The sequence below is a fragment of the Mucilaginibacter galii genome (genome assembly GCF_014635825.1).
In the GTDB taxonomy this organism is placed as follows: Bacteria; Bacteroidota; Bacteroidia; order Sphingobacteriales; family Sphingobacteriaceae; genus Mucilaginibacter; species Mucilaginibacter galii.
In genome coordinates this window covers 115,343-230,685 of sequence record NZ_BMDO01000009.1, presented here as the reverse complement: position 1 = coordinate 230,685, position 115,343 = coordinate 115,343, and the positions used below count along the sequence as shown (strand labels likewise).

Annotated in this window: 92 protein-coding genes, 1 tRNA gene and 1 pseudogene (2 of these 94 running past the window's edge); 56 read left to right on the top strand and 38 right to left on the bottom strand. The window is 43.3% G+C overall.

Annotated features, from left to right (window positions below):
• Positions 1-1,668: the 3' portion of a DUF5123 domain-containing protein gene (locus IEV61_RS16090; protein WP_188418062.1), read on the top strand. Its footprint begins 24 nt before the window's first position; only the last 1,668 of its 1,692 coding nucleotides appear in the window; its start codon lies off the left edge, out of view; the stop codon is at positions 1,666-1,668.
• Positions 1,669-1,752: 84 nt separating this feature from the next.
• Positions 1,753-3,411, top strand: a complete 1,659-nt coding sequence (locus tag IEV61_RS16085) for a glycoside hydrolase family 43 protein (RefSeq protein ID WP_188418061.1) — start codon at positions 1,753-1,755, stop codon at positions 3,409-3,411.
• Positions 3,412-3,422: 11 nt separating this feature from the next.
• Here IEV61_RS16085 and IEV61_RS16080 read toward each other — a convergent pair whose 3' ends face one another.
• On the bottom strand, positions 3,423-4,451 hold the full coding sequence (locus IEV61_RS16080) for a LacI family DNA-binding transcriptional regulator (RefSeq protein WP_188418060.1): 1,029 nt from the start codon (positions 4,449-4,451) through the stop codon (positions 3,423-3,425).
• A gap of 4 nt (positions 4,452-4,455) precedes the next feature.
• Positions 4,456-5,493, bottom strand: coding sequence for a LacI family DNA-binding transcriptional regulator (locus IEV61_RS16075; RefSeq protein WP_188418059.1), 1,038 nt, complete (start codon positions 5,491-5,493; stop codon positions 4,456-4,458).
• A gap of 447 nt (positions 5,494-5,940) precedes the next feature.
• On the opposite strand from IEV61_RS16075, the gene IEV61_RS16070 reads away from it, so the two are divergent.
• Genes IEV61_RS16070 through IEV61_RS16050 form a run of 5 tightly spaced genes read left to right on the top strand, consistent with a single transcriptional unit; the run spans position 5,941 to position 12,203 of the window.
• On the top strand, positions 5,941-6,903 hold the full coding sequence (locus tag IEV61_RS16070) for a pectinesterase family protein (RefSeq protein WP_188418058.1): 963 nt from the start codon (positions 5,941-5,943) through the stop codon (positions 6,901-6,903).
• Positions 6,904-6,944: 41 nt separating this feature from the next.
• Positions 6,945-8,597 (top strand): glycoside hydrolase family 28 protein, encoded by a 1,653-nt coding sequence (locus tag IEV61_RS16065; RefSeq protein ID WP_188418057.1) that lies wholly within the window; start codon positions 6,945-6,947, stop codon positions 8,595-8,597.
• Between the two features lie 7 nt (positions 8,598-8,604).
• Complete coding sequence (locus tag IEV61_RS16060; RefSeq protein WP_188418056.1) at positions 8,605-9,609, top strand: pectinesterase family protein; 1,005 nt, start codon at positions 8,605-8,607, stop codon at positions 9,607-9,609.
• A 48-nt stretch (positions 9,610-9,657) separates the two neighbouring features.
• Entirely contained in the window at positions 9,658-10,701 is a 1,044-nt protein-coding gene (pelA, locus tag IEV61_RS16055) for a pectate lyase (protein ID WP_188418055.1), read from the top strand.
• Positions 10,674-12,203: a tagaturonate reductase gene (locus tag IEV61_RS16050; RefSeq protein WP_229747173.1), complete on the top strand. Its 1,530-nt coding sequence runs from the start codon at positions 10,674-10,676 to the stop codon at positions 12,201-12,203. Before pelA ends, IEV61_RS16050 begins: the two co-directional genes overlap by 28 nt.
• Before the next feature lie 75 nt (positions 12,204-12,278).
• Here the strand turns inward: IEV61_RS16050 and IEV61_RS16045 are convergent, their stop codons facing one another.
• Genes IEV61_RS16045 through IEV61_RS16035 form a run of 3 tightly spaced genes read right to left on the bottom strand, consistent with a single transcriptional unit; the run spans position 12,279 to position 14,999 of the window.
• Complete coding sequence (locus IEV61_RS16045; protein WP_188418054.1) at positions 12,279-13,280, bottom strand: hypothetical protein; 1,002 nt, start codon at positions 13,278-13,280, stop codon at positions 12,279-12,281.
• A gap of 30 nt (positions 13,281-13,310) precedes the next feature.
• Complete coding sequence (locus IEV61_RS16040; protein WP_188418053.1) at positions 13,311-14,321, bottom strand: coiled-coil domain-containing protein; 1,011 nt, start codon at positions 14,319-14,321, stop codon at positions 13,311-13,313.
• A 15-nt stretch (positions 14,322-14,336) separates the two neighbouring features.
• Positions 14,337-14,999, bottom strand: coding sequence for a hypothetical protein (locus tag IEV61_RS16035; RefSeq protein ID WP_188418052.1), 663 nt, complete (start codon positions 14,997-14,999; stop codon positions 14,337-14,339).
• A 357-nt stretch (positions 15,000-15,356) separates the two neighbouring features.
• Between IEV61_RS16035 and IEV61_RS16030 the strand changes: the two genes are divergently transcribed.
• Entirely contained in the window at positions 15,357-16,178 is an 822-nt protein-coding gene (locus IEV61_RS16030) for an alpha/beta fold hydrolase (protein ID WP_188418051.1), read from the top strand.
• A gap of 88 nt (positions 16,179-16,266) precedes the next feature.
• Here the strand turns inward: IEV61_RS16030 and IEV61_RS16025 are convergent, their stop codons facing one another.
• The 4 genes from IEV61_RS16025 to IEV61_RS16010 form a co-directional block, all read right to left on the bottom strand.
• Positions 16,267-16,695 carry a hypothetical protein gene (locus tag IEV61_RS16025; RefSeq protein ID WP_188418050.1) on the bottom strand — a complete coding sequence of 143 codons (429 nt, stop codon included), beginning with the start codon at positions 16,693-16,695 and terminating at the stop codon, positions 16,267-16,269.
• Positions 16,661-17,464: a hypothetical protein gene (locus IEV61_RS16020; protein WP_188418049.1), complete on the bottom strand. Its 804-nt coding sequence runs from the start codon at positions 17,462-17,464 to the stop codon at positions 16,661-16,663. Before IEV61_RS16020 ends, IEV61_RS16025 begins: the two co-directional genes overlap by 35 nt.
• 253 nt (positions 17,465-17,717) lie before the next feature.
• A complete protein-coding gene (locus tag IEV61_RS16015; RefSeq protein ID WP_188418048.1) occupies positions 17,718-18,608 on the bottom strand; it encodes an SDR family oxidoreductase in 891 nt (296 codons plus the stop codon).
• Between the two features lie 72 nt (positions 18,609-18,680).
• Positions 18,681-19,262 (bottom strand): Crp/Fnr family transcriptional regulator, encoded by a 582-nt coding sequence (locus tag IEV61_RS16010; RefSeq protein ID WP_188418047.1) that lies wholly within the window; start codon positions 19,260-19,262, stop codon positions 18,681-18,683.
• A gap of 450 nt (positions 19,263-19,712) precedes the next feature.
• On the opposite strand from IEV61_RS16010, the gene IEV61_RS16005 reads away from it, so the two are divergent.
• The 8 genes from IEV61_RS16005 to IEV61_RS15970 all read left to right on the top strand — a co-directional run bounded on the left by IEV61_RS16005 (position 19,713) and on the right by IEV61_RS15970 (position 39,061).
• Complete coding sequence (locus tag IEV61_RS16005; protein ID WP_229747172.1) at positions 19,713-22,844, top strand: SusC/RagA family TonB-linked outer membrane protein; 3,132 nt, start codon at positions 19,713-19,715, stop codon at positions 22,842-22,844.
• Positions 22,845-22,871: 27 nt separating this feature from the next.
• On the top strand, positions 22,872-24,413 hold the full coding sequence (locus tag IEV61_RS16000) for a RagB/SusD family nutrient uptake outer membrane protein (protein WP_188418045.1): 1,542 nt from the start codon (positions 22,872-22,874) through the stop codon (positions 24,411-24,413).
• 128 nt (positions 24,414-24,541) lie between these two features.
• A complete protein-coding gene (locus IEV61_RS15995) occupies positions 24,542-28,117 on the top strand; it encodes a VCBS repeat-containing protein (RefSeq protein WP_188418044.1) in 3,576 nt (1,191 codons plus the stop codon).
• Between the two features lie 10 nt (positions 28,118-28,127).
• Positions 28,128-30,329, top strand: coding sequence for a CRTAC1 family protein (locus IEV61_RS15990; RefSeq protein WP_188418043.1), 2,202 nt, complete (start codon positions 28,128-28,130; stop codon positions 30,327-30,329).
• Positions 30,330-30,362: 33 nt separating this feature from the next.
• Positions 30,363-31,676, top strand: coding sequence for a vanadium-dependent haloperoxidase (locus IEV61_RS15985; protein WP_188418042.1), 1,314 nt, complete (start codon positions 30,363-30,365; stop codon positions 31,674-31,676).
• Positions 31,677-31,887: 211 nt separating this feature from the next.
• Complete coding sequence (locus IEV61_RS15980; RefSeq protein ID WP_188418041.1) at positions 31,888-36,060, top strand: hybrid sensor histidine kinase/response regulator; 4,173 nt, start codon at positions 31,888-31,890, stop codon at positions 36,058-36,060.
• 229 nt (positions 36,061-36,289) lie between these two features.
• Positions 36,290-38,470, top strand: coding sequence for a glycoside hydrolase family 3 C-terminal domain-containing protein (locus tag IEV61_RS15975; RefSeq protein WP_188418040.1), 2,181 nt, complete (start codon positions 36,290-36,292; stop codon positions 38,468-38,470).
• Positions 38,471-38,692: 222 nt separating this feature from the next.
• Entirely contained in the window at positions 38,693-39,061 is a 369-nt protein-coding gene (locus IEV61_RS15970; protein WP_188418039.1) for a nuclear transport factor 2 family protein, read from the top strand.
• A gap of 63 nt (positions 39,062-39,124) precedes the next feature.
• Here IEV61_RS15970 and IEV61_RS15965 read toward each other — a convergent pair whose 3' ends face one another.
• The 4 genes from IEV61_RS15965 to yiaA all read right to left on the bottom strand — a co-directional run bounded on the left by IEV61_RS15965 (position 39,125) and on the right by yiaA (position 42,969).
• Positions 39,125-40,249 (bottom strand): FAD-dependent monooxygenase, encoded by a 1,125-nt coding sequence (locus IEV61_RS15965; protein WP_188418038.1) that lies wholly within the window; start codon positions 40,247-40,249, stop codon positions 39,125-39,127.
• A 90-nt stretch (positions 40,250-40,339) separates the two neighbouring features.
• The gene (locus IEV61_RS15960) at positions 40,340-41,470 is read right to left on the bottom strand and encodes an FAD-dependent oxidoreductase (RefSeq protein WP_188418037.1); all 1,131 of its coding nucleotides are present in this window, start codon (positions 41,468-41,470) and stop codon (positions 40,340-40,342) included.
• Positions 41,471-41,518: 48 nt separating this feature from the next.
• Positions 41,519-42,340: an AraC family transcriptional regulator gene (locus IEV61_RS15955; protein ID WP_188418036.1), complete on the bottom strand. Its 822-nt coding sequence runs from the start codon at positions 42,338-42,340 to the stop codon at positions 41,519-41,521.
• A 161-nt stretch (positions 42,341-42,501) separates the two neighbouring features.
• Positions 42,502-42,969, bottom strand: coding sequence for an inner membrane protein YiaA (gene yiaA, locus IEV61_RS15950; RefSeq protein WP_188418035.1), 468 nt, complete (start codon positions 42,967-42,969; stop codon positions 42,502-42,504).
• Between the two features lie 131 nt (positions 42,970-43,100).
• Between yiaA and IEV61_RS15945 the strand changes: the two genes are divergently transcribed.
• Entirely contained in the window at positions 43,101-44,585 is a 1,485-nt protein-coding gene (locus IEV61_RS15945) for a hypothetical protein (RefSeq protein ID WP_188418034.1), read from the top strand.
• A 47-nt stretch (positions 44,586-44,632) separates the two neighbouring features.
• Here IEV61_RS15945 and IEV61_RS15940 read toward each other — a convergent pair whose 3' ends face one another.
• Complete coding sequence (locus tag IEV61_RS15940) at positions 44,633-46,045, bottom strand: CehA/McbA family metallohydrolase (protein ID WP_188418033.1); 1,413 nt, start codon at positions 46,043-46,045, stop codon at positions 44,633-44,635.
• Between the two features lie 292 nt (positions 46,046-46,337).
• Here IEV61_RS15940 and IEV61_RS15935 point away from each other — a divergent pair, with 292 nt between their 5' ends.
• The 4 genes from IEV61_RS15935 to IEV61_RS15920 all read left to right on the top strand — a co-directional run bounded on the left by IEV61_RS15935 (position 46,338) and on the right by IEV61_RS15920 (position 53,108).
• Positions 46,338-49,319, top strand: a complete 2,982-nt coding sequence (locus IEV61_RS15935) for a SusC/RagA family TonB-linked outer membrane protein (protein ID WP_188418032.1) — start codon at positions 46,338-46,340, stop codon at positions 49,317-49,319.
• A 20-nt stretch (positions 49,320-49,339) separates the two neighbouring features.
• Entirely contained in the window at positions 49,340-50,935 is a 1,596-nt protein-coding gene (locus IEV61_RS15930) for a RagB/SusD family nutrient uptake outer membrane protein (RefSeq protein WP_188418031.1), read from the top strand.
• 79 nt (positions 50,936-51,014) lie between these two features.
• Positions 51,015-52,112, top strand: a complete 1,098-nt coding sequence (locus IEV61_RS15925) for a phosphatidylinositol-specific phospholipase C1-like protein (protein WP_188418030.1) — start codon at positions 51,015-51,017, stop codon at positions 52,110-52,112.
• A gap of 21 nt (positions 52,113-52,133) precedes the next feature.
• Entirely contained in the window at positions 52,134-53,108 is a 975-nt protein-coding gene (locus IEV61_RS15920) for a purple acid phosphatase family protein (protein ID WP_188418029.1), read from the top strand.
• Between the two features lie 35 nt (positions 53,109-53,143).
• On the opposite strand, the gene IEV61_RS15915 is transcribed toward IEV61_RS15920, so the two are convergent.
• Together IEV61_RS15915 and IEV61_RS15910 are read right to left on the bottom strand one after the other, a co-directional pair.
• The gene (locus tag IEV61_RS15915; RefSeq protein WP_229747171.1) at positions 53,144-54,418 is read right to left on the bottom strand and encodes a CehA/McbA family metallohydrolase; all 1,275 of its coding nucleotides are present in this window, start codon (positions 54,416-54,418) and stop codon (positions 53,144-53,146) included.
• A gap of 520 nt (positions 54,419-54,938) precedes the next feature.
• Positions 54,939-55,012: transfer RNA gene (locus IEV61_RS15910), tRNA-Met, on the bottom strand.
• Between the two features lie 126 nt (positions 55,013-55,138).
• Here IEV61_RS15910 and IEV61_RS15905 point away from each other — a divergent pair.
• The 3 genes from IEV61_RS15905 to IEV61_RS15895 all read left to right on the top strand — a co-directional run bounded on the left by IEV61_RS15905 (position 55,139) and on the right by IEV61_RS15895 (position 58,405).
• On the top strand, positions 55,139-55,519 hold the full coding sequence (locus IEV61_RS15905) for an START-like domain-containing protein (RefSeq protein WP_188418028.1): 381 nt from the start codon (positions 55,139-55,141) through the stop codon (positions 55,517-55,519).
• A 128-nt stretch (positions 55,520-55,647) separates the two neighbouring features.
• Positions 55,648-57,084, top strand: coding sequence for an LptF/LptG family permease (locus tag IEV61_RS15900; RefSeq protein ID WP_188418027.1), 1,437 nt, complete (start codon positions 55,648-55,650; stop codon positions 57,082-57,084).
• 115 nt (positions 57,085-57,199) lie between these two features.
• Positions 57,200-58,405, top strand: coding sequence for a bifunctional 3,4-dihydroxy-2-butanone-4-phosphate synthase/GTP cyclohydrolase II (locus IEV61_RS15895; RefSeq protein ID WP_188418026.1), 1,206 nt, complete (start codon positions 57,200-57,202; stop codon positions 58,403-58,405).
• A 125-nt stretch (positions 58,406-58,530) separates the two neighbouring features.
• Here the strand turns inward: IEV61_RS15895 and IEV61_RS15890 are convergent, their stop codons facing one another.
• On the bottom strand, positions 58,531-58,983 hold the full coding sequence (locus IEV61_RS15890; protein WP_188418025.1) for a hypothetical protein: 453 nt from the start codon (positions 58,981-58,983) through the stop codon (positions 58,531-58,533).
• Between the two features lie 88 nt (positions 58,984-59,071).
• Between IEV61_RS15890 and IEV61_RS15885 the strand changes: the two genes are divergently transcribed.
• Together IEV61_RS15885 and IEV61_RS15880 are read left to right on the top strand one after the other, a co-directional pair.
• A complete protein-coding gene (locus IEV61_RS15885; RefSeq protein WP_188418024.1) occupies positions 59,072-59,551 on the top strand; it encodes an OsmC family protein in 480 nt (159 codons plus the stop codon).
• Positions 59,552-59,641: 90 nt separating this feature from the next.
• On the top strand, positions 59,642-60,271 hold the full coding sequence (locus IEV61_RS15880) for a hypothetical protein (RefSeq protein WP_188418023.1): 630 nt from the start codon (positions 59,642-59,644) through the stop codon (positions 60,269-60,271).
• Positions 60,272-60,292: 21 nt separating this feature from the next.
• Here IEV61_RS15880 and IEV61_RS15875 read toward each other — a convergent pair whose 3' ends face one another.
• The gene (locus tag IEV61_RS15875) at positions 60,293-61,102 is read right to left on the bottom strand and encodes a methyltransferase, TIGR04325 family (protein ID WP_188418022.1); all 810 of its coding nucleotides are present in this window, start codon (positions 61,100-61,102) and stop codon (positions 60,293-60,295) included.
• 236 nt (positions 61,103-61,338) lie between these two features.
• Between IEV61_RS15875 and recA the strand changes: the two genes are divergently transcribed.
• From recA to IEV61_RS15860, 3 genes are all read left to right on the top strand, one after another.
• Complete coding sequence (gene recA, locus IEV61_RS15870) at positions 61,339-62,358, top strand: recombinase RecA (protein ID WP_188418021.1); 1,020 nt, start codon at positions 61,339-61,341, stop codon at positions 62,356-62,358.
• A gap of 269 nt (positions 62,359-62,627) precedes the next feature.
• Positions 62,628-63,467 carry an oxidoreductase gene (locus IEV61_RS15865; protein ID WP_188418020.1) on the top strand — a complete coding sequence of 280 codons (840 nt, stop codon included), beginning with the start codon at positions 62,628-62,630 and terminating at the stop codon, positions 63,465-63,467.
• Between the two features lie 89 nt (positions 63,468-63,556).
• Positions 63,557-64,591 carry an aldo/keto reductase gene (locus IEV61_RS15860; protein ID WP_188418019.1) on the top strand — a complete coding sequence of 345 codons (1,035 nt, stop codon included), beginning with the start codon at positions 63,557-63,559 and terminating at the stop codon, positions 64,589-64,591.
• A gap of 86 nt (positions 64,592-64,677) precedes the next feature.
• Here the strand turns inward: IEV61_RS15860 and IEV61_RS15855 are convergent, their stop codons facing one another.
• Together IEV61_RS15855 and tsaD are read right to left on the bottom strand one after the other, a co-directional pair.
• Positions 64,678-64,848 carry a hypothetical protein gene (locus tag IEV61_RS15855; protein WP_188418018.1) on the bottom strand — a complete coding sequence of 57 codons (171 nt, stop codon included), beginning with the start codon at positions 64,846-64,848 and terminating at the stop codon, positions 64,678-64,680.
• Positions 64,849-64,858: 10 nt separating this feature from the next.
• Complete coding sequence (tsaD, locus tag IEV61_RS15850) at positions 64,859-65,860, bottom strand: tRNA (adenosine(37)-N6)-threonylcarbamoyltransferase complex transferase subunit TsaD (RefSeq protein ID WP_188418017.1); 1,002 nt, start codon at positions 65,858-65,860, stop codon at positions 64,859-64,861.
• 119 nt (positions 65,861-65,979) lie between these two features.
• Between tsaD and IEV61_RS15845 the strand changes: the two genes are divergently transcribed.
• Complete coding sequence (locus IEV61_RS15845) at positions 65,980-70,362, top strand: translocation/assembly module TamB domain-containing protein (protein WP_188418016.1); 4,383 nt, start codon at positions 65,980-65,982, stop codon at positions 70,360-70,362.
• Between the two features lie 99 nt (positions 70,363-70,461).
• On the opposite strand, the gene nth is transcribed toward IEV61_RS15845, so the two are convergent.
• The 3 genes from nth to IEV61_RS15830 form a co-directional block, all read right to left on the bottom strand.
• Positions 70,462-71,229 carry an endonuclease III gene (gene nth, locus IEV61_RS15840; RefSeq protein ID WP_188418015.1) on the bottom strand — a complete coding sequence of 256 codons (768 nt, stop codon included), beginning with the start codon at positions 71,227-71,229 and terminating at the stop codon, positions 70,462-70,464.
• A 52-nt stretch (positions 71,230-71,281) separates the two neighbouring features.
• On the bottom strand, positions 71,282-71,482 hold the full coding sequence (locus IEV61_RS15835) for a hypothetical protein (RefSeq protein ID WP_188418014.1): 201 nt from the start codon (positions 71,480-71,482) through the stop codon (positions 71,282-71,284).
• 92 nt (positions 71,483-71,574) lie between these two features.
• On the bottom strand, positions 71,575-72,159 hold the full coding sequence (locus tag IEV61_RS15830) for an RNA polymerase sigma factor (protein WP_188418013.1): 585 nt from the start codon (positions 72,157-72,159) through the stop codon (positions 71,575-71,577).
• A gap of 536 nt (positions 72,160-72,695) precedes the next feature.
• Here IEV61_RS15830 and uvrA point away from each other — a divergent pair.
• The 4 genes from uvrA to IEV61_RS15810 all read left to right on the top strand — a co-directional run bounded on the left by uvrA (position 72,696) and on the right by IEV61_RS15810 (position 77,442).
• Complete coding sequence (gene uvrA, locus IEV61_RS15825) at positions 72,696-75,536, top strand: excinuclease ABC subunit UvrA (protein WP_373867852.1); 2,841 nt, start codon at positions 72,696-72,698, stop codon at positions 75,534-75,536.
• A gap of 82 nt (positions 75,537-75,618) precedes the next feature.
• Complete coding sequence (locus tag IEV61_RS15820; protein ID WP_188418012.1) at positions 75,619-75,780, top strand: hypothetical protein; 162 nt, start codon at positions 75,619-75,621, stop codon at positions 75,778-75,780.
• Positions 75,781-76,138: 358 nt separating this feature from the next.
• A complete protein-coding gene (locus IEV61_RS15815) occupies positions 76,139-76,936 on the top strand; it encodes a M90 family metallopeptidase (RefSeq protein WP_188418011.1) in 798 nt (265 codons plus the stop codon).
• Positions 76,937-76,959: 23 nt separating this feature from the next.
• On the top strand, positions 76,960-77,442 hold the full coding sequence (locus IEV61_RS15810) for a DinB family protein (RefSeq protein ID WP_188418010.1): 483 nt from the start codon (positions 76,960-76,962) through the stop codon (positions 77,440-77,442).
• 183 nt (positions 77,443-77,625) lie between these two features.
• Here the strand turns inward: IEV61_RS15810 and IEV61_RS15805 are convergent, their stop codons facing one another.
• Both IEV61_RS15805 and IEV61_RS15800 read right to left on the bottom strand, forming a co-directional pair.
• On the bottom strand, positions 77,626-78,009 hold the full coding sequence (locus IEV61_RS15805) for a DUF983 domain-containing protein (RefSeq protein ID WP_188418009.1): 384 nt from the start codon (positions 78,007-78,009) through the stop codon (positions 77,626-77,628).
• A gap of 7 nt (positions 78,010-78,016) precedes the next feature.
• The gene (locus IEV61_RS15800) at positions 78,017-78,919 is read right to left on the bottom strand and encodes an AraC family transcriptional regulator (protein WP_188418008.1); all 903 of its coding nucleotides are present in this window, start codon (positions 78,917-78,919) and stop codon (positions 78,017-78,019) included.
• 171 nt (positions 78,920-79,090) lie between these two features.
• Between IEV61_RS15800 and IEV61_RS15795 the strand changes: the two genes are divergently transcribed.
• Entirely contained in the window at positions 79,091-79,747 is a 657-nt protein-coding gene (locus IEV61_RS15795) for a DUF6624 domain-containing protein (RefSeq protein WP_188418007.1), read from the top strand.
• Positions 79,748-79,847: 100 nt separating this feature from the next.
• Here IEV61_RS15795 and IEV61_RS20710 read toward each other — a convergent pair whose 3' ends face one another.
• The 4 genes from IEV61_RS20710 to IEV61_RS15780 are packed head-to-tail and all read right to left on the bottom strand — an operon-like array spanning position 79,848 to position 83,768.
• Positions 79,848-79,982 (bottom strand): hypothetical protein, encoded by a 135-nt coding sequence (locus tag IEV61_RS20710; RefSeq protein ID WP_262890609.1) that lies wholly within the window; start codon positions 79,980-79,982, stop codon positions 79,848-79,850.
• A gap of 44 nt (positions 79,983-80,026) precedes the next feature.
• Complete coding sequence (locus IEV61_RS15790; protein WP_188418006.1) at positions 80,027-80,572, bottom strand: helicase; 546 nt, start codon at positions 80,570-80,572, stop codon at positions 80,027-80,029.
• Positions 80,573-80,616: 44 nt separating this feature from the next.
• Positions 80,617-82,113 (bottom strand): YfcC family protein, encoded by a 1,497-nt coding sequence (locus IEV61_RS15785; RefSeq protein WP_188418005.1) that lies wholly within the window; start codon positions 82,111-82,113, stop codon positions 80,617-80,619.
• Between the two features lie 17 nt (positions 82,114-82,130).
• Positions 82,131-83,768 (bottom strand): ABC transporter substrate-binding protein, encoded by a 1,638-nt coding sequence (locus IEV61_RS15780; protein WP_188418100.1) that lies wholly within the window; start codon positions 83,766-83,768, stop codon positions 82,131-82,133.
• A 107-nt stretch (positions 83,769-83,875) separates the two neighbouring features.
• Here IEV61_RS15780 and IEV61_RS15775 point away from each other — a divergent pair, with 107 nt between their 5' ends.
• Complete coding sequence (locus tag IEV61_RS15775; protein ID WP_188418004.1) at positions 83,876-84,460, top strand: TMEM175 family protein; 585 nt, start codon at positions 83,876-83,878, stop codon at positions 84,458-84,460.
• A 46-nt stretch (positions 84,461-84,506) separates the two neighbouring features.
• Positions 84,507-85,376: a DUF5694 domain-containing protein gene (locus tag IEV61_RS15770; protein WP_188418003.1), complete on the top strand. Its 870-nt coding sequence runs from the start codon at positions 84,507-84,509 to the stop codon at positions 85,374-85,376.
• 75 nt (positions 85,377-85,451) lie between these two features.
• Here IEV61_RS15770 and IEV61_RS15765 read toward each other — a convergent pair whose 3' ends face one another.
• The 3 genes from IEV61_RS15765 to IEV61_RS15755 all read right to left on the bottom strand — a co-directional run bounded on the left by IEV61_RS15765 (position 85,452) and on the right by IEV61_RS15755 (position 89,473).
• Positions 85,452-87,719, bottom strand: a complete 2,268-nt coding sequence (locus tag IEV61_RS15765) for an aconitate hydratase (protein WP_188418002.1) — start codon at positions 87,717-87,719, stop codon at positions 85,452-85,454.
• Positions 87,720-88,010: 291 nt separating this feature from the next.
• Positions 88,011-88,778: a type I methionyl aminopeptidase gene (map, locus tag IEV61_RS15760; protein ID WP_188418001.1), complete on the bottom strand. Its 768-nt coding sequence runs from the start codon at positions 88,776-88,778 to the stop codon at positions 88,011-88,013.
• 77 nt (positions 88,779-88,855) lie between these two features.
• Positions 88,856-89,473 carry a polysaccharide deacetylase family protein gene (locus IEV61_RS15755; RefSeq protein WP_188418000.1) on the bottom strand — a complete coding sequence of 206 codons (618 nt, stop codon included), beginning with the start codon at positions 89,471-89,473 and terminating at the stop codon, positions 88,856-88,858.
• Positions 89,474-89,671: 198 nt separating this feature from the next.
• On the opposite strand from IEV61_RS15755, the gene IEV61_RS15750 reads away from it, so the two are divergent.
• From IEV61_RS15750 to IEV61_RS15740, 3 genes are read left to right on the top strand one after another with little or no spacing between them, the layout of a single operon-like run.
• Positions 89,672-90,679, top strand: a complete 1,008-nt coding sequence (locus IEV61_RS15750) for an NAD(P)H-dependent glycerol-3-phosphate dehydrogenase (RefSeq protein ID WP_188417999.1) — start codon at positions 89,672-89,674, stop codon at positions 90,677-90,679.
• A 26-nt stretch (positions 90,680-90,705) separates the two neighbouring features.
• Entirely contained in the window at positions 90,706-91,062 is a 357-nt protein-coding gene (locus IEV61_RS15745) for a hypothetical protein (RefSeq protein ID WP_229747170.1), read from the top strand.
• A gap of 58 nt (positions 91,063-91,120) precedes the next feature.
• Entirely contained in the window at positions 91,121-91,441 is a 321-nt protein-coding gene (locus IEV61_RS15740; protein ID WP_188417998.1) for a hypothetical protein, read from the top strand.
• Between the two features lie 79 nt (positions 91,442-91,520).
• Here IEV61_RS15740 and IEV61_RS15735 read toward each other — a convergent pair whose 3' ends face one another.
• Together IEV61_RS15735 and IEV61_RS15730 are read right to left on the bottom strand one after the other, a co-directional pair.
• A complete protein-coding gene (locus tag IEV61_RS15735; RefSeq protein WP_188417997.1) occupies positions 91,521-93,356 on the bottom strand; it encodes a DEAD/DEAH box helicase in 1,836 nt (611 codons plus the stop codon).
• Positions 93,357-93,521: 165 nt separating this feature from the next.
• Positions 93,522-93,989, bottom strand: coding sequence for a DUF4293 domain-containing protein (locus IEV61_RS15730; RefSeq protein WP_188417996.1), 468 nt, complete (start codon positions 93,987-93,989; stop codon positions 93,522-93,524).
• Between the two features lie 84 nt (positions 93,990-94,073).
• Between IEV61_RS15730 and truA the strand changes: the two genes are divergently transcribed.
• Together truA and IEV61_RS15720 are read left to right on the top strand one after the other, a co-directional pair.
• Entirely contained in the window at positions 94,074-94,871 is a 798-nt protein-coding gene (gene truA, locus IEV61_RS15725) for a tRNA pseudouridine(38-40) synthase TruA (RefSeq protein WP_188417995.1), read from the top strand.
• 132 nt (positions 94,872-95,003) lie between these two features.
• Positions 95,004-96,806, top strand: a complete 1,803-nt coding sequence (locus IEV61_RS15720; protein ID WP_188417994.1) for an ABC transporter ATP-binding protein — start codon at positions 95,004-95,006, stop codon at positions 96,804-96,806.
• A 61-nt stretch (positions 96,807-96,867) separates the two neighbouring features.
• On the opposite strand, the gene IEV61_RS15715 is transcribed toward IEV61_RS15720, so the two are convergent.
• Complete coding sequence (locus IEV61_RS15715; RefSeq protein WP_188417993.1) at positions 96,868-97,113, bottom strand: hypothetical protein; 246 nt, start codon at positions 97,111-97,113, stop codon at positions 96,868-96,870.
• Positions 97,114-97,306: 193 nt separating this feature from the next.
• On the opposite strand from IEV61_RS15715, the gene IEV61_RS15710 reads away from it, so the two are divergent.
• The 9 genes and pseudogenes from IEV61_RS15710 to IEV61_RS15675 all read left to right on the top strand — a co-directional run bounded on the left by IEV61_RS15710 (position 97,307) and on the right by IEV61_RS15675 (position 103,701).
• Positions 97,307-98,185, top strand: a complete 879-nt coding sequence (locus IEV61_RS15710) for a cell division protein FtsX (RefSeq protein ID WP_188417992.1) — start codon at positions 97,307-97,309, stop codon at positions 98,183-98,185.
• Positions 98,186-98,189: 4 nt separating this feature from the next.
• Positions 98,190-98,462, top strand: coding sequence for a DUF3098 domain-containing protein (locus IEV61_RS15705; protein WP_188417991.1), 273 nt, complete (start codon positions 98,190-98,192; stop codon positions 98,460-98,462).
• 2 nt (positions 98,463-98,464) lie between these two features.
• On the top strand, positions 98,465-99,259 hold the full coding sequence (locus IEV61_RS15700; RefSeq protein ID WP_188417990.1) for an undecaprenyl-diphosphate phosphatase: 795 nt from the start codon (positions 98,465-98,467) through the stop codon (positions 99,257-99,259).
• A 169-nt stretch (positions 99,260-99,428) separates the two neighbouring features.
• Positions 99,429-100,121, top strand: a pseudogene (truB, locus tag IEV61_RS20610) (tRNA pseudouridine(55) synthase TruB); the annotation flags it as partial.
• Positions 100,098-100,628, top strand: coding sequence for an endonuclease domain-containing protein (locus IEV61_RS20605; RefSeq protein WP_229747175.1), 531 nt, complete (start codon positions 100,098-100,100; stop codon positions 100,626-100,628). The pseudogene truB and the gene IEV61_RS20605, both read left to right, overlap by 24 nt.
• Positions 100,625-101,554, top strand: coding sequence for a bifunctional riboflavin kinase/FAD synthetase (locus tag IEV61_RS15690; protein ID WP_188417988.1), 930 nt, complete (start codon positions 100,625-100,627; stop codon positions 101,552-101,554). The genes IEV61_RS20605 and IEV61_RS15690 overlap by 4 nt, the downstream gene beginning before the upstream one ends.
• Positions 101,555-101,694: 140 nt before the next feature.
• Complete coding sequence (locus tag IEV61_RS15685) at positions 101,695-102,729, top strand: DUF2157 domain-containing protein (RefSeq protein ID WP_188417987.1); 1,035 nt, start codon at positions 101,695-101,697, stop codon at positions 102,727-102,729.
• 122 nt (positions 102,730-102,851) lie between these two features.
• Positions 102,852-103,172 carry a hypothetical protein gene (locus IEV61_RS15680; protein WP_188417986.1) on the top strand — a complete coding sequence of 107 codons (321 nt, stop codon included), beginning with the start codon at positions 102,852-102,854 and terminating at the stop codon, positions 103,170-103,172.
• Between the two features lie 82 nt (positions 103,173-103,254).
• Positions 103,255-103,701 (top strand): tail fiber domain-containing protein, encoded by a 447-nt coding sequence (locus tag IEV61_RS15675; protein WP_188417985.1) that lies wholly within the window; start codon positions 103,255-103,257, stop codon positions 103,699-103,701.
• A gap of 192 nt (positions 103,702-103,893) precedes the next feature.
• On the opposite strand, the gene IEV61_RS15670 is transcribed toward IEV61_RS15675, so the two are convergent.
• On the bottom strand, positions 103,894-106,776 hold the full coding sequence (locus tag IEV61_RS15670; protein WP_188417984.1) for an alpha/beta hydrolase family protein: 2,883 nt from the start codon (positions 106,774-106,776) through the stop codon (positions 103,894-103,896).
• A gap of 638 nt (positions 106,777-107,414) precedes the next feature.
• Here IEV61_RS15670 and IEV61_RS15665 point away from each other — a divergent pair.
• Genes IEV61_RS15665 through IEV61_RS15650 form a run of 4 tightly spaced genes read left to right on the top strand, consistent with a single transcriptional unit; the run spans position 107,415 to position 110,141 of the window.
• Positions 107,415-108,239 (top strand): ABC transporter ATP-binding protein, encoded by an 825-nt coding sequence (locus IEV61_RS15665; protein ID WP_188417983.1) that lies wholly within the window; start codon positions 107,415-107,417, stop codon positions 108,237-108,239.
• Positions 108,240-108,247: 8 nt separating this feature from the next.
• Entirely contained in the window at positions 108,248-109,024 is a 777-nt protein-coding gene (locus IEV61_RS15660) for a hypothetical protein (protein WP_188417982.1), read from the top strand.
• A gap of 2 nt (positions 109,025-109,026) precedes the next feature.
• Positions 109,027-109,401 carry a GntR family transcriptional regulator gene (locus IEV61_RS15655; protein ID WP_188417981.1) on the top strand — a complete coding sequence of 125 codons (375 nt, stop codon included), beginning with the start codon at positions 109,027-109,029 and terminating at the stop codon, positions 109,399-109,401.
• Between the two features lie 11 nt (positions 109,402-109,412).
• Entirely contained in the window at positions 109,413-110,141 is a 729-nt protein-coding gene (locus tag IEV61_RS15650) for a hypothetical protein (RefSeq protein ID WP_188417980.1), read from the top strand.
• Positions 110,142-110,378: 237 nt separating this feature from the next.
• Here IEV61_RS15650 and recQ read toward each other — a convergent pair whose 3' ends face one another.
• Positions 110,379-112,535 carry a DNA helicase RecQ gene (recQ, locus tag IEV61_RS15645; protein ID WP_188417979.1) on the bottom strand — a complete coding sequence of 719 codons (2,157 nt, stop codon included), beginning with the start codon at positions 112,533-112,535 and terminating at the stop codon, positions 110,379-110,381.
• 111 nt (positions 112,536-112,646) lie between these two features.
• Between recQ and IEV61_RS15640 the strand changes: the two genes are divergently transcribed.
• Positions 112,647-115,142 carry a M14 family metallopeptidase gene (locus IEV61_RS15640; protein WP_188417978.1) on the top strand — a complete coding sequence of 832 codons (2,496 nt, stop codon included), beginning with the start codon at positions 112,647-112,649 and terminating at the stop codon, positions 115,140-115,142.
• Between the two features lie 149 nt (positions 115,143-115,291).
• On the opposite strand, the gene IEV61_RS15635 is transcribed toward IEV61_RS15640, so the two are convergent.
• Positions 115,292-115,343, bottom strand: partial view of a class I SAM-dependent methyltransferase gene (locus tag IEV61_RS15635; protein ID WP_188417977.1) — the 3' end only. The gene runs 569 nt beyond the window's last position; 52 of the gene's 621 nt are visible here — the last part of the coding sequence; its start codon lies beyond the right edge, outside the window — the gene reads right to left on this strand; it ends in the stop codon at positions 115,292-115,294.

Here is a 115,343-nt window from a genome sequence, read left to right as displayed (position 1 = left end):
GCAGCGCCGCTTTTGTGCGCACTGATGCTGGCCTCATGCAAAAAAAATAATGATATAGGCACACTGCAACCCTCAAGGGCGTTTGTGCCTACTACTATTGTCACCACGCCAACCGGGGCATCGGTAAAAATTGATTGGAAAGCTTCACTTTTTTCTACAGGTACCGGCGTAACTTACACGGTAGATTTGTCGCGTAATCAAAACTTCAGCACTATAGATTATACCAAAACTACCGATGCAGTAACCCTGACTTTGACCGACGAGCAGTTACTGGTAGGCCAGCCATACTATGTCCGCATTAAAGCCAATGCTACCGCTACCACACCCGGCTCTAACGGTTACGTGGTAACTACATCGAGCTTTACTATGCCTGGGGTTTTGCAATCTGTTGCTAATGCCGATCTTTCTTCAAAAACGGTATTGCTGAAATGGCTGACTGCGCCCGATGTTACCAAAATTACAATCACCCCAACAGGCGGAACGGCGTTTGATGTAGTTTTAACTCCGGGCGATGTTACTGCGAAATCGAAGCTTATAACAGGCCTAACACCCAATACAGCCTACAGAGCCGATATTTATGCAGGTACGCGGGTTAAAGGTTTTACCACATTTACAACACCGCTATACAATCGTGAAATTACCACTGCAGATAACTTAATTGATGTGATTAACGCTGCAGCCAATAATGATGTTATAGGTTTAGCCGATGGCACTTATGAAATTAAAGATGCAACTGCAACTGTTGTAAATCTTACAATACTGCAAAAAAGCATCACGTTGCAAGGTAAATCCGGCGATCCGGCAAAGGTGAGAATTAAGTTCAAGCAAATTGATTTGAAAGGTACCGGTGCTGGTTTTGGTGCACGAAGTATCACTTTTGAGGGTACCGACGGCGTTGTGGTAGCAACACCTGGCGGCACTTCTACAGGCCCGGCCCCTTATTTCCTTAACCTAATTGGTGCCGGCTCCGATGGTGAAAACTCAACCTTTGCTAACATCAATATAGATGGTTGCGTTGTGTATAACGTGCTTAACGCCCTTTTACGTGGTAACAGAAGTACAAATGTTAACGGCTTTGTAATAGGTAATATCAACATCAATAATTCTGTTGTTTACAATGTAAATGCACCTGCATCAGCTAGTTTTAATACCATAGAATTAAGCAGAGTGCAGTTTGCTCAACTGAATATTACTAATTCTACTTTCTATGAGTTTGGCCGTGCTTTAGTGGTAGCCAATACTTTATTAAATTCAGGAACACCAGTTCCGGTGGTTAAAATAGATAAATGCACCTTTAACTCATTCGGTGGTAACAATATGTTTGTACTGGTTGATGCCAACACCAACTTCCTTAATGTGACTGCCACCAATAACATCATAGGAAATATTCCTAAGGTAACCGCAACAGGCGCTCAAGGTTTATTAAGAGGAACAGGCCCTGGTAGCACATTTACTTTTACCAATAATAATTTATTTAACGCGGTTACAACCACGGGGGCTGTATTGCCGGTAAATACCAGCGCCACTTCGGTCAATGCAACGGCTAACACTGCTGTTGCACTTAGCTGGACAGCTGCCACAACCGACTTTACGCTACCTGCAGGCTCACCTTTACGTACGGCCAGCACAACAGGCGGCGCTATAGGAGATCCGCGCTGGGCTAAATAAGCGGCAATTATTTTTATATTTAACACAAAAAGACCGCTTGCGGTCTTTTTGTGTTTGAAACCTGTACCTCACATTTGTTCAAATATGAAGCACTGTATCTATACAAGCCTGTTATTAGCCTTTACCGCTTCTGCTTTTGCCCAAAAAAATCAGAAAGCACCCGCCAACCCGCTCAATAATTACGTATCCAAGGTTTGGGTAGCCGATCAGGGCAACGGTACTTACAAAAATCCAATTTTAAATGCCGACTACTCTGACCCGGATGCCATACGGGTGGGCGATGATTTTTATTTGATTTCATCGAGCTTTGAAGATATCCCCGGCTTGCCGGTACTGCATTCTAAAGACCTGGTGAACTGGCAAATCATCAGCCATGCTTTGTTAAAACAACCGCCTTTCGAACATTTTGATGTGCCACGCCATGGCGATGGTGTATGGGCACCGGCCATCCGTTATTATAATAACGAATTCTACATTTACTACCCTGACCCTGACTATGGTATTTACCTGGTTAGGGCTAAAAACCCGTCCGGGCCATGGAGCAAGCCGGTCATGGTTATGGAGGGTAAAGGAATTATAGACCCTTGTCCGCTGCTGGACGATGATGGTAGTATGTACCTGGTGCATGGTTTTGCCGGTAGCCGCGCCGGTATCAAAAGCATCATAGCTGTTAATAAATTGAATAAGGAAGGCACCAAGGTTACCGACGATGGCGTAATTGTATACGACGGACACGAAACCGACGCCACCATTGAAGGGCCTAAGTTTTATAAGCGTAATGGGTACTACTATATATTTGCACCAGCCGGTGGGGTACCTACGGGCTGGCAGTTGGTGTTGCGTTCAAAAGGTGTTTATGGGCCTTATGAGCGTAAGGTAGTGATGGATCAGGGCAAAAGCACTACCAACGGACCGCACCAGGGTGCCTGGGTAAACACGCAAACGGGAGAAGACTGGTTTTTGCATTTTCAGGATAAGGAAGCTTACGGGCGGGTGGTGCATTTACAGCCCATGGTTTGGAAAGACAACTGGCCGGTAATTGGTGTCGATAAGGATGGCGATGGTAAAGGCGAGCCGGTATCAACCTACAAAAAACCTAATGTAGGCAAAAGCTATCCCAAAGTAACACCTGCCGAAAGCGATGAATTTAACAGTAGCACCTTAGGCTTGCAGTGGCAATGGATGGCTAACGCAAAAGCCACCTGGATGTTCATGAACCCAGCTAAAGGTGCGCTAAGACTTTACAGCCATAAGTGGCCCGATGGTGCCAAAAACCTTTGGCAGGTGCCTAATGTGCTGCTGCAAAAGGTTCCGGCCGATGAGTTTACGGTGACCACTAAGCTGACTTTTACGCCTAATTTAAAGCTGGAAAATGAAAAGGCTGGTTTAACCATTATGGGTTTTAGTTATGCAAACGTTGCCGTTAAAAGTAAAAAGGATGGCGTTTACCTGGTGTATACTTTATGCAAGGATGCCGAAAAAGGAAAAGCTGAAGAAGAGCAAGTTATTACCAAGCTATCATCGTTAACGGTTTACCTCCGTGTTAAAGTAAGCAACGGTGGCAAATGCCAGTTTAGCTACAGCACCGATGGTAGCAGTTATACCAATGCAGGCAATACGTTTACGGCGGAAGTTGGGCGCTGGAAAGGCGCTAAAGTGGGCTTGTTTTGCACTCGTGAAAGCCAGATCAATGATTCGGGTTATGCCGATGTAGACTGGTTCAGGGTTACTCCAAATGAGTAATGCGGATTTTGCTACGCGTGCACCGACGATTCGCGGCATATCAATTCGGTTTCCAGTACCTCAGTAGTGTAGGTTTCTACTGCCTTTTTACTTTCAATGGTCTTAACCAGCAACTCGGTGGCCATTTGGCCCATTTGGAAGGCCGGCTGCCGTACCACAGTCAAGGGTGGATCGAACAGTTCGGCTACATCAGAGTTGGTAAAGCCGGCCAAAGCTACATCATCGGGTATTTTGTAGCCTAACCTTTTTAAAATAGGTACGCAGCCGGTGGTTAGCCTGTCGTTGGTAGAGAGAATGGCGTCAGGTGGCGAAGGTAAGTTCATCCAGCCTTCTACCGCCTGCTCAATTTCATCTTTTAATACACCGCCGTGGTTACATTGCCTGAAGTAGGTTTCCGGGAAATCAAGTCCATGTTTTTCCAGTGCCGCTTTAAAACCTTTGAAGCGCTCCTGGCTTATCATCAAATTGCTGGTACTGGTTAAGTGGGCAATGCGCTTAAAGCCCGATTTGATCAAAGATTCGGTAGCCTTAAAGGCGGCATCAAAGTTATTAACCACCACACGGTGGGTTGGAATATGTTGTGCCACCCTGTCAAAAAATACAATAGGGAAGCCTTTGCTGTGTAATTGCTCGTAAACGGATGTATCAACTGTTTGGGCCGACAAGGATACCAGTAAACCATCAACCTGTCTTGACAGTAAATGCTGTACGTTAGCCAACTCGCGCTCGGCCGATTCGTGCGTTTGGGTTATGATGACGTGGTACCCCGAGTTATACGCAATAGATTCGATGCCATTAATGGCCTGCGAAAAATAATTGTTAGCCACCTCGCATACCACCACGCCAATAGAATGGCTTTTTTGCTCCTTTAAGCTTAAAGCAATAGGATTGGGGCGATAGTTTATCTTTTCGGCATATTCCAGCACTAGTTTCTTGGTTTCTGATCCTATTTCATGACTGCCGTTTAGCGCCCTTGATACCGTGGAGGTAGATAAGTTAAGCGCTTTGGCAATATCTTTAATAGTGTACGATTGAAACATGATTTTAAAAGGCTATAGCGCTGGCAGATGATGATCTGCTAATGAGCTCGGTTTCGAATTGATGCGTGGTGTATTCTTCTATCGGTCTTTTACTCTCTATGGATTTAATTAAGATCTCGGTAGCCAGTTTGCCCATTTCAAAGGCAGGCTGGCGCACCACGGTTAACGAGGGGGCAAACCACTCGGCAAAGTCCGAATTGGTGAAGCCTGCCAAAGCCATATCATCAGGAACTTTGATGCCCCGCTTCTTCAAAATAGGCAGGCACCCGGTAGTGATCCGATCGTTAGTGGTAAACAGCGCATCGGGTCTGTTGGGCAAAGCCAGCAACTCATCAATAGCCGTTTCCAATTCGTGTATAAGCATACCGCCGTGGTCGCAATACACTAAATAATCCTGATCAAAAGTGATCTGATGCTTTTCAAGTGCGGCCAAATAACCGTTCAAGCGCTCCCGGCTAATAAGCAGATTGCTTGAATTGGTAATGTGAGCAATTTTTTTGAAGCCGTTATTAATCAGCAGTTCGGTGGCATCAAAGGCTGCTTTAAAGTTATCTATATATACTTTATGGGTATCTATGCCCGGCACAATACGGTCAAAAAAAACAATAGGTAGTCCTTTTTCTTTCAGCTCCTGGTAAAAAGATACATCGGTAGTTTCGGCCGATAAAGATACCAGCAAGCCATCTACATGCCGGGAAAGCAAGTGTTCAATATTTACCTGCTCCCTTGCCGCCGATTCGTGCGTTTGCGTAATAATAACGTGATAGCCCGAATTGTAAGCCACCGATTCGATACCGTTAATAGCCTGCGAAAAGTAATTATTAGCCACCTCGCAAACCACCACACCAATGGAGTGGCTTTTGTGGGCTTTTAAACTTAAAGCAATAGGGTTGGGGCGGTAGTTTACCTTCTCGGCATATTCGGTAACCAGTTTTACCGTATTGGCACCTATCTTATAACTACCGCTCAAGGCACGTGAAATTGTTGAGGTGGATAGCCCCAGCGCTTTGGCAATGTCTTTTATAGTATAAGATTGGAACATGAATAAATGCTGAGGTATTGGTTTGCCTGTTGTAAATGGTAACTGTCCTGCACTTACCTGCCCTGTACAACAGCTACGATAATACTAAATAGTTTGCTTTGTTGCGTAAAAAAGTGCAATAAAAATTAACTTAAAGTCAATCGCAACGTCAGCTCCGATGTTAAAGCGAGGCATAGCAATGCTCATTGTAAAAAGGTAAAGCTTCGGGAACGATTGCCCAATTTTAATCAGGGATATGCTTTTTTTATTTGCCGGGATTAATTAACCTTGTTTAGCAAATGATAATGCAGTCGTTAATTACGACATTGTCATTAATTCTAATAACCAATTTAATAACTGTTGCAAGTAAAAACTGAGCAGCAAATTAACCAATTGCTGTAAACGTATATACACACCGGAGTATGGTAGTGGAAAACTTCATAGTACCATGTCGGCAATTAAACTTAAATGAAAAACATAGTTTTCATCATAGCAGCATTATCAACAGCACTGGCCGGTTATGGGCAGCGTTTGGTGGTGGCGCAAGATGGCAGCGGTAAATATACCACTATACAGGCCGCCTTTGATGCTATACCTGTTCATCATGAAAAGCCTGTGGAGCTCTACGTTAAAAAGGGCATCTACAAGGAAGTGCTTACCTTACCCGCAGGTAAAGATCATGTAATCTTAACGGGCGAGGATAAAGACCAAACCATTATAACTTACGATAACCACACGGGCACGGTATCGCCCAAAGGTGATACTATTAACACCTATACATCGGCTACGTTATTTATCCAGGCATCCGATTTTAAGGCCAGCAATCTTACTTTTCAAAACAATGCAGGTTTTACTGCCGGGCAGGCCGTCGCAGTTTTTGCCTTCGGCGATAAATTGGCTTTTGATAACTGCCGTTTCATGGGGTTTCAGGATGTACTGTTTTGCAGCGGTCCTAATAGTCGCCAATATTACCGCAATTGTTATATAGAAGGTACTACCGATTTTATTTTTGGCCCGGCTACCGTCGTGTTTCAAAACTGCCTTATTCATAGTAAAAAGAATTCGCACATAACGGCGGCATCAACACCGCAAGACCACGCTTACGGTTTTGTGTTTATTGACTGTAAGCTAACCGCCGATGTCGGCTTGAACGGCGTTACACTGGGCCGCCCATGGAGGCCATACTCGAGCGTGACCTACATCCGCTGCGAAATGGGCAGTCAGATTATACCGCAAGGATGGAACAACTGGAAAAATGAAGCCAATGAACAAACAGCCCGCTATGCCGAATATAAAAGTACAGGCCCGGGTGCACAAGCCTTAGCACGGGCAAGTTGGAGCAAACAATTAAACGATAATGAAGCCAAGGCCTACACGCTTAAAAATATATTAGCCGGCAACGATAATTGGATGCCGTTTGCAACAAAATAATCAAGATCATTCATACTCTACCATAATAAAAAATGAAGTTAATGAACAATAAGAACATTTGCCTGGCTTTATTATTAGCCATCGCCGGGTTTAATGCCACGGCGCAAACCAAGCCTTACTCATGGACCAACCTGCCCAAAGCAGTACGTCCGGTATTTAAAAAAGATACTTTTAATATTGTTAAATACGGCGCCAAGGCCGATGGTATTACGTTAAACACCCAAAGTATTAATAATGCTATTACTGCTTGTAGTACCAAAGGTGGCGGTGTTGTACTTATCCCCGATGGTTTGTGGATGACCGGGCCTATCCAGTTGAAAAGTAACGTAGACCTGCACGTAAGCCGTGCCGCCTTGTTGCAGTTTACTGATGATAAAAGCCAATATAAAATTATAGAAGGTAACTGGGAAGGCCATGCCGCTTATCGTAATGAATCGCCTATATCGGGCACTAATCTTACCAATATTGCCATTACAGGCGAAGGGGTTATTGATGGTAACGGCGAAGTATGGCGCCTCATTGGTAAAGACCGTTTAACCGAAGAAGAGTGGAAACGCAAAGTAGCTTCGGGTGGTGTGGTTAGCGAAAATGGTAAAACCTGGTATCCGTCGGCAGCTTACGCCAAAGCAGCCAAAACGCCCAAGGCCGGTTATATAGAACCCGGATCAAGCGCTGCCTCGGCGGCCGAGTACAAAGATTATTACCGGCCTAATATGCTGGTGCTAACCAATTGCAAAAAAGTGTTGTTGAAAAATACAACCTTTCAAAATTCGCCGGCATGGTGCCTGCATACCTTAATGTGCCAGGATCTGACTTTGGAAGGCGTACGTGTGCGTAACCCCTGGAATGCTGCCAATGGCGATGGTATAGATGTGGAATCGTGCAAGAACGTGATGATCGATAACAGCACTTTCGATTGCGGCGATGATGGTATTTGCGTAAAATCGGGCCGTGATGAAGAAGGCCGTAAACGTGGTATGCCTACCGAGAACATGGTGGTAAAAAACAGTATTGTTTACCGTGCACATGGCGGCTTTGTAATAGGCAGTGAAATGTCGGGTGGTGCACGCAATATCTTTGTATCTAACTGTACGTTCATTGGTACCGATATTGGCCTGCGTTTTAAAACAACACGTGGCCGTGGTGGTGTGGTAGAAAACATCTACATTAAGAACATAGCCATGAAAGATATTATTACCAGCGCTATTTTGTTTGATATGTATTACATGGGTAAATCGCCAACGGATGATGAATTGGTAAGCGATGCTACTTTGCCTCCTGTAACCGAGGCAACGCCGCAGTTTCGCAATTTTTATGTGAACAACGTATCATGTAACGGTGCCGATAAAGCACTCATGGTAAGAGGACTGCCCGAAATGGCCATCAAGAATATCAACCTCGAAAACCTGAGCATGAAAACCAACAAGGGTATTGAAATTATTGAAGGTAAAGACATTAACCTGAAAAACATTTATATAGAAAGTAAGAACAGCAAACCGCTCATCAGCATTGTGAATGCAAGCGGTGTGAAATTCGATAACCTGCGTTATGGAGCCGATACCGACTTGTTGTTCAGCGTTAGCGGTAAAAAAACAGGTACTATACAGGTAACTAACTCTAATACTTCTAAGGCTAAAAATAAGGTTGAGTTCAAAAGCGGTGCCGATAGCAAATCATTAGTAGCAAGTAACTAATACCAACGTGAAAAGGATTATTATTTTATTACTGCTTTGCATCATAACCTGGGGCGCAAGGGGACAGAACGTAGCCTTGCGCCCCAGCTTAACGGTAGCACAGGACGGCAGCGGCAACTACAAAACCATACAGGAAGCCGTTAACGCCGTGCGCGATTTGGGGCAGCAACAGGTAATTATTCATATTAAAAAAGGGATCTACCACGAAAAACTGGTGATCCCTTCCTGGAAAACAAAAATATCGCTGGTGGGCGAGAGTACCGATAATACCATTGTTACTAATAATGATTATTCGGGCAAAGCGGTGCCGGGCGGGAAAGATGCTTTTGGTAAAGAAAAAATGTCTACCTACACTTCGTACACTGTGCTGGTACAGGGCAACGATTTCCATGCCGAGAACCTCACTATTGCCAATACCGCAGGCCGTGTTGGGCAGGCCGTTGCCCTGCATGTAGAAGCCGACCGCTGTACCTTTATAAATTGCCGTTTGCTGGGCAACCAGGATACCTTGTACCTGGCTAAAGGCAACAGTCGGCAGTATTATGAGGACTGTTACATAGAAGGCACTACCGATTTTATTTTTGGTGAAGCTACCGTGGTTTTTGAACGCTGTACCATTAAAAGTTTAACCAACTCTTACATTACGGCCGCAGCCACCACACCGCGGCAAGCCTTTGGTTTTGTGTTTTTCGATTGTAAGTTGATAGCCGATACCAGTGTAACCAAGGAGTTCTTAGGCAGGCCATGGCGCCCGCATGCTAAAACTGTTTTCATCAACACCGAAATGGGTGCCCACATTGTGCCCGAAGGTTGGAACCCCTGGAAAGGCGATGTCATGTTCCCTGATAAGGAAAAGACTACCTTTTATGCCGAATATGGCAATAAGGGAGCAGGAAGTATTACCAGCAAACGTGTGGTGTGGTCTAAACAGTTGACCAAGAATGAAGTAAAGCAATATACGCTTAAAAATATATTGTTGGGTGCAGATGGCTGGCAACCAGTTGCTAAATAAACTATTGGGTTAGAAGAGTGTCTTATCCCTATTTAAATTGAACGAGAAATGAAAAGATTATACCAGTTGGTTATTGCACTTGTGCTTAGTGTAAGCGGAGCATTTGCCCAAAATACCCAGCCTGCAACCGACCCGGTGGCCGAAAACATGTTGCTGTATCAGCGCAACGTAGGTGGCTGGCCCAAAGCTGTAGGAGAGGTGAAGGTAGATTATAATAAAACCCTGACCGAAGAACAAAAGGCAGCCACCAAAGCCGGTACCAATCGCATTGATGCTACTATTGATAACGCGGCCACTTTTAAAGAGATCAACTACCTGGTAAACGCCTACGCCAAGACTAATAACAAGACTTATTTGCAATCGGCCGAAAAAGGTATCAGGTTTTTACTGAAGGCGCAGTATGCTAATGGCGGCTGGCCGCAATACTACCCGGATTCAGCCTTGTACCGCAGCCAGATCACCTTTAACGATGATGCCATGATCCACGTTATGCAAATACTCGATAACGTAGCCAACCGCGCTAAAGGCTTCGAGGTGGTAGACCAGGCATTGGTAGCTCCTTCTGCCGATGCCGTAAAGCGTGGCATAGACTGCATTCTGAAAACACAGGCTAAAGTTGACGGCAAATTAACCGCCTGGAACCAGCAGTACGATAAGCGCACCTTGCAACCCGTTGCTGCTCGTAAGTTTGAACTTGTTGGATTGAGTGCTTCGGAATCGGCTTCTATTGTGGAGTTTTTAATGCATGTGCCTTCACCATCAGCCGATATTAAACAAGCAGTAAAGAGTGCTGTGGCTTGGTTTGATGCGGTTAAACTAACAGGATACCGTTTTGATCATATTCAGGATGATAAGCAGCCCACTAAGCGTGATGGTGTGCTGGTAGATGATCCCTCGTCGGTAATTTGGTCCCGCTATTATGAAATTGGTACCAACAGGCCGTTCTTTTCGGGTCGCGATGGTGTTAAAAAATATAACCTCACCGAGGTAGAAAACGAACGCCGCCAGGGCTATGCATGGTACGGCACCTGGCCTAAAAAGATCATGGTAAAGGATTACGCCACATGGGCGAAAAAATACAATGTGAATTAATTGCCCGTATGCTGTTATCGCGTTATAATTTAAAAAAGATCAATGCAACTAATTTAGCCTTACCGCCCGAGGGCGTATTTGAACTTCCGGAAAAGGTACTGCAATTTGGTACCGGCGTATTGCTGCGTGGTTTGTCTGACTACTATATTGATAAGGCCAATCGCCTCGGAATTTTTAATGGGCGTATTGTGGTAGTAAAGTCTACAAAGACTGGTACCACAGCAGATTTTAACCGTCAGGATGGCTTGTACACCCTGCAAATTAAAGGCGTTGAAAACGGTAACGAGGTACAGGAGCAGATCATTTGCTCGGCTATAAGCCGGGTGCTTTCGGCTAAAGCGGAGTGGGATCTTGTTTTGAAAGTGGCGCAAAGTCCGCAGTTAAAAGTGGTGATATCTAACACTACTGAAGTGGGCATTCAGTTGGTGCAGGACAGCATACACAAACACCCGCCAGTATCTTTCCCGGGCAAGTTGCTTGCGGTGTTGTATGAGCGTTATAAGGTGTTTAAAGGCAGCGCCGAAAGCGGCCTGGTTATCGTACCTACCGAGTTGATCGTAAATAACGGTAAAAAGCTGGAAGCTATAGTACTGGAACTGGCACACCTTAACAAACTGGAGCCTGCCTTTATGGACTGGCTGGAAGAGCATAATCATTTCTGTAATTCGCTGGTAGACCGTATTGTGCCCGGCACACCTGGTCTGCAGCAACTGGCCGAGGCCGAACAGTTGAACGGCTATAAAGATGATCTGCACATTGTATCTGAAGCTTACAGCCTTTGGGCCATTGAAGGGGATGAGAAAGTAGCATCGGTCTTAGAATTTGCAAAGGCCGACCCAGGTATTGTAATTGTACCTAACATTGAAATATACCGCGAACTCAAATTGCGTTTACTTAACGGAACGCACACGTTAAGCTGCGGTGTTGCTTTTCTATCCGGATTAAAAACTGTTAAGCAAGCTATGCAAAATGCGGCTTTTGCTCAGTACATCAATCAGCTGATGCTGCACGAAATTGCGCCTGCCATACCTTACCAGGTAGATATAGACATAGCCAAAGACTTTGCCGCCAAGGTACTCGACAGGTTTCGCAACCCATATATCGACCATCAATGGATCTGTATCTCTTCCGAATATTCCTCTAAAATGAAAATGCGGGTGGTGCCCCTGCTGCTTAACCACTATGTGCAATTTAAGCAGGTGCCCGAGTGCTTTGCCTTAGGCTTCGCTGCCTTCATCAGGTTTATGAAATCAAAACAAAATGTACCCGGGGTTTACACAGGTATTTATAATGGCGAAGAATATGAAATCGCTGACAGCAATGCCGAACTGTTTCATCAGGCCTGGAAAAGCATGGGTGTGCATGAGCTGGTAAACACCATTTTGGAAGATAAAAATCTTTGGAACAGCAATTTAGGCGAACTGCCCGGTTTTAGAAACGCCATTACCAAGCGGCTTCTGTTGATGCAGGATGAAAGTGAAAAGCTTCTATCTGCATTGTAACAAATTTTGAAGTAATACATAAAAGAAGCTCTTAGTAATTAACTAAGAGCTTTTTCATAAAATCAATTTTAAGGATTAATCAATATAGCGCAGACTTAGCAAAAAGCCGATGGTGAAGTTTGCGTCCCAATCAAATACAAACGTATCAGTATTGGTAGCATCCTTAGCAGCTTTGTATATATTTATACCTGAACCCATTTTTTTGTCTTTAATTTTATAGGTATCGGGGTTGTTTAATACGGTATAGCGTTCTTCGCCTTTACGGGTTTGTTTAGCTAAGCTAAACGGCACACCACCAATTATAAAGCCCACATTACGTTTGTTTTTTGGTAACGTGCCTAATGCTTGCTTTACTTGCTCGTATACAGCATCGTCGGCTGTGCCTTTCTCAAAGTATTTAGCACCCGGCAGTTCCAGAGCTTTCAGGTTGCCGTCTTCCATCCATGAAACTTTAGTATTACCCGAGCCTATATCAATTAAAAAAGAATCGTCTTGAAAGCCGGGAGGCACCGTAGCCTTGAAAGCAAATTTACCTTCCTGCGCGGCAGTAACCAGGTTTACTACAAAGCCCATCTTCTTAAGTTCGGCGGCTACCTGCGCAGTTTTGGGCGCTTTTTGTGCACCCGAAGAAATAACAAAGTGCATATTCTTTTTATTAACACCTTTTTCAAACATGCTGGCTAAGTATTTTTTTAAGCCGGTGCGTATATCATCGGTGTTGGCCAGGTCTTCATAAGCTAAAGATTCGCCAAAGTCTTTAGATACAATTTCCCAGCGCTTTTCTTTATCCATGTTAATTACAAAAGAGTTAAAGCCTGTAGCACCTACTTCTACAACACCTCTTAATATTCCATTTTGAGGTTTTTCGGGCGTATATTCAAAAGTGCGGCCAGCTGCTTTGTCATCTGTTTGAGCACTGTCTTTTTGAGGGGCGTCGTAGCTTCCGCTCTGTGAGGTGCTATTTCTTGATGCAGGATTTTCAAGCTTATCTTTAGGTACGTAGTGTTTAATTAAAAAGAAGGCAGCTATTCCTATAATTAACAGAATTGCTATTCTTCCGGCAGGTTTAATTTGCATGATGGTTGTTTTAGTGATTTTTTAGATGGTTTATTTTTTCAGGTAATTCATGTACTTGTTATTACCGTCGGCATTGCTCTCAATATTTGCAGCCGATGACTGTATAGAGTCCGAATAATCAAAGGCGCTGTCAACATTCATTTTATTGGCCGTTTCGGCAGCCATTGATACCTTGGCCGCATCTTTCAAGTCCTGGCTGGTCATTACCTGCGAGGTAATTTCTATTGCCGAACGTATGCCACCAATTTTGCTGGCTACATCTTCGCGTATCTTTTGAATGGCCTTGTCGGCATCACTGTTAAGATCAGTATTGCCCGTAAATGCTTTCATGGCTTTACCCATTGTAGCCGATGCAGTGGTTACTGCATCGTATTTGGCTTTTTGAATTTTGATAGTATTTTTGGAATTCATTAAAGCCACACCCGATTTACGGTAAGCTTTATCAGCAAATGCAACGAGTTTATCTACATCATTAGCTACAGGTTTAACGCCATCGATAAAATCTTTGGCATTGCTGAAATTTGTTGATGATGTTTCCAAAGCTAACTGGGTGTCAAAATCGTTAGGACTGGTTTGTAACCGGGCCTGGCAAATGCGCACTTCTTCCTGTGCCTGGCGCATGGCTTTCTCGTTATCTTCTAACTGTATGCTTAATGATGCTTGTTGCGCCTTCAATTTTTCGCCATGTACACGTAACTGATCACGGTCTTTTTCTGCTTGTTCTATTTGCAGGTTTAATATGTTCCAGGGGTTCATTTCTATAGCCCAACCTAATACACCCTGTGCAATGGCTTCAGAAAAATAATGAATACCTCTCCAAAATTTAGGATTGGTTAATATCATGAGCAATACAACGGCTATAGCTATTCCAATAACCAATTGTATAGTTCCCCAAACTATGGTGAGCAAAAACGGTAGAATAAACATGTATACAAGCAGCGCTACACCGGCCAGTATAACTACCGTCATGATGGTGCCCCATGTTTTTTTGGGGTCGAGGTTTTTTAATTCAAATTTTGGTTTAAGTAATTCTTCGGCCATGGTTTAGATTTTTAATTAAAGGTATTGGTTAATTTTATTCAATTCGCTTTCAAGCTCACTTTTTTTCTGCTGTCCGGCCAAAATAAACTGGTTCTTGTTATTGGTAAGCTGTTCTTTGCTTTGCGATACCTGCTGCGATAAATTGCTTATTTCTTGATGTATAGCGCTTATCTTGTCGTTAAGTGCAGCAATTTCTTGTGCCTTGGCTTGTATTTGCTCTTCTTTAAGCTGTACATCATTTTTATATTGCTGCGAAAAAGCACCTTCAATACCAGCCAGTTCGTGTTCAATAAGTTTTATGTATTCTTGGCCGGTACTAAGCAACTTATCTTTAGTAACGCCTGTTCTCTTGAGTACATTAAACGCCGTCTTTATTTTGGTTGCTTCATCCGGAATACTGTCTAACTCAACTTTGGTGTCAATAAATTCCTTGATGTCTGTACCCTGAAAAATAGGGTTCTTTTCGTTGGCATCTTCAATTAATTTCTCAAAAAAGCTTCTGAAATTCCCGGTATCATTAGTCTTGGATGGGGTGGATTCTGCAGGTTTGGACGCAGTGTTATCAGGTGTTGATATCACCGGCTTAGGCTGATTATTAGACGGCAAACTTGATGCTTGACCCGGTTCGGGTTCTTTAAACTCTACAAATGGATTTAGTATGTATTTAAATATACTCATTTTAGTTGTTGTAAACTTTAGTTAAATAAACTAACAATAACCTGTATTTACAATAATTAATTCTTTTAGGCCATGCTGGTTTTTAACAGCTGTATTAATATTATGTTTCAATAACTCACCTGCATCAGCAGAGTTAAGTATCCATGTTGATTTTATATGAAGTTTATATTTGTAAGATACATTTAAAGCATTATTGTTACATTTAGTTGTCCAAGTATTCAAAATGCCGCTTGTTGAAAGAGATGTATATAGCCGGTAAAACGCGTCATCTTAATTATTTGAACAAACCTATACCAATTATGCTCCTGTTTATTTAGAAGAGATTCTATTTATTTAATCATCCAAAATCACAAAGTAATGAGTAAAATCACAGTAAAAGACGGAACCGAAATTTATTACAAAGACTGGGGCACAGGGCAGCCTATCGTGTTTCATCATGGATGGCCGCTATCAAGCGATGATTGGGACGGGCAGATGATGTTTTTTGTGGAAAAAGGGTACCGCGTTATTGCGCATGACCGCCGCGGACACGGCCGATCTACCCAAACGGCTACAGGCAACGATATGGATACCTATGCAGCCGATGTAGCCGAACTGACCGAAGCCCTTGATTTGAAAGATGCCATACACGTTGGACACTCTACCGGTGGTGGCGAGGTTATACGTTATGTAGCCAAATATGGTAAAGGCCGTGTAGCCAAAGCAGTGTTAATTAGTGCCGTTACCCCTATCATGGCGCAAACCGAAACTAACCCCGACGGTATACAAATGGCAATATTTGATGAGATTCGTGAGAATACCGCCACCAACAGGTTGCAGTACTTTCAGGATTTCACCCTGCCGTTCTACGGTTACAACCGCGAAGGTGCCAAGGTATTGCAAGGCGTTAGAGACAACTGGTGGAGACAAGGCATGATGGGCGGTATAAAAGCACATTATGATTGTATTAAAGCTTTCTCGGAAACCGATTTTACCGAAGACCTGAAAAACGTAGACATCCCAGTATTAGTACTGCATGGTGAAGACGACCAGATCGTTCCTTTCGAGCTTACCGGTGTAAAGGCAGCCAAACTCGTTAAAAACGGTAAATTAATTACTTACCCGGGTTTCCCGCATGGTATGCCAACTACCGAGGCGGCAACTATTAACAAAGACCTTTTGGAGTTTTTTCAATCGTAATTCCATCCAATCATAATAGCAAAGGCACAAATTAGTATTTGTTGCCTTTGCTATTTATACATTGTTAGCTTTAGTCAAACTATCAGAACTATTGGTGGTGGCGCTTGGCAGGAACCACATCGTAACGAGGCATATCAAAGTGCCTAATGTAGTAGATCATGTCTTGCGCATCGCAAACAGAGATCTTCTTGAAATAAGCATCTGCAGCATACATTCCTTTATGCTTGTTGGTAAATACTTTTTTATAAATCTTGGTACTATCAATATCTGCCAGATCATCAAAACTAATAGCCGGATTATTAGTGCCTGCCTGTCTATTATTTTTATAGGTATGGCAGTTTATACATCCCAGTGTTGAACTAACATTGCGGCCGTTACCGAAATTAAGCGAACAGGTTATTGCACTTTCTCGACGGTTAGTGATTGTCTTTTTAGAGGATGTTTGCTGGCCACAACTTATAGTAATGAGCAGCACACACAAGCTAACTAAAGCGAGAACGGTTATACGATATTCCATTGATGGGGTCATTTAATCTGGTGCGTAACTGATTCACCGTATTGTAAGAAGGATTTTGATAAACCGATTTAGTCATATTGGTAATATCTGAAATGATGTAGCGTAATGCATCTATTTTCTCAGCCAAAGACAGATTTGTATTTGTTTGGTCACCCAAATGGTACATAATGTCGTTTTTGTCACTTGGTAATTCTAAATCAGCAAGGCTAAGCGTATGAAAAAATTCGTGCGGACCTGTGCTTGGATCTTTAACCCAAGTTGAATACTCAATTATTGACGGTGCGCCTGTCCCTGAAAATCCGGCAGCTTTATGGGTTTTACCATATCGGTCTTTAAACTGGTAGCCCACTCGGTCTACTACTGCAATTAAAAAATCATTGCCGCGAATTTGACCGATGTTGTTCACCTGTATTATGTTTACGCTAATATTAAAATTAAATAAAAAACTTACAGGAGCAGGCTCTTTAAGATTGAATTTTTTCTTCTTCGGATCATAACGGTAAAAATTGGCGCTGTAAGTGGTAACGGGACCTTTTAATTTTGATTGTAAATAACTTTTAGTTGATGATAGTAAAGACGGAAGCTTAGGTGAAGCAGCAGAACACAGATCAAAAACTTTAATAGTAATAGTGAAGTCTCCTTTGAGTTCGAGCAAACCCATGCCGTTATCAATAATCTGTAAATTTTTACCCACAATACCTCCAGAAAGCGACTTGTTCTCTTTTTGCTTTAACCGGTGGTTAATCAATGATACGGTTTCTCTTAGCATAGAGTATAATTGTATTTTATAAGAGTTAATTATTTAACTGGAAGGCGCTCTTGTAGAGGTAAATACAAGTTAATGAATATAATGTTATATATTAAATATTAATTAAGTCTAATATGCTGTACTTTCACTTTTATACTAGTCTATATCATTTGGTGCTAAGATATCTTTCGTCTGCAAACATAGTTGTTACGCTCAAAAGACAGAAAGCAACGAACATGCATTCGTTGCCTTCTTCACGAATGGTTACCCGTTCCTAAAAGTAACCAGCGGTATTCATATCCTCAATTAATCTGGTGCATTTGGTTTCCCAACCCAATGCATCGCGTGTTTTCTGGCTGGATGCGGGGCAGTCGATAGATGCAAAATGGCTGAACCACTCAAAGTGGGCAGCGGCTTCATCGCCGGTTTTACTGGTTACGGGCAGGTGCAGGCCCTGGCCTATGGCTTCGGCAATTTTGCGGAAAGGCACGCCTTGCTCGGCCACAGCATGAAAGGTTTTGAGTGCCGGTTGCTTTTCCACAATTAAGCGGTATAAAACGGCAGCATCAGTGCGATGCACGGCTGGCCAGTGGTTGTTGCCTTCGGCTACATATGCCGATTCGCCTTTGCTGCGGGCCATGTCAATCACCATGGGTACAAAGCCGTGGTCGCCGGCCCCGTGTACACTTGGCGGCAGGCGCATGGTATATACGTTAACGCCCTGTGCGGCTACGGCAGCAGCGGCTTCTTCGGAGGCTGCACGCGGAACCACATCGGCTCCGGCAGGTAGTACATCATCCTCGGTTACCATGCGGCCATAATTAAGCAGGCCCACACCCGAGGTAATCACCAGCGGCTTGGCCGAACCTGCAAGGGCGGCACCAAAGGCTTCAATTATCCGGCGGTCGTCCTCACAACTGGCTTTGTACTGCGAAAAATCATGATTAAAGGCAGTGTGTATAACGGCATCACATTGGGTGGCGCCCTGGGTAATAATGTCCAGGTCGTTCACATCGCCCAGCAAAACAACGGCACCGGTGGCTTTAAGCTGTTCGGCGGCTTTTTCTGATCTTACGAGGCCAAGCACCTGGTGGCCTGCGGTTAGTAATTCTTTTACAATGGCTGAGCCTACAAATCCGGAGGCTCCTGTTACGAATATTAGCATAAGATTGTGCAATTTTATTTATACAAAATTGCACAATGGTCGGGTTCAAAAAGAGGTCATTTGACCATACTTTCAACTGCGTAAAAGTTGCGTATGGCGTATGCGGGTAAGTGTTTTAATAGAAATACCCAAGTAAGCGGCTATCATGCGTAACGGCAACCGCAACAAGTAACCGGGAAACTCACGCACAAAGCTTTCGTACCTTTCTTCGGGCGTGGCACTCAACATGGTTAACATGCGCTGGCGATTGTAATAAATGTTGCGCGCTACAATTTGATCAGCAAAACTTTTGAATTGGGGTATGTCCGAAAGTAAGGAAGTGAAATCGGCTTTGGTCCAGCATAAAATAACGCTGGGCTCTATTGCACTAATATTAACGAGCGAGGGTATCTGTTTGTCGTAACTCTCTACATCCAGGGTCCACCCGTTTTCAGGAGCAAACTGCAGAATGTGTTCGCTACTATCGGCAGAGGTACTGAACATGCGCAACATACCCGATATTACAAAAACTTTGTGCCTGCAAATTTCACCAGTGCTTAAAATAAATTCGTTGCGGCGCAAAGTATGGCGTATGGCCATGCTGCTAACGCGCTGTATGTTTTCGGGCAGTAGTGTAGTGTGCGTTTGCAGATAAGTTTCAAAATGAGGATGCATTACTCAAATATAGTAGATTTTTAAGGGAGTGTAAAGGTTGTAAAAAGCAAATAGGAATATAGATTTATATTCTCCCATAGGTATTTTTAAGCTTTCATGTATATCATTTGTTTCTTTTGATGCCCTTTATTTAACATTTGAACCCCCAAATAGTAACATTTGTGATACTTAGCCTACTCTTTATAGGCATATTTTAGTTTACAACAAATGCAGGCTAAGTCATCGGGTTTTTGATGAAGCATAATTAGCTGCAGTACCAATTATAACGTATTTGATTTTACCGATAGTGGCAGGGTGCATTACCCTGATTAACCCATGGATAATGCAATCGATTGTATATTTCTGTTGGGTAGGGTAATATTAAGTAAAGCGCATTTTAAACCAATTATATATATACAGAGTAATCACCTAAAATTAATTCTTATGCAGTATTATTTACTTGTTAAAAAAATGAAATTATACCTTGTGTTATTAGGGGTAATTTCATTTTTACCCGGAACAGTAGCCAATGCCAAAGCGGTAGTTATGCCGGTTGGTTCTATTAGCGAAAAAGCTGTACCTGTTACCGGTGTTGTTACAGATGAAACCGGCAAAGCCCTTAGTGGCGTATCGGTAAAGGTAAAAGGCACCGGTATAGGCCAAACAACCGATGAGAATGGCCGCTTTAGAATTAATGCGCCTTCTGCTTACAGCGTGTTGGTTATCAGTTATGTAGGCTACGCCAGCCAGGAAGTGCCACTTAACGGCAGTACCGAAATTACAGTACAATTAAAGCAAGCTTCTTCCGGTAGCTTGAGCGAAGTTGTGGTGGTAGGTTACGGCTCACAGCGCAGGGCTACCGTAACAGGTGCCATATCATCTGTAAACGCGGCAACCGTTACGGCTTTGCCTGTAGCCGGTATAGACCAGGCTTTACAGGGTAGGGTAGCCGGTTTAAACGTTACCAATAATGGTTCGCCGGGGAGCTCGCCGCTGGTAACCATACGTGGTATTAGCTCCGTAAGTTTTGCTTCCGATCCATTATACGTGGTAGATGGTTTTCCATTAACTACAGGCTTGCAGCAATATGACGCCAAGGATATTGACCGTGTAGACGTATTGAAAGATGCAAGTACTGCAGCTATCTACGGTTCAAGAGCCACTAACGGTGTTATCATTGTAACCACCAAAAAAGGCTCGCGCAACGGCAAGGTAAACGTTACATTTGATTCTTATGCCGGTATACAAAGCCCAATTAAAAAATTAGACTTACTTAATACAGATCAGTATATACAATACGCCAAAAATTTAGGTGTTTATGCAAGTATTGATCGTTTTAAACCCGCTAATTTTAACGCACCTATATACGCTGGTGCCACCCAAACTTATGCACAAACCAATACCGACTGGCAAGATGAGTATTTTATTAAAAATGCTTTGCTAACCGGAAGCAATGTGGGTTTAAGCGGTGGTAACGATGTTTCAAGGTTTCATACCTCGGCCGGTTACTTTAAACAAAATGGTATTGCACAAGCGCTAAATTTCGAACGTTTAAACTACCGCATCAATTCTGATCATATTATCAGTAAGGTGTTCACCTTCGGTCAAAACCTATACACTTCGGTAAGTCATCAACGTTACGATCCTACGCTGGCTGCAAACCGTACATCAATCGTCAATTTAATTAGGATGCAGCCATATATTCCGGTTTATGACCCCACTAAAGTTGGTGGTTTTCAAGGTCCTATAAGCAGCTTTGATGGTTCTGACCCTATTAACCCTATTGAAACAGCATTGGTTGGTAATAACCGTATCAACTCATTCAATTTATTAGGCTCTGCATACTTGGATGTGAATATATTATCATCACTTAAATTCAGATCAACCTTTGGCGTTAACTACTTGAACAACTCAACCTATAACTACACCCCTATATTTTTCGATGGTGGTACAGGAGTGTCAACCAGTGCGCCAATATCTTATCGCAGGCAGTCGACGCTAGTGAAACTGTTTACCCAGCAGCTTAATTACGATAAAACCTTCGATAAACATCATCTTGGTGCAACCGCAGTTTTCGAAACACAATCATTAAATTACAACAATCAAATAGAAACTGGTAATCAATCATCTAATCTGATAAAAACTTTAGTAGGTGCTTCAAATGTTAATGCTGAGAACAGCGTAGAAACTAATTTTCTAGTATCTTATGTAGGACGTGTTAATTATGATTATGCAGGTAAATACCTTTTCCAGGCATCTATTCGTAGAGACGGTTTGTCAATATGGGCTCCGGGAAAAAAATACGCTAATTTTCCTGCCGCATCAATCGGATGGAAGATTGACCAGGAGGATTTCCTTAAAAGTAGTAAAACCGTATCAGAGTTAAAGTTGCGTGCCAGTTATGGCGTAACGGGTATCAATCCAAACTCATTGGGCAATTATCCATACTTGGCACCGGTTCAGGCCAATAATGCTATCTATCCGTTTTTGAATAATTCACCTAACTCTTCTTATATAGATGGTATTACCAACGCTGAGTTAGAATGGGAAAAAACTAAGCAATTAAATATTGGAGTTGATTTCGGTATTTTAAATAACAAGTTTACGTTAACAGCAGAGTTTTTCAGACGTCAGACAGATAATTTGATGATTGTTGTACCAACAGCGCCAAGTTTAGGTTATTTAGGATCAGGAACGTTAGCTAATGCCGGCGGCATGCGCAATACCGGCGTTGAGTTGCAATTAGGCTACCATAAAACCACCGGCGATTTTAAGTATGATATTACTGGTTTAATAAGTGCTATTCGTAATAAAGTACTGTTTCTGAATACTGCAAGTGCATCTATTCCATCAGGAAACGATGCGGATCTTGGCGGAGGCGATGCCTTTACCAACACCAGGGCTGGTGAGAGTGTGCAATATTTTTATGGTTGGGTTTCTGATGGTATTTTCCAAAATGCTGCACAAGTAGCTTCGAGTCCAACTCAAAGCAATGCAGCTCCCGGCGATATTAAATTTAAAGATTTAAGTGGGCCTAACGGTGTACCCGATGGAGTGATTGATAATTTTGACCGTACCAGGATTGGTAGCTTTTTACCAAATTTCACTTACTCGTTAAATTATTCAGCCTCTTATAAAAATTTCGATGCCTCGGTTTTCTTCCAGGGTGTACAAGGGAATGAGATATTAAATACTCCACGCATCATCATGGAGGGTATGACGAGGTTGTTTAATGCAGGCACTAATGTTTTGAATGCCTGGACGCCAAGTAATACTAACACCGATATGCCGCGTGCTACCACTGGCGACCTTAATCGTAACTCCAGAATTTCATCTCGTTGGATTGAAGATGGTTCGTACCTGCGCTTGAAAAATGTAATATTAGGTTATACATTACCTGCCAATACTTTAACTTCAATTAGCGGCTCAACTATTAAGCGTTTAAGAGTATTCGTATCTTCAACCAACCTGGTAACATTTACTGGCTATAAAGGATACGATCCTGAAATTGGTTCTAAAAATGGTACGCTGACCAATGGTGTAGATTTTGGACAATACCCTTCTGCACGTTCGTTCCAGTTTGGAATACAAGCCGGATTTTAATTAAGGAGTAAGCTAAAACTAATAATAATGAAAAGAAAACATATATATGTAGGTATACTGGCAGCCGGAATTGCCACAACAGTAATTACTGTTTCCTGCAACAAAGAACTTGATACAACTAATCAAAACAGACCAACCAAAGCAACTTATTTTGGAAATGCCAGTGAGATAGAGAATGGTACAAACGCCATATATTCTGCTTGGAAAGGGTCTAACCTGGTTGCACGCGAATGGTTCTTTATCCACGATTTGCGTAGCGACGATATGGCTGCTGGCGGATCTCAGTTAGAAGCCCCGCGGAGGCAAATACTTTTGGGTGTTGTAGATCCATCTAACCCGGTAATGAGTTCGGTTTGGAATTCGCTTTATGTGGTAATTCATAGAGCTAACACCGTTTTAGGTTACGCGCCAAGAGCAACTGATAATGCGGCCTTAGTAAACAGATGTGTTGCCGAAGCCAAATATTTACGTGGTTGGGCATACTATGAACTGGCCAGCCAGTGGGGCAGTGTACCTATTTATACTAAAATTGCCGAATCGCCTACAGATGCACAACCAAAATCTCCGGCAACTGCCGTATTTGCACAGGCTATAAAAGATTTTCAGGAAGCGGCTGCAGCATTACCGGGTAAATCAGCTACAGATCCAGGCCGTGCTACTAAAGGCGCTGCTTATGCTATGTTGGGCAGAGCGTTAATGCAAAACGGTGATTATGCCGGTGCAAAAGCTGCTCTACTAAATATTCCTACCAGCGGAGCCGACGGTTATGCACTTACTGACAGGTATTTGGATAACTTTGAAGAAGAAACTGAATTTAACAAGGAATCAATTTTTGAAGTTGTATTTGCTGACAAGAAAAACAACAACTTTAATTGGGGAAGCGGAACAGGCGATGGTGCAGCTGCCGAACTAACTACCATCCGTAATCAGGAGTATAATCCGGTTGCCTGGCGTAACCTTATACCATCAGACAGGGTGTTGAACGAATATGAAAACACACTTACAGGTGCTGCTAAGAACGATCCTCGTTACGGCTACAGCATTTATCAATCGGGCGATACTTACAACAACGGTCTTTCTGTGTTAACAGACGGAGATCAGGGTGGTGATGCTTCAAAACTGCGCGGCAACACAGTTAAAGCAAGTTGGCGCAAGTTTATGATCATTTATAAGGAGAGTAAAGATGCAGCAGGTTTCCACCCGGGTGGTAACAACCAGCGCATTATTCGTTATGCCGAGGTGTTGTTAATGCTGGCCGAGTGCGAAATTGAAGCAGGTACATTGCCTCAGGCAGTAAACTACTTAAACCAAATCCGTGCAAGGGCCAGTGTAAATATGCCTGCTTACCCAACTGCGCAGTATCCTGTAACTACCAAGGCTGATGTAATAAAAGCCTTATTACATGAAAAAACTGCCGAATTAGCTGGTGAAGAAATACGTAACATCGATATTTTACGCTGGAGAAAAAAAGGTTATTTCGCAACCGAGCCACTATCATGGTATACCCCTGCCAAGGAGTTTTTACCTATTCCACAATCTGAAATTGATAATAATCCAAAATTGCAATAAGCAGGCCGGGACAGTTATATATAGCTAATTTACAACAGGTAAGGTGCTGCTTATACAGTGCTTTGCCTGTTGTTATTAAAGGGATTTATCTTCATTTTGCAATACCAATTACCTAAGCCAGTTTGCGCATGCAAAAACTCTACTTCATTTTAATAGTCGTACTTTTTTTAGGCGCTTGTAAGCAGCATAAACCTACGCTGTTTGAGCAAGTACCTGCCTCAGAGTCGGGTATTCACTTTAATAATCTTATTACAGAAAACGATTCCATAAATCCGTTAGATAACGCCTATGTGTACAATGGCGGCGGCGTAGGTATTGGCGATTTTAATAATGATGGCCTGGCCGATATTTATTTTACCGGCAACATGGTGGCCAATAAGCTCTATATCAACAAGGGTAATTTCAAGTTCGAAGATGTTACCGACAAAGCCGGCGTAGATGGTAAAGGACGATGGGGCAGGGGCGTAGCGGTTATTGATATTAATAATGATGGTTTGCTTGATTTGTATGTGTGTAACTCGCTGGTAAAAGATTCGCTCAAGAGGCAAAACCTGTTATATGTAAATACCGGCATAGGGAAAGATGGCACGCCTCAATTTAAGGAGCAAGCCAAAGAATACGGGTTGGATATCAGGGCGCACTCAACCATGGCCAGCTTTTTTGACTATGATAACGATGGCCTGCTGGATGTGTACATCACCGTAAACGAGCCCGATGCGTCTTACTACGCCAACAACTTTAGGCCGGTGGTTAAAAATGGCAGCAGCCCCAGTACGGGCCGTTTATACAAAAATGTGTGGAATGTGCAGCTTAAACATCCGGTTTATGAAAATGTATCGGCCAGGGCAGGTATACTTATTGAGGGTTATGGTCATGCCGCTAGCGTGGTAGATATTAACCGCGATGGCTGGAAGGATATTTATGTGACTAATGATTTCCTGTCGTCAAACATCCTGTACATCAACAATCATGACGGAACCTTTACCGATCGTGCCAGAGAGTATTTTAAGCACACTTCCTTTAATGCCATGGGGCAGGACATTCAGGATATTAACAATGATGGTTTGGCCGATGTGTTCGAGCTGGATATGAGTCCTGAAGATAACTACCGCAAAAAAATGATGCTGATGCCCAATAGCTATCAAACTTTCCAGCTAATGGATCATTACGGCTACCAATACCAGTATGTAAGAAATACGCTGCAAATAAACCAGGGGCCAAGGGTGAACGGAAACGACTCGGTAGGTAGTCCGGCCTTTAGCGAGGTGGGTTTTATGAGCGGCGTAGCCGAAACCGACTGGAGCTGGGCACCATTGGTGACCGACTTTGATAACGATGGTTACCGCGATATCATCGTAACCAATGGTTACCCGAAAGATGTAACCGATCACGATTTTATCACTTTCCGCCAAAACCCGTATTCCACGGCAACCAAACAGAAACTGATCGAGCAAATTCCGTCGGTTAAAATTCACAACTACGGATTTAAAAACAAGGGCGATCTTACTTTTGCCAATGTATCAGATACCTGGGGAATGAACCTGCCGTCATTCTCAAACGGGGCTGCCTATGCCGACCTGGATAATGACGGCGCGCTGGACATGGTGGTAAATAATATTAACGATGAAGCGCTCATCTACCGTAATACAGCCCATACTGTAAGTAAAAACACATCGCACTACCTGCAAATAAAGTTTGCCGGCAACGGTGGCAATGTAAACGGACTGGGTGCCTGGGCCGATGTTTATTACAATCATGGGCAGCACCAGGTTTATGAAAATAATCCTTACCGTGGCTACCTGTCATCCATACAAAATGTAGCCCATTTTGGCTTGGGTAAGGTTGATAGGCTGGATTCGGTGGTGATTAGCTGGCCTAATAATAAAAAACAGGTATTGCTTAATGTAAAAGCCGACCAATTGCTAAAGGCAGATATACGCAATGCCGCCATACCATACAGTCTGCAAATTCCACTTAAAGCCAATAAAGCGCTGTTTACCGATGTAACCCGCAGTGCAGGCATCACTTACAAGCACCAGGAAGAAGATTTTGTAGATTTTAACATTCAAAAGCTATTGCCGCATAAGTTTTCAGAATACAGTCCCGGCCTGGCCGTTGGCGATGTAGATGGCAATGGTTTGGATGATATTATAGTAGGCGGCAATACAAAAGCACCTGCACAAATGCTTTTACAACAAGCCGGGGGTAAATTTGTACAGAAAGGTTTATTGGCCGCCGGCAAACCCGATACCAGTAATTGCAAAGATGCCGGGCTCTTGGTTTTTGATGCCAACGCAGATGGCAAGCCCGATGTGTACATAGCCAGCGGCGGCTATGAGCAGGAGGCAGGCAGTGCTTCTTACCAGGATAGATTATACATTAACAACGGCAAAGGCAGCTTTACTTTAGCTGCTGATGCTTTGCCGGCTAACTATACCAGCAAACTATGCGTGCGTGCGGTTGATTACAACAAAGATGGTAAGCTGGATCTTTTCGTATCGGGTAGGGTAGAGCCCTGGGCTTATCCTAAGCCGGTTTCGAGTATGTTACTGAGGAACGACAGCCAAAACGGAAAGGCTAAATTTACCGATGTTACGGCCGACGTAGCGCCAGCCTTAAAAAATATAGGCTTGGTTTGCGATGCCTTATTTACCGATTATGATAATGATACCTGGCCCGATCTTATCCTGGCAGGTGAGTGGATGCCGGTTACATTTCTCAAAAACAATAAAGGCAAATATGAAAATACCACAGCCTCAACAGGCATAAGCAAACAGGTAGGCTGGTGGAACACCATTGCCGCTGGCGATTTCAGACATACCGGCCGTATGGACTATATTGTGGGTAATGCGGGGCTGAATACGCTTTTCAAGGCCAGTGACCAATATCCCGTGGGTATTATTGCCAAAGACATGGACAAGCGTGGCCGTTTAGATGCCTTCCCCTCTTTGTACCTGCCCTCGCCCGACGGCACTAAGAAAGAGTATCCGGCCAACGTGCGCGAAGATGCCGTGAAGCAACTTATTAGCCTGCGCAAGCGTTTCACCAATTATAAATCTTATGCCTTGGCTACCATGGATGAGCTGTTGACACCCGAGCAAAGCAAAGATGCCTTGCGCCTGAAAGCCAATATGCTGCAATCGGTCTATTTGCGTAACGATGGCAATGGTAAATTTACCATTATCCCGCTGCCTAAAGCGGCGCAGGTATCGGTATTGAATGGCATAGCGGTTGATGATTACGATGGCGATGGTAACCTGGATGTGGTGCTGAACGGTAACGACTACGGTACCGATGTAGCCATTGGTCGTTACGATGCGCTTAACGGCCTGATGCTGAAAGGCGACGGTAAAGGGGATTTTAAACCGGTGCCTATTTTACAAAGTGGCATCTATATTCCGGGCAATGGCAAGGCATTAGTGAAATTACAGGGAAGTAATGGTAAATACTTGCTGGCAGCCAGCCAGAATAAAGATGCACTAAAACTGTTTTCGCTAAAAAGTGGAGTCAAGATCGTTAAACCGCAACCGGCAGAAGTTAGCGCACTAATTACTTACAAAAACGGGTCGATGGTGAAGCAGGAAATGTACTACGGTTCATCCTTCCTGTCGCAATCGTCGCGGTTTATAAGTGCTGGTACTAATGTAGCCAGTGTAAAGCTATTGGGCAGCAATGGTACATCGAGGGTTGTTAATTTAAACTAAACTGGCAGCCATGAAAGTTATTATTTATTTGTGCGGGTTAAGTTTGCTGCTGGGTTGTAAGCCCAAGCTAAATGCTAACCAGCAAATGGTTGAGCGTTTAAAAGAGCAAAGCCTGTTTGCGAATACGGCAGCTAACGCCTATGCTCCCGCCGCCGTTTTAAAACACCTCGACTCGGCAATTAGCACCCCTCACTTAGGTGCCGATGTGATCAACCTGCAAATAAATAAAACCCTTACCTTGCTTGAACTGGGTAAAGAGCAGCAAGCCGTTAGCTTAATGGATAGTGTGCTTAATAAAACTTTTATTGCCGATTACCTGCTGCGGCAAAGCGTGACCAAAACCCTGGCGCTGGCTTACCTGCGTTTAGGCGAGCGCACCAACTGTATTCACAACCACAGTGCGCAATCGTGCATATTTCCTATTGCCGGCGGTGGTATTCATGCCGATAAAAGTGGTTCGCAAAAGGCTATTGAATTGTATGAAAAAGTGCTGAAAAGCGATTCTTATGATTACGAATCGCGCTGGCTGCTTAACATTGCGTATATGACCACGGGCGGCTACCCGGCTAAAGTACCGCCCGGGTTACTGCTCAAAACCGATACGGGTTCTGCGGAAACAGAGCCGTTTAAAGAAGTAGCCATGAACCTGGGCCTTGCCGTTACCAAAATAAGCGGCGGCAGCATAGTTGATGATTTTGACAACGATGGTTATAATGACATTATTACCAGCAGTGCTTCGCTGGCCGAGCCTATGCACTATTTTCATAACAACCGCAACGGGACATTTACCGATCGGGGTAAAGCCTCGGGCTTAAGCCAGTTTACCGGCGGATTGAACATAATGCAGACCGATTACAACAACGATGGCTTTAAAGACATATTTGTGGTACGCGGTGGCTGGAAGGGCAAATTTGGTAAAGAACCTAACTCATTACTCAAAAATAACGGCAACGGCACCTTTACCGATGTTACCGAACAAAGCGGCCTGCTTTCTTTTCATCCCACCCAAACCGCCACCTGGGCCGATTTTAATAATGACGGTTGGCTGGATGTATTCATCGGTAACGAAAGTGCCCCCGGCGATGAAAATGTAAGCGAACTGTACATCAGCAATAAAAACGGAACGTTTACCGAGCAGGCCGCTACCGCGGGATGCGCCCTCAACTTGTTTGTAAAAGGCGTTACGTCGGGCGATTTTGACAACGATGGTCGCCCCGATCTGTATGTTTCTACCATGAACGGGCGTAACGTACTGCTGAAAAATGAAAGCATTAAGAGCGGGCAGGTTAAATTTACGGATGTTACCACGCAATGGGGTTTACCGGCACTTGGTCAGGCTACGTTTGCCACCTGGTTTTTTGATTATGATAACGATGGCAACCTCGATCTGTTGGCCTGCGGTTACGGAAACGATACGCCCATAGCTGCCATTGCCGGCGAAGAAGCTTCGGGCCACTACCGCGGCAACAATGGTAAAGTGGTTTTATATCACAACACAGGTAAGGGCAAGTTCGAGAACGTATCGGTCAAGGCAGGGCTTACCAAAATAGCCTTTGCCATGGGTGCTAACTTTGGCGATGTGGACAACGATGGTTATAATGACTTTTACCTCGCAACAGGTAATCCGCAGTTTTCATCGCTCATTCCCAATAAATTGTATAAGAATAATGGCGGACAAAGTTTTACAGATATAACTGCCTCGGCCAGGGTGGGCAGCCTGCAAAAGGGCCATGGCGTATCTTTTGCCGATTTGGATAACGATGGTTATGAGGATATCCATGTAAGTTTGGGAGGTGCCTACATAGGCGATGCTTACCAAAATGCCTTGTTCATGAACCCTGCACAGGATAATAACCAGTGGATAGACATCTTGCTGGAAGGCACGAAATCAAACCGTGCAGCTATCGGCGCTAAAATAAAGGTCACCTTTACAACCAACGGTAAGCAACGCAGCGTATACCGCGAGGTAAATTCGGGTGGGAGTTTTGGTTCAAACCCATTACTGCAACATATTGGCGTGGGCAAGGCTACGCAAATAGATGAAGTGCAGGTGTACTGGCCGGTAACCGGTAAAACACAGGCTTTTAAGAATATAAAGCCCGGTCAGCACCTGAAAATTGCAGAAGGCAGCCCTGCTGTTTATCCGTTTAATTTAAAACGTTTTAACTTTAACATCAGAACGCCTCATGCCGGCGAAGTAATGTGCATGTAACCTGATTAATGCTAACCCAATTTAAACTACCTTATGCAAACTTTAAAAAATGCTGTTTTTGTATTGCTGGCTTGTTCCCTGCTCTTAGCCTGTAAGCAAAAAGATAAATCGACCATTAATGAAGCCGAGGTTTTGCACCAGAACGAAGACCAGCTTACCCAGCTCATTATATTTGATGTGTTTTCGCCCCCGGTGGCCAGCCGTATTTATGCCTATGCATCTTTAGCGTCTTACGAGGCCATGCGTTTTAAGGATGAAAGGTACGAGTCTATAGTAGCTAAGCTCAAAGGTTTTGGCACCATGCCCAAACCTGATAAAAATAAGACCTATAACTACGCCCTGGCCGCAACCAAAGCATTTTTTACAGTAACGCGCAAAGTCACTTTTTCGGTCGATTCGTTAAAGGGTTATGAAGATAAGCTTTACGCCCGGTTTAAAAACACGCTGGATGATTCCACCTTTGCCCGCTCTGTAGCCTTTGGCGACACTGTAGGTAAAATGATCTTAAAAAGGGCAGCTGTGGACAACTATCCGCAAACCCGTGCCAAGCCTAAATTTTTGGGCAGCACGGCTCCCGGCAAATGGCACCCCACACCTCCCGATTACTTGGACGCCGTAGAGTACTGCTGGGGTACCATGAAAACTTTTGCTTTAGACTCGTCGGGCCAGTTTGCACCGCCGCCGCCGCCCGCTTTCAGTAAAAGTAAAAAAAGCGAATATTTTAAGCAAAATGTGCAATTATATGAACAAAGTAAGAAACTTTCTAAGGAACAAATTGACATAGCCCGCTACTGGGACGATAACCCTTTTGTAATGCAGCACACCGGTCATATGATGTTTGCCAACAAAAAAATTACCCCCGGTGGCCACTGGATAGGCATTGCCGCCATTGCCTGTAAGCAATCTAATGCCGATGCAGTTAAAACGGCACAGGCTTACGCACTAACCTCAGTAGCCATGTTCGATGCTTTTATTTGCTGCTGGCAGGAGAAATTTAAATCGGCCTACATACGCCCGGTTACGGTAATTAATGATGAAATAGACCCGCAATGGCTGCCCATGCTGCAAACGCCGCCTTTTCCTGAGTATCCAAGCGGGCATAGCACCATTACCCGTTCGGCAGCAGTGATGTTGAGTAAGCTTTTTGGTGATAAATTTGCCTTTCAGGATACCAGCGATCTGCGTTATATTGGTATGCAAAAACATTTCGACTCGTTTGTGCAGGCAGCTAACGAGGCTTCCATCAGCCGGTATTATGGCGGTATACATTACGTAAACAGCGTAAATGCCGGTGCAGACCAGGGTAAAAAAGTGAGCGAATTTATTATCCAAAAATTAAAACTTTAACTGATGAAGCAAATTATTCGTTTCAATTAACACCATGCATTTAACCAAAACTGCTTTTCATTTATAATTTAAAATTGTATTTTTACCAGTAATACAGTTACACCAATTATAATTTCTTTTTACTGCTAAAAGCTTTTTGACCGTTAAGGATGGCATTTAATGCTGTATAGTCCTTAACTTATGGTTAATCTTTTAGTTGAGGTATTTCAATATGCAGAAACAGCTATACATAGCCCTGTGGTTAATTTTGGCGACCTTTCACCAATGCTTTGCCCAAGGCGATCAGTACCAGTTTTCGCGCCTTAATGTTGATAATGGGCTGTCGCATAACCGGGTTACCTGCATCTACAAAGATACCAAGGGTTTTATGTGGTTTGGCACTAAATCGGGCTTAAACCGCTATGACGGGTATAAGTTTAAAATGTTTAAGCACGATATTAATAATCCTTCATCTATTAGCGATGACTATATTGTGAGTATAGCCACAGGTCCGCAAAGCAAGCTATGGATAAAAACCCGTAACGGGTTTAATATATACGACCCCCTTACCGACCGTTTTGAGCATTGTATCAAAAAAGCTCTTCAGGCTTACTCCATCCCCGATTCGCTCATTGTGAGCGTTAAAAAAGACAATGCAGGCAACTTCTGGTTCTTGCACGCCAATTTGGGGGTGTATAAATATTCATCATCTAATAAGCAGGTTACTCACCTTACCCATAAAAATACCGATACCACTTCACTACACGGCGGTTTGGGTATGGATATCGTTCCTGATTCTAAAAATAATGCCTGGGTAGTGTACGATGATGGTATTGTAGAAAAAATAAACGCGACCAATAAACGAGTGGTAACCCGTTTTAAAACCATTAATAAAGCCTACCCTAACGAGTTGGTAGAGTATCATTTATCGGTAGATGACGATGACGATGTATGGGTTTATGCCCCTTTGCGCTCTAACGGCGTATTCTACATTTGCCCGGCAAAAAATACCTGCACCCAACTGGGTAAAGCTAACGGACGGCGCATTTTAAGTTCAGATATTGTTTTCAACGTAACGCAAGATAACAAAGGGCTTATTTGGGTAGCAACCGATCACGGCGGCATCAACTTAATAGATAAGAAAACATTCAGCGTAAAAGTTGTAACCAACCGCCCCGACGATAACCGTAGCCTGAGCCAGGATTGCCTTACTTCTTTATACAGAGATAACGCCAATATTATTTGGTTAGGCACCTTTAAAAAAGGAATCAGTTACTATCATAAAGATATTATCAAGTTCCCATTATATGGTCGTAACTCATTTGGCAACAGTGGATTAACTTATGATGATATTAACGATTTTATAGAAGACAAAAAAGGTAATATATGGATTGGCAGTAATGGCGGCGGACTCATTTACTTTAACCGGGCTACCGGTAAATTCATTACTTATTTGCACGATGATAAGAAACCCAACAGTTTAAGTAACAACGTAATTGCAAGCCTGTACCTCGATCATGAGCAAAAGCTTTGGCTGGGAACCTATTTTGGCGGCTTGGATTGCTTCGACGGCAAAACGTTTACCCATTACCAACATTCGCTAAGCGATACCACTACCATATCAGACAACAGTATATGGGAAATAATGGAGGATTCGAAGAACCGTTTGTGGATAGGTACCCTTTCGGGAGGGTTGAACCGCTTTGACCGGGAAAAGAAAATATTTTACCATTACCTGCCCGGTAAGCCTAACTCTGTGCCTAACCAATATGTATCGGGGTTGCTGGAAGATAACAAGGGCAACATCTTTGTTGCCACTTACTATGGCTTGGCTGTTTTAAATAATATCACCGGCCGCTTTACTTATTATAAGCATAATGAGGCCGATAAAAGTAGCGTAAGCAACGATAATATCTCTAACCTCATGATGGATAGCCGCAAAATGATCTGGCTGGCTACTAATGAGGGTTTAAGCTTGTTTAACGAAAAAACGGGTAAGTTCAGGAACTTTGGTAAAGCGGATGGCTTGCCCGATAATGCGGTGCTGAGCATTGTTGAAGATAAAGCTCATAATTTATGGATGAGTACACCCAACGGTATCTCCAACATGATCATCACACAAAAGAAAGGCTTTTACAGCTACAGCTTTAAAAACTACGACCAAACCGATGGGCTGCAGGGTAAGGAGTTTAACGAGGATGCCGCTTTAAGAACGCATAACGGCGAAATTATTTTCGGGGGAGCCAACGGGTTCAATTTATTTAAGCCCGAAAATATCAAATCGGCTAATGAGAAACCGGTGCTGGTACTAACCGATTTCCAGGTGTTCAACAAAAGCATCAGGACAGGCGAGGAGGTGAACGGCAAAGCCATCCTTAAGCGTTCCATCACCGAAACGCAGGAGATCACGCTAAAGCATAACCAAAATGTATTTTCAATAGAGTTTGCTGCTGTCAACTTTTTTAACCCCGCCAAAATAAAGCATGCCTACATGCTGGATGGTTTTGACAAGGGCTGGGTAATGGCCGATAACCAGATCAGGAAAGCGAGTTACACCAACTTAGATCCGGGCTCGTATACCTTTAAGCTTAAGGTTGCCGGCGAAGACGGGGTTTGGAAAAAAGATCAGTTAACGCTCAAAATAACCGTATTGCCCCCGTGGTGGCGTACCAGTATTGCCTATTTTATTTATTTATTGTCAGGTGTGGGGGTGATATTATATTTAAGGTACCGGGGTATTAAAAAGCTGAAGACCAATTTCGCTATACAGCAGGAACGCCAGGAAGCCCAGCGTATGCACGACCTCGATCTCATGAAGATCAAGTTCTTTACTAATGTAAGCCACGAGTTCAGGACGCCGCTGTCACTCATTTTGGCACCGGTTGATAAGCTGCTGAAGCAGTCAGCCGACGCTGATCTGCGCCGGCAGTTGCTCATGATGAACAGGAACGCAAAACGGTTGCTCAACCTGGTGAACCAGTTGCTCGATTTCAGGAAAATGGAGGTGGAAGAGCTGAAACTCAATGCTCACCGAGCCGATATAGTTAAGTTTATTGAAGAAGCTACTTACTCGTTTTCAGATATTGCAGAAAATAAAGGTATCACCCTCTGTTTCAGTACGCATGTTAAACTGCTGGTGACCAATTTTGACCAAGATAAGGTAGAACGCATCATGTTTAACCTGTTATCTAACGCGTTTAAGTTTACGCCAGAGGGTGGCAGGGTAGAAGTTAAGCTGAACTTTAAGGATGGCGAGCCCGGTGGTAATAAAATGCTGGAGTTAAAGATCATTGATAATGGTATTGGCATCCCTTCCCAAAAACTCGAAAGAATTTTTGACCGTTTTTTCCAGAACGATGTTCCCGGCTCTATTGTGAACCAGGGCAGCGGTATAGGGCTGTCCATTACGCGCGAATTTGTAAACCTGCATAACGGCAGCATTAAGGCCGAAAGCCGGATAAATTCGGGCAGTTGCTTTACCGTATTGTTGCCGGTAAGCTCTGAACATATTTTGCAGGATACCGGTATCAATATTTTGATCAATAATGATTTTGCAGCCGAACCACCGGGTAAAGAGGCCGCACGGGCAACCGAAAAGTCGATAAAAAGCCTGGCTAAAAAGCCGGTGGTACTTTTGGTAGAAGACAGCGACGATTTTAGATTTTACCTTAAAGATAACCTTAAAGAACATTTCACCATTGTGGAAGCTATTAACGGTAAAGACGGCTGGCAAAAAGCGCTTTCCTCTCACCCTAACCTTATTGTGAGCGATATTAGTATGCCTGAGATGAACGGTACCGACCTTTGCCACAAAATTAAGCAAGATAACCGTACGGCGCACATCCCCGTAGTTTTGCTAACCGCCCTCACCGGTAAAGACGATGAATTGAAAGGACTGGAAACCGGCGCCAGCGATTACTTAACCAAGCCGTTCGACTTTGAGATACTGCTGTACAAGATCAAAAATCTTCTTAACCAGCAGGTAACTCTCAAAAAAACTTACCAAAAGCAGGTAGATGTAAACACAGTGGCCAATACCTCCGAGGTGCACGACGAAAAGTTTATGAAAGACCTGCTTAAGCTGATTGAAAAGCGTATTGGCGATGCCGATTTTTCGGTAGAGGAATTGAGTTCTGATATGGCCATGAGTAGGGTAACCCTGTACCGCAAGGTGCTGCTCATTACCGAAAAAACGCCGGTAGAGTTCATTAAATTTATCCGTTTAAAACGTGGTGCACATTTGCTGCAAACCACGCACCTGAATATTGCCGAAGTGGCCTACCAGGTTGGCTTTAATAATCCAAAGTATTTTGCCAAATCGTTCAAGGCTGAGTTTGATATGCTGCCCACGGAGTATAGGGCTGCTATGCAACAAAAGAAAACTGAGCCTTCTGCTTCAAATTAGAATTTGGCGCATTCCTAACTTGTTTTACGTGAAAAAAGTTGGTTTTAGATGCGTCAGCTGCCTTTTGTTTAACATATGCCATACCAATAAGAAACATTAGAATACCACATGCACACGCTGCACCGCTTATTTTAGGGCATTGGTTTTTGTTTATAAAGGTACATCACTGGTTTATTTACAACCATTTTTATGCCTCAAACACCTGCCATACCATTTGTAAGCCTAACGTATGATTCATTTCCAATTCAAGACCTGCATGGTAGCTTGTGCTGCTATGCTGCTATTGCTAAACGCAAGCAGGGCACAATCGCCCTCAAAATCGGCCATAGACAATAAGATCTCACAAGTGATCAAAAAAATGACACTGGTCGAAAAAATTGAAATGCTGCATGGCAATGCCTTGTTTTCATCGGCCGGAGTAAAGCGTTTGGGCATTCCCGAGTTAACATGCGATGATGGGCCATTGGGCGTGAGGGAAGAGGTATTGCGCTTTGACTGGAAATCGGCCAACTGGACGACCGATTCAGCCACTTTTTTACCGAACGGATCGGCCATTGCGGCCACCTGGAATCCTGCTATGGCTCACGCTTACGGCGTAGTATTGGGCGAAGAGGCTAACGCCCGTAAAAAAATAGTAATGCTGGCACCTGCTTTCAATATATGCAGGGTGCCGCTCAACGGACGCACTTATGAATATTACTCTGAAGACCCGTTCCTTAACGCGCAGTTAGCCGTTCAGGCGGTAAAGGGCATACAAAGCCAGCATGTGGCGGCCTGTATTAAACACTATGCCCTAAATAACCAGGAAGTTAATCGTAACACGGTTAATGTGATTGCTGATGAACGTGCCCTGCGTGAAATTTACTTGCCTGCGTTCAAGGCCGCAGTGCAAAAAGGCAACGCTTATACCCTCATGTCGGCTTATAACAAAGTGAACGGTTATTGGTGCTCCGAAAATGATTATTTGCTCAACAAAATTTTGAAAAAGGAGTGGGGCTTTAAAGGAGCGGTTATATCAGACTGGGGAGGCACGCACAATACCGTAGCTGCAGCTAATAACGGTTTGGATATAGAAATGGGTTCGAGCGGCCCGTATGATCAATGGTATTTTGCCAAGCCATTACTGGCCGCCGTAAAAGCGGGAAAAGTATCGGTAAAAACCATCGACGAAAAGGTTCGCCGCATTTTGTGGGTCATGTACCAAACCTCCATGAGCGCCAACCATCCGGCTGGCAAGATCAGCACCCCGGCGCATAGCCAATCTGCATACAACATTGCAGCGCAATCTATCGTGTTGTTAAAGAACGACAAACTTTTGCTGCCTTTAAAAACCAAGAGCATTAAAAGTATTGCCGTGATAGGCGACAACGCCACCCGCACCTTTGCACTAGGTGGTTTTGGTGCTGGTGTTAAGGCTAAGTATGAAATTACGGCGCTGGCCGGTTTAAAATCAAGAATGGTCAGCACGGCCGATATCCGCTTTGCGCAGGGTTACCGAGCCAACTACCTGGCCAGCCAAACACCCGAACAAAATGCCGGTTACGATAAACCCGATAAAGCTTTGATTGACGAAGCGGTTGCCCTGGCTAAAACCACTGATGTAGCCTTGCTCTTCATCGGTTCTAACCGCGAATTTGAAAGCGAGGGTGGTGATCGTAAAGACCTCACCCTGCCTTTTGGCGAACAGGCTTTGGTTGATGCTGTTACGGCTGCCAATGCTAATACCATTATTATTGTTACGGCCGGTGCGCCTTATGATTTGAATAAGATCAAGAAAAATAATCATACCATTGTTTGGTCGTGGTTTAACGGATCGGAAGGTGGCAACGCCCTGGCCGATGTGCTGATCGGCAAGATCAATCCATCGGGCAAACTGCCGTTTACTTTTCCGGCATCCTTGAAAGACTCGCCTGCCTTTGCCCTTGATACTTACCCCGGCGAAAACCTGACCACGCCTTACAAAGAAGGCATATTAGTAGGTTACCGCTGGTTCGATACCAAAAAGATAGAGCCGGCTTATTGTTTCGGTTATGGCTTATCCTACACCAATTTTGATTACAAAGCACTTAAAACCGATAAAAAAGCATACCGCCCCGGCCAGCAAGTTAGCGTAACGGTGACCGTTAAAAATACAGGTGCAGTTGATGGCATGGAAACCGTGCAATTGTACGTGAGCAAAGCTAAATCGGCTGTGCAAAAACCCGAAAAGGAATTGAAAGCCTTTAAAAAATTGATGATCAAATCGGGCCAAACAACGCCGGTAATACTCACTATACCGGTTCAGGACCTGGCCTATTACGATGTGAAAAGCAGTAGCTGGAAAGTAGAACCCGGCAATTATAAACTGCTGGCAGGCACTTCATCGCGCGATATTAAACAGGTAGGCGCTATTGCCGTGAGCGCTAAGTAAGTACCTTACGAATTTATAAATCAGAAACCTATCAACAATTTAGCAGCCTTTGGCGTGGTGTTTTACCATGTTAAGGCTGCTTTTTTTTAAACTATTTCGAGTGGTGCGATGCTAACGTCGCATATCTATTCGATAGCTATCGCGATAAAAAGGTGATATTGACGTATTTGAATGCACAATATGTACATGCATAGTAGTTAATGCATTTAAATTAATAGAGATATGACGAGCGAAGAAGAATTAACAAATAACCAGAGAATAATAAAGCATGCCTACGCTGCTTTCAACGCCCGAAACATTGAGGCTATATTGCAGGTGATGCACCCCAAGGTGAAGTGGGCAAAAGCGTGGGAGGGCGATTATGCCAACGGACATGAAGAAGTGAGCGCCTACTGGCAGCGGCAATGGAGAGAAATTAATCCAAAAGTAACTCCGATAGGTTTCCACCAAAGAGAGAATGGAGCGTTGGAGATTGAGGTTGAACAACTGGTGAAGGATTTACAGGGGAACATTCTGTTCAATGGAAAAGTAAAGCATATTTATATGGTACGTGATGGTTTGCTGGAGCAGATGGATGTTGAGCTATATTAACATTTGTACTGCGGCGATAACACCGCATCACAAACATCAATTCAGTTTTTTTGAACATACTTACTAAAAGCCAAAGCCTTCTGTATTTCTTTTCCTGATAGCCTCCTCCGTTCTGGGTATAAAGTTTCCGGTTACATTGCGTTCGGCTTCGGCTTGTACTTCTTCAATAAACGGGCGCAAGCTTTGCTCGTACTCTGCAAAGGCTTGTTCATAATTACCGTTGTGTTTTTGCAGTGCGTTGGCCAGGGCTGTGGCTCCTTCTACTGCTAAAGAGCCGCCCATGCCTGCGGCCGGCGAAGGGCAATAAGCGGCGTCGCCTATAAGTGCTACCCGGCCTTTAGTCCAATACGGCATTTTGATCTGGCAAAATTTATCAAAGTAAAAGTTTTCTGCATTGGCTACCTGCTGCAATAGTTCTGCGGTTCTCCATCCGTTACCTGCAAACTGCTTCATGATAATTTGCCTTTGCTGTGCGGTGTTGCGGTAATCGTAAGGTATTTCCTCGTTTGCAAGAAAGCAAAAAACAATATCGGTTTTATTTTGGTAAGCGTTCAGCATATAAGCCTTGCCCGGCACATTGTAAAACTGCATGGTGCTGGGGCTTATAAGTAATTTGTTAACAATGGAGATGGAAAAATAGCCGCCCAAGTAGTGCGTATATTCTTTTTCATCGCCAAACCAGATCTTCCGTACTCCCGAATGCGATCCATCGCAGCCAAACACCAAGTCGAATGTACGTACAGGGCCGGTTTTAAAAGTGGCTTGTATATCGTTTGCTGTTTCGTTAAGTGCGGTAATGCTGTTGCTAAATATAAATTCAATCTCTTCCTCAACCGCCTTAAAAAGTATGTTGATCAGTGCAGTGCGTTCAATTTCTATCTCTTCACGGGTGGGTTCGTCTTTGCCGTTGTTTAACAAAAGTGAATTTACTGTTACATCGTCTGATGTTTTAAATTCTACGCGTTCCAGATGCAAGGCGTTGGCTTTGAGTTGCTCGTAGAGACCCATGCGTTTTACAATATCAACTGTTTGCTCCCGAAAATCAACCGCTGTGCCACCCGTTCGTGGGGTGTCAGCAATCTCCACAACGGTTACCCGATACCCAAGTTTATTCATCCAGTATGCGGCAGAAAGCCCCGCTATGCTTGCGCCCGAAATGAGTACGCTTTTTCTTTTTAATAAGTTCATTGTAATAGTTACAAGGTTTTAGATGTGATATTTATTTGCGCATTATGCTGAACAAAGCCTTATGCCAGCGCAGTAATCTGCTGTGGCAGGTTAAAAAAAGAATTTCTGGAAAGAAAAGTCCGGATCGCGCATCTCTATCTCGTTCACGGCCGATTCACGCTGTGCTTTAGTAGCATAAACCAGCATTTGCTGTTCATAATTGCTGATTGCCGCTGCTATGGTTTCAAACTCGCCATTAGTTAGGTTTTCTGTTAAGATCAATGCGTCTATCAGCCCCGTATTTACACCCTGACCGGCAAAGGGCGGCATTAAATGTGCGGCATCACCAATAAGCGTTATGGGTAAGGGGCGGTTGGTTTTCCAAGGTTTGTTTAACGATAGTACCTTTGTGGGTAGACCAACAAAAAGCGTTGTAGAACGAATCAGCTGCCTGTAAATCTCATCCCATGCCGAAAATTTGTCGCACAAAAAATCAGTAATACTTCTAGTGTCGTCAAAATTTAGCCCGCTGCCATGTGCCCACTCTTTGGGCTTTTTAAAAATGATACCATAGGTTAGTGCTCCACTATTGTATGGGTTGGCCACCAGTAAATTACCCTGGTGAGAAGCCATCAACCGGTTGCCGCCACATAAACGATAAAACTCCGGGCAGTTGATCTTTGGCTGGGGTACATCTGCCTGTATAATAAATGTTCCGGTTTCCTGTGGTTCGGCAACGGTTACATAGCTTCTCACTTTAGACATACCGCCGTTGGCGCCAATTACTACATCGGCCTTAAAATTTGGCTGGTTTTCAAAACGCAGCAACCATTGGCCGTTCTGCGGTTCAAGTCCGGTAAATTTGCTGTCCCACAGTACTGTACCGGGAGTCAGGCTATCCAATAACATTGTCCGCAGGTCGTTTCGATTAATTTCGGGGTTGTCGTGCCGGTTTTCGGGGGTGGTGTTTTTGGTAACCAATACGCGGCCCTGTTCATCGGCAATGTTGATGCCCATAGGTAGGGCTAGGTCGTAATAGTTTTGTAGCAGTCCGGCTTTTTGCAGGGCCTGCTGCCCCGAATGGCGGTGCAGGTCAAGAGTGCCGCCCCAAATACGAGCCTGCGGGTTTTTATCTCTTTCGTAAACGGTTACGGCTATTCCTTTTTGCTGTAATAGTTTGGCCATGGTAAGACCAACCGGACCAGCGCCAATAATGGCTATGTTTTTATGATGGAGTAACATGATTTTGCATTGTTAATTATAAATGCAAAATTGTGCAATGCTCTTTCCTCAGTCTTGTACAAACGCGACAAAGTTTTGGCTAATGGTCCATTTTCTGTCCTTAGCCTTACGGGCAAAGGCTGCCGGTGTGGTGCCGCTGTACCGCTTAAACTCCTTGCTCAGGTGAGCCTGGTCGGCATAACCCAGCTCCTGCGCCAAGCCGGCCAGGCTGGCATCAGGGTGAAACCATAAATGGTTGCGTACCTCCTCAAAGCGCATTAAACCCGATAAATCTTTTACCGTGTAGCCGGCGGCTTGCTTAAATTTACGTTCCAGGGTACGCACTGTGGCATGGGCAGCTTCTGCCACACGGCTTACCGGCAAGCTGCCTTTGGCCTCGCTCATGGCGGTGCCAGCTTTAAGTATCATGTTATTGGTTGCAGGGTGCTTTCGGTCGTTTAAAAAGTATCGCTTTAATTCGTCCAGAGCTTCAACTATCTGACCGGCCTCCACGTGTTTAGCAAGCGAAGGCTGCAGGCCGACAATAGGATGCTTAAACAAGCGAACGCCATCGTTACCCGGAGGGATTCTTAACAAATCAAACACCGTCCACGGAAAGCACTTAATGCCCAAAACCTCTAAACGGCCGGTACCATGTAACAGCACAGGTTTGCCCAGCAGTCCCATCAAAAAAGGTGAGGTCAGGGGTTGCAATTCATCTTGTTGAGCAATGCTGCATGCATTCCCAAAAAGAAAAATAATTTCGGTGTAACCATCGGGCAGTACCTCAAACCCAGTAGTTGGAATGTCGTCAAAGTCAATACTGGTATGCCAAAAATTCTGTATAGTTCCGCGTAGCTCTTCCGGAGGTTCAAATTCTTGGTGATGCATAGTGAAAGATAGAAAATTTGTGAGAAGCAGGCTAACTTTAATTAGAGATATTGCAAAAGAGGTATTATGTATTATTTAACGTATTCATTGGCAGCTCTAAAGTAAGCAAATAACCCCGCAGGCTTGCCAGGCAAGACGCTGCGGGGATGGTAACCGCTACGTTACAATTCTTTATCTCCAATTAGCTTGGCGTCGCGGGTGTTCTTTTGTACGGCAATGGCCGAAAATATACTCAGGCAAAATGCCATGGCATAAAATCCTTTTTCACTCCTGGCCAATCCTGCATTCCAAAGGCCAACAGTTAGTAAGATCATGGCTGCAATGGTGGCAAACCAGCTTAGTCCGTAATAAAGATCAGTAACGGCCAATCCTTCAGCCCTGTCTCTCACGCTTTTTTGCACAGAAATAACGGCAAACAAGCCGAATAACAGGATAGTGAAGTAATAACCCTTTTCGTTCAACTGCATACCTGCATTCCATAAGCCAATGCAGTAGCCCACCGTTCCAGCCAATAAGGCAAACCAGGAGGCGCCTATAAATGCACCGGTGGGTTTGAATGGGTTTCTGATGTTTTCGCCATGTTTTACAATAGGTGAATTTTCGTCTGTTTTTTGGTGTAGCGGTTCCATGTTTATTTTGTTTTGATGATTAATATGGAAGCAAATATGAGGGGTTAAATAGCGCTTAAAAAGTTATATTCTTTAAGTTACTGACGATATGTATGCTGTATATTATATCTTTATGAATAACTAAGCACCATATGGATTCACTATCAGAGTTGATCAACTTACTTACTATTCCTGACAAAAAGCTGTTTAAACAGTTTTTAGAGCGCAAGAACAAAAGAGCTGATGTGAAAAATTTGCAGTTACTTAAATTGATTGAAACTGACGATATAAGTGGAATAGATAAGCTCTACAACTCAGAAAAAAATAAAGATGCATACCACGCATTGCGTAAAAGGTTACAAGATAATTTGCTGCTATTTTTGTCTCAGAAAACGTTTGAAAGCAATCATGCTGACACCTACGATGCATTGCGGCTACTTGTTGTGGGTCGTTTTTTGTTGGAAAATGACGTGGTTAAGGTGGCGTTCAAATGCCTGGATAAGGCCGAGCGACTTGCAGGGCATTTAGAGCAATTTAATTTATTGAATGAGCTTTTACTGCTAAAACTGCAATATGCCCATTTGCCCGGAGCAGAAGACTTCGAAATTTTAACCATCCGTTTTGAGCATAACCAGTTAAACATGCAACGCGAGGCTAAGCTCAATATAGCCTACGCCTTTTTGAGGCAGGAGTTGCAGGCAATACACTTGAAGGGTAAGGTTGTTAATTTGACAGGATTAATAATTACCACGGTCAGAAAATATAAGATTTCGATACAGGACTTGATGACCTACAAGTCTATTTACCAGATTCTTTTTATTGCGAATGAATATGCCGCAATTCAGCAGAATTATGGTTTGATAGAACGCTATATCAACCGAACCAATCGGTTTATACAAGGCCAAACCTCCACGAAAGGGACTTATCTTTTTTACCATATTTCTATCCTGTACTTCCTGGCAAACTTTCACCTGCGCCAAAAAAGCTTTACTAAAAGTATAGCCTATCTTAAAGAAATGATGGATTTGATGGTGGCAGATAATCGCTATAAAACCCTATTTTTTTTACGACATCAATTGTTATCTGCCCTGAATCTTTTCTTCACTGGTTTTGCCGGTGATGCTACCGTGCTTTTACAGGAAGCGCTCGCTGGTGTAAAGCCCACTTCCAAGTTAGAAGATATTGAAGATATACGGATTTGCTTAACCATGTTTTTGGCCTTATGCAATGATCGCGGAAGTTTGAAACACCTGTCGCTGCTTACGCAAACAGATGCATGGTATGAAAAAAAGATGGGCATGTTATGGGCCATCCGGAAAAATTTAATGGAAGTTTTAGTACAGGCACAGTTCTCCAACGTAGAGCTTGCCATGTCCAGGCTTACCAGTTTTCGGCGCCGCTATAAAAAGTACCTGCTCAAAACCTCTGAGGAACGAGTAATAACATATTTGAAACTGGTAGAAAAATATTTGATGAAGCCGGATGTAGTTTTTGAAGCAGGCTATAGAAATGCGGTTTTGAATTTGTTAAGCAACAAAGATAACAACGATATTTTCACATTAAGCTTTATTGCCTGGCTTGTTGCACGCTGGGAAAAGAAGTCGGCCTATGAGGTTGCTATTAACCTTGTACAGTAAGATAATGCTTATAAAAGCTATATGATAGCTAAAGTGCTCACTGTATTTTACTTTAACCATATTGGATTAGTTAAAATAAGCATTTGGTCTTTTGCATCACGCACCTCAATACGTATAAATTTTGTTGATGCCGCTGGTATGGTCCATTGATATTGTTCTCGGTCTGCCTTCACGGTAAACAGTGGACCTTGTTCTCCTATAAGTGTTACAACAGCATTGGGTAAGGGCTTCAAAACTAAGTTCGCGCTAACCTCACCGGCTGGTTTAACTTTCAGAGTTTCGCCGATAGTAGCCTTGCCGTTTGAGGTTTGTGCATTAAAAATCAGATCTATCTTTCCTAACGAACTAATGTATGTTGTTCTATTTCTTAATCCGTTAAGTATGGCTTCCTTTGATAGACCTTCGGCATAAACTATAGTGCTTGGGTTGCCTAAGTTGTTCTCGCTTCCTGTGGCTTTGTGGGTATCGCTGGCGCCAATGGCTAACAGGTGGTTACCTTGTTTTAATAGTTGCTGCCACCACTTAAGTGCTTTGGCATCCATAAAATCCCAGTTGCCGTTCCAAATTTCAATACCATCAAACAACAAGGGATCAAATTTAAAACCGTTTGATAAATCTTTGGTGTAGAATGGATGGTTGATGATGCATAAACCACCATCATTATGAACCATGTTTATATACCGTTGAATAACCTTATCAGTGGGGGTGTAGCGCCAGTCTATGAGTGTTTTGGTTTTTAGGCCCAAAGCGTTCCAATGGCCGAAGGCTGTGGTGGTAATTTCTTCGCCATTAATAACAAGCAAATTATTTGGATCATAGTACCCCCATTTAAGGTTGGCGCTATTGGTGTTGTGTTCTGTCGAAATAATATAATCAAGTTTTTTGCTTACAGCTTCATCAACCAATTCCTGCTGGGTACGCTTACCATCGGAATGCAGGGTGTGCATGTGGAGATCGCCACTGTACCAACCGGTAATTTGATTAATGATTTTTTTAGCCGGCTTAATTATAAAAGGCTTTTTAGGTTGTGTTTTAGACAAAGAGATTTCCAGCTTCCAATCTAAACCGGCTTTAATGATGGTTGAAGAGTAGATAAGTACATGCCAGATGCCAGGCGTAATTTTGCCGGGAATATACCCTGTTGATGCATCAGCTTCATTGATAAAAAACTCGTTTTTTGCGCCTCCGCTCCAGCCACGGAAATTTACTGTTTTACCTATACTATAATCTCCAGGCGCATAAATGCCCATGTTAAGTACGTTTTTACCCTCATTAGAATATTGCTCCTTCACTTTGATCTCGGTAATACCGGCCGGAACATTAACAGGCACATAAAATAATTTAAAAATCTGCGTCGAATCAATATGTCCGGATTTCAAAACAGTATCGGCTTTTTGACCTAAAGCGCTGAAACAATTCAAGATAAGCAATATAAACGATGTTATGTAACTGAACTTCATGTAAGCTAAATATAGCTGGTAATATACAGCTCATATAGAAGTCTGAAACCCTATTTAACATTAAGGTTTAGTCAAGTTAATATTATCCATAAATCGGGTAGATTTTATGCATCATTTTGTTGTAAAATACTCATATTCAATTACTTAAATTTAATTTATGTGATTTAATTTGTCTTTTAAAAAAAGGGAAATGACATTAAAAGTAACTCCTTATTGATTTTTTCATAATAGCAGTAGTGTTTCTTTGCAGAATTAATAATCACATTAATTTAAACACTCCACCATTAATTTTATGAAAAAACTCTACAATGATTTTTTCAGGCTTGCAAAAACTAACGGTAACTGGAAATACCTATTACTGCTAATCATATTTGCTGTAGCCACACCTGCACTTGCGCAAGTGCGCACAATATCGGGTACTGTTACCGACGAGAAAAACGAAAGCCTGCCGGGCGTAACAGTAAGCGCTAAAAGCGGCGGCAGTACACTAACAGATGTTGAAGGTAAATTCACCATCAGGGTAAGCGGCCCGGCCGAGGTGCTTAGAATTACCATGTTGAGCTTTGTTGAACAAACCATCACTGTAGGGAATAACACCAATATAGCTGTTACCCTTCAACCCGATTTAAAACAGCTTAAAGATGTTGTAGTAATTGGTTACGGAACATCAAGCAAAAAAGACCTGACCGGATCAATTACTACGGTAAAGGCTGATGAATTCAATGTTGGTGTAATTACCACTCCAGCGCAGTTATTACAAGGAAAGGTTGCCGGTTTAAACGTTACCAAGAGTGGTGACCCTAACCAACAACCCACCGTATTGCTAAGAGGTCCATCAACATTGCGTACAGGCGCGCAAACGCCGTTTTATGTAATTGATGGTGTACCAGGTGCAAACATAGATATATTAGCACCTGCTGATATTGAAAGCATTGATGTGGCAAAAGACGCTTCGGCAACCGCAATTTATGGTTCGAGAGCTGCCAACGGGGTTATTTTTGTTACCACGCGTCGGTCAAAAGTTGGCCAAAACCGCTTGACTTACAGCGCTTATGCAGCAACCGAAGCAGTATCTAAGCATATTGATATGCTTAGTGGCAATGAACTCCGTGATTATTTGAAAAGTAACGGGCAAACATTAGTTCCGCTTTTGAACGATGATGGTTCTAACACTAACTGGCAAGACCTGGCCTTACGCCGTAGTTACTCACAAAACCACAACCTTTCATATGGGGGCGCAACAAGCAACGCCGAATTTGGAGTGAGTGTCAATTATCTAAAAAATAACGGTATCTTAAAAAATACCTCTTTAGAGCGTACCATTTTAAAAGGCTACATTAATCAGCGTTTTTTTGATAACCACTTAAAATTAAATCTTACTTTAACCAACAGCCAGAGTAAAAACAATGATGTTCCGCAAGCGCAAATATTGCCCGGAATATTATTTTACTTGCCTACAGTAAGCCCTTTTAATGCCGATGGCACTTACAAAGAAAACTATGGTAGAACGGGTAGCGGTACGTTAAATCCATTATCGCTTATTGATAATAACTTTACCAAAACTGAAAGAAACTTGTCCTTGATTAATGGATCGGTACAGGTAGATATCTTACGGGGTCTTAAATTTACAGTAAATGGATCTTTACAAAGAGAGCAAAGCAACGTTAATCAATATTTTAATAGTGCATCCGGGCTTGCAGTAAATTTTGGTGGCCGCGCCAGCCGTAATTCAAATGTTGATAAAAATACCGTAGTTGAAGGTTTTTTTAACTACGACAGGGAGTTTGGCTCACATTCTATTAAATTGCTTGCAGGTCACTCTTATCAGCAAAACCGGATAAATGATGGCTTCGGCGTTGCCACTCAGACCTTTTCTAATGATAATTTAACATACTTTAATTTATCCCTCTCTAATCCAACGTCGCTTTCACAAGTACCATTCGGAACCAGTACAATTTCAACGCTTAGAATATTGTCTTACTACGGACGTGCACAATATCAGTATAAGAAAAGATATTTATTTCAGGCATCCTTAAGAGAAGATGGTTCGTCGGCATTTGGTGTAAATAATCGCTGGGGATTGTTCCCTGCAGTGTCTGGAGCATGGCAAATCATTGAAGAGGATTTTATGAAGAAGCTGACGGCAGTAAGTGATCTGAAATTAAGGGTTGGTTATGGCGTTTCGGGTAACAGCGAAGGCTTTAACGCATTTACTTCTATACTGGTTTTTGGTAATAACTCGAAGTTTTTGTATAATGGTAATATTACTAATGCCCTTGGCCCTGTGCGTAATGATGCTGCCAACCTTAAATGGGAAAGTACCGCCACTACAAACTTTGGTTTAGATTTTGGTTTCTTAAAAGACCGTATAACCGGTTCTGTTGATTACTATATCAAGAAAACTTCCGATTTAATTGCAAACTATAACGTATCAACAACTCAGTATTATTTTAATACAATTGATGCCAATGTAGGAGATATTAAAAACTCAGGTATTGAGTTGGTATTGAATGCAAAAGCTGTTAGCGGCAAAAATTTTAAATGGAGCACAAGCATAAATTTAGCTCATAACAAAAATGTTGTTGAAAAGCTATCTAACGAAATTTACACGCTTAACTTTTTACAAACATCCCAACTTGGTGGTAAAGGCCAATCGGGTAACTACAGCCAGATCATACAGCCAGGATCTCCCATAGGTACATTCAACTTATGGCATTATTTAGGTAAAAATGAAAAGGGTGTAAGTACTTATCAAAAAGCCGATGGCTCGGTAACCGCAGCTCAACCTTTAACAACCGACCAGATGGTTGCCGGTAATGCACAGCCTAAATTAGTCTATGGTTTTAGTAACACCTTCAATTACAAAAATTTCGATCTTAACTTTTTAGTTAGGGGTGTGCTGGGTAACAAAATTTTGAATGCCACTTTAGCTAATTTGAACAACCCGGTTGATTCAAAAATTCAAAACATACCACGCTTTACCTTGGGAGAATCCTATAACGATATAAACGGCTACCTCATATCAGACCGTTTTCTGGAAAGCGGCTCGTACCTGCGTTTAGATAATGCTACCCTGGGTTACAGTATTAAGCCTAAAGTTAAATCTATTAAAAATATAAGACTTTATGTATCGGGTAATAACCTCTTTGTAATTACCAAGTATAAAGGTATTGATCCTGAAATTAATATAGGCGGAGATACGCCGGGAGTAGATAATAACAACTTTTATCCTAAAACACGCACTTTCATATTTGGTGTAAACGCATCCTTTTAACATCAAAAATCATATCGGTTATGAAAAAAATACAAATACTATTATCAGCAATGCTGATGGTAATCACTATTGCCTCTTGTACTAAATTAGATGTGCCGGTAGAGTCGCAATACGTTAGAGAGAACTTCCCTACTACAACTAACGATTATGCTGCCTTATTCGGCACGATGTACTCCAGCCTGTCGTCTCGCTATGCTATTGATTACTGGCGCATGCAAGAGCTTTCAACAGATGAAGCCATCATTCCGGCCCGCGATGGCAATTTTGATGATGGTGGCCAATACCGCCAGTTACATTACCACACCTGGACGTTTGATCACCCGAATGTGAGGGGAGTTTGGGAATGGGGTTTTGGTGCCATTAATAACTGTAACAGGTTAATTGTACTCACCAACGACTCTAAAGCTACGGAAGCCAGTAAGGCCGCCAGTTTAGCCGAAGTAAGGGCAATGCGTGCATTATTCTACTTTTTTATGATGGATACATACGGTAATGTGCCGCTTATATCGCAGTTTCCGGTAAGTGATTTGCCACCTACACAGCCACGTGCCAAAATATTTGAATTTATTGAGTCAGAGCTTAAAGCGGTAATACCATTGTTGCCTTCAAAAACCAACGTGGCTGCTACCAATACTTTGCAATATGGCAGGCCAACCAAAGCAATGGCTTTTGCACTATTGGCAAAAATGTATCTTAACGCAAATATATACACGGGTACTGCTCGCTATAATGATGTAGTTTCAATGGCTGATAGCGTTCAAAAAAGCACCAACTATACGTTGGATGCCAAGTTTCGCGACATTTTTCTACCTAATAACGGCCCGCAAATCAATGAAACCATATTTGCCGTACCTTATGATCAGCAAATACCGGGCAATCAGTTCACCCGCTTTGGTTTCTTTCCTGCGCTGGCACCTTCTTATGGTTTCCAGGTATCGTTAAGTATTGCCATGAGTACTACACCTGAGTTTTATAATCGCTTTAATTTGGCGGGAGACGTACGCAAAAACACATGGCTGGTTGGACCGCAATTTATTCCTGACGGTAATGGCGGATTTACCAATCAACCGGCTAATTACCCGGGTACCACCAACCAGATCGTAATAACTCCTAACTTGGTTTTAATTACTACCAAGCCTATGGATGTGGGCAACACCACAGCCAGCCAGGCTATGGGCGTACGCTCTATTAAGTATTACCCGGATGTTACTACCATACAGGCAACCCGCTTAAACAGTAATGATGTACCGGTATTCCGTTTGGCCGACGTGTACTTGATGAAGGCCGAAGCGATATTGAGGGGCGCTACTGCAACAACAGTCGGGGGTGCGTTACAAACGCCAGATTACCTGGTTAGCCGCCTACGTACCCGGTCGGGCGTAACAACGCCTGCCAATGGTATAACGCTTGACGAATTGCTTGATGAACGTGCCCGCGAACTCTCTTGGGAAGGCTGGAGAAGGAATGACCTGATCCGTTATGGCATATTTGAAAAAGAGTACCCACTGCCAAACGATAACCTGACCATGAATAAGGATGCTACCCGCAGGTTGTTTCCTATTCCAATCAGCGAGATTAGATTAAATAATAAATTAGTACAAAATCCGGGATATTAATTATTGAACTTTACACAATCACGCTAACCGAACGGCCAGCCAGCTTAAATGCTGCTGGTCGTTTATTATGTTTTATACTATGACGAAAATTATTTTAAGTATAATGCTGATGCTGGCTGTACCGGCAATAAAACCTAATCCTGTTGATGATATTCCAATAAATAAGATACAGGTCATTGGTTCGCACAACAGCTATAAGCAAGCCATTGCCCCAGCCTTGTTCAAAGCTTTCCAAAAAATGGATTCGGTATCGGCCAGCAAGATCGACTATGAGCATATTAGCCTGACCGATCAGTTAAATATGGGGTTGTTGAACCTGGAAATTGATTTATATGCTGATGCAAAAGGAGGGAAGTATGCTCACCCGAAGGGTTTGGATTGGGCTAAGGATCAACCGGCTTATGACCCCGATGGCGAAATGAAAGAACCCGGCTTTAAAGTTTTTCATGTGGTTGACCTCGACTTTCGCAGCCATGCATTAACCTTTAAAAAATGCCTGCAGCAATTAAGATCGTGGTCTGAAGCGCATCCCGATCATAACCCTATATTTATTACCCTGGAAGGCAAAGATCAGGCATCTAAAAACCCAATGCTTACCGTACCTGAAAAGTTTACCGAACAAACTTTTGCCGAGTTGGATAAAAACATCATCGACGGATTGGGTGCAGCACAGGTAATTACCCCGGATCAGGTGAGAGGAAAATACAAAACCCTGGAAGACGCAGTATTGCACAACAACTGGCCTGCGCTTAAAAAAGCCAAAGGTAAATTCTTGTTCATTTTAGATGATAATAAAGAGAAAAGAGAGTTATACATAGCCGGTCATCCATCCCTGAAAGGACGTGTTTTATTTGCTAATGCCGAACCGGGTACGCCCGAGGCCGCTATGATGATCAGGAATAACCCCAAAGATGCCGAAATACCTGGACTGGTTAAAAAAGGCTACATTATCCGTACCCGTGCCGATGGAGATACCCAACAAGCCCGTGTTAATGACAAAAGCGATTTTGAAGCCGCCTGTAACTCCGGTGCGCAAATAATCACCACGGATTATTATTTAAAAAGCACTCATTTTAAATCAGACTATGTGGTTTATTTCGACGGCGCCAACAAATACTTCCGCGTTAATCCATTGTTTAATAACGGTGTTTCTACAACATCGGTAAAAAGTAAGTAATCATTAAATCAGGGTTTAAATATGAATCGTAGAAAATTTGTCAGAAACACCGCCATCAGTGCATTGGGGGTTACTATGATAGCACCCCTGGAGGTGCTGGCCGAAAGTGGTGTTACCCACCTTGAAAGTGAAGACCTTTCTACTACAGTTATCGCAGATGCAGCCTACGGGTTGCATTTTTTAGCTATTGGCGACTGGGGCCGCAATGGTGAATATTTGCAACTGGAAGTAGCCAAACAAATGGGCCAATGGGCTGCATCGCACCCCAATAACTTTGTAATATCGGTTGGAGATAACTTTTATCCCAAAGGCGTAGTTAGCGAGCATGATCCCTTGTTGAATTTCTCTTTCGAAAATGTGTACACAGCTCACTCACTACAATGCGACTGGTATCCTATTTTGGGCAATCACGATTACGGTTCAGACCCCGATGCGCAAATACGTTATAGTAAAGTAAGTCGCCGGTGGAACATGCCTGCAAGGTATTACTCAAAAGAAGTAAGTTTAGGCACTGGTAATGATAAGGTGCTTTTCGTGTTCATAGATACCCAGCCTATCATATATGAAATGAAAGAGCAGGAGCCAGAAAAACAAATGGAATGGATGAGGCAAACGCTTAAACAAGCTTCGGCTAATGTTAAGTGGAAAGTAGTAGTTGGGCATCATCCGCACTATACGGTAGGCCCCCGCATTAAAAACTATGACACCCTGGCCATAAGAAAAGCTTTAGCACCAGTTTTTGAAGAGTGTAAGGTAGATGTGTATCTTGCCGGGCACGACCATTCTTTGCAGCATTTAAAGCCCGAAGGTCAAACGCATTTATTTATTTCAGGTGCAGGTTCGGAGCTTACACCGGTCACCAGTGGCGTAAATTACAGCCGCTTTGAGGCCTCAGAAAATGGTTATATGTACTTTTCTGTAAATGCCAAACAGCTCAACATGAAAGCTGTAAATTATAAAGGCAGTGTTTTATATGAAACAACCTTAACCAAATAGCTCATTAAGGCTATTGGTTAAGGTTGTTCATTAGGTTAAAAGTTTGGATCGAAGTTAAAGTAGATAGGGTTTGACAAGCCAACCATATTTCCAGTAAGTGCCATTGCCTGAGGTACCTCAGGATAGGGAGTTCCAGGCCCTTCAACCACAACGCGGTAATAGGTGCGGCCTGTTGCAGCAGGAATATCGGTAAATTCTACGGCCGGAATTTTACCCGATGTTTTAAAACTGTTAAATTTGCCGCCATTTTTAATTACGGTAACGGTATATGCCGTATCTGATACGGTTTTGCCTGTTAGCTGAACGCGGAATTTTACAGCTTTACCCGTTGGTTTAGTATTATCGCCCATCATCATATCCATCTTTCCGTTATCATCTAAATCTGCATAAAATTCTACACGTGGCGCATAAGGGTTGGCACTTACCGAAACACGACCATTAGTTAAGGCGTCTACCACAGCCTGCTTAGTACGCGCCGTAGCAAATACCCAGGTAGTAGGTGTGCCTACATAATTTGCTTTAGCCTGGCCGCTGTTAGCTGTTGCCTTATCGGGTGTTTCGGGGATGCCGTGATGCGCATCACTGCCTCCGCGGCCGGTTAATTTGCGGCCCGACGAAAGCATATCGTCCCAGATCATGATAGCTTCTGCATTTTTCGACCAAAGCACAGAATTCCATACTTCAAGCGAATTGATGATATCGTACGAATAGCCAAAGTGATCTTTACCGCTTGGGTGGTTGGCAGAAAGATGAATACCTAAGCCTTTTTTTATTCGTCCAATTACCGTATCGCGTTGGTCGCGCACGTCATATAAACTTTGGTGGTTGTAAGGTTTGGCCGAAAATACATTGCCGTGACCGCGAACGGTGGTCCACTCTGCACCATAAAGTAGCAATACATCGTCAGATTTAAACTCAGGATCGGCCCAGGTATGATGGGCTACATCTCCGTTTACATGGTTGTCATGATCGGTTATGCAGATGTAATCTATTCCAACTGACTTAGAAAAAGCAATGATCTTGCCAACAGGATTATTTGATGACTCTGTGCTATGCCTCGAATGTACATGCAGATCACCCTTAAGCCACAGTCCATTGGTAAGGCTGGCTATAGGTGGGAGTTTACCAATATCTGCTTTTATCCACGGATTTTTATGTGACGGCTGTGCAATAGCCGAAAAACAAACGCCGCCCATTATTATTAAAGGAACAAGCTTTTTAGTAAAGTTGTTCAATAGTATTGATTTTGTTTTGCTTGTGAACTTAGTCCCATTTTCTTTCTCCTCATTGAAACCTACTTTTTCTCTCATGATTTGTATATTGAATAATGGTCACGAATGACCAATGAATTGTTACGCAACATACTTTAAACATATTAGTAAATTGTTAAACTACAATAAAATGTGCTATTGGCGGAAAGTATGGCTTCTATAGCATCAGGCCAGCGGTAATGCTGACTTAAAGATTTTTGACTTATATTGCTGTGGCGTTTTATAAATAAACAAGCTCTGCCATAAAGATGAAAAAATAGCACTGTAAGTTGGGGGACAGCGTTTGACTAACAGAAGAAAAGTGTCGAACCTTGATAAGTCTTGGCCCTTGCCGTCGATTTTACCTCAAATCTGCCTTTCTGCCGATCAATTTAACCACGTAAAAAATTTATTTATTGGTCTTTTTCGAAGGCATTTTTTACAACAAGGAAACAGATACTTATCGAACTTTTCTATCAATTCGGTATTTGCATATATCTTTCCTTTAAGCAAGTTATAGCCAATAAAAAAGAGGCATCCCCGAGTTTGAATCTCGATTATGCCTCTTTTGCCAATTCAGTAGCGGGGAGCAGGATCGAACTGCCGACCTTAGGGTTATGAATCCTACGCTCTAACCATCTGAGCTACCCCGCCGTCCTTAGTTAGGGTCGTCCCGATGGGCTTTCCTAAAAAGGTTTGCAAATATAGGATTATTTACCTTTCTTTAGAAAAAATGTTAACATTTGCAGCAGCGGCTGCAAAACCTCCTGTAAACCTGATATGTCTGATAAAAAAAAGTTCCAGCTGGAGTATGAAATCAAGTCTTCTCCCCGCATATTATACAGTTTTTTAAGTGAAGCTAACGGGCTAACGCAGTGGTTTGCCGATCAGGTTACGTTCAGAGATCAAACTTATACTTTTACCTGGGACGGTGAAGAGCAGAAAGCCAAGCTGCTGGGCATGAAAGAGAATAAGTTTATCCGTTTCCGCTGGCTGGACGATGACCCGCAGTGTTATTTTGAAATGGAGATTGTTCAGGACGAACTTACCAACGATGTTGCCCTGAGCGTGACCGATTTTGCCACCGAAGATACCATTGCCGAACGCAAACTCATCTGGAACAACCAGATAGGCTATTTAATAGGTGTAATAGGCGCTTAACAGAAGCTTACGGTTAATCACATAGCGCTTTTATACTAAAAAAGGCCACCTCAGCGTTTAGCATAAACGTTGCCGGTATGCTTCTGTAAAGGGAAGTAGGAACGGGTACAATTGCTTAACTTTGCCCAGTGAAAAAGATACATCTCTTAATTCTTAAGTCTTTCATCAGGCCTTTCGTTGTTACCTTTTTCATCGTGATGTTCGTGTTGTTGATGTTGTTTTTATTCAAATACATCGACGATTTAATAGGTAAAGGCTTCCAGTGGTACATCATCCTCGAACTCATGATGTATGCCTCCATGACCAATGTGGCAATGGCCTTGCCCTTGTCTATCCTCCTTTCTTCCATCATGACCTACGGTAATTTGGGTGAGAATTATGAATTGGTAGCCATCAAATCGGCTGGTATATCGCTCACCAGGGCAATGTACCCTATGCTAATCGTGGTTACGCTGCTCAGTATCGGTGCATTTATCTTTTCAGATTATATGCTGCCCATTGCCAACTTCAAGTACTACTCGTTGTTGTATGATGTGCGCCAGCAAAAAACATCTTTCCTGATTTCTGAAGGGGTTTTTAACAACAGTTTTCAAAGCCAGGGCTACTCTATACGCGTACAAAAAAAGGACCCCGATGGTCAAACGCTTTATGGCGTTATGATCTATGAGAACAAGCCGGGCTCTAACAATTTAATAGTAACTATAGCCAAACAGGCCATTATGTACCGCACACCTGATGATTTGTTCCTGGTGTTAAAAATTAAAGACGGCGTACGTTACGAGGAAGAAGCCGGCGAAGGAAGTCTTAATCCGCGGAAAATGTTCAGGCGTGAGCGGTTTACTTCTACAGAGCAAAAATTTAGCCTCGAAAGCTTTAAAATGAAGCGTACGGATGCCAACGAGTGGCGGTCAACCATTCAAATGATGAACCTTAAGCAGCTCAGTAAGTTTCAGGATTCGAGTATTAAGGCGGTTAACAATATTAATAGAGGCAATACGTCCATTATTACCTCTTATTTAAGATACTTTGCAGTGCCGCATAAGTTAGCTTCCGGCAACCCTGTTAAAAGCGATGCATCTTTAAGCATAATTAAGCCCGATGCCTTGCAAAGAGCCTTACCTAATGCCCTAAACGAGGCGCAATCGGTCAGGGAATCGCTGCGTACGCTATCAGAGCGCTATAAAGAAGATTCAAAGAATATCCGTAAGTACTCTATCGAGTATCAAAAGAAGTTTACGCTCTCGGCAGCTTGTTTGGTGCTCTTTCTTATAGGTGCGCCCCTGGGTGCTATTATACGTAAAGGTGGTTTGGGCTTGCCTTTGGTGGTATCGGTTGTATTCTTCCTTATTTATTATATTATTGCCACCATCGGCGAAAAATCGGCCAAAGAGGGCAGTATGACACCCGCTATGGGCATGTGGATAGCCATCATGATCTTAACGCCTATTGGTTTGTTCCTGTCGTACAAGGCCGCAAACGATTCGGTTTTGTTTGATACCGATGCTTACAAACGCTATTTTGTCAAAGTATTTAAGCGCAAAAAAGCGTTGAGCGAGCTGCATTGATTTTACAAACTACAGACCTGTTTAACTTATCCATAGTTTAACTTTGCTTATACTTATATAAAAGCATGGCTGTAGCGTACAAACAAGCCTCACTTTTATTTGCTTTCACCTCTATATGTTAAATACCATACCCGAAGCTGTTGAAGCTATCAAAGCAGGCAAGATCATTATTGTAGTTGATGATGACGACCGCGAGAACGAAGGCGATTTTTTAATTGCAGCACGCTTTGCTACGCCGGAGGCTATAAACTTTATGGCCCGTTACGGCCGCGGTTTAATTTGCGCGCCTATTACCCGCCAGCGTGCCCGCGAGTTGGAGCTTGACCCTATGGTGACCAACAATACTGCCACGCTCGAAACCAGCTTCACCGTATCTATAGACTTATTGGGGCATGGTTGTACCACAGGTATTTCTGCATCAGATCGTTCTAAAACTACTTTGGCGCTTATTGATTCGGCTACCAAGCCGGCAGATTTAGGTCGCCCGGGTCACGTGTTTCCTTTAATTGCCAAAGATGGCGGCGTGTTGCGCCGTGCAGGGCATACTGAAGCCGCTATAGACCTGCCCGTAATGGCCGGACTGGAGCCTGCCGGTGTAATATGCGAGATTATGAAAGAAGATGGCGAAATGGCCAGGCTTCCGGAGTTGTTGGTTATTGCCAAAGAGTTTGATCTCAAGATTATCTCTATTAAAGACCTGATCGCTTACCGTTTAAGCAATGACAGCCTGATTGACCGTGAAGTAGCAGTAAAGATGCCTACGCAATGGGGCGATTTTGAAATGATTGCCTATACGCAAAAGGATACCGGCGATCATCACCTGGCACTTATTAAAGGTAGCTGGGAACCCGGCGAGCCGGTACTGGTTCGGGTGCATAGCTCTTGTGTTACAGGCGATATATTTGGCTCCTGCCGGTGCGATTGTGGTCCGCAATTGCATAAGGCCATGGAAAAAGTAAACGAAGAAGGTAAAGGTGTGATTATTTATATGAATCAGGAGGGTAGGGGTATAGGTTTAATAAATAAGCTTAAAGCATACCAGTTACAGGAGAGCGGCCTGGATACCGTAGAGGCCAACATACAGTTAGGCTTTAAAATGGATCTGCGCGACTATGGCATAGGTGCTCAAATCATTCGCGATCTGGGTATTACTAAAATGCGTTTAATGAGTAACAACCCCAAAAAACGTTCTGGTTTAATTGGCTACGGTTTAGAGGTAGTTGAAACCGTACCCATCGAAATATTACCTAACCCACATAACGAGTTTTACCTGCGTACTAAACGCGATAAAATGGATCATACCATCCTGAAAGAGCATTAATAGATTCAAATCAGCACATTATTGCGATGTAAGAAGTAATCGCCATAGAAAAGCAGCCGCTATCCATAGCGCAGGAATTGCTTCGTCGCTATCGCTCCTTGTAATGACGGTTATTCTCCAATCTGCTATTTCATATAGGCGCTGTTCAAAAGCTTCATCGCTTCTTTTTCGTCTTCTGCGCAGGCTTCGCAAAACGTACCCATCCCGTTTACAGGGCCTTCGTATGCCCAGGTAAATAGCTTGTTGTAGCTTTTTGTTGTATTCTGCACTTTCAGGTTGATGCCCGATGTTATTACGTACAAGAGGCTGCCATTAGGAAGTTGTATTTTAAAGGCGGCTTTGCCCTCATAGCTAGCTTTGCCTAAATATTTAACAGGTAATTCTTTGCCATCCTTGCCATAAGTGTAGGTGATTTCTGCACGTTTCCCGGCTTTGGTCCAAAAAGAAAAATGCTCGTAATTGGTTGCGCCATATTTGCCTATTGCATAATTAGCAACTTTTTGTGCGTTTACGGTAGCCATACCCAATATTGATACGATGCAAATCAGGGCTGGTTTAATAAGAAACTGGTTAAGCATAAAGGTTAGTATTTGAGGTGAAACAACTATAAATATTCAACTTAACAATAACAAATCAACTTACCTTTGTTTTACAAGGTAACCGGTTATGGGCAAACAACATACTTACAATGCAAACTTAACCTGGACCGGTAACACAGGGCAGGGTACGGAAACTTACCGTAGTTACCAACGCTCTTACAGCATCAGTATAAATAATAAAATTACTATTGAAGGCTCTTCCGATCCGGCTTTTATGGGTAACCCTTCGCTTCATAATCCCGAAGAAATGTTGTTAATGTCACTGTCTTCCTGCCATATGCTTTGGTTTTTACATTTATGCAGCGAGGCAGGTGTGGTGGTTACTGCTTATACCGACAATGCCTCGGCTATTATGGTTGAAGAAAGCAACGGTAGCGGACGGTTTACTGAAGTGGTTTTGCATCCGCACGTAGTAGTCATGCATCAGGATATGATGCTACAAATAGATGATCTGCACAAAAAGGCTAATCAGTACTGTTTCATTGCTAATTCGGTTAACTTTCCGGTTAAGCATGTTTCAACAAGTGAAGTTCATCAACAAGATTAACCCACAGTAGAGTATTCGTGAAATTTGAGGATAGCAGGTTAAACCATCTGGTACTTTGTGATTCAAACATACACCAACTTAAAAACTATCATGAAACGTATATTCGGTCTCACCGCGCTGCTTGTGGCTATCACTTTATTGGGTAAAGCACAAACTGTTACTGCTATTACTTTACATAATTCTTCAAAATCGTTTTTAACGGTGGAGTTAGTTCAAGGTAACGTTACAATGCAACTTCGGGTAAACGGAAAAATTAATTTGTTTTCTGATGGGGAAAGCGATGTAGAATATAGTACGCCTGCAGATGGCACTTATTTGCAAGGGAAAAATTTAGCCATTGGCAACACACATATCGAATACTATTCTGCATTTGACGGTTCGGGACTTGTGGGTAAACTTAAGGCGATAGGAGATGTTGCCGTTACCTATATTAGTGGATACGACGGATTTGATAACATTGGTAAAGTAAAGTCTGTTGGTAATGTTTTGTTTAGTTATAGAGATCGTTTCGATAGTGATAACGAGGGTAAACTTGAATTAGTAGGAAATATACCTATTACTTATTACGACAGGTTTGATTCGGAAGAAGATTTTGGCAAGGTGAAATCTATCGGCAATACACAAATATCCTATTATGACCGCTTCGATAGAAAAGAATTTATCGGAAAAATCAAATCGGTTTCAGGCACTACACCCGGAGTAGAAATTCTAATAGATTAATAAATGAATGATAGTGAGCGTTTAATGATTACTCTTAAGTTTCCATAACATACCAGTATAATCAAGCTCCTCCAGTCCTAAAGTAACTTTCTGTCCCGATTCAAAGCCAAATACCAGTTCGTAGCTGTCTTGCAAAAAGGCATTCATTTTTTGCTCACTAAAAAACCAGCACGGGTACGAGGCTTCATAAAACGCTGGTGGCACTTTTTGTATGGTAAGCCTGTCTTCGGGTTCATCAATAAAGGCGGTGCGGTCTATGAGCAGGTATTCAATGCCCGACTGTTTTACTTCTGTAAGCAGTTCGTAAGGCTTTTCCATATACTGCAGCGAACTGCTGAACATTAATAACTGCGGTTTATCCTGTTGCAGCACTTCGGTTAAGTTGTAATAAAAGTGCAGGTGTTCATCCTCAAAGTTTTTACGGCCTTCATCTACAAACATTTGCTGTTCTATTAAATGCCACCGCAGGCTGCTTAAGTGGTTAAGGTAAGGGAAGTTTTGACGGTACGATGTACCCAAGGAACCGCCATAATCTATTAAACTCAACTCATTATTATTGCGCGAGGCCACCAGCAGTAAAGCTGAAAGTAACGGATAAAACACTTCAATGTGGTTAAGCGCAATACCATCACGCTCGTAAACGGCTTGTCCGTTCTTTACTTTTGAGGCCGCAGCGCTTACTCTTTGTAATACTGCATTTGCATTGTAACCAGTAGTTTGCCCAAGGGCCTGTGCCCAGTTTTGGTAACGGCCATGCCAGCCATATTTAAAGCTGTAACGTGCTACGCGTTTTACAATGGCTGGTATAAATTCTCCTTTTTTTAAGGACATAAACGCAAGGGTTAATTAAACTAATTACTGTATATTTATATTATAAACAGGCAGTTTAAAGTAATAGTGTATAGGTTATACGTTTAAAGGGCGATAAAGGATTTTTTAAATTGTTTACGCCCTGCCTTCCAAATATAGCCAACGCACAGAACTGCATTAAAATAATTAAATATATTTTACTAATTTTTTTAGCAATTAAATATTAAACCCTATATTTGTTATACAAAATAAATAAGATGAGTAACGCAAGCGCAGATAAATTAAAAGCTCTTCAGCTAACATTAGATAAGCTGGAGAAATCTTACGGTAAAGGCACCATCATGAAGCTTGGTGATACCACCATTGAGCCTATTGAGGTTATCCCTACCGGCTCACTTACACTCGACCTGGCTTTGGGTGTGGGCGGTTTACCTAAAGGCCGTGTTATTGAAATTTACGGTCCCGAATCGTCGGGTAAAACTACCTTGGCTATTCATGCCATTGCAGAAGCGCAAAAGAAAGGTGGCATTGCAGCCTTTATTGATGCCGAGCACGCATTTGACCGTTTTTACGCCCAAAAATTAGGTGTAGACGTAGAAAACTTATTGATCTCTCAGCCCGATAACGGCGAGCAGGCCCTTGAAATTGCAGATAACCTGATCCGTTCGGGAGCTATAGATATATTGGTGATTGACTCGGTAGCAGCCCTGGTACCCAAAGCTGAGATTGAAGGAGAAATGGGCGATTCTAAAATGGGTTTACATGCTCGTTTAATGTCGCAGGCCTTACGTAAGCTTACCGGTACCATTAGCAAAACCGGATGCTGCTGTATATTTATTAACCAGTTGCGCGATAAGATAGGTGTAATGTTTGGTAACCCCGAAACTACTACCGGTGGTAACGCCCTTAAATTCTATGCATCGGTACGTTTGGATGTACGCCGTATATCACAAATTAAAGATAGCGATGAAGTGTCGGGTAACCGCGTAAAGGTGAAGATCGTGAAGAACAAGGTAGCCCCTCCGTTCCGTTTGGCTGAGTTTGATATTATGTTTGGCGAAGGTATTTCTAAAGCCGGTGAGATCATCGACTTAGGTGTAGAACACAGTATTATTAAAAAAGCAGGTTCGTGGTTTAGCTACGGCGATAGCCGCTTAGGCCAGGGCCGTGATGCCGTAAAACAATTGATTCAGGATAACCCTGAACTGATGGAAGAGCTGGAAAACAAGATTAAAGAAGTAGTAACCGGCGATAGCCTGGCTATTGAAGCTGAATAAGTTTTAGTTTTTAAATATTGATGGAAGCCGCTTTAGCAATAAAGTGGCTTTTTGTTTACGACTTTTGTTGAAAACCCCTCCCTGCCCTCCCGAGGGAGGGAATTAATAGGATTGAAATGTAACTTTAAAGTACCCTCCTTGGGGAGGGTAGGGAGGGGTTTTCAAATGCTCCTCAATCTATTATCCCTTCAAACATCCTGATAAAACGCTGACAAACAATTACCCATACTTGTGTTGTTTTAAAACAAACAAATAGTAAAAACACTATCATGAGTAAAGTATGGTTTATAACAGGCTGTTCTACCGGTTTTGGCCGCGAATTAGCTAAAGAGGTTTTAGCCTCAGGATACCGTGCTGCCGTAGCGGCACGTAATACCGATGATGTAAAAGATATTACCGAAGCATACCCTGATACGGCCATAGCCGTTAAGCTGGATGTGACTAAAGCGGATGAGATCAAGGCTGCTGTCACAGAAGTTCAGGAAAAATTTGGACAAATAGATGTATTGGTTAATAATGCTGGTATAGGTTATTTTGGTGCCATTGAAGAAAGTGAAGAGGAAGAAGTGCGCCGCATGTTCGAGATCAATTTTTTTGGGTTAGCCAACGTGACCAAAGCTGTGTTGCCGGTATTAAGAAAACAACGCAGCGGCCACATTCTTAATGTAGCTTCTATTGGCGGTTTAGTAGGTTTCCCGGCGGTAGGTTTTTATAACGCAACCAAATTTGCGGTTGATGGTTATTCCGAATCGTTAAGTAAAGAGCTGGCCCCATTGGGCATCAAAGTAACGGTAATAGCTCCAAGTGGTTTCCGTACCGATTGGGCTGGGCGTTCGGCAAACAACAGCAAAGTGGTAATTGACGATTATAAAGAAACTGCCGGTGCTAACAAAGACAGCATCCGTGGCTACAGCGGCAACCAGCCTGGTGATCCGGTTCGCGCAGCTAAAGCCATGATCAAAGCCGTTGAGTCTGAAAATCCACCGTTGCGTTTACTCTTAGGCGAAGCCGCCCTGAAAGGAGCCCGTAATAAAATTGAGCTGCTTAAAAAGGATTTTGATGCCTGGGAGGAAACCACAGTAGGTGCTGATTTTCCGAAAGGGGAGTAGCCCAACCCTCCCCGGGAGGGAGCTTAAGAATAAACATACGTAAAAATAATCAAAAGTCCTCCCTCCCGGGGAGGATTTAGGAGGGGCTTATGGAATACAGACAATTAGGCGGCTCGGGTTTACAAGTGCCCGTGCTAAGCTTTGGTACCGCCACCTTTGGTGGTACCAATGAGTTTTTTAAAGCCTGGGGCAGTACCCAGGTAGAGGAGGCTAAACACTTGGTTAACCTTTGTATTGATGCTGGCGTTAACTTTTTCGATACGGCCAACATTTACTCTCAAGGTGCATCTGAAGAGATTTTGGGTAAGGCTATAGAAGGCATCCGCAACCGGGTAATCCTATCTACCAAAGCTACTTTCCCTATGGAGGGTGAAGGGCCAAATAATTTCGGTTCGTCGCGCTATCATTTAATTGAGCAGTGTGAGGCCAGTTTGCGCCGCTTAAATACCGATCATATAGATATCTATCACCTGCACGGTTTCGACGGCAATACACCTGTAGAGGAAACCTTGAAGGCTTTAGATGATTTGGTAACCGCCGGTAAAATACGTTATATTGCCTGCTCTAACTTTTCTGGCTGGCATTTAATGAAATCGCTGTCGGTTTCTGAACGATACGGCTGGTCGAGGTATATTGCGCATCAGGCTTATTATTCTTTGTTAGACCGTGAGTTTGAATGGGAGCTAATGCCGCTAGGTATCGATCAAAATGTAGGCACCATTGTATGGAGCCCGCTATCATCTGGCCGCTTGAGTGGTAAGTTTCGCCGCGACAAACCTCTGCCCGAAAATAACCGCATGAGCCAGGGTGGTTCGCACGGACCGGCTACCGACTTTGAACGGCTCTATAAGATTGTAGATGCTTTAGATGAAGTTGCTGAAGAGACTGGTAAATCGGTAGCGCAGGTATCGCTCAACTGGTTATTGCAGCGTCCAGCCGTTGCCAACATCATTATAGGTGCCCGCAATGAGGAGCAATTAGTGCAAAACCTGGGTGCAGTAGGTTGGAACTTAACCACTGAGCAAGTGAAAAAGCTGGATGCTGCCAGCGATCGAGATTTGATTTATCCATACTGGCACCAACGCCAAAATCCACAATTAAATCCACCGCCTAAATTTTATTAAATGAGGTGTATTAACAAGGAAAGCCGCTAAATTTAGCGGCTTTCCTTGTTAAAAGACTTGACCTTAATTGTTAAGGTAAAAGGTGGTTACTTTCCGCCTGTACGCACGTACATATATACTATACCGGCTATAACCATTACAGCAAGTACGATAAGCCCGGTAATGCCTTTGCGTTTATCTTGCTTCATGATCCATACAAGCAAGCCAACCAAAGGAACTACAAATATCAGCCAGAAAATTAAAGATGGTATGCTCATGTATATATAATTAAAACGGCATGCGGGCCAGCGGTGCCACATGCTGATCGGTAAAATCGCCTTGTAAATATTTATAGTAGCCGGCTACGGCAATCATGCCGGCGTTATCGGTGCAATATTGTATAGCAGGGATGAAAGTGTTCCAGCCGTGTTTGGCCCCCAGTTGTTGTAACCCTAACCGCAAACCTGTATTTGCAGATACACCTCCCGCCAGTGCCACATCCTTAATGCCATAAGCATGTGCGGCCTTGGTAAGCTTATTCAGCAAGATGGTAACAATCCGTTTTTCAACCGAGGCGCAAATATCGTTCAGGTTTTCGGCAATAAAATTAGGGTTCTTAGCTACGTTATTTTGGATGAAGTATAAAATGGAAGTTTTCAGACCGCTAAAGCTAAAGTTATATCCCGGTATTTGAGGTTCGGGAAAAGGATAGGCATCGGGGTTACCCAGGCGTGCATGTTTATCAATTAGAGGGCCGCCGGGATAGGGCAGGCCTAATATCTTACTGGTTTTATCCATGGCTTCGCCTGCGGCATCATCCTGCGTTTGGCCCACGATTTCCATGTCAAAATAATCCTTCACCAAAACTATTTGTGTATGTCCGCCCGAAACGGTCAAACATAAGAAGGGGAATGTTGGTTTAGGTTCATCAATAAAGTGTGCCAGTATATGGGCCTGCATATGGTTAACTTCGATTAAAGGCAGGTTTTTTGCCAGCGCAAAAGCCTTGGCAAACGATACGCCTACTAATAAAGAACCTAAAAGGCCCGGTCCGCGAGTAAAAGCTACCGCATCAATATCATTTTTACGTATTTTTGCGTTAATTAGAGCTTGTTGCACAGCCGGAACAATATTTTGCTGATGAACCCTCGAAGCCAGCTCGGGCACAACGCCCCCGTAAGCTTCATGTATAGCCTGGTTGGCAATGATGTTACTTAACATCACACCATCCGAATATACAGCAGCCGAGGTGTCATCGCAAGAAGATTCGATTCCTAAAATTACAGGCACTTTTTACAGGGGTTTAACGCAGCAAAATTATTAAAAAAATACTCAAAATAGCGCTTGTTATCGTACTCATTATACTGCTCTTTGTCAGTATAGTGTTATTACTTTTTCAATATAAGCCCGTGCAAACGTGGGCTGCCCGCAAAGCCACTAATTACTTATCAAAAGAGCTGCATACCAAGGTAGGCATCAAAAGCCTGTACATTAAACCGTTTTCATCGGTAGCACTTGAGGATTTTTATGTGTTGGATAAACAGAAGGATACCCTGCTGCATACGCCGCTGCTTACCGTAGAACTTACTGGTTTCTCGGTTTTCAACAGCATTAAGCAGCGCCAAATAGAATTTAAAAATATCCAGCTGGATAATGGTTCATTCTACTTAAAAAAGCAGAAAGACAGTACCACCAACCTGCAATTCATCATAGATTATTTTAGCGGCAAGCCCGATACGGTTAAAAAAGTAAGCAAGCCCTGGACTCTTAACTTCGAACGTATTGCTGTAAATAATTTGCGTGTACGTTATAAAAACATGTTGAAGCCTGTGCCTACACCGGGGGTAGTAAACTTCGATGATTTAGATGTAAGTCACTTTAGCACAGTGCTAACGGGAATGGATCTTAAGAATCACATTTTTAAGGGTAACCTGCAAAATTTAACCTTGCAGGAAAAAAGCGGTTTTAAGGTAAACAACCTTACCGTAAATGCCAGCATTGATACCAACCAAATACTGCTGCAAAACCTGCTATTGGTTACACCCAAATCGCATTTGAAAAATTATTTCAGAATGCGCTATAAATCTTTCGGTGATTTTAGCGATTTTGTGAACAAAGTAGTGATGGATGCAGAGATGAAAAATTCTCACCTTTCATCAACAGATATTGGTTATTTCACTCCCTCTTTAGGTAAAATCAATTTTGAGTTTGGTATTAACGGCCGCGCCAGCGGGTTGGTGAACAACATTAAAGCGCGCAATCTTACCGTTACTACCGCGCAGGCAACTTATCTTAAAGGTAACTTCAATTTAAAAGGTCTTCCCAATTTTGAGCGAACCCGCATGGAGCTCGATTTTGAGCAGTTGGCGACGAATAAAAAAGACCTTGATAATTTATACAGCCATTTTACAGGAACGCCCAACCGCCATGTGCCCGAAGTTATGGCTAAGTTTGGTAACATCAGCTTTAGCGGCAAATTAACAGGTACACAAGATAACTTTTATACCAAAGGAACCTTTAAAACACTGCTTGGCCGTTTAGACCCCGATGTTTATTTGAAGATCAGCAGTAAAGGTGTACCCTCTTACAAGGGTAAGTTAGGCGCCACCAATTTTGATTTGGCTAAACTGCTGGATAACAACACTCTTGGGCGCACTACTATGGTAGCTACGGTGAACGGAAGCGGCGATGCGATAAGAAATTTATCGACCACTTTGGGCGCTAAGGTAAATTATATTGATTTTAAAGGTTACCGTTACCAAAACGTAAATGTGGATGGCAGCTTTAAAAATCAAATAGCCAAAGCCAAGATAAATGTAGGCGACCGCAATCTTAAGCTTAACCTGAATGGTAACGTAAACCTGAACAAGAACCTGCCGCAATACCAGTTTACTGCAAGCATACGCGATGCCCACCTCAATAAATTAAAGCTGGTTAAAGACACGCTGACCCTGAGCACCGATATGAGCACCAGCTTTACCGGTAATAGTTTAAATAATTTGCAGGGCTTTGTGAGTTTGCACCCTACCCGGGTTACCACACCGCATGATAATTATATAGTTGATTCGCTTAAATTAACGGCTGTAGGGTTAGACAGTAACCGCACCATCAGCCTATTGTCTGACGTGGCCGACGGGAGCATTAAAGGTACGTACGACCTAACCACATTGCCTTCTTATTATAAAACCATTGCCAAAAAATACATTCCGTCGTTAAAAACCACTATCTATAAACCGGGACTGCAAAACTTCGAATTCAGGCTGAAGCTCAAAAACCTTGATCCGTTGCTGCTCATTTTCATGCCCGATTTGAAGATACCTGAGGGAGGAACGTTTGTGGGCAGATTTAATTCAAAAAACAGAACTGCTACCCTAAGCGGACTCATCCGTACGGTAAAATATGGTAAAATGGTATTCCATGATTTTATTGTGGATGAAAGCACTGCCGATAGTTTGCTTAACCTCAACTTATCATTAAGCCGGGTTGACCTGACCGACAGTTTGTACATAAAAGACATTAACATTACCAATTTTTTGCGTAACGACAGCCTTAATTTCAACGTAAAGCTGTCTGATAAAAATGCAACTAACCAGTTGGATCTATACGGTTTGGTGGAGTTTGGGCGCGATACTACAGCTAAACTCAAATTACTCCCCAGCGAGGTAATACTCGAGCGCGAATCATGGCGTTTAACTGAGCAGGTGCGTATTCGTTTGCTCAATGGTAAAACCCAAATACAGGGTTTCGAGCTTTCAAATGGTGAGCAACAAGTGCGCATTGATGGTTTTATTTCAGACAATGTACAGGATAAGCTTAAAGTGGAATTTGAAAAATTCCATGTTTCTACGCTCAATCAGCTCACCAAATCGGCCGGGGTATTGTTGCGTGGCTCGCTTAATGGCGAGGTTAATTTAACTTCGGTGATGAAAGCGCCCGGTGTAGATGCCAATTTGCGGGTAGACTCGTTGGTGATGAATCAAACCATGGTTGGTGACCTAAAGATAGTTTCTGATCTTGATAACGAGCGTAAGCGCGCAAACGTTAAGCTCAATATTTTAAACCGCGGTCTTGAAACGCTGAACATTGCCGGGGCTTATTACTTAAATAAGGAAACCGGGGACAAGCTCGATTTTGACGTACGCATGGATCAAACCGAGGCGGTTATTTTTGCACCATTCATCAAAAAACTGGTTTCTGATGTTAAAGGAACCATATCGGCCGATCTCAAGTTAACAGGCGCCCCCTCAAACCCAAAACTTAATGGTACCATTACCCTGGCCAACACCGGCGTAACGGTTGATTATTTGAAGGTGCCTTATATCATAAATGATAAGGTGACGGTTACCAACAGCATCATTAAAATTGATGATATGATATTGAGCGATCAGCGTGGAGGTAAGGGCACAGCAAACGGAAGTGTAGATCTTTCCGATTTTGCCACGCCAATATTGGATATACACGTTGTGGCTCAAAACCTCATGGCCCTTAATACCACCTTTAAGGACAACCGCTTGTACTACGGTACGGCCTTTGGCTCGGGCAACTTTAGCTTTACCGGGCCCATTGACAACATGAAGATTGATATTACGGCCAAAACCGAGGATGGTACCATATTTAACATACCGCTCAATACATCGGCAACGGCAGGGGAGTACGATTTTATACGCTTTGTAAGTCATAAAGATTCTACCCATTATGTTACCAATGCTAACCGTTTTAAAGGTGTTACACTGAACTTCGACCTCTCGGCCGATGAGAAGACGGTAGTGAAGATTACGACCGACCTGGGTGTACTGGAAGGCCGCGGTACGGCAAGGGGATTAAAGCTCAACATCAATAGCCTGGGCGATTTTGATATGCGTGGTGACTTCCTCATCTCCTCGGGCCGGTTCGATTTTACAGCCAAAAACTTCATCAGTAAAAACTTCCAGGTTAACCAGGGTGGTACCTTACGCTGGACGGGTAACCCTTCTAATGCGGAGATCAACCTGCGGGCTACTTATGAGTTGCGGGCCAACGTATCAGATCTATACACGGCGGCAGGCTATAACTCGCCCGATCAGAAACAGGAACTGGTACAGGCACAGTTAATACTTACCCGCACGCTGTTACAGCCTGCCATTGAGTTCGATTTTAACTTTCCGCTCAACCCGTCTATTAAAGACCAACTGGGTACTTACCTGTCTGATGTAAATAATCGTAACCAGCAGGCTTTAAGTTTAATTGTACGCCGGCAGTTTGCCCCGGGTACCGGTTCAAATATTAACGAGCAGGTAATGGGTACGGCCAAGAATGCTGCAAGTGAGTTTATATTTAATAAACTCAACAGTTACCTGGCACAATCAACCAGTTTTAAAAGCTTAGACTTAAACATACGTTCACAAAGTGATGCCAGCGCCTCGTTACGCTTGTTTAAAGACCGTGTGGTTATTAACGGCAGTTTGTATAGCGCAACAGGTAGCGGCAACCTGTTCAATAACTCATCTAACCTGTTCAACTCCAGAAACCTCACCTCCGATTTGGGTGTGGAATACCTTATAAGGCCTGACGGGCAGCTGCGTGCACGCTACTCTTACCGGGTACTGAACAATTACCAGTTGTTAGACAATGCCAATAATGAGCAAAATGTGCAGTATGTTAACGGCTTGGGCTTAATTTACCAACGCGATTTTGACAGTTTCAAGGAGTTTTTCAGGAACCTGTTCAGAAAAGGCGCCTCTGCACCTAAACCCACAACGACGGGTACAACTACAGTACCGGTTGTGGTTGACGATCCGGATGAAGATAAGTAAGTACTATTTCTCAGCCCTTCGTAGCAAAATCGGATAAACGGAGAAATGGGTAACAGGAATATACTGCTGCCTTTTTGCATAACAGTGCCTATATCAAGATTAATTAATAGCGGGTTTTATTGCAGTGTCTTCTGTTTGAACTTGGGGCGAAATCTTTACTTTTTTTGCTCCGGCTGCTTTCACCACTTTGCCCTTGGCCACTTTAACGGTTTTGCTAAACACCAACGCAGCTTTACCACTTTGGTAATACTTACAAAAATGAGTAAGCGGGCACACTTCGCACTTAGGCCGGCGGGCCAGGCAAATATAGCGGCCATGTAAAATAAGCCAGTGATGCGCCATACCTAAAGTGGCCTTGGGCAAAAATTCTACCAGTTGCTTTTCTACCGCCAGCGGGGTACGGGCATTAGTAGTTAAGCCTATGCGGTTACTTACCCTAAACACATGGGTATCTACTGCTATAGCCGGTGCATCAAATACTACCGAGGCAATTACATTAGCTGTTTTACGACCAACACCGGGCAGCTTTTGCAGGTCATCTAAATCAGAGGGTACCTCGCCGCCAAAATCGTTCACCAGCATTTTTGCCATACCGGCCAGGTGCTTGGCTTTATTGTTAGGATAGCTAACGCTGCGTATATAAGTGAAAATTTCGTCGGGGTTTGATGCTGCCAGGTCATAAACCGTAGGAAAGCGCTCGAACAGGGGAGGCGTAACCTGGTTTATACGTTTATCGGTACATTGGGCCGATAAGATAACGGCTACCAGTAATTCGTAAGGACTGGAATAATGCAGTTCGGTTACCGGGTTGGGTTGATTTTTTGAAAAGTAATCAACAAATAACTGGTAGCGTTCTTTCTTTAGCATTGGGATGCAAATATAAAAAAAGCCCTGTGGTGACAGGGCTTTGAATTTCTTTTTAACGCAAACTCTTTGAGTAGTTGAGCAGCTTTTCGATGGTTTGCTGCTGCGGCTTCACTTGTAAAGCATCCAACTCTGTGCGTATTGAGTGATGAAATATCAGCTCATCAGCATCCGCATATTCTGTTACCTCTAATCCCTCAACCATAGCGTTACTGTTAGAAAAAGTGTTTAAAAAATTTGTAGAAGTTTCATCCATAAGCTTTATAGTGTGTGTGTTTGACACTTATAACGCCCAAATGTTTATGAATATTTTAACTAATGAAATAAAAATTTCATATTTTTTCTACGTTAGTTCTTTAAACTCAATTCTTTAGTCTGCATCATTTTACGCAGGTTATTTAACGCATAGCGCATACGGCCCAGGGCAGTGTTAATGCTTACCTCGGTAACGTCGGCAATCTCCTTAAAGCTCATGTCGCCAAAGTGGCGCATAATCAATACCTCTTTTTGCTCGGCAGGCAATAAGTGAATTAAGGCTTTTAAATCTTTATGGGTTTGCTCGCGCACCATGCGGTCTTCGGTGCTTTCGTCGTAATTGCCCAAAACTTCAAAAATATCAAAGTCGTCGCCCCCGTTAACCAATGGCGTGCGCTTTTCGCGGCGAAAATGGTCAATAACCAAGTTATGCGCAATACGGCTCACCCAAGGCAAAAATTTACCTTCTTCGTTGTATTTACCTGCTTTAAGTGTGTTGATAACCTTGATAAAGGTATCCTGAAAAATATCCTCGGCCAGGTATTCATCCTTAACCAGCAAATAAATGGAAGTATATATTTTAGATTGGTAGCGCCGGATCAACTCAACCAGGCCCCCTTCCTCGCCGGCTATATACAGATGGATCAGATCTTGATCACTCTTCAAATTAAAATCCATAGAACTTCTACTTTAAATCAATTAATGTTTAAAAAAACTAAGTTTTAAGTAAAGTTCTATTCTATAGGGGTTCCTCTTAATTACTATATCAAATAAAATAAATATTGTGTTAATATGCAAATAATTTATGCAGTTGAATGTTATAACACACTAAAATGACAAATTGGTAAAACGTACTCAAGACCCCTTCCCAAACCAACTTTACTTACAATAATTTTTATGATAATTGGTTATATATACGTAGCATGATGCATTATTGTAACGTATGCACGTGAATGTTAGACTCACACTTGCACTATAAGGTTTAACGCTTACGCATATAAAAAGATGTAATTTGAGAACTTTCTTAAACCTTTTAGGAGTTGATTTGCTGAATGTTAGAGTGCAAACCAAATAGCACTTTATTAAACACAAGTTATTTGGATAATGCTAAACATTTTAGGATTTTTGCAACTCTAAAAATAAGTTCTTAGGTAAAGCAACGATAGGGAACATGCTACTCAACATGGCAGGCTAAGTATCGGCTAAATTAAACCATGGACTATGGACTGATACTCATGTTAGAAACTGAAAAAGACGCGCAAAGGCATATCATCATTAAAGGAGCAAGGGTTCATAATTTAAAGAACCTCGACATTGCCATACCTAAAAACCAGTTGGTTGTTATTACAGGTATGTCGGGCTCGGGCAAATCCTCCCTGGCATTTGATACGCTGTATGCCGAAGGGCAGCGCCGCTACGTAGAAAGCTTATCATCTTACGCGCGCCAGTTTTTAGGCCGTATGAACAAGCCCGATGTGGACTACATTAAGGGCATAGCGCCTGCAATTGCTATTGAGCAAAAGGTGATTACCAGTAACCCGCGCAGTACGGTGGGTACCAGCACCGAAATTTACGATTATTTGAAACTGCTGTTCTCGCGCATTGGCAAGACCATTTCGCCGGTATCGGGTAAGCAGGTAAAAAAAGATACCGTGACCGATGTGGTTAACTTTGCGCAAAGCATGCCCAAAGATACACAGCTCACGATTTTGTGTCCGCTGCATCCGCATAACAACCGTAGCTTAAAAGAAGAACTGGCCGTATTGATGCAAAAAGGCTTTGTGCGTGTTGAATACAAAGGCGAAGTTCAACGTATTGAAAACGTGCTGGAAGATACCGCCATCGGCAACGAAACCCTGGCTGCCGATGATCCGCTGCGCATTGTGGTAGACCGCGTTACCAACAATAGCGAAGAAGAAACCCTGAGCCGCATTGCCGATTCGGCCCAAACTGCATTTTTTGAGGGTAAAGGCGACTGCTACGTAAGATACGCAGATGCGGAGAGCGGAGAGGAAAAGGAGCAATTCTTTTGCGACCGTTTTGAACTGGACGGTATACGCTTTGAAGAACCTACGCCCAACTTCTTTAGCTTTAATAATCCCTACGGTGCTTGCCGCCGTTGTGAGGGTTATGGCAAAATCATTGGCATAGATGAAGATCTCGTGATCCCCGATAAAAGCAAATCCATTTACGATAATGCTATTGCGCCATGGCGCGGCGAAAAAATGGGTGAGTGGAACCAGCAGCTTATTCGCCAGGCCGATAAATTTAATTTTCCTATTCACCGTTCGTACAGCCAGTTAAGCGATAAGGAGAAAAAACTGATATGGACGGGCAATAAATATTTTAGGGGACTGGATGCCTTTTTTAAAGAAATAGAGGAACAAACCTACAAAATACAATATCGGGTTATTTTGTCGCGCTATCGTGGCAAAACCACCTGTCCTGAGTGTCGCGGTAGTCGCTTACGCCCCGATGCTACCTATGTAAAGATAGCCGAGCAATCTATTACCGATATTGTACTAATGCCTTTAAATAAGGCGCAGGCCTTTTTTGATAACTTACAGTTGGATGAGCATGACGGTAAAATAGGGAAGCGTTTATTGATGGAAGTAGGCAGCCGCTTAACTTTCCTGAACGATGTAGGATTAGGCTATTTAACGCTCAACCGTTTATCGAATACCCTATCGGGCGGTGAATCGCAGCGTATTAACCTGGCTACCTCCTTGGGTAGTAGTTTGGTTGGTTCTATCTATGTATTGGATGAGCCGAGCATTGGCTTGCACCCACGCGATACCCAGCGGTTGATCAGCGTGCTTAAATCGCTGCGCGATGTAGGTAATACGGTTATTGTGGTAGAGCATGAGGAAGAGATTATGCAGGCCGCCGATCACCTCATTGATATTGGCCCCGAAGCAGGTACGCATGGTGGTACTTTGATTTTTTCAGGTAATTACGAGCAAATACTGGTTGATGATAACAGCTTAACCGGCAAATACCTAAGCGGTCGTGAAGAAATTGCTATACCTGCGCATCGCCGTAAATGGAACGATTTTATCCAGATCAATGGTGCCCGAGAAAACAACCTGAAAGATGTAAATGCCAAATTTCCTTTAGGGGTGCTTACCGTGGTTACGGGTGTTTCTGGCTCGGGTAAAACCAGTTTGGTGAAACGGATTTTACACCCGGCCCTGCAAAAGGTACTGGGTAATTATTCGGGCGAGCAAACCGGATCTTACGATGGCATTGAGGGCGATTACAGCAAGATAGAATCGGTAGAACTGGTTGACCAAAACCCCATAGGTCGCTCATCACGCTCCAACCCGGTTACTTATGTAAAGGCTTGGGACGAGATTCGCAACCTTTATGCCGCCCAGCCTGCCGCCAAAGCTGCCGGTTTAAAGCCATCGGCTTTCTCTTTTAACGTAGAAGGTGGCCGCTGCGATGTTTGCCAGGGCGAAGGTGAGGTGAAGATAGAGATGCAGTTCATGGCGGATATTTTCTTGCCATGCGAAGCTTGTAATGGAAAGCGCTTTAAGCAAAATGTTTTAGACGTTACTTATCTTGATAAAAACGTATCTGAAGTATTACAGTTAACTATCGACGAGGCGCTGGAATTTTTTGAGAAGGAACAAAAGATCATCAATAAAATAAGACCCTTGCAGGATGTTGGTTTGGGATATGTACAGTTAGGCCAATCGTCTAACACCTTGTCGGGCGGTGAAGCGCAGCGTATCAAGCTGGCTTCGTTCCTCATTAAAGGTAACAACGCCAGTAAAACGCTGTTCATTTTTGATGAGCCTACTACGGGTCTGCATTTTGCTGATATCAAGAAGCTTCTTAAATCATTTGATGCCTTAATTGAACAAGGGAACACCATCATCGTGATAGAGCATAATATGGATGTGATCAAGTGTGCCGATTGGGTAATAGATATAGGTCCCGGTGGTGGCGACCAGGGTGGTACCCTGGTATTTGAAGGCTTACCCGAAGATTTAGCCAAGCAAAAGAAAAGTTACACCGGCCAGTTTTTAAAGGAACGGTTGGGGAAATAGAAATGGAAAGGCACAAAAAATTGTGTCTTTTTTTTGAACTGTAATTTTTAAAAGCCGTCAACGCAAATCAGTATATTTGAATATGGGAAAGTTAAAGCAAACCAAAAATTACGCAGTTCCTGGTGCGCCTATGACTCAACAGGAATTTGAGTTGATGGTGCAAGAGGCAGATAAAGGGCCTTTCCATTCCATAGAAAAGGTTAAAGAAGTCATTGATAAATGGAAGTTGAAGAACGCGAAGTAGTTGTTAGTAATTTAGCACTGCAAAGCTTAGAACAAATTTATGAGTATGGCATTGAACCCTTTGCCATTAGTGTTGCAAATATTTTCATATAGGAATTATTTACCAGGATAGCCCAACTATCAAAGCGGTACCATTATATCCAGAATGCCGCTACCTTCCTACAAAAACCCAAATTTATAGGAACCTGATTTTTGGAAGTTACTTAGTGATATACAGAATCACTTTGAAGAGAATTGAAATTCTTAATGTATTGCATAGTAGTAGAAGCATTTCAGTTATTAAATCGGCTAAGAAGGTAACATTTTAAAGTTTTGCTTGTAGTATTACAATGCCTGTTAAGTAGGCATCTGTTGTACTTATGACATCATTCATCATCATAGCCGTAATCATAATCCTATTGCTTGCCTTTCTCGCATTACGTTTATTTGGAAAGAAGCAAGCTACACAACCCGCCAGTCAGCCGCTCGAAAGCAATTACAAAAACTTACTCAACCAACACGTAGCTTTTTATCAAAAGCTGGATGATGCTGGTAAAGCAAAGTTCGAATGCATGATTGCCGACTTTATCGAAACCATACGCATAGAAGGGGTGGGGCTCGAGGTAGACGAACTTGACCGTGTGCTGGTAGCCTCAAGTGCGGTAATTCCTATATTTGGTTATAACGAATGGAGGTATACTAATCTCACTAACGTAATTTTATACCCCGATACTTTCAACAACGATTTTCAGTTTGAGGGCGAAGATGGAAGCCGCAATATGCTGGGGATGGTAGGCTCGGGCTTTATGAACGGACAAATGCTGTTGTCGCGTGCCGCATTGTTAAGCGGTTTCTCTGCATCCTCCGGTAAAAATAATACAGGCATTCATGAGTTTGTGCATTTATTAGATAAGGCAGATGGTGCCACCGACGGCGTGCCCGAACACCTGTTACCACATGAGTATGCCACACCATGGCTTAAAATGATGCACCAGGAAATTGAGCGTATTGAAAAAGGGAAATCTGATATTAACCCTTATGCCGCTACCAACGAAGCTGAGTTTTTAGCCGTAGCTTCCGAATACTTTTTTGAAAAGCCCGATCAGTTAAAAACCAAGCACCCCGAATTATATGAACAATTAAGCCTGGTATTTGCACAAGACCTTGCCGCTAAGTAGCTTTGTAAGAAGTTATCAACCGCATGCAAGGACTCACTATTTTAAAGCACCAATACCGGATGATTCGCAGTTCGCGCGAGGTGGTTTTAAACTTTGCAGCGCTGCATTTGTCTCCGCAATTACAGGCACCTGTTGCTGAGTTTACTGGTAAGTCGGTTGCTTACCTGCTGGTACACAATGCTAATGTTTACATTCACTGGCTGGCTAATTTTGCCATGCAGCTCAACGTAACCTACTTTGAAGCGGACGAGTTTTGGAATGTAGAGAGCATTAAAGCTTTGTATGATAATGTAGACCAATTGGTCGACGGCTTTTTAAATACCTACGAAGAACGATTAGATACCATAGTGAACGGCACTACTATTAGCGGTCGCACAGCACAATCTACGCCGTTGGAGTTGTTTACTCATGTTATTACGCATGAGTTTCATCATAAGGGGCAAATTCTAAGCATGTTCAGGCTATTAGGCCATGAGCCGCCAGATGCAGATGTGATCAGGTTTTAAGGGCTGTTTGTTTTATATCATTACGAGCGTTAGCGTGGCAATCGCAAGTGTTTAGGCAAGTCTTCTTGCGGTTACCATGTTAAGCTTATGGAAAATATATTAATCTCACCTGTCAGTCTGAGCTTGTCGAAGACTTAGTAAAGTGTACAAGTCTTCGACGAGCTCAGACTGACACATTTACTTTTACCTGCGCTTAGGATCATAATGCAAATTGGGTGTTAACCAATACAGCAATATTACTCTTGAATACCGGAAGTTAAATGGCGCCAATATAAATGCTACGCTCAGTAAAATGCTGATGTATAACCAAGGCGATTCCATATTGCCGGTGAGGATGTAAGTAGCTACCGCCAGCGTAACCATTTCGGCTACGTTCATGGCGTAACTAATAAACATGGCCACATAAAAGTAACCCGGCTCAATCTCAAAGTGGAAGCCGCAATGCGGACAGTCAGTATGCATTTTTTGTCCGCCAAATTGATACATCTTATTGGCAAACATGTTGCCGGTGCGGCATTTGGGACACTTAGCACTCAAAGCCGATTTAAATTCGGATGGATTATTCATGGCTGTTTTATCTAAGCTTAATGTTTTTATGGTTTGTAGTTTTTAAAGTATCTTTTCTAAATTCTTCGGGTGTTAAACCGGTTTGCTTTTTAAAGAACTTGGTAAAGTAAGAGTTGTCGTCAAACCCAAGTTTTAAGGCTATTTCTGAAATCGTCAAATGCAGGTTTATAAGTAGCCGTTTAGCTTCCAATACAATGCGGTTACGGATCACTTCGCCCGCCGGCAGCCCTAATACATCTTTACAAAGTGCGTTTAAATGGTTGGGCGTAATGTAAAGCAGTTCGGCATAATCTTTAGGCAAGCGCAGGGTTTGATAGTGCAGTTCAATTAACTTCTGAAAGTTTTTTAGCAACGTGTAATTATAGGCGTTAATACTGCTGCCTTGTTTTTCATGACCTAACCGGCCGGTTTTAATAAATACTTGTAGTAACAAGGCTTTTACCATATCGGTGCCCAGTCGCTCGCCTTTTTCGCTTTCTGTAATTAACTGTTCAAAAAGCAGTAAGATGCCGGGTCTTTCGGCTTCGGGTAAATTAATTACGGCATCGTGTATATGACCATTAAAAAAAGAAAACTGTTCCAGATAGTCGGGCTTCAATAAGAATGACTGGAAAAATGATGTAGAGAAATTGATCACATAGCCATCAACCTTACCCTCAAAGCTCCAGCTATGTACCTGTCCCGGAATCATAAAATAGATCTGGTTCGGCTTTACTTCAAACTGCTCAAAGTCTATAGCATGAGTCCCAGCACCCTCGGTAAAAAGTACCAGGTGATAAAAAGTATGCTTATGTGCTAAACTCAGGTTATGGTGCTGGGCCAGGTAAGGTGAAAACCTACTGATCAGGATGTCTTCCTGCTTAAATTCAGAAAGTGTACAGATGTCATAAACCGGTATTTCCTTTTTCATTTCCTAACAAATATACGCCGCAATACTCTTGCTGCTATGGTGTTATTTGCAGGTGTTGTGGTACTATTTACTGATTGGATAAATTGACTAAAGTCGGGCAAATCAGAGTTAATAAGGTTCATCATACTCATTATTGATTAGCTTTACCCGTAATTAACCAAACTCAATTGCATGAAAAGAGCACTTTGCTGCTTTCTATTAATGGTTTGTCTACAGGCTTTTGGTCAAAAGACTATCAATAAAAAATTAAAGCATCAATTAGATAGCATCATAATACTTGATCAAAAGTACCGCGACACCTTGATGCAGTTAACTTTGCCAGCACAACAAGGCCTGTTAGCTAGAAGCTTGAAAATGAGCATTGCTCAAGCTGAGAAATATTATTGGAAGTTGCAGGGACGGTTAGATTCGCTCAATGTTGTTTTTGTAGAAAAGCTATTGGTTAAATATGGTTATCCGGGTAAGAGCCTGGTGGGTTCGCCAGCCAATGAGTCGGCTTGGTTTATTATACAACACGCTCCTAAAATTTCCAAGTATTTGCCTGTTATTAAAAGAGCTGCCGTGCAGGGGGAGTTACCTTTTCGTTTATACGCTATGATGCTCGATCGATATTTGATGGACGAAAACAAGGAGCAAATTTACGGTTCGCAGGGTGCTTACCGTACTTTAAAAAACGGCAAAACAGAGTGGATTATTTGGCCTGTTAAAGATGCCGGCCATGTAAATGCTCGTCGCAAAGCGGCAGGTTTTGACAATACAGTAGAGTACAACGCCAGTTCCTTACAGATTTACTATCGCAAAGTATCCTTGAAAGAAGTTATACTTTAACGGTACAAACCGGAGATAGAACAAAACGTTATTCTACTGTGAAAATAAACTAAGCACAGTTGAAATAAATACTACTTCAATACCTGCATTATGTGTAATTTTAACCGGTGCCACTGGTATGGTAGGCGAAGGCGTACTGCACGAATGACTTAACGCGCCCCAAGTTAAGCAGGTATTGCTGCTCAATCGTAAGCCAAGTGGTATCATACATCCCAAAGTAAAGGAGATCATTCACGCCGATTTGTTCGATCTATCGGCGATTGAAGACCAGTTGATCGGTTACAATGCCTGCTTCTTTTGCCTCGGCATATCATCAGTGAGCTTTACCACTTGGAATGCCATCATATCTTTTGGGTTCCACATGTGGTCGCTTGTACATGTATAACCCCTTAACCATAATTGACCTTCAATTTTTCTTAAATAAAAACCTTTTGGAAAATCATTATCGTCAATAATAGGCTTAGAAAAAATGGTTATAGCATCTAACGGACTTTGATACTTTACGTGGAAATGTCCACTTATTTCTTGCTGGTCCTTTAGTTGTAATCTTAAATTAGGCCCCACTTCTAATGGACAGTATGTTAAACCTATTCTATTTATATGTTTGGTGATTTCCAAGATGGTTGCTCCCTCGGGGAAACCTAACTGTTCTATAGTGAGAATTATAACTAAAACAGTTTTTTTTGTTGTGATTGTTGGAAAAAGGTTGCTTGAAAAAATAAGTTTTGCAAACTCATTTAATTGAATATCAGATCTTATTAAGATTTCTAACAGTTCACCCTTAGAAATGCCTCCGTATTCAACATCTATCTTAAAATGTTCCATGATTTGGTTATTGCTTTCCAATTCGCTTTTCAACAAATATAGCCTTAAAGATTTACCCCAATAAGCAAGGCCCCTCCACATAAAACCAGTAGCATGAGCATGAGTGGCCATGCAAATTTCCACCAGGATTTAATGCTGATGCCTACCAGTGCCAGCGATGGCAATATGAGCCCGGTAGGGGTAACAAACCCCATAATGCCCATGCCAAACAAATAGCTGTTCACAATTTCGCGCCCGGGTACGTGTGCTGCCAGTGCAAGCCCGCCCATAATAGGCATAGTAACCACCGCCATGCCCGAACTGCTGGAGATAAACAGCGTAAATACGCAATACAGCAACATCAACAGGATGATGAACAAGCCAGGTGGTAAGCCGCTTACCATGATAGAGGCTTCGTGAACAATGGTGTCGCTGATATTTCCTCCATCTAAAATGGCGGTCACACCACGGGCGGCACCCACAATAAAAGCCACGCTGAGTAACCCTTCGGCGCCTTTAATAAAGGTATCGATAAATACTTTCTGGTTCATGCGCTGAATAACAGCTACCAGTACTGCAGCCACTACAAACACAGCCGACATTTCTAGCAGCCACCAATGAAACTTAACCACCCCGGTAATCATAACGGCAAATGCCAAAAAAAATATACTCAACAAAAGGCTGCTGCGGGTAGATAATTTAGTTGCAACTGCATCCCGGCTAAATGCTGGGAACGGACTTTGTACCACACCATCAAAACGGTAAACCAACGAGGCCGACGGATTGAGCTTTACCTTTTGCGAATACCTAAACACATAGGCAATGTATACCGTTGCTGATAATACAAACATGATGAGCCGCCCGTTGATGCCATCCGTCCAGCTTATACCGCAGGCGTTGGAAGCAATAATGGTAGAGAATGGGTTAGAGAAGGAAGAAAGCGTTCCCAACTGCGTACCACCGAATATGACGGCTACCGGAACCAGCAAATCGTAGCCTGCTGCTAAAAACAGCGGTACCAGCACGGGGTAAAAGGCAAAAGCTTCTTCGGCCATACCGTAAGAGGCTCCGCCAAAAGTAAGCAGAAAGGTAACAATGATGATTAGCCAGCCCTCATGTCCCTGCATTTTAGCCGAAAGACTTTTCAAGCCAGCTTCCAACGCGCCCGTTTCATTAAATACATGGATAAAGCCGCCTATCAGTAAAATAAAGAGCACAATATCAATGGTGTCATATATCCCTTTAATAGGCGCTTCAATAATGCTGACTACACCCTGCGCATTTTTAGGCAAACGGTGATAGCTTCCCGGAACTGATACCGGCTTGCGGATAGTGCCCTGCTCAAAAGCGGTTAACGGCGTAACAATATGTAAGCTATCAAGTGTTTTTTGAGTACCCGGCAGTGTAATATCTGTACCGTTCTTGTTCAAGGTAAAACCGGGTGCAGCGTAAGTAAGCGTATCAAATTTACCTGCGGGCACCAGCAAAGTGGCCAGTGCAGCCAGCACAATTACGCCCATTAATATGGCGAGGGGATGTGGTATGTTTTTTAGGATGGGCATAGTTAATTAAGGTAAACTTATTGCTTCTTTACCACATTTTTAAGCACCAGCAGGTTTTGAGCATTTTGGCTGTAACCGCTAATGTTGTTCTGATAAAGGTTAACCAGTTTATCATAATACAAAATCACCACGGGCGATTGCTGCATCACTAAATTATCCATTTGCTGGTACAACTTATAGCGTTGTGCATCATCGGTAACGTGGTAGGCTTGCTCAAAAAGCTTGTCAAATTGTGGGGTATGATAGCCTGTATAGTTAGGACCAAATGGTATTTTGTTCTTACTGTAAAACAGAGATAAAAAGTTTTCTGCATCAGGGTAATCGGCCAACCAGGAGGCTCGGAAAAAGTTGACACCATTCTTGGCGATCAGCTCGCGCAGGCTGGCGCCCTGTACCAGTTCTACCCGCGTGCGGATGCCCGTTTTTTGCAGTTCGCCTTGTATGTATTCAATGAGGTCGCGATAGCTGGTGGTGGTGCTCAATACAATTTCGGGGAGGTTTTTACCATTGGGAAAGCCCGCTTCGGCTAAGAGCTGCTTGGCTTTAGCAGGGTTGTAACGATAACCATGAACGGTTGCGGTATCAAAACCCGGCATACCTTGCGGTATAAAACCTGCATAACCGGGCGTACCAGTGCTGTTGCGCAGGTATTTGATCATGTTAGGTTTGTTAATGGCATAGTTTATAGCCTGCCTTACTTTGAGCATACGTAGTGGCGAATGCTTAACGATGGGTAGCGCGGTATCTATCAATATGCCTAAATATTCGGTATTTAAATAGGGAGCAATATTAACCTTGAATTTGCCTTTATATTTCTTGGTAACGCGTCCACCTTTGGTTAAAATATCATCGCGATAGCTGCCATCAATGCCACTGAAATAGTCCAGTTTCTTTTTGATAAACTCCATAAAGGCCGTTTGCTTATCACTGATGAACGTAGCACGGAAGGCATCCAGATGTGGCAAGGTATGGCCTTGCGCATCTTTTTCCCAGTAGTACTCGTTTTTTAGCAGCACCATTACTTCGCCCTCTTTCCAGTATTTAAACTTAAAGGGGCCTGTACCCACCGGGTGGCTGCGAAAATCTTTACCATAATGCTCCACTACCTCGCGGGGGACTACCGAGCAATACTGGGCAGTTAGCAAACTTAGCAATGGTGGGAAGGGTTGCTTTAGCTGTATTTGAAAAGTGCTGTCGTTCAATGCTACGAAAGCCTCCTTGCCGTTTACCTTGTCGCTAAATATCCACGAACCCGAGGAAGCCACTTTAGGATCGATTAGACGTGCAAAGCTATATGCAAAATCGGCGGCAACTGCGCGGCGGCCTTTGCCCTTGGCAAACTGGGCGTCATCATGAAAATAAACGTCGCTACGGAGGTGAAAAGTGTAAGTTTTGCCATCGGCCGATAGTTCCCAGGTTTTGGCTATGCAAGGTTTTATGTGTAGGCTATCATCAATTTGAACCAATCCATTATAGATCTGATTGTCCATCCACAAGGCGTTTTGGTTGCGGGCAAAGGCAGGGTCCATGGAGCTGAGGCCCTGATCAAGATTGACATTGAAAATGGTTTTGTTCGATGTGTCTTCTGCGGTGTTGCAAGCTCCCAGCGCCATCAATACCAACCATAATAACCCGTATGCGCCAAACCTGTACATGGCAATAAATATCAGAAATAAAAAAGGTACAAGCCTAATATAATGGTTCATCATTGGTCAAAATAACCTACTTTGCTGTATTTTAGCTTCACTACTTAAACCCGCATATGAATAAAGGACGAATAGAGGCTTTCAGCGATGGTGTGATTGCCATCATCATTACCATTATGGTACTGGAACTTAAAACCCCTCACGGCGAAACATTGCATGCCCTGCTGCCCTTACTGCCTGTTGCTTTAAGTTACGTGTTAAGCTTTGTATATGTGGGTATTTACTGGAATAACCATCACCACTTATTCCATGCCGTAAAGCAGGTGAGAGGTGGCGTGTTATGGGCTAACCTGCATTTGCTGTTCTGGCTATCTATCATTCCGTTTGTAACCAGTTGGATGGGAGAGAACCACTTTTCGCAATGGCCGGTTATTATGTATGGCGTAGTTTTGTTAATGAATGCCCTTGCCTTTATTTTGTTATCGAAAATACTGGTGATACAAGCCGGCCCCGATTCTACACTGGCCAAAGCGGTAGGTAAAGACCGCAAAGGGGCAATTTCTCTATCAATCTATATTATTTCGGTTTGCGTGGCTTTTGTAAATCCAACAATTAGTCTGGCCCTTTATACCCTGGTGGCTATTATTTGGTTTATCCCCGACAGGCGGATTGAGCGGGTGCTGCTTAACACAAAAGAGTAGTAACGCTCTGATTGTAACAAAAGCATAACGCTGCACTCTAAACTATATGAAAATCATCTATACATTATATACAGTTTTAACACTCGCAGTTTCGGTAAGCTTTGCGCAAACCAAGCCTGATGAGAAGGTAAGTATTATGCTCATGGGCAGTACTCATTTTGGTCAGCAGCAGTTTTATAAGCAAGGCCCATCTATGGATTTGTTCAGCAATTCGCGGCAACAGGAAATAGCCGACATCAATAAGCAACTGGCTAAATACAAACCCGATCTTATCCTTATTGAGACGGAGCCATCGGAGCAGCATACTGTTGATAGTCTATATCATCTTTTTAAAGCCGGTAAACTTGCTTTTAATCAACTCGATTATGGACGGGCCGAGCAATATCAATTTGGATATAACCTGGCCAGGCAAATAGGGCTGCAAAACATTTACGGTGCCGATTATTCTACCAGTGTGTCTACCCGGTTATTTAAGGATGGTAAAAATTTAGACCGGTTTGTGGCCGATATGAATGCTTACTCTGAGTTTGGACGTTCGGTAGATCAGCAATTTAAAGACGGTAAGCTATCGTTGAAAAATTACCTGCTTAAGTTTAACTCTTCCGAGATTTACAAACTTACCTATCAAATGATATATGTTAACCCTGTTAAGGTGACCAATGGTTCGTTTGGCAAAGTAGGAGGCAATATCATTGACACCTCCAAGGTTGATAAGGAGCACATTGGTGCAGATTATGTTTCGCTGTTTTATAGCCGCGAGCTAAAAATTTATTCAAATATACTAACAGTAGTTAAGGCGCAGCAAGCCAAGCGTGTGCTGCTTATTATGGGGCAGCGTCATGCTTCCGCATTATCCTATATTATGGCTAACGACGACGATTTTAAGCTGGTTCCGTTGAGCAGTTATTTAAAATAGCATTACAATAGATACATAAAACAAAAACGCCCTTGCAATTTGCAAGGGCGTTTTTGTTTTATGGTAAAATGCTAATTAAGCACCTTGTTGTCTGCGGATGATGTTTAATGCACCACCTGCTTTAAACCACTCAATTTGCTGAGCATTGTAAGTATGGTTAACCGGGAATGAATCTTCGGTGCCATCGGCGTGGTGCAATACCACGGTTAACTGTTTGCCTGGAGCAAATTCAGTTAAGCCAACAATGTCAATTTTATCATCTTCCTGAACCTTGTCGTAATCGGCAACGTTATCGAAAGTGATACCTAACATACCTTGTTTTTTCAAGTTGGTTTCGTGGATACGGGCAAACGATTTTACTAATATAGCACGTACACCTAAGTGACGGGGCTCCATAGCCGCGTGCTCACGTGACGAACCTTCACCGTAGTTTTCATCGCCTACAACGATGGTACCAATACCATTAGCTTTATAATCGCGCTGTGTAGCCGGAACCGGACCATATTCACCAGTCAGTTCGTTTTTAACGCTATCAGCAGTATTGTTGAAGTAGTTAATAGCACCAATAAGCATGTTGTTACTGATGTTGTCCAGGTGACCACGGAATTTTAACCATGGACCAGCCATTGAAATGTGGTCAGTAGTACATTTACCTTTAGCTTTGATCAGCAAACGTAAACATTTAATGTCGGTACCTTCCCATGCTGCAAACGGATCTAACAGTTGCAAACGTGATGATGTTGGACTAACCAATACTTCTACATGGCTACCATCTTCGGCAGGGGCCTGGTAACCGGCATCCTCCACGGCAAAGCCTTTTACAGGTAATTCAATACCCAGTGGCTCATCAAGCATAACTTGCTCGCCGGCCTCATTGGTCAGTGTATCGGTTAACGGGTTAAAAGTTAAATCGCCTGCAATGGCAAACGCAGTAACAATTTCCGGAGATGCTACGAAAGCGTGTGTATTAGGGTTACCATCCTGGCGTTTAGCAAAGTTACGGTTAAACGACGTGATGATAGAGTTTTTACGGGTAGGATCGTCGGTATGACGTGACCATTGGCCAATACATGGTCCGCAGGCATTAGCCAAAACCACACCACCAATTGCCTCAAAAGTATTTAAGTAACCATCGCGTTCTACAGTATAACGTACCAGTTCTGAACCTGGAGTTACGGTGTATTCGGCTTTAGTTTTTAAACCTTTATCGGTTGCTTGTTTGGCAATAGAAGCAGCACGGGTAATATCCTCGTAAGAAGAGTTAGTACATGAACCTATCAAGCCAACTTCTAAAGCAGTAGGCCAGTTATTTTCTCTAACGGCAGTTGCAAATTTAGAGATAGGCCAAGCTAAATCCGGTGTAAACGGACCGTTTACATGCGGCTCCAGTTCGCTCAGGTTAATTTCAATAACCTGGTCAAAATATTGTTCAGGAGAAGCATAAACTTCTTCATCGCCGGTTAAGTGTGCAGCTACGCCATCGGCCAGTGCAGCAATATCTTCACGTTGTGTACCGCGCAGGTAAGCAGCCATTTTTTCATCGTAACCGAAGATAGAAGTGGTTGCGCCAATTTCGGCACCCATGTTACAAATAGTACCTTTACCAGTAGCCGAAAGTGAACGTGCACCCTCGCCAAAATATTCAACAATAGCACCGGTACCACCTTTTACAGTAAGGATACCAGCCACTTTCAAAATAACATCTTTTGCTGATGCCCATCCCGACAATTTACCGGTTAAGTGAACACCAATTAATTTAGGGAATTTAAGCTCCCAAGGTAAGCCGGCCATAACATCGCAGGCATCGGCACCACCAACACCAATGGCAATCATACCTAAACCACCTGCGTTAGGCGTGTGCGAATCGGTACCGATCATCATGCCACCCGGGAAAGCATAGTTTTCTAACACTACCTGGTGAATAATACCTGCACCCGGTTTCCAGAAACCCAAACCATATTTATCAGACACTGACGCTAGGAAGTCGTAAACCTCGCTGTTAATATCTTTAGCTGTATTTAAATCTTCAACAGCGCCAATTTTGGCCTGTATTAAGTGATCGCAATGTACGGTAGAAGGTACAGCCACTTGCGGACGACCAGCCTGCATAAATTGCAGCAATGCCATTTGCGCAGTTGCATCTTGCATGGCTACGCGATCCGGGGCAAAATCTACGTAATCAACACCACGGTGATAGGCTGCCTTAGCATCGCCTTCGGTAAGGTGTGAATATAAAATTTTCTCAGTTAAAGTTAAAGGTTTGCCGGTCGCTTGGCGGGCCGCGTCAATACGGCTGCTAAAGCGGTCGTACACCTTTTTAATCATATCTAAATCAAAAGCCATTCGATTGATTGTTAGGTAAAAAATGAACAATTCGAGGTTCAGAAACCCAAAAAAGGGCGAACGCCGCGAATGTACAAAATTTAACACCCAAATGGGGTCACTGGTTTGTCCAAATGCTATTTAGATTTATTCTGAATTGGGTGTTATTGTGAGTAGTTAAATGAATGAGTGGCGAGTGTTTTTTTACTTGCCCACCCATGTTAAGTACTCGTTATAGACGAGCGGAAGTTAAGTTTTTTACTTGCTTAACTATATTAACCAATCGCCATAAACGAGCGTAAGTCAGGCTTACTAATCCCAAATACCATTAGCCGCAGTTAGGATGACGGGCTCGCCGCCGGTTACTAAAATGGTATGCTCATGCTGCGCTACGTAGCCGCCCCGGTTGCCGGTAAGCGTCCAGCCGTCAGTACCGGTGTTGGCAATGGTAGATTTGGTAGAGATGAAAGTTTCGACAGCCACCGTAGAGTTTTTACGGAAACGGCCGGTGTTATAGCGGTCGTAGTAATTTAAAATATCGTGCGGTTCTTCGTGCAGGCTAAGTCCTACGCCGTGGCCAGCCAAATTCTTGATTATTGTGTAACCCAGTTTGGCGGCCTGCGTTTCAATAAGCTTGCCTATATCTGCAATTTTTACGCCGCCCCGTATTTGGCTTATGGCCGTTTGCAATATGCTTTTAGACGCTTCTACCAGTTTTTGATACTCATCGCTACCCGCACCTCCTACTATAAAAGAGCCACCATTGTCGGCCCAGTAGCCACCCAACTCGGCAGATACATCAATGTTAATAAGGTCGCCGTTTTGCAAGATCCTTTCGGCCGAAGGTATGCCATGCGCCACCTCGTTATTTACGCTGATGCAGGTATAACCAGGGAAATTATACGTAAGCTTAGGGGCCGATTTTGCACCCATTTCTGTTAGCATTTGCCCACCAAACTCGTCAAGCTCCAGCGTGCTCATACCGGGTTTGCAATGCTCGCGCATAGCTTTTAAAACCAGTGCCACGCACTCACTTATTTTTTGCATTCCGGCTAATTCGGCTTCGGTAGATATAGACATAGTATTTTAATAAAGGGTACAAAAGTAAGATGTACGGGATTTATAATGGCCGGGTTTGTGAAATTTTAAGTAAAAAACTATAAAGCCTTAAATTTATAACCCGCCTTACTCCAAACTTCCAAAGCCCGCGGCAAAACATATTCCAGCCGTTCAAAAGCCTTCAGACTATCATGGAATACTACAATAGCACCGTCGCGCGTATGTTTGAGCACACCTTTAAGGCAGTCGGCAGGTTTTAAATTAATGTCAAAATCGCCGCTGAGCACATCCCACATTATAATTTTAAGATCGGGCTTTAATGCTCTCAACTGTTTAATTTGTGAGCGTTTGATGCGGCCATAGGGTGGGCGAAACAAGGAAGTTTTCAGCAGCTCGTCTGCCTTAATAAAATTATTTACATACACCTCGTCCTCAGTTTTCCAGCCTTTAAGGTGATTAAAGGTGTGGTTGCCTATGGCGTGACCCTTAGCTTGTAGCTGTTGGTAAATGTCGGGGTGCTTTTGCACGTTATCGCCAATGCAAAAAAAGGTGGCCTTGGCATTAAACTTTTCCAGGGTTTTGAGCACAAAGGGGGTTACTACGGATATGGGCCCATCGTCAAAAGTAAGATAGATGACGCGTTGGGCACGGTCGGCGTTCCAAACCAGTTGCGGGTAAAGCTTTTTAAGCAGCCAGGGTGTTTTTACCAGGTACATAACGCAAAGTAAAGTAATTAAACGATAAAGAGATGTAAGCACTAACCCATCACATGAACTGCTCGTGATTCGGTTACAGGTAGCAGCCTGTAACAAGATTAGTGCAAAACCGGCGGCTTGTAAATGGGCTTAGTGTTCAAGGCAAAAAATTATACCTTTGTCAGCCTGTTCAAGTCAATGAACAGGCGCAATAAATTCATGCAAGAGCAACCGCAAAAAATACTGGTAGTAGGAGGAGGAAGCTGGGCTACGGCTAACATCAAAATGTTGACGGATAATGCTGCCCCAAAAGAAATATTTTGGTGGATGCGTAATGCCCAGGCGGTAGAGGATATCCAAAAGTTCGGGCATAACCCAAACTACCTAAGCTCAGTAGAAATTAAAGTACCTGCGCAAAACATAGCAACCGATTTAAAGGGATTAATACAAAAGGCAGATTTTATTCTACTTAACGTGCCGGCTGCTTTCCTTAAAAATGCCCTTGCCGATATTACGGCGGTCGACTTTGCGGGTAAAAAAATAATTTCGGCCATTAAAGGTATCGTGCCCGATGAAAACCTCATTATTGGTGAGTTTTTACATAAATATTTTGAGGTACCCTTCAAAAATTTCCTCGTTATTAGTGGCCCCTGTCATGCCGAAGAAGTAGCGTTAGAAAAACTCTCATACCTTACCATAGCCTCGCAAGATGCTGATTTGGCTGCTGTATTTGCCGGCATGCTAAATACGCGGTACATTAAAACTACAACTTCAGATGATATTTATGGTACTGAGTATGGGGCTGTACTCAAAAATATTTACGCAGTAGCCAGTGGTATTTGCCATGGCATTGGTTACGGCGATAATTTTCAAGCAGTGCTCATCTCCAATGCTATAAGTGAGATGAAGGATTTTGTAGATGCTGTACACCCCATTGACCGCGATATAAAAGAATCGGCCTACCTGGGCGATTTGCTGGTAACCGCCTACTCGCAGTTTAGCCGCAACCGTACTTTTGGTAACATGATAGGTAAAGGCTATACTGTAACTTCGGCCCAGTTGGAGATGAATATGGTTGCAGAAGGATATTATGCAGTAAATTGTCTACACCAGATAAATAAGCAGTACACCGTAAGCATGCCTATTTGTGAGGCAGTGTACCGTATTTTATATAAAAAACACTCTCCGGTAACAGAAATGAGACGTTTGGCAGAACAATTGAGCTAGTGTACTTACATTAACTTAATTGAATCATGAAAAATGTAATTAAAGTTGCTTTATTAGCAGCCGGATTATTCGTAGCTGCCGATACTCAAGCACAAGTAATTAAAAAAACAGGAAATGCTATAAGCAAAGGTGCCAAAGCGGTAGGTAACACTGCTGAAGATGGCGCTAAAGCAGTAGGTAAGGGTGCAAAAAAAGGTGCACGCAAAACTGCAGAGGTGGCTTCTAAAGGCAAATCTGCTGTAGTGGATAAAAAATACGAAGACAAAGTTGGCCCAGGTGGTCAAACCATTTACATCGATAAAAATTCTGCATATTATTACGTGAACAAAAAAGGACATCACGTATATGTGAAAGAATCTGATTTGAAGGTGAAAATTAAATAATATAATAAGCGTGCTCATGTAAATGGGCACGCTATTACTTATAATCTCGCCTTTGATCATGAAAAATTACCTTTTAACAATTATACACATTGCGTGCGCTTGCGTATTACTTTCGGCTGCCTGCTCCGATTCAGGAAAAAGTAATTTAAAAGGGAAGTGGCAAACCAAAGACGGCCAAACCAAACTCGAAATTACCGGCAAGCAATTTATCACGACTGAAGATGCACCGGTTGCCGAGGATTACTTTATTAAAAACGATTCCATATTTACCTCTTTTGAAGGTAACCAGCCCTATACCCGTTTCGTGATACAAAAACTGGACGATCATAATTTGAAACTGTTGTACCCTGATTCGGTAGCGGTTGAATTTGTGCGTTAACAACAAAAGCCTCCCCTAAGGAAGGCTTTTATCAAACTAAAAATAAAGCTTCTTTTAATCGAAGCAAAAAAACTAAAACTTAGTATTTTCTACGGCGCTCGCCACGGTCTTCACGGCTTTTGCCCGAAAAGTCGCGGAATCCGCCACCAGAGCTACCTCTTTCGGCACTACGGTTGCTGCTGCCACCTTCACGACGATTGCCGCCGCCGCTATAGCTGCCGCCTTCGCGTTTTTTGTAACCACCGCCACCATAGCTACCACGGCTTTCGCCACGGTCGCCTTCGCCACCTGCTGCCGATACTTCAATTCTAACCTCGCGGCCTTTAAATTGAGCATCTTTAAAGCTGGCAAAAGCTTTTTCCGAATCTTCATTGGCAACTTCCAGGAAAGAGTAAACACCCTTAACGTCAATTTTACCAATGGTACGGCCAACAATACCGGTTTGGTTACAGAAATAACCTAACAAATCGCCGCGGCTAAATCCGTCTACCGAACCTAAGTTGATAAACAAACGGGTAAAGTCGCCACGGTTGCCACGTTGAGGGCGCTCGCCTGGAGCACCATCGCGGGTAAAGCGGGTATCTTCAACAGCGTTAAGATCCGGTGCATTTTTGTAATATTCTAAGAAGCTGTTAAACTCAATAGAAGCAAAACGTTTAATCAGGTCTTCTTTGCTTAAATCGGCAAACTCATCGTAAATACGAGGTAAGTACTGCTCAATTTGTTGCTCGTTTATTTCAACGTTATGTACCTTATGTATCAGGCCAAACAGTTGTTTTTCGCAAACATCAAAACCGGTTGGAATTTCGGCTTTAATAAATTTTTTGCCAATAACACGTTCTATCTGGCGTATTTTACCAATTTCCTTAGAGTTAACAATGGCAATAGAAATACCTGTTTTACCGGCACGGCCCGTACGTCCGCTACGGTGGGTATAGTTCTCTATTTCATCGGGTAATGAGTAGTTAATAACGTGAGTAACATCGTTAACATCAATACCACGGGCGGCTACATCAGTTGCAATTAGCAACTGCAAACCACGCTCGCGGTAGCGTTTCATTACCTTGTCGCGTTGTTGCTGCGAAAGGTCGCCGTGTAAAGCATCGGCATTGTAACCGTCTTTAGCTAATGACTCAGCAATTTCCTGAGTTTCAATTTTGGTACGGCAAAATACGATACCAAAAATCTCGGGGTTAAAATCAACGATGCGTTTAAATGCAGCGTATTTGTCACGGGCACGTACTACATAGTACTCATGCTCAATGTTCACATTTCCGGTGTTCTTTTCGCCCATGGTGAGCTCAAAAGGATCGGTCATGTACTTCTTAGCTATGCGGCGAACCTCGCTTGGCATAGTGGCCGAAAACAGCCATGTTTTTTTATCCTCGGGCGTGGTGGATAAGATACTGTCAATGTCTTCCTGAAAGCCCATGTTGAGCATTTCATCAGCTTCATCCAATACTACAAACTGTACCTGCGAAAAATCAATAGCCTTGCGGTTGATAATATCGAGCATACGGCCCGGGGTAGCAACAACAATCTGTACGCCGCGTTTAATTTGGCGTAACTGATCTGAAATACTGGCACCTCCATAAACAGCAACAACGCTAACGTTCTTCATGTTTTTAGAGTAGTTTTTCAAATCATTGGTGATTTGTAAACAAAGTTCACGTGTAGGGCACAGAATAAGTGCCTGTGGATAATTTTCTTCAAAATCCAGCAGTTCCAATAATGGTAAGCCAAAAGCAGCAGTTTTTCCGGTCCCGGTTTGGGCTAATCCGACAAAATCGTTGCTGCCTGTTAACAATACCGGAATTGACTGTTCCTGGATTGGCGTTGGGTTTTCGAACCCTAACTCAGTGATGGCATTAACAATATCATGACGGATTCCCAGTTCAATAAATGGGTTGTTCATGAATTAAAATAACGAATTTGGCAACATCGCCAAATCGAGTGCAAAGGTATGTAAAATTGCCATCATTTCAAATAGGTAATTGAAAATGAGATACTAATGACCGCGTTTGGCTACTTTTCTGAAAAACAGGTTCTTAGCCGTTATCTGATATTGTTGGTTTATTAATTACCTTAACCTATCAGCCGATTTTACCAGTGCTTCATCTTTCTTAATAGATTTTATAGCCAAAAACATAAGCAGGATAGCGATACAAGGCAGGAATAAGCCAACACCGAAGTTGCTGCTTTTTAGCATAATGCCGTCGGTAGCGTTTTTAACCGTTTGTGCCAGCCAAAAACTGTGACCAATAATGACCAGTACAGCGCTATAGCACAGGGTGATCTGGCGTTTACGGTTGCGGAAAAAGAAGATGATAGCCAACGGTAGTAAAGCCACAATAGCGGTAACGGCCGTAAGCGCTACAAAAGGTTTAATGTTAGTTTGCATAGCGTTCACATCCTGAAACAGGCCAGTTACCTTAATAGCCGTAGGTATACCGTTAAGGTAAACGTTGTTGGCAATGGTAACCACATAAAGGGCAAACATGGCCAGGCTGGCCAAAAAAAGGTAAACACTTTGTACGCGTTGTATCATGATGTAACTATTAGCACGACAAAGATAAAATTGTTTGCCAAAAATATACCCTAACCTTCATCACGGGTTTATTAACTTTGCGCCGTGGGGCAACAACAACGCTACTTTTTAGAAATTGCTTACGATGGCACCCGCTATCATGGCTGGCAAACACAGCCTAACGCTATTGCTGTACAGCAAAAACTGAACGAGGTTTTAGCCATTTTATTACGCCAGCCGGTAGAAACTGTTGGTGCCGGCCGAACCGATACGGGTGTGCATGCACGGCAGCTTTTTGTGCATTTGGACTTACCTCCGCAGCCCCCTAAAGGGGGAGCAGAAGTTGATTTGGAAGGTGCAAACTCCCCCTTTAGGGAGAGGAGGCTTGAACTGGCAAGTTTGAACGCCCTGCTTCCGCACGATATTGTTGTAAAGCGTATTATCCCTGTTCATGCTGAAGCGCATGCACGGTTTGATGCTACGCTGCGTTCTTACGAGTACCATATCCATTTTAGTAAAGACCCATTCAGGCAAAACTATTCCTGGCAAATTAAGGGCGAACTGGATGTAGAACTGATGAACCGGGCGGCGCGGATGATGATGGAGTATACCGATTTTAGCTGCTTTAGTAAATCAAATACGCAGGTAAAAACCAATAACTGCAAAATAATGCGAGCTGAATGGATTAGAAAAGATGATGGGCTGGTATTCCACATTTCGGCCGACCGCTTTTTACGTAACATGGTACGCGCCATAGTGGGTACCTGCATGATGGTGGGCCGCAGGGAAATGGAGCCCGAAAGCATCCGCCAAATCATCGAAAGTAAAAATCGCAGCAACGCCGGAACATCTGTACCTGCCTGTGGTTTGTATTTAACAGAAGTGAAGTATCCGTATATTTAAGCAATTTATTTTCACCATGTCATTGCGAGCGATAGCGTGGCAATCGCACGCGTTAGGTAGCCTTGAGATTGCCACGTCGCTACCGCTCCTCGCAATGACATGGTGGATAAACTATCTGAATAGAATTAAACCATGTCTCAACCAGTAACCGGAAAAGCATTAGATTGGAAATTGCTTACGCGCATTATGCAATATGTGCGGCCATACAAACGCACATTTTATATTGCTGCATTTTTGACCGTGTTTATAGCCGTAATATCGCTGGCGCAGCCCATTTTAATGGAAAAGGCGCTGGATGATTACATATTGGCCGGTAACTACAACGGTTTGGTGGTCATTGTTATCCTGATGATCGTGCAGCTCATTATTCAAACCATTGCACAATACTATCAAACCTACAGCACCAATGCGCTGGGACAATCCGTTATCCGCGATTTGCGGATTCATGTGTTTAACCACATCATGGGACTGCGGTTAAAATATTTTGATCGCACGCCTATTGGTATGCTTATTACCCGTACAGTTTCTGATCTCGAAACCATTGCTGATATATTTAGCGAGGGATTGATTTCCATAGCGGGCGATCTGCTGCTCGTGGTTTCCATCATCATTTACATGCTTACGCAGGATTGGAAGCTGACTTTGATTACCTTGATACCCTTGCCTTTTTTACTGGCAGCCACTTATATCTTTAAAGAGGCCATTAAATCATCCTTTCAGGATGTACGAACTCATGTAGCACAACTGAATACATTTTTGCAGGAGCATATTTCGGGCATCAGCATTATTCAGTACTTCTCGCGCGAGGAGCAGGAAATGCGCAAGTTTAACGTGGTGAACGAAAAGTACCGCGATGCCAACATTCGCTCTAACTGGTATTACTCTATATTCTTCCCGGTGGTCGAAATTTTTGTGGCTTGCTCCATTGGTTTGCTGGTATGGTATGGCTGTAAGCGGATATTGAGTGATCAGCAAATGGCATCGCTCAGCGCATCGGGGCAAGGGGTAACACCCGGTAAAATACTGGCGTTTATAACCCTGCTCAACTTACTCTTCAGGCCTATACGCCAACTGGCCGATAAATTTAACACCCTGCAAATGGGTATGGTTGGGGCCGACCGTATTTTTAAGGTTTTAGATACCGATGAAACCGCGCCTAACAATGGCACCCAGCATCCCGGTACCTTACGTGGACATATTGAATTTAACAACGTATGGTTTGCCTATAACGATGAGAACTGGGTGCTTAAAAACCTGAATTTTGTAGTACAGCCCGGTGAAACACTGGCCTTGGTAGGTGCTACCGGTGCGGGTAAATCATCCACTATTAATATTCTGAACCGTTTTTACGAAATAGGGCAGGGCGTAGTTAAGGTAGATGGAGTTGATATTCAGGAATACGAACTCAACTTTTTGCGTTCGCAAATTGCCACAGTAATACAAGATGTGTTCCTGTTTTCAGATACCATAGCCAACAACATCAGCCTCAATAATCCATCAATTACGCGCGAGCAAATAATAAAAGCCGCTACCGATGTAGGTGCCCATGAGTTTATTGAACGCCTGCCTGGCGGTTATGATTATAATGTAATGGAACGTGGTGCTACCTTATCGGCCGGACAAGCGCAATTGATTTCTTTTGTGCGAGCACTGGTATACAATCCGGCCATTTTGGTATTAGATGAGGCAACTTCTTCGGTAGATACCGAAACCGAGATCCTTATTCAAAACGCCATTGATAAACTGATGGACGGCCGTACTGCTATTGTTATAGCCCACCGCTTGAGCACCATCCAAAAGGCCGACAAGATCATTGTACTCGATCACGGCGAAATCAAAGAAATGGGTACTCACCAGGAACTCCTGCGTATAGAGAATGGCTACTACCGCAAATTATACGACCTGCAGTTTAACTCGGCAGGGATAGAGAGATAACCCCTCTAAATCTCCCCAAAGGGGAGACTTGAAAAGATTTTGTTCCTCCCCTTTGGGGAGGTTAGGAGGGGTTCACCGGCGGATTATCCTTTTCCGGGTCGGCAAACTCTTCGGGTGGAGTTTTGATGGGGTTTACGGGTTCTTCGTCCTGTTCGTGTTTTTTGGCTACGTTGCCAAAGTTGGCGTCATCGCCGTGATATTCTTCGTCTTCCCGCTTTTTTACCGCTTCGCCTCCGTTATCGTTAGGGCGTTCTGTAGGTGTATCGGAAGGTGAGGGTTTGTTATGGTCGTTAGCTGGAGTAGTCATGTGTTAATGTATTTACTCTATCAACAGCATTAGCGGTGCTTTGTTTAAGTGCATTGTAGCGTGTGACTGGAGTGAAATAATCGTTAAAATTTGTTAAAATGGAGGCATTGGAATTATCAATATTCAATTTATAATGAATAAGTTTTACCTTTAACCAAGCGATTTTTTAATTTCGCATCCCAACTGGTACTATATGGAAGAATTTGAAGCAAGTACGGCCGCCAAAAAAACCAAGACCATTTACATTTCAACGGTTTTAGGAATTGCTATGGTGCTGCTGATGGTGGGTATGCTGGGATTGATCATTGTGCACATCAACGGCGTATCGCGCTACATTAAAGAAAATATGGTAGTGAACGTGTTTGTGGATGAAGGTGCCCGCGAAACCGACGTGCTGCAGTTTCAGCGCCAGTTAGACGGTCACCCTTACGTGAAGCGTACTCAATACGTAAGTAAGGAGTTGGCTGCCCGCAACCTGCAAAAAGACCTGGGCGAAGAGTTTGTAAAGTTCCTGGGGGTTAATCCGCTTTCGCAATCCATTGATATTTACCTCAAGGCCGAACGTGCCAACAACGCCGATATTACCCGCTTTAAAACTGAGTTGTTGAAAAATCCGTTGGTGAAAGAAGTAAAATACCAAACTTCGCTGGTTGACCAAATGAACCAGAACATGACCAGCATTACCCTGGTGTTGTTAGGTTTTACGGCTATATTCCTGGTGGTATCTATAGCGCTCATTAACAATACTATCCGTTTGGCTATATACTCCCAGCGCTTTTTAATCAAATCAATGCAGTTGGTGGGTGCTACCAAAAACTTCATCCGTAAACCATTCCTCCTTTATGGAATTTGGCATGGCTTACTGGGTGCATTAATTGCAATTATTTTATTAGTAGGTACCCTGTACCTGGCTTACCAGCAAATACCCGATCTTATTATTCTGCAAAACTATTACGAGTTTGGCATCGTGTTTTTAGGCGTGGTAGTGCTGGGTATCTTTATTTCGGGTTTCAGTACGTTTATGGCTGTTAACCGTTTCTTACGTTTAAAAATTTATCAATTATACAGATAATATTATGGCACAAAATACCAAACCAAGCTACAGTGCATCGGCTCCTAAGCCGTCTATACTTAGCGAAAGCAAACCGGTTGCCCCTGTGCAATTCGTATTTGGCAAAGCTAACTACCAGTTACTGGCGGTTAGCGTTTTGATCGTAGCGCTGGGCTTCGTTATCATGTCGGGCAGTACCGATATTTACAGCACTACCAAAATTGTAATTGCGCCTATCGTAGTTTTAGCCGGTTTCGGACTGGCATTTTACGCCATCTTTAAAAAGCCTGCCGCCTAAGCATGAATATTATACATGCCATCATCCTCGCTATTATTGAGGGGTTGACCGAGTTTTTACCCGTATCATCAACCGGGCACATGATTATTGCCTCATCGGCCATGGGCATTGCCAGTAACGATTTTGTAAAACTGTTTACCGTAGCTATCCAGTTAGGTGCTATCCTATCGGTAGTGGTGCTTTATTTTAAACGTTTTTTCCGCACGTTCGATTTTTATATTAAGCTTTTGGTTGCGTTTATTCCGGCTGCTGTATTTGGATTGCTGTTTGCTAAAAAAATAGACGAGTTAATGGAAAGCGCCCTTACCGTTGGCATTACGCTTTTTATTGGCGGTATCATCCTACTTTTTGTAGATAAATGGTTCAATCAGCCTATTATTGAAGAAGAGAAAGATATTAACTATTTAACCGCTCTTAAAATCGGGTTCTTTCAGTGTATCTCTATGATACCCGGTACTTCACGTTCAGCAGCCACTATTGTGGGCGGTATGAGCCAAAAGCTTACCCGTAAAGCTGCTGCCGAGTTTTCGTTCTTTTTAGCAGTGCCTACTATGTTTGCCGCTACCGCTAAAAAGCTTTTAGATTTTTATAAAGAAGGCCATGTCATTAGCGGAGAAGAAATTAAGCTGCTGGCCATTGGCAACGTAGTTGCTTTTATAGTAGCCCTATTGGCCATCCGTACTTTCATTACGTTTTTAGAGCGTAAAGGATTTGTACTGTTCGGCTGGTACCGTATTGTGGTAGGAGCCATTATTATAGGCTTGTACATGAGCGGGCATAATTTGGAAGTAATTTAAAAAGATTCAAGAATATAGATTCAAGAATACAGATGGAAAACGCTTGTTTTAAGAAACAGGCGTTTTTTTTGTTTGATGAAGATTAGCCAGATGCATTTAGTCTATACTCTTGATTCTGTATTCTATACTCTCTCTTCTAATACTTACCTTTGCATTTTATCCGAATACATTGAGCGAATTACACTCCAAACATAAAAATTTCAACTTTGCCGAAGGCGAACTGCTGCTCATTAACAAGCCTTACCGCTGGACCAGCTTTGATATTGTGGGCAAGGTGCGTAACGCCTTTAAGCCGCTAAAGCTCAAGGTGGGTCATGCCGGTACGCTAGATCCCTTAGCTACCGGGCTGCTCATCGTTTGCACCGGCAAAATGACCAAGCAAATAGATACCTTCCAAGCCGAAGAAAAAGAATACACCGGTACCTTCACTTTAGGGGGCACAACGCCCTCGTACGACATGGAAACCGAGATAGATGAAACGTTTGACACTGCCCATTTAACCGAAGAGATTCTAAAAGCTGCCTGCGCCCAATTTACGGGCGAGATACAGCAATACCCACCCGCTCACTCGGCCATTAAAGTAAACGGCGAACGCCTTTACGAAAAAGCCCGCCGCGGCGAAGAAGTAGAGCTTAAAGCCCGCACGGTAACCATTAAAGAGTTTGAACTAACCCGTATAGAACTGCCTGAAGTTGATTTTAAAGTCGTATGCAGCAAGGGAACCTACATCCGCTCCCTTGCTTTTGATTACGGCAAAGCAGTGAACAGCGGAGCCTACCTAAGCAAACTTCGACGCACCCGCAGCGGTAATTTCAAAGTGGAAGATGCCTGGGAGGTAATGGAACTGGTGAATTTTATTAGGAAGCCCCTCCCAAACCCTCCCCGGGAGGGAGGGCTTTCAGAGCAGGAGGGATTAAATATTTTAGAGGAGCCTGATCCGGCAAGGGTTTATAGGGAGAACGCTGATCCGTTGGTGTATGAACCCTTGAAAGGTAATAGCAGATCTAACAGACATGAGCCTACTGAGGCTGAAAATGTTTTATGGCAATTGCTTCGAAGAGATGCTACGGGTTTTAAAATTAGAAGGCAGCATGTTATTGATAATTATATTGCCGACTTCGTATGCTTACAAAAAGGCTTGGTCATAGAGGTTGATGGCGGTTATCATCAGCATACCAAGGAAGCAGATGCCGATAGAACAGAAATGTTAAACCACTGGGGTTTTAAAGTGATCAGATTCACTAACGAAGAGGTTATACAAAAGCCTCAAAGCGTTTTTGAAACTATCAGACAAGAAATACAAGCGCTACCCGACAGACAATCAAAAGTCCTCCCTCCCGGGGAGGATTTAGGAGGGGCTTCTTTATGAAAATTTACAACCATATAGACGAGTTTACCCCGCTCAAAAATGCCATTGTAACCATTGGGACCTTTGATGGCGTGCACCAGGGGCATCGTCAAATTATAGCAGGCATTAAGGAGTTGGCCCGGCAAACCGGCGGCGAAACGGTGATCCTCACTTTTTTCCCGCATCCGCGGATGATTATCCACCCGGAAGACCAAACGTTAAAGCTTATTACCACCATACACGAGCGTGCCGCATTGTTAGAACAGTTAGGGGTAGACCATTTGATCATTACGCCTTTCTCGCGCGATTTTTCTAACCAGTTGCCGGAGGCTTACATCCGCGATATATTGGTGAATAAGATAGGTACCCGCAAGATCATTATCGGGTATGATCACCGTTTTGGCAAAGATCGCCAGGGTGGCCTGGCCGATTTGCAGCAGGCTGGTCCGGTTTACGGTTTCGAGGTTATTGAAATACCTGAACAGGATATAGACAATGTAGCCGTAAGCTCTACCCGCATTCGCGAAGCGCTGTTACGGGCCGATATTGAGCAGGCTAATGCCTTTTTGAGCTACCCGTTCTTCATCACCGGTAAAGTCATACGCGGCAACCAGATAGGCCGTCAAATTGGCTACCCAACCGCTAACCTGCTGGTAGAGGAAAGCTACAAGATCATCCCGGCTGATGGTATTTTCGCCTCCACGGTAGAAATAGACGGGCAAACCTACCAGGGTATGAGCTATATTGGCCACCGCCCTACCATTAATGGCATGACGCGGAACATTGAGGTGAATATCTTCGATTTTAACCAGGATATCTACAACCAAACCGTCAAAATGAACTTCATCCATTTTGTACGCCACGATGTGAAATTTTCTTCTTTAGAAGGCTTGAAAGAACAACTGGCACAAGACAAGCTGGATGTGTTGAAGTTGCTGAATAGTTGAGATTTGTAGTTCATAGTCAATAGAACATAGCTGATAGTTGAAAAAGCTATAACCTAATTCCCGAAATCTTTATATTTTAGGGCTGGATAATTCATTAAAGCGCAGTAAGCTACTATGAACCATCATCCACGAACTAATCCATGAAGCTTAATCTCGATAAACAGGAAAGCGAATTTTTAAACCGGGTAATTGCGCACTGGGAGAAAGAGCAGCTGGTGACGCCTGATCTGGCCAGTACTTTGCGCCAGTCGGCCGAGGTTAGAGGATTCGACTGGATGCGCCTGGCTAAATATTCTTTTTGGATAGCACTCATCTGTGGCGGTATTGCCGTAGGTTCGCTCATTATCAGCGATAAGGTTTTAGAGTGGATCAAAAGCTTGTACGATACCCCCGATATTATCATCAGCATCGGTTCTGCTATAATTGCGGTTGGATGTTTCTATTTTGGCCGTCGCCGTCAAAAACTTTTTCCGGAACGGGTTTTCAGTAACGAGGCCACCATATTTACCGGTATATTATTCACAGCTTGCTGCATTGCCTACCTGGGCAAAACGTTTGATAACGGCTCGGGGCATTACTCACTGCTTTTCCTGCTTTCGGTATTTGTATACGGCTTTTTGGGCTGGAAATTAAACTCAAGGCTTATCTGGCTTTTTGCCCTGGTATCGCTGGGCAGCTGGTTCGGTACCGAAACGGGCTATCAAACCCGCTGGAGCTATTACTTTTTGGGGATGAACTATCCGTTGCGCTTCGTGCTCTTTGGCATCGTGCTGCTGGTAGCCTGTTACCTGCTCAAAGGCAAAAAGTGGATGGAACGTTTATGGGAACTTACCTATGTGGTTGGCCTGCTGTACCTGTTTATATCCCTTTGGCTTTTGAGTATTTTTGGTAATTACGGACAGTTTGAGCAGTGGCTCCAGGTAAAGCAAATCAGCCTGTTTTACTGGGGGGTAATATCGCTGGCGGTAGCGGGTGCATTTACGTTTTTCGGCTTGAAAACTAAGGATGCCATTGCCCGCGAGTTTGGCATCACCTTTTTATTGATCTTTATTTATACCAAGTACATTGAGTACCTGTGGGGGCATATTCCGTATACTTTGTTCTTTGCTATACTGGCCGCCTCGTTCTGGTTGATAGGCCGTAAAGCAGAGAAAATTTGGAACCTGCATACGTAAACTTCTTCCTAAATAGCGTAGGCGCCTTTATTCGAAAATTACATAAGCCTTTCAAAAACAAACCTTTTATTTGCAGGTTGTAAAATAAGGATTTGTACTTTTGTACACGAAACAGTTGTAAGGTGAAAACACAGTGGTTTAAATACGCAATTATATTTGGCCTGATCTTGAGCATGCTCGAGAGCAACAATATTCCTGTGTTTTCAATATTCAATACATTTACCGCTGTAACTGCTCCAAAGGAGGATGATAGTGCCGAAGCTCCAGTTAAAGAATCGGAAACGATGAAAACTGAGTCGGCTAAAGATTACCTGCACCAAGTGTTCAACTTTAGCTTTGATGAGCCTGTAATGGTAATGGCCTCGCAGCACCCTGCTTTGTTCAAAACAAAGTTCCCCTACACTTTTTACCCCGACGTGCCTACGCCGCCGCCAAACTGTTAATTGCCCAATTTTCTTATCTGTACATAAACAGCCGGTAACTTCTTACCAGGCAATTATTCTATTTTATAAATTTTTTAACACCATGAAAACTTCAAAAATAATCATGCTGGTATCAGCATTTTGCGCACTTTCTACTGTTTCTTTAGCCCAAACTACCAAGGTTGCTGATGCCGAATTGAAAACCAACGTTACCCCTATAACCAGCGCTTTAAGCGCCGTTAACCAGCTTAACCCGGTAACTTACCAATATACTGCGCCTATTCAGGGTGTAAAAATGCCGACTGGTACGCAATACGGTTTCTTATCGGGCAATGTACAGTCGGTTTTACCAGGTGTGGTTAAAACTCAAAGCTACTTGTATCCGGCCGGTAAAAACACGCAGCGCTCGGTTGATGTACAAACCGTGGATATGCAAAGCCTGGTACCTGTTTTATTAGGTGCCATTAAAGAACAGCAGGCACAGATTGATGCCCTGAAAGCCGAGGTACAATCGTTAAGAAAGACCGGCAATACCACTACTGCATTGTAAGCAGTTACGATAAATGTGTTAAAGAAAAGCCCTGTTTACGCTAAGTAAACAGGGCTTTCTTATAAAAATTGACCGTCGTTGCGAGGACCGAAGCAATCCCTGTGGAGAAAGTAGCTTGTTGACCTGCCGTGCAGAGATTGCTTCGTTCCTCGCAATGACGATTTTTTAAAAATTTAGTACTTAAACATCCAGTTAATTCTCACTGTCAAATGCCCGTGCTTCGAGGTATTTTTCCATATCTATACGATTAACACCTTTAGACCACCAGGTAGGTGCCGGTTTGTCTTTCAGCATATAATCAAAATACTCCATCATGCGTACGGCGTAGTCTTTACGGTTAGGTAGCTTGGCAATGCCATGGTTTTCACCTTTGTAGGTAATCATTACTACCGGCTTGTTTAGGCGGCGTAAACCGTTGTAATACTCAATGCCCTGGGTAAAGTCTACCGCGCCGTCCTTATCGTTATGCAGCAGCAGTAAAGGCGTTTGTACATTTTTGATGTTATACACCGGCGAGTTGCGGGTATAGGCCTCTATATTATCCCAAAAACCGCTGGTTAAACGGCCCTGGCTTGCTTCAAATATGGCTTGGTTGGTGCCTCCCGAATTCCAATAGATTAAGCTGTACATGCTTATCATATCGGTTAAAGGGGCACCTGCCGCCGCCGCCTTAAATATATTGGTTTGCGTAATGAGGAATGAGGTTTGGTAACCGCCCCAAGAGTGACCATGAATGGCTACCCGCTTGGCATCTACAATACCCGTGGCAATAGCGGCCTGCACCGCCGGAACCACGCAAGCTACCGCCGACATGCCCGGATCATTGATCTTGTACTTAATATCGGGCATCAGCACCGCGTAGCCGTTGCTGGTGTAGAGCGCTTTGTTAAAACCACCGCTTGGAAAAGCCGGTGCGGTATAGGTATTTAAATTATCGGTAAGGCGCTCGTATATGTAAGTAATGGTAGGGTAGGCTTTGCCCGGCTCATAATTGGCCGGTAAATACAGAGCCGCCTGTAAAGTATCGCCATTGGTGCTCTTGTAAGTGATGAGTTTTACACCGCTCGACCAGCCAAACTTGCTTTGATCGGGCGTGTTCTTAGTTACCTGCTTGCCGGCCGTCAAATCGGTGTTAGCGGTAACGAAAGTTTCTGAAGATTTTTCATTGCTCTCTTTGCTGTAAGCAAACACCGGTGCATTGGTGGCTTTTACCAGGTTATTATAAGTGAAGTTTTCTATAAACAGCACTTTAATTTTGCCACCTTCCAGCTTGCCTATACCGCTTTGCTTATTCTCGCGGTTAAACACGCTGTAATATTGTGTTTTGCCCAAGTCGGTGCCTTTATCATCAGGGTAAATGTTAAAGCGGTAGTTCACCATCAGGTTACGGGCTTTCCAGTTATCGCTTAATGCTGTGGCCGATTTTCCGTCGGCACTAATGCGCCACAAATCGTAATTATCTTTAATTAGAGCATACTTGGAATCGGCCGACCAGCCCATGTTGTCGGTAGCCGGCTTTTTAACATTATGATCGTCCAGTTCGTCAACAAACGAGGCTTTAATTTTTCCGGTTAGGTTATGGTTCTCTCCGCTTTCAAAATCAACGGTGTAAAAGGTGCCATCCTGGTAATAGCTACCCAGTTTACCGTTTGGCGCTATGCTGAAACCACGATTGCCGGTTTGATAAAAATTATTGAAAAGGAGCTTTTTGCTGCCGGTTTTCAGGTTAATTAAATAGATATCAGCATAGCTTTGACCGTTAAGGTTACTCATGAGTTCGTATTTGCTGTTATCTACGCCAATGGCGTATAATTGCTTAGGGGCAACCATTACCGTGCGCATATTACTATCGGCCAGGGTAATGAGGCGTTTGGCTGGTACATAGTATTCGGCCAGGTAACTGAAAGCCTTATCGCTCGTTTCCTGCACCTGTTGGGCCGATTGCAGCCTGCGGTCCTGCCAGTTCCAAATAATCATGTCCGGCTTTTCAATATCGTCTTTATTAACTGCGGCCATAGCGGCAGGTTTGGCTTTGGCTGCTGCGGTATCGGTACGCAGGGCAGCCGGCGGACCAACCTTTGGTGCAGTTTTGGCGCTGTCGGTTTTAGGCTTTCCGGCTTTCTCGAGTATGCGGGTACCAAAGAAAAGTGCCGTCAGGTCGTCAGACCAGTAAGGGCGCCTGTCGCCGCTAATGCCCTGGCCGGCCGGGAAAGTTTTATCGGTTAGGCTGCTGTATATGGTTTTGGCCGATGTATCATCTTTTAAACCGGTAACGCCAATAACGCTGTATACTTCACTTTTGTAAGCCTCATTTTTGTTGGCTTTCAGCAAGGCAAAGGCAGTTCCGTTCTCCGTCCAATTGATAGATTTATAAGTGGCCTTATCATTGTCAACTGCCGAGGTTACGCCGGTAAGCATATTGCGCAGGTAAATACCGTTGCCGTTTTGTCCGCTGGCATCTACGGTGTAAGCCAGCCAGTTGCCTGCCTTGTTAAAGGCAAAATCGCTTACGCTGCCTATGTTAAAGCTTTTTTTGGTAAGCAGGTTATACACCAGCATATCGGTACCCTTAGCGGCATCCTTATCTTTAGGTGCGGTTTCAAGCGCTGCAAATTGAATGGCTATCCAGTTAGGCGTTTTTTCGGCAAAGGCAAAGCTCCTTACCCGGTCGTACTCGGTTTTGGTATTATTACTTAACAAGACGATCACCAGTTTATCATACAATACCTTATTGGTTTTCTTGGCCGCCTTTACCTCAGCATCCTTGGGCGATTGCCTGAAGGCCATAAACCGGCTATCATCTGAAAAAGAAACCTGACCGGCTGTAGCACCGCACGGGTAACGGTATATGGTGGTATCGCTTACCTTGCGCAGCACCACTTCCTGGTCGCCCTCTACCGGGCCCATAACGTAGGCCATCCACTGCCCATTGGGCGATAGCGCGTTGGTGTAAGTTTTAATGGAGCGCCATTTAGAAACGTCTTTCCAGCTTAAGGCCGGTTTTTGCTGCGCGCTGGCCTTCCATGCAAAAGCAGTAGCCAGGAAGCAGAGGGTAATAAGGCGAAGTTTTTTCATGATTAGAGATTAGTAGGCTAAATATAAATAAATATGGGTTTAATGTACCGTTAATAGTATTTTAATGATGGAACCAATTCTAAGAGCAGGCATAAAAACGAAATTGTCATCTCGAACGGTAGTGAGAGATCCTGTTCGGGCCTGCATGTTGCAGCTTTGCATGAGTAACAAGATTTCTCGTTATCACTCGAAATGACAGTGATTTCCTAATATATAAGTTGTCATCTCGAACGATAGTGAGAGATCCTATTCAGGCATGCATGTTGCAACCTTTGCAGGAGTAACAAGATTTCTCGTTATCACTCGAAATGACAGTGATTAAGTGATGTATAAGGTATCATCTCGAACGATAGTGAGAGATCCTGTTGGGCCTGCATGTTGCAGCTTTGCAGGAGTAACAAGATTTCTCGTTATCACTTGAATGACAGTGATTTATTGATGTATAAGTTGTCATCTCGAACGATAGTGAGAGATCTTGTTCAACCTTGCATGCGGCCTACCTAACAGGAATACAGGATCTCTCGTTAACACTCGAAATGGCATAGTTTTATTCTCACCAAAAATTATTTAATAATTATTTGCAAATGTAAAATACTTATCTACATTTGTAGTGTACTATTTAACTAATACAGTAGACAATGGTTGACATATCACAATTAACATTTGGTTACGGCAAGCAAAAGCTTTTCGAAAACCTGAACCTCAACTTACAGCCCGGCCACATTTATGGTTTGCTGGGTAAGAACGGCGCCGGAAAATCCACGCTGTTGAAAAACATTGCCGGCCTGGTACTGCCCTGGAGTGGCGCTTGTACGGTAAAAGGCCACAGCGCCAGCAAGCGCTTGCCGGTGTTTTTACAGGAAATATTTTTTGTGCCCGAGGAGGTGTATATGCCTGCTGTTACGGCTCAGCAGTTTGTAGACAGCACCGCACATTTTTATCCCAACTTTAACCGCGCACAGTTTGCAGCCATGCTGGCCGAGTTTGATGTACGCGACGATAAGCCGTTGACCAAACTATCTTTCGGTCAGCAAAAAAAGGTAATGATCTCCTTTGGGTTATCAACCAATACCTCGTTGCTCATTATGGATGAACCTACCAATGGGTTAGATATTCCGTCGAAAAGCCAGTTCCGCAAAATTATTGCTTCAGCGCTGACCGATGAGCGCTGCGTGATCATATCTACCCACCAGGTACGCGACCTGGACAACCTGATTGATACGGTGCTAGTTTTACACGACCGCAAAATTGTGATAGCCAAAGAGCTTGATGCTATTGCCGATAAACTGGTGTTTGGCACCATTCCAGCCAACAGTACCGGTTACCTGTATGCCGAAGAGGGAATGATGGGCTTAAATGCCATAACCCTGAACCAAAACGAGGAGTACAGCAAAGTAGATATGGAACTGCTGTTTAACGCCGTGATCACTAACAATAAATCTTTAATTGATATCCTAAACTAATTATCGCCATGAACAATATTTTTAGCTTTAGCCGCTTTGCTATGCTGTTTAAGAAGCATACCCTGGAGCATGCCAAAATTTACCTGATGTCGGCAGGTGTGCTGGCAGGTTTGCTATTTTTAGCCCTGGGCTTTATTGCTTACACCAACGGCGGGCAATTATCGCCCGGACCGCAAGCCATCATCTTTATCTTTTTTTTCTTATTTGCCGGTAGCATATTTACCAGCTTATCCTTTTCGGCCCTGGGCGATAAGCGGAAAGCTATTCCTGTGCTCACCCTGCCGGCTTCTAACTTTGAAAAGTATTTGGTTTCGTGGGTTTATTCTTTCCTGATATTTCAATTGGTTTTCATTGGGGTGTTTTATCTGGCCGATGGTATTGTTTTGAGCATAAGTACTCCTAAACAAGGTCATAACGAGATGTTGAGCCTGCTCGATGACCGCTTTATGGTGTACTATGTGTTTTTGATATACCTGTTTTTTCATGCACTTTCGTTTTGGGGGGCTATCTTCTTTGAAAAAATGCATTTTATAAAAACTGCCTTCGTGTTTTTTGCATGCGCCGTAGTGCTGGTACTAATTAACCAGCCTATTCTTAACGCCTTAATTGACCGTGAGATCTTAAAGAGTATGCCTTTTGATGATCTGCGTTTTATGGATAACGACCGGTATTTTAATGTGGAGCCGGAAGGCAAAGCCGGCTACTATCACCTTGCCATTATTGTGGCCTGTGCTGTGCTGCTGTGGTGCAGTGCCTTTTTCAGACTTAAAGAAAAAGAAGTTTAATCATGAATTTTAAAGACAAAGAAGCTATATACCTGCAAATAGCGGTGTATATAAGCGATCATATATCGCTGGGCAAATGGTTGCCCGAGCAAAAGCTGCCATCGGTGCGCGAGCTTGCAGGCGAGCTGCAGGTAAATCCTAACACGGTAATGCGTACTTACGAGTACCTGCAAAACCAGGAAATCGTTTTTAACAAGCGCGGCCTGGGCCTGTTTGTAGCCGCCGATGCGCTGGATAGAATTAAAAGCAACCGTAAAGAACGCTTTTTGCAGCAGGAGTTACCCGAGTTTTTCAGGAGCCTTTATGTGCTTGACATTAGCCTGGAAGAAGTGCAGCAACGCTACGAAAAGTTTAAAACCGAAAATTATCCAAATTAAGAATCACAGCAATGAAAACAAGCAATAAAATATTCATAGCCACCGGACTGTTACTGCTGGCCTACATGGTGGGGTACGACTTTACCCTTAAATCAGCCTACGAAAAAGGGGACTACAAAAGCCGCTTTTACAACATGACCGAATTAAAGTTTAACAACTTTAACATCGTTAATCAACAGGCAGGCAATATGCTTGGCCTACGGGTTGAGCATGGCGATAAGTATGGCGTGTGGGTTGACAAAAATTTTAAAGACTGGGTTAAGATTACCCAAAACGGACAAGTGTTAAACATTACTTATGTCGGTAAGAACTTTAGGCAGGCGGGCAGTTATCAAGGTATTGTTATTATTTGCCCGGTGCTTAGCCAGGTTACCGCAACTCCTTTCCCTAAACCAAAAGACGTAGAGGAATATAATTTTGGTAGCGATGGCGGAATTGAGATAGACGGGTTTAAGCAAACCCTGCCCATGAACATCAGGTCTGATAAATCTATCAGCGTTACCCTCAGCAAAAATACCCTGACCGATTTAACGGCCGATATTGGTAACAGTCCCAAAGAAAGACCAAGGCTTACCATTGAACAGAATAATCACATTGCTACGGCTCATATCACCATGCAAGGTGCTTCGCAGTTAAGCCTGTACGGCCCGGCCGTAGAAAAACCTGATTACCATTTGGGCGATAGCACTATGGTTACCTTATCGGGCTCGGCATTAAAGCTGGTGCAGCCGAAATTATAATTAACCACCTTTCACAATTTATAATAAAGGGAGCACGACAAGCGGAGTCGTTTGATGCCGGTTTGCCAAAAGCAAACCGGCATTCCCTTTTCTAAAAAGCGCAAAAAATCTAAGACTTAAACTTTCTAAATTGTGCCATAGAGCTGAGTCAACTCACCCAAGATAGGTCGCCTGAGCATGATGAGGAAAAATGAAGTTTTTTGAAGGAAAAGGTAATTTTTTGAGCAAAAGATGTAATTATTTATCGCGTTTCATCCAGCTAACTACGGCTTTTATCTCGGCGTAAGAGTAGTTGTCACCCAAAATCTCTTTAAGCGGTGCCAGGCGGTCGGCACTGTAACTGGCAATAGCATCCTGAATGTAGGGCATTTTTTCGGCCGGTACCATCTCTTTTACGTCCATTTCGCCGGTTTGCACAAAGCCGCACAAATGGCTCTCTACCGTGGTTGTCGATAAACTGCGCAGGGTAGCTATCTCATTGATACTCATGCCCGCCCGGTAAAGATCGTAGCTCTCCCGCTGTGTTTTTCCCGATGATGGTTTGCCTGTAGCTGTTGATTTTCTGACTCTTACGGGTACTTTACCTTGTTTGCTATCAATTTTTGAAGCTAAATTGTGCTGATGGCAGTACGCCAGTGTAGCCTGTAAAAAGGCATCACCATAACGAACCAGCTTTACTTCACCAAAGCCCGAAATTCGACCTAACTCATTGGGTGTCTGTGGTAAATAAGTGGCAATTTCGAGCAACGTAGCATCCGACAGGATGATATAAGCCGGCACGTTTTCGTTCATAGCCAGGTTGAAGCGAATGGTTTTCAAGTCTTGTAACAGACCAGCCTCATATATAGGGTTTTGTATTTCTGTGGCTACCTCCAAGTCCTCGGCCAGGGTAAATTCTATCTTTTGCTGTCCCTTCAATACGGCATCGCTGGCTGGCGTAAGCTGGAGGATAGGGTAGTTGTCATCGGTAACCTGCAAATAGCCCTGGTTTACCAGTTGGCTAATGTAGCGCTGCCAATCGGCTTTACTTACATCGGTACCTATGCCATAGGTTTTCAGGTGTTTATGTTCATCGCGTATCTTCTCGCTTTTTGACCCTCGCAGAAAATCGATTACGTAATTAGTGCCAAAACGCTGGTTTAGCCGTACCACGGCAGATAGGGCCTTTTGCGCCAATATGGTGCCATCAAAGCGCTTAAATTCAGTTAAGCAAACGTCGCATGAGCCGCAATGGTCAGGGAATGGCTCGTTAAAGTAATGCATTAAATACTGGCGGCGGCAGGTTTGCAGCTGGCAAAACTTTACCATATCATCCAGCTTTTTCAGCATAATACGGCTTTGCTCCTCGTTGCCGTCTACTTTGGCAAAACGCTGTAATTTGTAAAAATCGGCAGCAGAGTAAAAGAGTAAAGCTTCCGATGGAAGGCCGTCTCTACCAGCACGGCCGGTTTCTTGGTAATAACCCTCAATGTTCTTAGGTAGGTCATAATGCACCACGTAGCGCACATTGCTCTTGTTAATACCCATACCAAAGGCTATGGTGGCCACCATGATCTTCACCTCATCGCGCAAAAATTGCTCCTGATTGCGGGCCTTGGTTTCCTGATCTAACCCGGCATGATAGGCGCTGGCGAGGTAGCCAGCAGCGCGTAAGTCGGCCGCCAAATCTTCGGTAGACGCACGCGAAAGGCAATATATAATGCCCGAATCTTCCTTGCGCTCGTCTAAAAAGCTAAGTAATTGCTGGTAGCTATTCTTCTTAGGCGAGACCTTATAACTAATGTTAGGGCGATTAAATGACGAAACAAACTCTGCCGGGTTATGCAGGGCAAGCTTCTCTTTAATATCCTCGCGGGTCAGGTTGTCGGCCGTGGCGGTAAGCGCAATAACCGGTACGCTAGGGAACTCTGTTTTAAAACTCGAGAGCATCAAATACTCCGGCCTGAAATCGTGCCCCCAGTGCGATATACAATGTGCCTCATCAATAGCGATGAGGTTTACGTTCAATGATTTTAGAAAGCTGACCAACCTACTCTCCGAACTAAACAACCGCTCGGGTGCCAGGTATAATAACTTGATCTGCCCTGACCGTAAGCGGCTGATGATATCCTGCTGCTCGCCGGTGGTTTGGCTGGAGTTAATATAAGCTGCCGGGATGCCGTTGATATTCAGGCTGTCTACCTGGTCTTTCATCAAGGCAATTAAAGGCGATATTACGATGGTTAACCCCGGCAATAGTACAGCTGGCAATTGGTAACAAAGCGATTTTCCACCTCCTGTAGGCATCAGCACCATAGCGTCGCCGCCACTCATTAGTTGCTTAATAATAGCCTCCTGCTGATGCCTGAACTGTGTATAACCGAAATATTTTTGGAGTGCCTGTAGGGGAGTCATGATGTATGAACAAAGATATTAAGATACCTTAGAAATGAGTAACATCAATTTTATAAATGGCTTTTTAGGTAATTACTGATTACTTTATTAGCTTAGGCGTACGATCAAAATATGAAGAAATTATACACGCTTTTTATCTGTTTAAGTTGTATTTGCACAGCATTTGCGCAAGGGTTGCAATCGCCGGCCGAATTTTTAAGTTACCCTTTAGGCAGCCAGTACACTTACCATTACCGTATTGCCGAGTATGTGAAGTATGTGGCTCAAAACTCTAAAAAAGTGAAGCTTGTGCCTTATGGTACCACTAACGAGGGGCGGCCGCTTATGGTTGCCTTTGTGGGTAGTGAAGAGAATATTGCCCGCCTGGAAGACATTCGCCAGCATAACCTTCACCTGGCCGGTTTAAGCAGTGGCCCTGCTACCCTGAGCAATGCGCCTGCCATAGTTTGGTTAAGCTACAATGTGCATGGTAACGAGCCCAGCAGCAGCGAGGCTGGTATGCAAACTTTATATGATTTAGTCAATCCGAATAATAGCCGTACCCAGCCGTGGTTAAAAAATACAGTGATTGTTATTGACCCCTGTTTAAACCCCGACGGGCGCGACCGTTACGTGAATTTTTATAACCAAAACCGCGGTTTACTGCCCGATCCTAACGCTTCATCGCGCGAGCATGCCGAGCCTTGGCCAGGTGGACGTGTAAACCATTATTATTTTGACTTAAACCGCGACTGGGCCTGGCAAACGCAAAAGGAAGTGCAGGGCCGGGTAGGTTTATATAACCAATGGCTGCCGCAAATTCATGTTGATTTTCATGAGCAGGGCTTTAATAACCCTTATTACTTTGCACCAGCGGCAGAGCCTTTCCATAAAGATATTACGCCGTGGCAGCGCGAGTTCCAAAATGTGATTGGCCGTAACAATGCTAAGTATTTTGATCAGAACGGCTGGTTGTATTTTACGAAAGAAGTGTTTGATCTTTTATACCCTTCTTACGGCGATACCTATCCCATTTACAATGGCTCTATAGGCATGACCTATGAGCAGGGTGGTGGCCCCGCGGGTGGTTTGGCTGTTACCATGCGCAGCGGAGATACGCTTACCCTGGCCGACCGTATTGCCCACCATCATTCTAATGGCTTAAGCACGGTAGAAACAGCATCCAATAATGCACAAAAAGTGTTGGATGAGTATAAAAAGTATTTCGATAATGGTCGTACCAATCCGCCGGGTGCCTATAAAACCTATATAATCAAAAACGAGAATCCTGATAAGCTGGCTAAACTGGCCGAATTATTTGATCGTAACCAAATCAAATACGGTTATGGTGTCAACCGTTCGGTCAATGGGTACAATTACTTTACCGGAAAAAATGAAAATTATACTGTGAACAGTGCCGATATGGTGGTTAACGCCTACCAGCCTAAAGCGGTATTACTAACCGTATTGTTGGAGCCTAAAACCTTTATTGCCGATTCTAATACTTATGATATTACGGCATGGTCGTTACCCTACGCTTACGGTTTAAAGGCTTATGGCTTAACAGAATCTATTAAACCTGTTAGCAGTACGCTGGCCGCAGCACAGGCCGCATCTGTAGGTAATGGCGGGTCTTACGCTTATGTGTGTACATGGCAATCGGTGCAAGATGTTAAGTTTTTGGCTGCCTTGCTTCAAAAGGGAATTAAGGTGCGCAATGCCTCTTTGCCGTTTGAAGTTGGCACTAAAAAATTTACTGCGGGTTCTTTAATATTAACAAGAGCCGGGAACAACCGTGCCGATTTTGACAAGATAGTTGATGAAACGGCTGCTAAGTTTGAACGTAAGTTAACCCCTTTATCTACCGGCTTTGCCGATAAAGGAGCCGATTTAGGTTCGAGTGCGGTGGGCTATATTACCAAACCACGCGTTATGCTGGTATCGGGCGATGGTGTATCGGCTAATGATATGGGCGAGGTATGGCACTTTTTTGAACAGCAAATAGGTTACCCCATTTCGGTAATACGCTATCAGGATTTGAGCCGCGTAAAGCTGAGCGATTTTGATGTGGCTATTTTCCCTGACGGACGGTATGCCAACTTCCCGTTAGAACGTATACAAAACTGGGTGAGCGACGGAGGTAAATTGATTGCCATGGGCGGTGCTATTAGCCAGCTGGCCGATAAAAAAGGTTTTGCACTTAAAAGTAAGGAAGATGCCAAAGATGATAAAGCAGCTAAGAAAAGCCCTGATTTGGCGCCCTATGACAGCCGCGACCGCGAATCTATCAGAAGTAACGTTCCGGGAGCTATTTTTAAAGTTTATTTAGACAATACCCATCCTTTAGGTTACGGTTATCCGGCTTATTACTACACACTAAAATTGGGTGATGATATTTATGACTACCTTGACAATGGCGGTGTAAACGTAGGGGTTTTGAAAAAAGATAGTTATGTATCAGGCTTTGTAGGTCAAAAGGCTAAAACCCGTTTAAGTGCCGGTTTACTGTTTGGTGTGCAATCGCTGGGTCGCGGCTCGGTAGTGTATTTGACTGATGATCCTTTGTTCCGCAGCTTTTGGGAGAATGGAAAGCTATTGTTTAGCAACGCAGTATTTATGACAAATTAGAGCGTGATATTATTTGTGGTTAAACTACAGGGTACAATAATTATTAACCGCGTCTTAACCCCTCCCTGCACTCCCGATGGAGGGAATTAGAATAAGTAAAGAAGGTAGCTACTTGTAAAATGGTAGCTGCCTTTTTTATGAGTTGAGCCTTATTTTTTGAGGTAAAGTTTTGCTGTTATAAAGTTGCCGTAAAAGTTTTTT

What these genes read in the sequence shown, in the direction of transcription:
- IEV61_RS16030 (WP_188418051.1), top strand. Translation starts at nt 15,357, where the DNA reads ATGAGTAAAATCACAGTAAAAGACGGAACCGAAATTTATTACAAAGAC.
- IEV61_RS15990 (WP_188418043.1), top strand. Translation starts at nt 28,128, where the DNA reads ATGAAAGTTATTATTTATTTGTGCGGGTTAAGTTTGCTGCTGGGTTGT.
- IEV61_RS20605 (WP_229747175.1), top strand. Translation starts at nt 100,098, where the DNA reads ATGGAACTGGTGAATTTTATTAGGAAGCCCCTCCCAAACCCTCCCCGG.
- IEV61_RS15755 (WP_188418000.1), bottom strand. Translation starts at nt 89,473, where the DNA reads ATGTACCTGGTAAAAACACCCTGGCTGCTTAAAAAGCTTTACCCGCAA.
- uvrA (WP_373867852.1), top strand. Translation starts at nt 72,696, where the DNA reads ATGGACTATGGACTGATACTCATGTTAGAAACTGAAAAAGACGCGCAA.
- IEV61_RS15940 (WP_188418033.1), bottom strand. Translation starts at nt 46,045, where the DNA reads ATGAAGTTCAGTTACATAACATCGTTTATATTGCTTATCTTGAATTGT.
- IEV61_RS15700 (WP_188417990.1), top strand. Translation starts at nt 98,465, where the DNA reads ATGAATATTATACATGCCATCATCCTCGCTATTATTGAGGGGTTGACC.
- IEV61_RS15740 (WP_188417998.1), top strand. Translation starts at nt 91,121, where the DNA reads ATGAAAAATTACCTTTTAACAATTATACACATTGCGTGCGCTTGCGTA.
- IEV61_RS15925 (WP_188418030.1), top strand. Translation starts at nt 51,015, where the DNA reads ATGACGAAAATTATTTTAAGTATAATGCTGATGCTGGCTGTACCGGCA.
- nth (WP_188418015.1), bottom strand. Translation starts at nt 71,229, where the DNA reads ATGCTAAAGAAAGAACGCTACCAGTTATTTGTTGATTACTTTTCAAAA.
- IEV61_RS16015 (WP_188418048.1), bottom strand. Translation starts at nt 18,608, where the DNA reads ATGCTAATATTCGTAACAGGAGCCTCCGGATTTGTAGGCTCAGCCATT.
- IEV61_RS15975 (WP_188418040.1), top strand. Translation starts at nt 36,290, where the DNA reads ATGATTCATTTCCAATTCAAGACCTGCATGGTAGCTTGTGCTGCTATG.
- IEV61_RS15780 (WP_188418100.1), bottom strand. Translation starts at nt 83,768, where the DNA reads ATGTACAGGTTTGGCGCATACGGGTTATTATGGTTGGTATTGATGGCG.
- IEV61_RS15855 (WP_188418018.1), bottom strand. Translation starts at nt 64,848, where the DNA reads ATGAGCATACCATCTTTAATTTTCTGGCTGATATTTGTAGTTCCTTTG.
- map (WP_188418001.1), bottom strand. Translation starts at nt 88,778, where the DNA reads ATGTCTATATCTACCGAAGCCGAATTAGCCGGAATGCAAAAAATAAGT.
- IEV61_RS16035 (WP_188418052.1), bottom strand. Translation starts at nt 14,999, where the DNA reads ATGAGTATATTTAAATACATACTAAATCCATTTGTAGAGTTTAAAGAA.
- IEV61_RS15665 (WP_188417983.1), top strand. Translation starts at nt 107,415, where the DNA reads ATGGTTGACATATCACAATTAACATTTGGTTACGGCAAGCAAAAGCTT.
- IEV61_RS16040 (WP_188418053.1), bottom strand. Translation starts at nt 14,321, where the DNA reads ATGGCCGAAGAATTACTTAAACCAAAATTTGAATTAAAAAACCTCGAC.
- IEV61_RS15985 (WP_188418042.1), top strand. Translation starts at nt 30,363, where the DNA reads ATGCAAACTTTAAAAAATGCTGTTTTTGTATTGCTGGCTTGTTCCCTG.
- IEV61_RS15670 (WP_188417984.1), bottom strand. Translation starts at nt 106,776, where the DNA reads ATGAAAAAACTTCGCCTTATTACCCTCTGCTTCCTGGCTACTGCTTTT.
- IEV61_RS15860 (WP_188418019.1), top strand. Translation starts at nt 63,557, where the DNA reads ATGGAATACAGACAATTAGGCGGCTCGGGTTTACAAGTGCCCGTGCTA.
- yiaA (WP_188418035.1), bottom strand. Translation starts at nt 42,969, where the DNA reads ATGGAACCGCTACACCAAAAAACAGACGAAAATTCACCTATTGTAAAA.
- pelA (WP_188418055.1), top strand. Translation starts at nt 9,658, where the DNA reads ATGAAAAGATTATACCAGTTGGTTATTGCACTTGTGCTTAGTGTAAGC.
- IEV61_RS15795 (WP_188418007.1), top strand. Translation starts at nt 79,091, where the DNA reads ATGAAAAGAGCACTTTGCTGCTTTCTATTAATGGTTTGTCTACAGGCT.
- IEV61_RS16025 (WP_188418050.1), bottom strand. Translation starts at nt 16,695, where the DNA reads ATGGAATATCGTATAACCGTTCTCGCTTTAGTTAGCTTGTGTGTGCTG.
- IEV61_RS15915 (WP_229747171.1), bottom strand. Translation starts at nt 54,418, where the DNA reads ATGAGAGAAAAAGTAGGTTTCAATGAGGAGAAAGAAAATGGGACTAAG.
- IEV61_RS15690 (WP_188417988.1), top strand. Translation starts at nt 100,625, where the DNA reads ATGAAAATTTACAACCATATAGACGAGTTTACCCCGCTCAAAAATGCC.
- recQ (WP_188417979.1), bottom strand. Translation starts at nt 112,535, where the DNA reads ATGACTCCCCTACAGGCACTCCAAAAATATTTCGGTTATACACAGTTC.
- IEV61_RS15935 (WP_188418032.1), top strand. Translation starts at nt 46,338, where the DNA reads ATGAAAAAACTCTACAATGATTTTTTCAGGCTTGCAAAAACTAACGGT.
- IEV61_RS15785 (WP_188418005.1), bottom strand. Translation starts at nt 82,113, where the DNA reads ATGCCCATCCTAAAAAACATACCACATCCCCTCGCCATATTAATGGGC.
- IEV61_RS16080 (WP_188418060.1), bottom strand. Translation starts at nt 4,451, where the DNA reads ATGTTTCAATCGTACACTATTAAAGATATTGCCAAAGCGCTTAACTTA.
- IEV61_RS15745 (WP_229747170.1), top strand. Translation starts at nt 90,706, where the DNA reads ATGAAAAATGTAATTAAAGTTGCTTTATTAGCAGCCGGATTATTCGTA.
- IEV61_RS15710 (WP_188417992.1), top strand. Translation starts at nt 97,307, where the DNA reads ATGGAAGAATTTGAAGCAAGTACGGCCGCCAAAAAAACCAAGACCATT.
- IEV61_RS15965 (WP_188418038.1), bottom strand. Translation starts at nt 40,249, where the DNA reads ATGAACTTATTAAAAAGAAAAAGCGTACTCATTTCGGGCGCAAGCATA.
- IEV61_RS15930 (WP_188418031.1), top strand. Translation starts at nt 49,340, where the DNA reads ATGAAAAAAATACAAATACTATTATCAGCAATGCTGATGGTAATCACT.
- IEV61_RS16085 (WP_188418061.1), top strand. Translation starts at nt 1,753, where the DNA reads ATGAAGCACTGTATCTATACAAGCCTGTTATTAGCCTTTACCGCTTCT.
- IEV61_RS16075 (WP_188418059.1), bottom strand. Translation starts at nt 5,493, where the DNA reads ATGTTCCAATCTTATACTATAAAAGACATTGCCAAAGCGCTGGGGCTA.
- IEV61_RS15865 (WP_188418020.1), top strand. Translation starts at nt 62,628, where the DNA reads ATGAGTAAAGTATGGTTTATAACAGGCTGTTCTACCGGTTTTGGCCGC.
- IEV61_RS16000 (WP_188418045.1), top strand. Translation starts at nt 22,872, where the DNA reads ATGAAAAGAAAACATATATATGTAGGTATACTGGCAGCCGGAATTGCC.
- IEV61_RS15890 (WP_188418025.1), bottom strand. Translation starts at nt 58,983, where the DNA reads ATGCTTAACCAGTTTCTTATTAAACCAGCCCTGATTTGCATCGTATCA.
- IEV61_RS16010 (WP_188418047.1), bottom strand. Translation starts at nt 19,262, where the DNA reads ATGCATCCTCATTTTGAAACTTATCTGCAAACGCACACTACACTACTG.
- IEV61_RS15715 (WP_188417993.1), bottom strand. Translation starts at nt 97,113, where the DNA reads ATGACTACTCCAGCTAACGACCATAACAAACCCTCACCTTCCGATACA.
- IEV61_RS15830 (WP_188418013.1), bottom strand. Translation starts at nt 72,159, where the DNA reads ATGGATTTTAATTTGAAGAGTGATCAAGATCTGATCCATCTGTATATA.
- IEV61_RS15770 (WP_188418003.1), top strand. Translation starts at nt 84,507, where the DNA reads ATGAAAATCATCTATACATTATATACAGTTTTAACACTCGCAGTTTCG.
- IEV61_RS15820 (WP_188418012.1), top strand. Translation starts at nt 75,619, where the DNA reads ATGGGAAAGTTAAAGCAAACCAAAAATTACGCAGTTCCTGGTGCGCCT.
- IEV61_RS15945 (WP_188418034.1), top strand. Translation starts at nt 43,101, where the DNA reads ATGGATTCACTATCAGAGTTGATCAACTTACTTACTATTCCTGACAAA.
- IEV61_RS15895 (WP_188418026.1), top strand. Translation starts at nt 57,200, where the DNA reads ATGTTAAATACCATACCCGAAGCTGTTGAAGCTATCAAAGCAGGCAAG.
- IEV61_RS15790 (WP_188418006.1), bottom strand. Translation starts at nt 80,572, where the DNA reads ATGGAACATTTTAAGATAGATGTTGAATACGGAGGCATTTCTAAGGGT.
- IEV61_RS16045 (WP_188418054.1), bottom strand. Translation starts at nt 13,280, where the DNA reads ATGCAAATTAAACCTGCCGGAAGAATAGCAATTCTGTTAATTATAGGA.
- IEV61_RS15705 (WP_188417991.1), top strand. Translation starts at nt 98,190, where the DNA reads ATGGCACAAAATACCAAACCAAGCTACAGTGCATCGGCTCCTAAGCCG.
- IEV61_RS15730 (WP_188417996.1), bottom strand. Translation starts at nt 93,989, where the DNA reads ATGATACAACGCGTACAAAGTGTTTACCTTTTTTTGGCCAGCCTGGCC.
- IEV61_RS15655 (WP_188417981.1), top strand. Translation starts at nt 109,027, where the DNA reads ATGAATTTTAAAGACAAAGAAGCTATATACCTGCAAATAGCGGTGTAT.
- IEV61_RS15800 (WP_188418008.1), bottom strand. Translation starts at nt 78,919, where the DNA reads ATGAAAAAGGAAATACCGGTTTATGACATCTGTACACTTTCTGAATTT.
- IEV61_RS15775 (WP_188418004.1), top strand. Translation starts at nt 83,876, where the DNA reads ATGAATAAAGGACGAATAGAGGCTTTCAGCGATGGTGTGATTGCCATC.
- IEV61_RS15960 (WP_188418037.1), bottom strand. Translation starts at nt 41,470, where the DNA reads ATGTTACTCCATCATAAAAACATAGCCATTATTGGCGCTGGTCCGGTT.
- IEV61_RS15720 (WP_188417994.1), top strand. Translation starts at nt 95,004, where the DNA reads ATGTCTCAACCAGTAACCGGAAAAGCATTAGATTGGAAATTGCTTACG.
- IEV61_RS16005 (WP_229747172.1), top strand. Translation starts at nt 19,713, where the DNA reads ATGAAATTATACCTTGTGTTATTAGGGGTAATTTCATTTTTACCCGGA.
- IEV61_RS15970 (WP_188418039.1), top strand. Translation starts at nt 38,693, where the DNA reads ATGACGAGCGAAGAAGAATTAACAAATAACCAGAGAATAATAAAGCAT.
- IEV61_RS15810 (WP_188418010.1), top strand. Translation starts at nt 76,960, where the DNA reads ATGCAAGGACTCACTATTTTAAAGCACCAATACCGGATGATTCGCAGT.
- IEV61_RS15905 (WP_188418028.1), top strand. Translation starts at nt 55,139, where the DNA reads ATGTCTGATAAAAAAAAGTTCCAGCTGGAGTATGAAATCAAGTCTTCT.
- IEV61_RS16070 (WP_188418058.1), top strand. Translation starts at nt 5,941, where the DNA reads ATGAAAAACATAGTTTTCATCATAGCAGCATTATCAACAGCACTGGCC.
- IEV61_RS15735 (WP_188417997.1), bottom strand. Translation starts at nt 93,356, where the DNA reads ATGAACAACCCATTTATTGAACTGGGAATCCGTCATGATATTGTTAAT.
- IEV61_RS16050 (WP_229747173.1), top strand. Translation starts at nt 10,674, where the DNA reads ATGGGCGAAAAAATACAATGTGAATTAATTGCCCGTATGCTGTTATCG.
- IEV61_RS15955 (WP_188418036.1), bottom strand. Translation starts at nt 42,340, where the DNA reads ATGCATCACCAAGAATTTGAACCTCCGGAAGAGCTACGCGGAACTATA.
- IEV61_RS15815 (WP_188418011.1), top strand. Translation starts at nt 76,139, where the DNA reads ATGACATCATTCATCATCATAGCCGTAATCATAATCCTATTGCTTGCC.
- IEV61_RS16065 (WP_188418057.1), top strand. Translation starts at nt 6,945, where the DNA reads ATGAACAATAAGAACATTTGCCTGGCTTTATTATTAGCCATCGCCGGG.
- IEV61_RS15835 (WP_188418014.1), bottom strand. Translation starts at nt 71,482, where the DNA reads ATGGATGAAACTTCTACAAATTTTTTAAACACTTTTTCTAACAGTAAC.
- IEV61_RS15995 (WP_188418044.1), top strand. Translation starts at nt 24,542, where the DNA reads ATGCAAAAACTCTACTTCATTTTAATAGTCGTACTTTTTTTAGGCGCT.
- IEV61_RS15980 (WP_188418041.1), top strand. Translation starts at nt 31,888, where the DNA reads ATGCAGAAACAGCTATACATAGCCCTGTGGTTAATTTTGGCGACCTTT.
- IEV61_RS15640 (WP_188417978.1), top strand. Translation starts at nt 112,647, where the DNA reads ATGAAGAAATTATACACGCTTTTTATCTGTTTAAGTTGTATTTGCACA.
- IEV61_RS15660 (WP_188417982.1), top strand. Translation starts at nt 108,248, where the DNA reads ATGAACAATATTTTTAGCTTTAGCCGCTTTGCTATGCTGTTTAAGAAG.
- IEV61_RS15765 (WP_188418002.1), bottom strand. Translation starts at nt 87,719, where the DNA reads ATGGCTTTTGATTTAGATATGATTAAAAAGGTGTACGACCGCTTTAGC.
- IEV61_RS15885 (WP_188418024.1), top strand. Translation starts at nt 59,072, where the DNA reads ATGGGCAAACAACATACTTACAATGCAAACTTAACCTGGACCGGTAAC.
- IEV61_RS15650 (WP_188417980.1), top strand. Translation starts at nt 109,413, where the DNA reads ATGAAAACAAGCAATAAAATATTCATAGCCACCGGACTGTTACTGCTG.
- IEV61_RS15875 (WP_188418022.1), bottom strand. Translation starts at nt 61,102, where the DNA reads ATGTCCTTAAAAAAAGGAGAATTTATACCAGCCATTGTAAAACGCGTA.
- IEV61_RS16020 (WP_188418049.1), bottom strand. Translation starts at nt 17,464, where the DNA reads ATGCTAAGAGAAACCGTATCATTGATTAACCACCGGTTAAAGCAAAAA.
- IEV61_RS15675 (WP_188417985.1), top strand. Translation starts at nt 103,255, where the DNA reads ATGAAAACTTCAAAAATAATCATGCTGGTATCAGCATTTTGCGCACTT.
- IEV61_RS15920 (WP_188418029.1), top strand. Translation starts at nt 52,134, where the DNA reads ATGAATCGTAGAAAATTTGTCAGAAACACCGCCATCAGTGCATTGGGG.
- IEV61_RS15805 (WP_188418009.1), bottom strand. Translation starts at nt 78,009, where the DNA reads ATGAATAATCCATCCGAATTTAAATCGGCTTTGAGTGCTAAGTGTCCC.
- IEV61_RS15685 (WP_188417987.1), top strand. Translation starts at nt 101,695, where the DNA reads ATGAAGCTTAATCTCGATAAACAGGAAAGCGAATTTTTAAACCGGGTA.
- recA (WP_188418021.1), top strand. Translation starts at nt 61,339, where the DNA reads ATGAGTAACGCAAGCGCAGATAAATTAAAAGCTCTTCAGCTAACATTA.
- IEV61_RS15750 (WP_188417999.1), top strand. Translation starts at nt 89,672, where the DNA reads ATGCAAGAGCAACCGCAAAAAATACTGGTAGTAGGAGGAGGAAGCTGG.
- IEV61_RS15880 (WP_188418023.1), top strand. Translation starts at nt 59,642, where the DNA reads ATGAAACGTATATTCGGTCTCACCGCGCTGCTTGTGGCTATCACTTTA.